The sequence below is a fragment of the Symplocastrum torsivum genome (assembly GCF_059505465.1).
The window spans coordinates 1-115,343 of sequence record NZ_JCACKQ010000115.1 but is presented as its reverse complement, the minus strand read 5'-3'; the positions used below and the strand labels follow the sequence as shown (position 1 = coordinate 115,343).

Annotated in this window: 100 protein-coding genes, 3 tRNA genes, 2 pseudogenes and 1 riboswitch (1 of these 106 running past the window's edge); of the genes and pseudogenes, 56 read left to right on the top strand and 49 right to left on the bottom strand. The window is 46.5% G+C overall.

Annotated elements, in window-relative coordinates; translation table 11 throughout:
• Window positions 1-743, top strand: the 3' portion of a protein-coding gene (locus tag AC5JL3_RS28080) for a DUF3474 domain-containing protein (RefSeq protein ID WP_496077588.1). It extends 358 nt beyond the left edge of the window; 743 of the gene's 1,101 nt are visible here — the last part of the coding sequence; its start codon lies off the left edge, out of view; the stop codon is at window positions 741-743.
• Between the two features lie 157 nt (window positions 744-900).
• On the opposite strand, the gene AC5JL3_RS28075 is transcribed toward AC5JL3_RS28080, so the two are convergent.
• The 3 genes from AC5JL3_RS28075 to AC5JL3_RS28065 all read right to left on the bottom strand — a co-directional run bounded on the left by AC5JL3_RS28075 (window position 901) and on the right by AC5JL3_RS28065 (window position 3,811).
• Complete coding sequence (locus AC5JL3_RS28075; RefSeq protein ID WP_496077587.1) at window positions 901-1,326, bottom strand: hypothetical protein; 426 nt, start codon at window positions 1,324-1,326, stop codon at window positions 901-903.
• A 123-nt stretch (window positions 1,327-1,449) separates the two neighbouring features.
• A complete protein-coding gene (locus AC5JL3_RS28070) occupies window positions 1,450-2,268 on the bottom strand; it encodes an endonuclease/exonuclease/phosphatase family protein (RefSeq protein ID WP_496077586.1) in 819 nt (272 codons plus the stop codon).
• Window positions 2,269-2,356: 88 nt separating this feature from the next.
• Entirely contained in the window at window positions 2,357-3,811 is a 1,455-nt protein-coding gene (locus AC5JL3_RS28065; RefSeq protein WP_496077585.1) for an NCS2 family permease, read from the bottom strand.
• A gap of 108 nt (window positions 3,812-3,919) precedes the next feature.
• On the opposite strand from AC5JL3_RS28065, the gene AC5JL3_RS28060 reads away from it, so the two are divergent.
• Complete coding sequence (locus AC5JL3_RS28060) at window positions 3,920-5,377, top strand: dolichyl-phosphate-mannose--protein mannosyltransferase (protein ID WP_496077584.1); 1,458 nt, start codon at window positions 3,920-3,922, stop codon at window positions 5,375-5,377.
• A 33-nt stretch (window positions 5,378-5,410) separates the two neighbouring features.
• Here the strand turns inward: AC5JL3_RS28060 and AC5JL3_RS28055 are convergent, their stop codons facing one another.
• Window positions 5,411-7,816, bottom strand: coding sequence for a protein phosphatase 2C domain-containing protein (locus AC5JL3_RS28055; protein ID WP_496077583.1), 2,406 nt, complete (start codon window positions 7,814-7,816; stop codon window positions 5,411-5,413).
• A gap of 166 nt (window positions 7,817-7,982) precedes the next feature.
• The gene (locus tag AC5JL3_RS28050; RefSeq protein ID WP_192221414.1) at window positions 7,983-8,234 is read right to left on the bottom strand and encodes a DUF6737 family protein; all 252 of its coding nucleotides are present in this window, start codon (window positions 8,232-8,234) and stop codon (window positions 7,983-7,985) included.
• 201 nt (window positions 8,235-8,435) lie between these two features.
• Between AC5JL3_RS28050 and AC5JL3_RS28045 the strand changes: the two genes are divergently transcribed.
• Together AC5JL3_RS28045 and AC5JL3_RS28040 are read left to right on the top strand one after the other, a co-directional pair.
• Window positions 8,436-8,705: a hypothetical protein gene (locus AC5JL3_RS28045; protein WP_192221415.1), complete on the top strand. Its 270-nt coding sequence runs from the start codon at window positions 8,436-8,438 to the stop codon at window positions 8,703-8,705.
• Window positions 8,706-8,971: 266 nt separating this feature from the next.
• The gene (locus AC5JL3_RS28040; protein WP_192221416.1) at window positions 8,972-9,334 is read left to right on the top strand and encodes a hypothetical protein; all 363 of its coding nucleotides are present in this window, start codon (window positions 8,972-8,974) and stop codon (window positions 9,332-9,334) included.
• Between the two features lie 9 nt (window positions 9,335-9,343).
• Here AC5JL3_RS28040 and AC5JL3_RS28035 read toward each other — a convergent pair whose 3' ends face one another.
• Window positions 9,344-9,685 carry an NAD(P)H-quinone oxidoreductase subunit M gene (locus AC5JL3_RS28035; RefSeq protein WP_496077582.1) on the bottom strand — a complete coding sequence of 114 codons (342 nt, stop codon included), beginning with the start codon at window positions 9,683-9,685 and terminating at the stop codon, window positions 9,344-9,346.
• Between the two features lie 154 nt (window positions 9,686-9,839).
• Between AC5JL3_RS28035 and AC5JL3_RS28030 the strand changes: the two genes are divergently transcribed.
• The 3 genes from AC5JL3_RS28030 to AC5JL3_RS28020 all read left to right on the top strand — a co-directional run bounded on the left by AC5JL3_RS28030 (window position 9,840) and on the right by AC5JL3_RS28020 (window position 14,944).
• Complete coding sequence (locus AC5JL3_RS28030; protein ID WP_496077581.1) at window positions 9,840-10,706, top strand: hypothetical protein; 867 nt, start codon at window positions 9,840-9,842, stop codon at window positions 10,704-10,706.
• Window positions 10,707-11,047: 341 nt separating this feature from the next.
• The gene (locus tag AC5JL3_RS28025; protein ID WP_496077580.1) at window positions 11,048-13,123 is read left to right on the top strand and encodes a GAF domain-containing sensor histidine kinase; all 2,076 of its coding nucleotides are present in this window, start codon (window positions 11,048-11,050) and stop codon (window positions 13,121-13,123) included.
• Window positions 13,124-13,237: 114 nt separating this feature from the next.
• The gene (locus tag AC5JL3_RS28020; protein WP_496077579.1) at window positions 13,238-14,944 is read left to right on the top strand and encodes an ABC1 kinase family protein; all 1,707 of its coding nucleotides are present in this window, start codon (window positions 13,238-13,240) and stop codon (window positions 14,942-14,944) included.
• Between the two features lie 54 nt (window positions 14,945-14,998).
• On the opposite strand, the gene AC5JL3_RS28015 is transcribed toward AC5JL3_RS28020, so the two are convergent.
• Window positions 14,999-16,054 carry a potassium channel family protein gene (locus tag AC5JL3_RS28015; RefSeq protein ID WP_496077578.1) on the bottom strand — a complete coding sequence of 352 codons (1,056 nt, stop codon included), beginning with the start codon at window positions 16,052-16,054 and terminating at the stop codon, window positions 14,999-15,001.
• Window positions 16,055-16,427: 373 nt separating this feature from the next.
• Between AC5JL3_RS28015 and AC5JL3_RS28010 the strand changes: the two genes are divergently transcribed.
• The gene (locus AC5JL3_RS28010; protein ID WP_496077577.1) at window positions 16,428-16,685 is read left to right on the top strand and encodes a DUF1830 domain-containing protein; all 258 of its coding nucleotides are present in this window, start codon (window positions 16,428-16,430) and stop codon (window positions 16,683-16,685) included.
• Between the two features lie 8 nt (window positions 16,686-16,693).
• On the opposite strand, the gene AC5JL3_RS28005 is transcribed toward AC5JL3_RS28010, so the two are convergent.
• Entirely contained in the window at window positions 16,694-16,936 is a 243-nt protein-coding gene (locus tag AC5JL3_RS28005) for a hypothetical protein (RefSeq protein WP_496077576.1), read from the bottom strand.
• A 220-nt stretch (window positions 16,937-17,156) separates the two neighbouring features.
• Window positions 17,157-18,725: a DVUA0089 family protein gene (locus AC5JL3_RS28000; RefSeq protein ID WP_496077575.1), complete on the bottom strand. Its 1,569-nt coding sequence runs from the start codon at window positions 18,723-18,725 to the stop codon at window positions 17,157-17,159.
• 527 nt (window positions 18,726-19,252) lie between these two features.
• On the opposite strand from AC5JL3_RS28000, the gene AC5JL3_RS27995 reads away from it, so the two are divergent.
• Window positions 19,253-20,701 (top strand): DUF697 domain-containing protein, encoded by a 1,449-nt coding sequence (locus AC5JL3_RS27995; RefSeq protein WP_496077574.1) that lies wholly within the window; start codon window positions 19,253-19,255, stop codon window positions 20,699-20,701.
• 78 nt (window positions 20,702-20,779) lie between these two features.
• On the opposite strand, the gene AC5JL3_RS27990 is transcribed toward AC5JL3_RS27995, so the two are convergent.
• Window positions 20,780-22,099, bottom strand: a complete 1,320-nt coding sequence (locus AC5JL3_RS27990) for a calcium-binding protein (protein WP_496077573.1) — start codon at window positions 22,097-22,099, stop codon at window positions 20,780-20,782.
• A gap of 515 nt (window positions 22,100-22,614) precedes the next feature.
• On the opposite strand from AC5JL3_RS27990, the pseudogene AC5JL3_RS27985 reads away from it, so the two are divergent.
• A pseudogene (locus AC5JL3_RS27985) lies at window positions 22,615-22,851 on the top strand (IS701 family transposase); the annotation flags it as partial.
• A gap of 69 nt (window positions 22,852-22,920) precedes the next feature.
• Here AC5JL3_RS27985 and cobW read toward each other — a convergent pair.
• From cobW to AC5JL3_RS27955, 6 genes are all read right to left on the bottom strand, one after another.
• On the bottom strand, window positions 22,921-23,958 hold the full coding sequence (gene cobW / locus AC5JL3_RS27980; RefSeq protein WP_496077572.1) for a cobalamin biosynthesis protein CobW: 1,038 nt from the start codon (window positions 23,956-23,958) through the stop codon (window positions 22,921-22,923).
• 167 nt (window positions 23,959-24,125) lie between these two features.
• Window positions 24,126-24,317, bottom strand: coding sequence for a hypothetical protein (locus tag AC5JL3_RS27975; RefSeq protein ID WP_496077571.1), 192 nt, complete (start codon window positions 24,315-24,317; stop codon window positions 24,126-24,128).
• 186 nt (window positions 24,318-24,503) lie between these two features.
• Window positions 24,504-24,881, bottom strand: a complete 378-nt coding sequence (locus AC5JL3_RS27970; protein ID WP_496077570.1) for a DUF1636 domain-containing protein — start codon at window positions 24,879-24,881, stop codon at window positions 24,504-24,506.
• A 12-nt stretch (window positions 24,882-24,893) separates the two neighbouring features.
• Complete coding sequence (locus tag AC5JL3_RS27965; RefSeq protein WP_496077569.1) at window positions 24,894-26,039, bottom strand: peptidase associated/transthyretin-like domain-containing protein; 1,146 nt, start codon at window positions 26,037-26,039, stop codon at window positions 24,894-24,896.
• 142 nt (window positions 26,040-26,181) lie between these two features.
• Entirely contained in the window at window positions 26,182-26,382 is a 201-nt protein-coding gene (locus AC5JL3_RS27960) for a CbtB domain-containing protein (RefSeq protein ID WP_192221431.1), read from the bottom strand.
• A gap of 31 nt (window positions 26,383-26,413) precedes the next feature.
• Window positions 26,414-26,564, bottom strand: a riboswitch (cobalamin riboswitch).
• Window positions 26,565-26,654: 90 nt separating this feature from the next.
• Complete coding sequence (locus AC5JL3_RS27955) at window positions 26,655-27,422, bottom strand: HAD-IA family hydrolase (RefSeq protein WP_496077568.1); 768 nt, start codon at window positions 27,420-27,422, stop codon at window positions 26,655-26,657.
• A gap of 192 nt (window positions 27,423-27,614) precedes the next feature.
• Between AC5JL3_RS27955 and AC5JL3_RS27950 the strand changes: the two genes are divergently transcribed.
• Window positions 27,615-28,361 (top strand): superoxide dismutase, encoded by a 747-nt coding sequence (locus tag AC5JL3_RS27950; protein ID WP_496077567.1) that lies wholly within the window; start codon window positions 27,615-27,617, stop codon window positions 28,359-28,361.
• A 9-nt stretch (window positions 28,362-28,370) separates the two neighbouring features.
• Here AC5JL3_RS27950 and AC5JL3_RS27945 read toward each other — a convergent pair whose 3' ends face one another.
• From AC5JL3_RS27945 to glyS, 4 genes are all read right to left on the bottom strand, one after another.
• A complete protein-coding gene (locus AC5JL3_RS27945) occupies window positions 28,371-30,971 on the bottom strand; it encodes an ATP-binding response regulator (RefSeq protein ID WP_496077566.1) in 2,601 nt (866 codons plus the stop codon).
• A gap of 311 nt (window positions 30,972-31,282) precedes the next feature.
• A complete protein-coding gene (gene murD, locus AC5JL3_RS27940; protein ID WP_496077565.1) occupies window positions 31,283-32,698 on the bottom strand; it encodes a UDP-N-acetylmuramoyl-L-alanine--D-glutamate ligase in 1,416 nt (471 codons plus the stop codon).
• Window positions 32,680-32,862, bottom strand: a complete 183-nt coding sequence (locus AC5JL3_RS27935; protein WP_496077564.1) for a hypothetical protein — start codon at window positions 32,860-32,862, stop codon at window positions 32,680-32,682. The genes murD and AC5JL3_RS27935 overlap by 19 nt, the downstream gene beginning before the upstream one ends.
• An 18-nt stretch (window positions 32,863-32,880) precedes the next feature.
• Window positions 32,881-35,025: a glycine--tRNA ligase subunit beta gene (gene glyS / locus AC5JL3_RS27930; protein WP_496077563.1), complete on the bottom strand. Its 2,145-nt coding sequence runs from the start codon at window positions 35,023-35,025 to the stop codon at window positions 32,881-32,883.
• Between the two features lie 183 nt (window positions 35,026-35,208).
• Here glyS and AC5JL3_RS27925 point away from each other — a divergent pair, with 183 nt between their 5' ends.
• The 8 genes from AC5JL3_RS27925 (at window position 35,209) to AC5JL3_RS27890 (ending at window position 41,702) form a co-directional block, all read left to right on the top strand.
• Window positions 35,209-35,427: a hypothetical protein gene (locus AC5JL3_RS27925; RefSeq protein WP_496077562.1), complete on the top strand. Its 219-nt coding sequence runs from the start codon at window positions 35,209-35,211 to the stop codon at window positions 35,425-35,427.
• Between the two features lie 422 nt (window positions 35,428-35,849).
• Window positions 35,850-36,959, top strand: a complete 1,110-nt coding sequence (gene nikA / locus AC5JL3_RS27920) for a nickel ABC transporter substrate-binding protein (protein WP_496077561.1) — start codon at window positions 35,850-35,852, stop codon at window positions 36,957-36,959.
• Window positions 36,908-37,441: an ABC transporter substrate-binding protein gene (locus AC5JL3_RS27915; RefSeq protein WP_496077560.1), complete on the top strand. Its 534-nt coding sequence runs from the start codon at window positions 36,908-36,910 to the stop codon at window positions 37,439-37,441. The genes nikA and AC5JL3_RS27915 overlap by 52 nt, the downstream gene beginning before the upstream one ends.
• 3 nt (window positions 37,442-37,444) lie before the next feature.
• Window positions 37,445-38,413, top strand: coding sequence for a nickel ABC transporter permease (nikB, locus tag AC5JL3_RS27910; RefSeq protein ID WP_496077559.1), 969 nt, complete (start codon window positions 37,445-37,447; stop codon window positions 38,411-38,413).
• Window positions 38,414-38,428: 15 nt separating this feature from the next.
• Window positions 38,429-39,298 (top strand): nickel ABC transporter permease subunit NikC, encoded by an 870-nt coding sequence (nikC, locus tag AC5JL3_RS27905; protein ID WP_496077558.1) that lies wholly within the window; start codon window positions 38,429-38,431, stop codon window positions 39,296-39,298.
• Window positions 39,291-40,115, top strand: a complete 825-nt coding sequence (locus AC5JL3_RS27900; RefSeq protein ID WP_496077557.1) for an ABC transporter ATP-binding protein — start codon at window positions 39,291-39,293, stop codon at window positions 40,113-40,115. The genes nikC and AC5JL3_RS27900 overlap by 8 nt, the downstream gene beginning before the upstream one ends.
• Window positions 40,112-40,957, top strand: coding sequence for an ATP-binding cassette domain-containing protein (locus AC5JL3_RS27895; RefSeq protein ID WP_496077556.1), 846 nt, complete (start codon window positions 40,112-40,114; stop codon window positions 40,955-40,957). The genes AC5JL3_RS27900 and AC5JL3_RS27895 overlap by 4 nt, the downstream gene beginning before the upstream one ends.
• The gene (locus AC5JL3_RS27890) at window positions 40,932-41,702 is read left to right on the top strand and encodes a class I SAM-dependent methyltransferase (protein WP_496077555.1); all 771 of its coding nucleotides are present in this window, start codon (window positions 40,932-40,934) and stop codon (window positions 41,700-41,702) included. Before AC5JL3_RS27895 ends, AC5JL3_RS27890 begins: the two co-directional genes overlap by 26 nt.
• 64 nt (window positions 41,703-41,766) lie before the next feature.
• Here AC5JL3_RS27890 and AC5JL3_RS27885 read toward each other — a convergent pair whose 3' ends face one another.
• From AC5JL3_RS27885 to AC5JL3_RS27865, 5 genes are all read right to left on the bottom strand, one after another.
• Window positions 41,767-41,976 (bottom strand): hypothetical protein, encoded by a 210-nt coding sequence (locus AC5JL3_RS27885; protein WP_496077554.1) that lies wholly within the window; start codon window positions 41,974-41,976, stop codon window positions 41,767-41,769.
• A 22-nt stretch (window positions 41,977-41,998) separates the two neighbouring features.
• Window positions 41,999-42,082, bottom strand: a tRNA-Leu gene (locus tag AC5JL3_RS27880).
• Window positions 42,061-42,939 (bottom strand): M48 family metallopeptidase, encoded by an 879-nt coding sequence (locus tag AC5JL3_RS27875; RefSeq protein WP_496077553.1) that lies wholly within the window; start codon window positions 42,937-42,939, stop codon window positions 42,061-42,063. Before AC5JL3_RS27875 ends, AC5JL3_RS27880 begins: the two co-directional genes overlap by 22 nt.
• Window positions 42,940-43,237: 298 nt before the next feature.
• Window positions 43,238-43,660 carry a tetratricopeptide repeat protein gene (locus AC5JL3_RS27870; protein WP_496077552.1) on the bottom strand — a complete coding sequence of 141 codons (423 nt, stop codon included), beginning with the start codon at window positions 43,658-43,660 and terminating at the stop codon, window positions 43,238-43,240.
• Window positions 43,661-43,800: 140 nt separating this feature from the next.
• Window positions 43,801-44,157, bottom strand: coding sequence for a HesB/IscA family protein (locus tag AC5JL3_RS27865; protein WP_192218599.1), 357 nt, complete (start codon window positions 44,155-44,157; stop codon window positions 43,801-43,803).
• A gap of 295 nt (window positions 44,158-44,452) precedes the next feature.
• Between AC5JL3_RS27865 and AC5JL3_RS27860 the strand changes: the two genes are divergently transcribed.
• Window positions 44,453-46,108, top strand: a complete 1,656-nt coding sequence (locus AC5JL3_RS27860; RefSeq protein ID WP_496077551.1) for a DUF6930 domain-containing protein — start codon at window positions 44,453-44,455, stop codon at window positions 46,106-46,108.
• A gap of 167 nt (window positions 46,109-46,275) precedes the next feature.
• Window positions 46,276-46,464 carry a hypothetical protein gene (locus AC5JL3_RS27855; protein ID WP_496077550.1) on the top strand — a complete coding sequence of 63 codons (189 nt, stop codon included), beginning with the start codon at window positions 46,276-46,278 and terminating at the stop codon, window positions 46,462-46,464.
• 234 nt (window positions 46,465-46,698) lie between these two features.
• Here AC5JL3_RS27855 and AC5JL3_RS27850 read toward each other — a convergent pair whose 3' ends face one another.
• From AC5JL3_RS27850 to AC5JL3_RS27840, 3 genes are all read right to left on the bottom strand, one after another.
• Window positions 46,699-48,954, bottom strand: a complete 2,256-nt coding sequence (locus AC5JL3_RS27850; protein ID WP_496077681.1) for a Tex family protein — start codon at window positions 48,952-48,954, stop codon at window positions 46,699-46,701.
• 135 nt (window positions 48,955-49,089) lie between these two features.
• On the bottom strand, window positions 49,090-49,698 hold the full coding sequence (locus AC5JL3_RS27845; RefSeq protein WP_496077549.1) for a Uma2 family endonuclease: 609 nt from the start codon (window positions 49,696-49,698) through the stop codon (window positions 49,090-49,092).
• A gap of 185 nt (window positions 49,699-49,883) precedes the next feature.
• Window positions 49,884-50,381 carry a DUF4385 domain-containing protein gene (locus AC5JL3_RS27840; protein WP_496077548.1) on the bottom strand — a complete coding sequence of 166 codons (498 nt, stop codon included), beginning with the start codon at window positions 50,379-50,381 and terminating at the stop codon, window positions 49,884-49,886.
• Between the two features lie 79 nt (window positions 50,382-50,460).
• Here AC5JL3_RS27840 and AC5JL3_RS27835 point away from each other — a divergent pair, with 79 nt between their 5' ends.
• Together AC5JL3_RS27835 and rsgA are read left to right on the top strand one after the other, a co-directional pair.
• On the top strand, window positions 50,461-50,925 hold the full coding sequence (locus AC5JL3_RS27835; protein WP_192218595.1) for a VOC family protein: 465 nt from the start codon (window positions 50,461-50,463) through the stop codon (window positions 50,923-50,925).
• A 567-nt stretch (window positions 50,926-51,492) separates the two neighbouring features.
• Entirely contained in the window at window positions 51,493-52,554 is a 1,062-nt protein-coding gene (rsgA, locus tag AC5JL3_RS27830) for a ribosome small subunit-dependent GTPase A (RefSeq protein WP_496077547.1), read from the top strand.
• A gap of 106 nt (window positions 52,555-52,660) precedes the next feature.
• On the opposite strand, the gene AC5JL3_RS27825 is transcribed toward rsgA, so the two are convergent.
• The 3 genes from AC5JL3_RS27825 to ptsP form a co-directional block, all read right to left on the bottom strand.
• Window positions 52,661-54,466: a PTS fructose-like transporter subunit IIB gene (locus tag AC5JL3_RS27825; RefSeq protein WP_496077546.1), complete on the bottom strand. Its 1,806-nt coding sequence runs from the start codon at window positions 54,464-54,466 to the stop codon at window positions 52,661-52,663.
• A 151-nt stretch (window positions 54,467-54,617) separates the two neighbouring features.
• The gene (pfkB, locus tag AC5JL3_RS27820; protein ID WP_496077545.1) at window positions 54,618-55,556 is read right to left on the bottom strand and encodes a 1-phosphofructokinase; all 939 of its coding nucleotides are present in this window, start codon (window positions 55,554-55,556) and stop codon (window positions 54,618-54,620) included.
• A 204-nt stretch (window positions 55,557-55,760) separates the two neighbouring features.
• Window positions 55,761-58,214 (bottom strand): phosphoenolpyruvate--protein phosphotransferase, encoded by a 2,454-nt coding sequence (gene ptsP / locus AC5JL3_RS27815; RefSeq protein WP_496077544.1) that lies wholly within the window; start codon window positions 58,212-58,214, stop codon window positions 55,761-55,763.
• Between the two features lie 432 nt (window positions 58,215-58,646).
• On the opposite strand from ptsP, the gene ppsA reads away from it, so the two are divergent.
• From ppsA to AC5JL3_RS27760, 11 genes are all read left to right on the top strand, one after another.
• A complete protein-coding gene (gene ppsA, locus AC5JL3_RS27810) occupies window positions 58,647-61,166 on the top strand; it encodes a phosphoenolpyruvate synthase (RefSeq protein ID WP_496077543.1) in 2,520 nt (839 codons plus the stop codon).
• Between the two features lie 238 nt (window positions 61,167-61,404).
• Window positions 61,405-62,703: a hypothetical protein gene (locus AC5JL3_RS27805; protein ID WP_496077542.1), complete on the top strand. Its 1,299-nt coding sequence runs from the start codon at window positions 61,405-61,407 to the stop codon at window positions 62,701-62,703.
• A gap of 83 nt (window positions 62,704-62,786) precedes the next feature.
• On the top strand, window positions 62,787-63,665 hold the full coding sequence (locus AC5JL3_RS27800; RefSeq protein ID WP_496077541.1) for a competence protein CoiA: 879 nt from the start codon (window positions 62,787-62,789) through the stop codon (window positions 63,663-63,665).
• 724 nt (window positions 63,666-64,389) lie between these two features.
• On the top strand, window positions 64,390-65,508 hold the full coding sequence (locus AC5JL3_RS27795) for an NAD-dependent epimerase/dehydratase family protein (RefSeq protein WP_496077540.1): 1,119 nt from the start codon (window positions 64,390-64,392) through the stop codon (window positions 65,506-65,508).
• A 55-nt stretch (window positions 65,509-65,563) separates the two neighbouring features.
• The gene (locus AC5JL3_RS27790) at window positions 65,564-67,675 is read left to right on the top strand and encodes a GDP-mannose 4,6-dehydratase (protein ID WP_496077539.1); all 2,112 of its coding nucleotides are present in this window, start codon (window positions 65,564-65,566) and stop codon (window positions 67,673-67,675) included.
• Window positions 67,676-67,713: 38 nt separating this feature from the next.
• Window positions 67,714-68,997: a TIGR04295 family B12-binding domain-containing radical SAM protein gene (locus AC5JL3_RS27785; RefSeq protein ID WP_496077538.1), complete on the top strand. Its 1,284-nt coding sequence runs from the start codon at window positions 67,714-67,716 to the stop codon at window positions 68,995-68,997.
• On the top strand, window positions 68,994-70,088 hold the full coding sequence (locus AC5JL3_RS27780; protein WP_496077537.1) for a DNA topoisomerase IB: 1,095 nt from the start codon (window positions 68,994-68,996) through the stop codon (window positions 70,086-70,088). Before AC5JL3_RS27785 ends, AC5JL3_RS27780 begins: the two co-directional genes overlap by 4 nt.
• 27 nt (window positions 70,089-70,115) lie before the next feature.
• Entirely contained in the window at window positions 70,116-71,303 is a 1,188-nt protein-coding gene (locus AC5JL3_RS27775; protein ID WP_496077536.1) for a glycosyltransferase family 4 protein, read from the top strand.
• Window positions 71,304-71,307: 4 nt separating this feature from the next.
• Entirely contained in the window at window positions 71,308-72,426 is a 1,119-nt protein-coding gene (locus AC5JL3_RS27770; protein WP_496077535.1) for a CgeB family protein, read from the top strand.
• A complete protein-coding gene (locus AC5JL3_RS27765; protein WP_496077534.1) occupies window positions 72,423-73,517 on the top strand; it encodes a CgeB family protein in 1,095 nt (364 codons plus the stop codon). Before AC5JL3_RS27770 ends, AC5JL3_RS27765 begins: the two co-directional genes overlap by 4 nt.
• A 112-nt stretch (window positions 73,518-73,629) precedes the next feature.
• A complete protein-coding gene (locus AC5JL3_RS27760; protein ID WP_496077533.1) occupies window positions 73,630-74,784 on the top strand; it encodes an NACHT C-terminal helical domain 2-containing protein in 1,155 nt (384 codons plus the stop codon).
• Window positions 74,785-74,812: 28 nt separating this feature from the next.
• Here AC5JL3_RS27760 and AC5JL3_RS27755 read toward each other — a convergent pair whose 3' ends face one another.
• Together AC5JL3_RS27755 and nadA are read right to left on the bottom strand one after the other, a co-directional pair.
• Complete coding sequence (locus AC5JL3_RS27755; RefSeq protein WP_496077532.1) at window positions 74,813-76,174, bottom strand: FAD-binding oxidoreductase; 1,362 nt, start codon at window positions 76,172-76,174, stop codon at window positions 74,813-74,815.
• 182 nt (window positions 76,175-76,356) lie between these two features.
• A complete protein-coding gene (gene nadA, locus AC5JL3_RS27750; RefSeq protein WP_496077531.1) occupies window positions 76,357-77,328 on the bottom strand; it encodes a quinolinate synthase NadA in 972 nt (323 codons plus the stop codon).
• A 173-nt stretch (window positions 77,329-77,501) separates the two neighbouring features.
• On the opposite strand from nadA, the gene AC5JL3_RS27745 reads away from it, so the two are divergent.
• The 3 genes from AC5JL3_RS27745 (at window position 77,502) to AC5JL3_RS27735 (ending at window position 79,052) form a co-directional block, all read left to right on the top strand.
• Window positions 77,502-78,449 (top strand): TIGR04168 family protein, encoded by a 948-nt coding sequence (locus tag AC5JL3_RS27745; RefSeq protein ID WP_496077530.1) that lies wholly within the window; start codon window positions 77,502-77,504, stop codon window positions 78,447-78,449.
• Between the two features lie 30 nt (window positions 78,450-78,479).
• Window positions 78,480-78,564: transfer RNA gene (locus tag AC5JL3_RS27740), tRNA-Ser, on the top strand.
• A gap of 233 nt (window positions 78,565-78,797) precedes the next feature.
• On the top strand, window positions 78,798-79,052 hold the full coding sequence (locus AC5JL3_RS27735; protein ID WP_496077529.1) for a hypothetical protein: 255 nt from the start codon (window positions 78,798-78,800) through the stop codon (window positions 79,050-79,052).
• 12 nt (window positions 79,053-79,064) lie between these two features.
• On the opposite strand, the gene AC5JL3_RS27730 is transcribed toward AC5JL3_RS27735, so the two are convergent.
• Window positions 79,065-79,868 carry an alpha/beta fold hydrolase gene (locus tag AC5JL3_RS27730; RefSeq protein WP_496077528.1) on the bottom strand — a complete coding sequence of 268 codons (804 nt, stop codon included), beginning with the start codon at window positions 79,866-79,868 and terminating at the stop codon, window positions 79,065-79,067.
• Between the two features lie 402 nt (window positions 79,869-80,270).
• Between AC5JL3_RS27730 and AC5JL3_RS27725 the strand changes: the two genes are divergently transcribed.
• Window positions 80,271-81,533, top strand: a complete 1,263-nt coding sequence (locus tag AC5JL3_RS27725; protein WP_496077527.1) for a mannosyltransferase family protein — start codon at window positions 80,271-80,273, stop codon at window positions 81,531-81,533.
• Between the two features lie 215 nt (window positions 81,534-81,748).
• Entirely contained in the window at window positions 81,749-81,940 is a 192-nt protein-coding gene (locus AC5JL3_RS27720; RefSeq protein ID WP_192218578.1) for a hypothetical protein, read from the top strand.
• Window positions 81,941-82,183: 243 nt separating this feature from the next.
• Here AC5JL3_RS27720 and AC5JL3_RS27715 read toward each other — a convergent pair whose 3' ends face one another.
• The 5 genes and pseudogenes from AC5JL3_RS27715 to AC5JL3_RS27695 all read right to left on the bottom strand — a co-directional run bounded on the left by AC5JL3_RS27715 (window position 82,184) and on the right by AC5JL3_RS27695 (window position 86,336).
• Window positions 82,184-82,684 carry a class I tRNA ligase family protein gene (locus tag AC5JL3_RS27715; RefSeq protein WP_496077680.1) on the bottom strand — a complete coding sequence of 167 codons (501 nt, stop codon included), beginning with the start codon at window positions 82,682-82,684 and terminating at the stop codon, window positions 82,184-82,186.
• Between the two features lie 57 nt (window positions 82,685-82,741).
• Window positions 82,742-84,073 (bottom strand): annotated as a pseudogene (locus tag AC5JL3_RS27710) (class I tRNA ligase family protein); the annotation flags it as partial.
• Window positions 84,074-84,412: 339 nt separating this feature from the next.
• Complete coding sequence (locus AC5JL3_RS27705; RefSeq protein WP_496077526.1) at window positions 84,413-85,006, bottom strand: sulfite oxidase-like oxidoreductase; 594 nt, start codon at window positions 85,004-85,006, stop codon at window positions 84,413-84,415.
• Between the two features lie 145 nt (window positions 85,007-85,151).
• Window positions 85,152-85,325, bottom strand: coding sequence for a 50S ribosomal protein L32 (gene rpmF, locus AC5JL3_RS27700; RefSeq protein WP_496077525.1), 174 nt, complete (start codon window positions 85,323-85,325; stop codon window positions 85,152-85,154).
• 180 nt (window positions 85,326-85,505) lie between these two features.
• On the bottom strand, window positions 85,506-86,336 hold the full coding sequence (locus tag AC5JL3_RS27695; RefSeq protein ID WP_496077524.1) for a hypothetical protein: 831 nt from the start codon (window positions 86,334-86,336) through the stop codon (window positions 85,506-85,508).
• A gap of 306 nt (window positions 86,337-86,642) precedes the next feature.
• Here AC5JL3_RS27695 and AC5JL3_RS27690 point away from each other — a divergent pair, with 306 nt between their 5' ends.
• Window positions 86,643-88,568 carry a caspase family protein gene (locus AC5JL3_RS27690; protein WP_496077523.1) on the top strand — a complete coding sequence of 642 codons (1,926 nt, stop codon included), beginning with the start codon at window positions 86,643-86,645 and terminating at the stop codon, window positions 88,566-88,568.
• Between the two features lie 183 nt (window positions 88,569-88,751).
• Here the strand turns inward: AC5JL3_RS27690 and AC5JL3_RS27685 are convergent, their stop codons facing one another.
• The 6 genes from AC5JL3_RS27685 to AC5JL3_RS27660 all read right to left on the bottom strand — a co-directional run bounded on the left by AC5JL3_RS27685 (window position 88,752) and on the right by AC5JL3_RS27660 (window position 97,764).
• Window positions 88,752-89,873: a hybrid sensor histidine kinase/response regulator gene (locus AC5JL3_RS27685; RefSeq protein ID WP_496077522.1), complete on the bottom strand. Its 1,122-nt coding sequence runs from the start codon at window positions 89,871-89,873 to the stop codon at window positions 88,752-88,754.
• A 413-nt stretch (window positions 89,874-90,286) separates the two neighbouring features.
• Entirely contained in the window at window positions 90,287-91,045 is a 759-nt protein-coding gene (locus tag AC5JL3_RS27680; protein ID WP_496077521.1) for a Stp1/IreP family PP2C-type Ser/Thr phosphatase, read from the bottom strand.
• Window positions 91,046-91,079: 34 nt separating this feature from the next.
• Window positions 91,080-92,783, bottom strand: coding sequence for an ABC1 kinase family protein (locus AC5JL3_RS27675; RefSeq protein ID WP_496077679.1), 1,704 nt, complete (start codon window positions 92,781-92,783; stop codon window positions 91,080-91,082).
• A 198-nt stretch (window positions 92,784-92,981) separates the two neighbouring features.
• A complete protein-coding gene (locus AC5JL3_RS27670; protein ID WP_496077520.1) occupies window positions 92,982-93,308 on the bottom strand; it encodes a DUF6825 family protein in 327 nt (108 codons plus the stop codon).
• A gap of 128 nt (window positions 93,309-93,436) precedes the next feature.
• Window positions 93,437-94,870, bottom strand: a complete 1,434-nt coding sequence (locus tag AC5JL3_RS27665; protein ID WP_496077519.1) for a serine/threonine protein kinase — start codon at window positions 94,868-94,870, stop codon at window positions 93,437-93,439.
• A gap of 110 nt (window positions 94,871-94,980) precedes the next feature.
• Window positions 94,981-97,764, bottom strand: coding sequence for a CBS domain-containing protein (locus AC5JL3_RS27660; protein WP_496077518.1), 2,784 nt, complete (start codon window positions 97,762-97,764; stop codon window positions 94,981-94,983).
• Window positions 97,765-98,077: 313 nt separating this feature from the next.
• On the opposite strand from AC5JL3_RS27660, the gene psbZ reads away from it, so the two are divergent.
• From psbZ to AC5JL3_RS27645, 3 genes are all read left to right on the top strand, one after another.
• A complete protein-coding gene (psbZ, locus tag AC5JL3_RS27655) occupies window positions 98,078-98,266 on the top strand; it encodes a photosystem II reaction center protein PsbZ (RefSeq protein ID WP_192218567.1) in 189 nt (62 codons plus the stop codon).
• 47 nt (window positions 98,267-98,313) lie between these two features.
• Window positions 98,314-98,919 (top strand): 6,7-dimethyl-8-ribityllumazine synthase, encoded by a 606-nt coding sequence (gene ribH / locus AC5JL3_RS27650; RefSeq protein WP_496077517.1) that lies wholly within the window; start codon window positions 98,314-98,316, stop codon window positions 98,917-98,919.
• A 128-nt stretch (window positions 98,920-99,047) separates the two neighbouring features.
• Window positions 99,048-99,119 (top strand) — tRNA-Gly (locus tag AC5JL3_RS27645).
• 163 nt (window positions 99,120-99,282) lie between these two features.
• Here AC5JL3_RS27645 and AC5JL3_RS27640 read toward each other — a convergent pair.
• A complete protein-coding gene (locus AC5JL3_RS27640) occupies window positions 99,283-99,411 on the bottom strand; it encodes a hypothetical protein (protein ID WP_496077516.1) in 129 nt (42 codons plus the stop codon).
• On the opposite strand from AC5JL3_RS27640, the gene AC5JL3_RS27635 reads away from it, so the two are divergent.
• Complete coding sequence (locus AC5JL3_RS27635) at window positions 99,405-99,812, top strand: hypothetical protein (protein ID WP_192218565.1); 408 nt, start codon at window positions 99,405-99,407, stop codon at window positions 99,810-99,812. The two genes, AC5JL3_RS27640 and AC5JL3_RS27635, sit on opposite strands and share 7 nt — an antisense overlap.
• Before the next feature lie 12 nt (window positions 99,813-99,824).
• Window positions 99,825-101,093: a glutamate-5-semialdehyde dehydrogenase gene (locus tag AC5JL3_RS27630; RefSeq protein WP_496077515.1), complete on the top strand. Its 1,269-nt coding sequence runs from the start codon at window positions 99,825-99,827 to the stop codon at window positions 101,091-101,093.
• 116 nt (window positions 101,094-101,209) lie between these two features.
• On the opposite strand, the gene AC5JL3_RS27625 is transcribed toward AC5JL3_RS27630, so the two are convergent.
• Window positions 101,210-102,025, bottom strand: a complete 816-nt coding sequence (locus AC5JL3_RS27625; RefSeq protein WP_496077514.1) for an acyl-CoA desaturase — start codon at window positions 102,023-102,025, stop codon at window positions 101,210-101,212.
• Between the two features lie 120 nt (window positions 102,026-102,145).
• Here AC5JL3_RS27625 and AC5JL3_RS27620 point away from each other — a divergent pair, with 120 nt between their 5' ends.
• The 8 genes from AC5JL3_RS27620 (at window position 102,146) to AC5JL3_RS27585 (ending at window position 113,702) form a co-directional block, all read left to right on the top strand.
• Entirely contained in the window at window positions 102,146-103,375 is a 1,230-nt protein-coding gene (locus AC5JL3_RS27620; protein ID WP_496077513.1) for a methionine gamma-lyase family protein, read from the top strand.
• Window positions 103,376-103,525: 150 nt separating this feature from the next.
• Window positions 103,526-106,513 (top strand): excinuclease ABC subunit UvrA, encoded by a 2,988-nt coding sequence (gene uvrA / locus AC5JL3_RS27615; protein WP_496077512.1) that lies wholly within the window; start codon window positions 103,526-103,528, stop codon window positions 106,511-106,513.
• 1,035 nt (window positions 106,514-107,548) lie between these two features.
• Window positions 107,549-108,664: a glycosyltransferase family 4 protein gene (locus tag AC5JL3_RS27610; RefSeq protein WP_496077511.1), complete on the top strand. Its 1,116-nt coding sequence runs from the start codon at window positions 107,549-107,551 to the stop codon at window positions 108,662-108,664.
• A 587-nt stretch (window positions 108,665-109,251) separates the two neighbouring features.
• On the top strand, window positions 109,252-109,659 hold the full coding sequence (locus AC5JL3_RS27605; RefSeq protein ID WP_496077510.1) for a fasciclin domain-containing protein: 408 nt from the start codon (window positions 109,252-109,254) through the stop codon (window positions 109,657-109,659).
• Between the two features lie 251 nt (window positions 109,660-109,910).
• A complete protein-coding gene (locus tag AC5JL3_RS27600; RefSeq protein ID WP_496077509.1) occupies window positions 109,911-110,426 on the top strand; it encodes a response regulator in 516 nt (171 codons plus the stop codon).
• Between the two features lie 61 nt (window positions 110,427-110,487).
• Entirely contained in the window at window positions 110,488-111,447 is a 960-nt protein-coding gene (locus AC5JL3_RS27595; RefSeq protein ID WP_496077508.1) for an orange carotenoid protein N-terminal domain-containing protein, read from the top strand.
• Window positions 111,448-112,463: 1,016 nt separating this feature from the next.
• Window positions 112,464-112,919, top strand: a complete 456-nt coding sequence (locus tag AC5JL3_RS27590) for a pyridoxamine 5'-phosphate oxidase family protein (protein WP_496077507.1) — start codon at window positions 112,464-112,466, stop codon at window positions 112,917-112,919.
• A gap of 381 nt (window positions 112,920-113,300) precedes the next feature.
• Window positions 113,301-113,702 carry a PspC domain-containing protein gene (locus AC5JL3_RS27585; protein WP_496077506.1) on the top strand — a complete coding sequence of 134 codons (402 nt, stop codon included), beginning with the start codon at window positions 113,301-113,303 and terminating at the stop codon, window positions 113,700-113,702.
• A 2-nt stretch (window positions 113,703-113,704) separates the two neighbouring features.
• Here AC5JL3_RS27585 and AC5JL3_RS27580 read toward each other — a convergent pair whose 3' ends face one another.
• Window positions 113,705-113,875, bottom strand: a complete 171-nt coding sequence (locus tag AC5JL3_RS27580; protein ID WP_496077505.1) for a hypothetical protein — start codon at window positions 113,873-113,875, stop codon at window positions 113,705-113,707.
• 66 nt (window positions 113,876-113,941) lie between these two features.
• Here AC5JL3_RS27580 and AC5JL3_RS27575 point away from each other — a divergent pair, with 66 nt between their 5' ends.
• Both AC5JL3_RS27575 and AC5JL3_RS27570 read left to right on the top strand, forming a co-directional pair.
• Window positions 113,942-114,118, top strand: coding sequence for a hypothetical protein (locus tag AC5JL3_RS27575; RefSeq protein WP_496077504.1), 177 nt, complete (start codon window positions 113,942-113,944; stop codon window positions 114,116-114,118).
• A complete protein-coding gene (locus AC5JL3_RS27570; RefSeq protein WP_496077503.1) occupies window positions 114,115-114,771 on the top strand; it encodes a GIN domain-containing protein in 657 nt (218 codons plus the stop codon). The genes AC5JL3_RS27575 and AC5JL3_RS27570 overlap by 4 nt, the downstream gene beginning before the upstream one ends.
• 40 nt (window positions 114,772-114,811) lie before the next feature.
• Here AC5JL3_RS27570 and AC5JL3_RS27565 read toward each other — a convergent pair whose 3' ends face one another.
• Window positions 114,812-115,072 (bottom strand): hypothetical protein, encoded by a 261-nt coding sequence (locus AC5JL3_RS27565; protein ID WP_496077502.1) that lies wholly within the window; start codon window positions 115,070-115,072, stop codon window positions 114,812-114,814.
• A 14-nt stretch (window positions 115,073-115,086) separates the two neighbouring features.
• Here AC5JL3_RS27565 and AC5JL3_RS27560 point away from each other — a divergent pair, with 14 nt between their 5' ends.
• Window positions 115,087-115,308 (top strand): hypothetical protein, encoded by a 222-nt coding sequence (locus AC5JL3_RS27560; protein ID WP_496077501.1) that lies wholly within the window; start codon window positions 115,087-115,089, stop codon window positions 115,306-115,308.
• Window positions 115,309-115,343 lie beyond the last annotated feature (35 nt).

Here is a 115,343-nt window from a genome sequence, read left to right as displayed (position 1 = left end):
TTCCCTACCACGGTTGGCGCATCAGTCACAGAACCCATCATCAAAACACAGGGAACATCGACACCGATGAAAGCTGGTACCCCGTCACCGAAACCAAGTATCGCAGTATGCGTTGGTGGGAAAAGCTCTTACGCTTCGAGGTATTACTATTCGTCTATCCCTTGTATCTGTTTAAGCGTTCTCCGGCAAGGGAAACAGGCTCTCACTTTAACCCCAGTAGTCCGCTGTTTCGCCCTTCTGAAAAGTGGGATGTAATAACAAGCACTATCCTATGGTCTTTGATGATCGGCTTTTTGGGCTTGCTGACTTATCAATACGGCTGGCTATTTCTGTTGAAGTACTACCTCGGTCCTTATGTTGTTTTTGTGGTCTGGCTTGACTTGGTAACCTTTTTGCACCACACAGAATCAGACATCCCCTGGTATCGTGGCAAAGATTGGTACTTCCTCAAAGGAGCGCTATCTACCGTTGACCGCAGCTATGGCTTCATCAATGAGATTCACCATAACATCGGTACTCATGTCGCTCACCACATATTCCTCAATATGCCTCATTACCATCTAAAAACAGCGACAGAGGCAATCAAACCAATTTTGGGAGACTACTACCGGAAGTCTGACGATTCTATCTTCAAGGCTTTCCTTCGTTCTTGGCGCAGTTGCCATTTTGTCCGAGACAAAGGCGCTGTAGTTTACTACGAATCGAAGAGTGAACTGAAAAAAGCTGATGCAGCTTGTGAGTAAGCTTTGAAGTAATCAGGAAACCGTGGGAGGGTGGACGTAAGGTCTTGATTCTATCAGTACCCTTACGTCCACCCCTTCACAAAATACTCGCTGTGGCAGCCGTCAAGACTAAGTGAATTTCTTAGTTGTTATAGAGCTTTTCGCAAGCGTTGAGTGACTAACCGACTAAAGTCAAATCTTTCTCAGCCGTAGAGTCAACTGTATCTTGCTCTGAAATGGAGGCAATAAGTGCATCTGACGGAACTGAAATTGGGAAAGAGATCGCGTTTAAGAATTCTTCTTGAGGAATTTCAGCAAGCGCCGTATCCGCTTCTTGACCAGCACGGCGTACTTTGTAAACTATGCCAGCACCAAATAAGCCCGCTACTGCCGCCATGCCAATACCGAGAATTCCCAGATTATTGTCACTGGCATTCACTTGATTTGTGTCCAACTGTGTAGCGGGGGAAGTTAGAGAGTCTTCATTCCTCGGAGTTATACCCTTATCTTTGCCAAACAGGCAGGGGCCAGCGCTAGCCGGATTGACTGAAGCAAACAGGCAGGCTGTGGAGAGGATGGCAGCGATAGCAAAAGATTTTTTCATAAAGGTTGCACGATCAGAGTGTAAAGTTCTTGAGATTATGGAACGTACAAAAGCGACTTACTGCATAAACTGTTACAAAAAATAAACCAGATTTTGCCGATAGAAGCAAGTGCTGTGCTTTTTTCACTCAACAGGAGAGACAAAGTCGGCGATTACAGGAAAGTGATCGGAAGGCAAAACTCCTTCCCATTGCCCTGTGTCTAACTCCACGTTCCGAAGCCTGATACGTCCGTCATAGTAAATCGTATCAAGGGCAACAAAGCCTTTTCCTGTAAAGTCGTGGAAACTCTGCTGATGTTCTAATTCAACACCAGCAAAGGCATCGTGGAGGGTTATATGATTGAGCAAAGGACGCTCTAGTGCTTTTCGGGCTGTTGTTCCAGGCTCGGCGTTAAAGTCACCCGTGATGAATAGATAAGACTCAGGTAGATTGAGGTGACTTAAGCGATTGGCTTGCAGCAGGGAACAAGCGCGATCGCTTATCAACTTTGCACTCAATTCTTGCGCTTTCGCGCTTTCATAGTCGAGATGAGTGTTAAAAACTGTAATAGTTTGCTGCTCATCCACAACGGCAAATACAGCCCAAGTCGCCATACGCGGCAAAGAATTACCCCAGTGGAGACTCATACTACCAGGGATTTCTGGAGTTTCGCTTAAGAAAAAGTCACCACTCGCAAGACACCGCAGTCGCTGAGTATTGTAGAAGATAGCACAATGCTCACCTGCTCCTGTGCCAAGGCGATCGCTTCCTACACTCTGGTAATCCGGTAGCAATCGATGCAAGTCTAGTAGTTGATGCGCCTGACCTTCCTGAGTACCAACAACATCCGGTGCATGGTGAGTAATGAGCCTCGCCACTGCCTTTTTCCGGACTGTCCAAGCGTTGTCACCAGGGTCAGGCTTGTCATAGCGCAAATTAAAGCTCATGACTTTGATGTCCATTTGTATTCCTTATCCCTATTTGTGGACATGGTTGTATCTTGAACTGACCTCACCCTTGGCAACAGCTTCGTTCTCATCCCAAATAGTATCAGCCGCCAATTTTTAGCGCCATCATCACAAAGCGTAGAACAAAAATGCCAGCCATAATCCACACTGCTGGCGATGTCTCATGCACTTTGCCTTGAAAGGTCTTGATTAGAGGGTAGGTAATGAAACCAGCCGCTAAACCCTCGGCAATCGAGAAGGTCAACGGCATCATCAGGATAGTCAAAAATGAAGGAATCGACTCCGCCGGGTCATCCCAGTGAATCCCTCTGACATTACCCGCCATTAATACACCAACAATCACCAATGTCGGTGCCGTTGCGAAGGCGGGAATAGCGGACAGTAAGGGAATGAAAAATATCGACAGGGTAAATAAGCCAGCAACAACTACTGCCGTAAAGCCAGTACGTCCTCCTTCAGAAACACCAGAAGCCGACTCAATAAACGTTGTAACCGTTGAAGTCCCCAAAACGGCTCCCGCCGTCGTCCCAACAGCATCTGCCATCAACGCTTGACTCGCACGAGGCAGTTCGCCATTTTCATCGATATATCCCGCCTGGGTACCGACACCTGCCAGGGTGCCAATCGTGTCAAACAAATCAACAAATAGAAAGACGAACATCACGGCGATGAAATCTAACAAGTTGGTCTGACCCAGTTGTCCTAACCCAACAATGGCTTGACCTAGCAAATCTCCTGGCCATTGTGGTAAGCCAAAAATGCCCTTGGGCCAGTCAGCGATGCCAAGAATCCATCCCAGTAATGCCGTAGCGAGAATGCCCCAAAGCAATGCGCCTTTAATGCGTCTCGCCACAAAGGCTGATGTAATCAAAATACCTGCGATCGCCATTAAGGTTGTTGGCTGACCTAAATCACCCAAGCTTGTCTTTGTTGCCTCGTCAGCGACAATAATGCCAGCACCACCCGTGGCTGGGTCGCCAGCTAAGGCGATGTAGGCAATGAAAAAGCCAATTCCTGCGGCTGTCGCTTGTTTGAGGCACTCTGGAATGGCTGTAACAAGAAGGCTGCGAATGTTAAACAAGGTAAGGGCAATAAAAATTAGCCCTTCAAGTAAGATAGCCGTGAGGGCAGTACGCCACTCGATACCCAGTCCTAAAACGACTGAATAGGTAAAAAAGGCATTCAACCCCAAACCAGGGGCTAGGGCAAACGGGTAATTTGCCAATAAGCCCATTGTTAAAGTAGCAATCGCACTTGCGATCGCTGTTGCAATAACTAATTCATTGAACAAATCGCCTGACTGTTGGAGAAAAATCGCATCGGACAAAATCCCTGGATTGACCACCAAAATATATGCCATTGTCATAAAGGTGGTAATACCTGCCAGCACCTCTGTGCGGATATTCGTCCGGTACTCCTGAAATTTAAAATACCGTGCGATCGCTCCCTGCCACCCCGTCGGTTCCGGTTGAGGCGACGGTTCAGGACTTGACTCTATGCCATGATGCCCCAATTCATTAGCTTCACTATTACTCATGCCTCTAGTCCTACATATACTGCCCCTAGACTAAAGTCTAAGTAGGTAACGTTTTGGAATGATGCGACACAGTTCCCAAAAAGCTTTTGAGCTATGGAGCGTGGTTTTATGACTTTGTCTAAAAAGCTATCTAACTTGTCTGTCCCCTGGTTTAGCATCGGCATGACAGGAATCTTTATTACTTCGGTTGCCCTACGCTTTTGGGGACTGGGTAGATTTAATGCCCTGGTATTTGACGAAGTTTATTACGCGAAGTTTTCTAACAACTATCTAACCGGGACAAAGTTTTTCAACGCTCATCCCCCCTTGAGCCAATACTTCATTGCGATCGGGATTTGGATTGGCTCTCACCTTCCTATTGGACAGGATACAGTTAACGGCTTGACAGGTTCAATTCGTTCCACCTGGAGTTACCGTTGGTTCAATGCCCTAACTGGCTCCTCTATTCCCCTAGTTGTTGCTGCTATTGCCTATCAGCTTAATCACCGTCGTAGTTATGCCTTTATAGCTGCTCTCTTTGCTGCCGCTGATGGTTTATTCTTAGTCGAGTCCCGCTATGCCCTAAATAATGTCTATCTAGTCATCCTGGGGTTACTCGGTCAGTTGTATTTTCTCATCGCACTGAACCAGCCAAAGCAGAAACGTTGGAGAACACTTGCCTTATCAGGTATATTTTTTGGGGCATCTGCTTGTATCAAATGGAACGGTTTGTGGTTCCTGCTGGGGGTTTATCTCGTTTGGATAGCAGCGTGGCTAATGAGGCGGGTTTGCTCGATCTTCGGCACTAAAGATTCAGAGGTGAGAACAACAAAATCCCAAACGCCGCTACAAAATCTGACTCAGTTGAACGTTTTTCATATTGCTTGGAATTTCGCAATCATCCCAGTTCTAACCTACAGTTTCCTCTGGATTCCTCACTTGCAGATGAATCCAACACCGGGCTTCTGGCAAGCACAGTATGACATCCTTACATTCCACGAAAAAATTGGCAGTGGACCTGAGGTACATCCTTATTGTTCTAAATGGTATAGCTGGCTCTTGATGTGGCGCCCAGTGGCATATTTCTATCAAACGGCTCGTAGCACGGCTGAGCAAGTGCCAGCTTACCCACCCTTACCAAAAGGTGCAGGTCAAGTAATCTATGATGTCCATGCAATGGGTAATCCTTTCCTGTGGTGGCTATCGACGGCGGCAATTTTCTTGCTGCTGTTGATGTTAGCCTTGCGCTTTCTAGAAGGAGTTGGCTGGAAATCTTCGCCAACTCCTTATACTTGGATGGCGCTCTATCTAGTGCTTACCTGGTTGGCAAACTTGCTCCCTTGGGTGAGGGTAACTCGCTGTACATTTCTTTACCACTACATGGGAGCATCAGTATTTTCGGGGTTAGCGCTGGCTTGGCTAGTAGATCTTTGGTTACACAGTGACAAGACTGATTATAAAAGTGCTGGTGCTACTGTAATTTTTTTAGTCTTGCTAGCGTTTATGTTTTGGTTACCTATCTACTTAGGTCTTCCTTTATCTGTTCAAGATTATCAATTCCGAATGTGGTTCCGTTCCTGGATCTAGGCTTCTTGAGCTAGTACTCAACCCCAGTAACAATTAGGGCGCTTGAGTCGGTACTGGTGTAGAGGGAGGGGAGACAGAAGGACTTGGATCAACACAGGTACTAGTTTGAGCAGAGGTTGGTGTGAAACTTTGATTGATATTCTGTAAAATATCTGACTCTCGAATCCAGCCGCCATCTCCTCGTTCTACTGGACGATAAACCACGGAAGTTGGCTTAGGGTTAGAGGCAGTTGGGGATTGTCTGACTAAAGTTTGAGGACTTGTAGGAGGGGTTTTGGTTGGAGTAGGTTGTTGAGCGCTAGAACGGCTACCAGGAGAGCAAACCTTCAACTGTAGCCAACGTTGCTGTTGATCTAGCGATGGGGTGACAACCTGCAAAACGCTACCAGCAGGGACGACACCAACGATCAATTGGTCTTGAGGTGGCAGTCCCTGTCGTAGTAAAAGCGGAGTATTCCCACCCTCAGCCCTTTTGATCGTTGAACTGGTGACTTGAATTACGGCTGAAGGCTCCAAGGTAGAAACCGCTGAAGCGCTTGGTGTTGGGCTTACTGTTGGGGAGGGACTAGCTGACGGGGGTGTGGTACTGGGTTGGGAGCCTTCACCAAGTAACGAAGCCACCCAGCCGTGTGGGATTAATACATAAGCTAACGCACCGCCTAGTCCGAGTAAGACAATGATTCCAAGTAATAACCCCCAAGGATGCCGTGTTCTAGCTTTTGACGGCAACTGTTGCGTTTTCATTTGGGAAGGAGTTGCACTAGCTACGGTGGTTGGCACTCTTGCTGAAGATGTTGGTGCTTCTAGTTGTGGCAATGAGACGGCGGTTTGGCTGCTTCCCCCCAAAGGTGATACTTTGCAGTGAACTAACGCGATCGTGGCATTGTCATGCCCATTTTGAGTATTAGCAATTTCAATGAGTCGCGCTCCTGCTGTTGGCAAATCGACGTGACCGGAAAGAATCGGCAAGATTTCTGTATGCCAATATTGCTCAACCCGGTCATTATCACTCAGTCCATCGGAACACAGCAGAAACACACAGTCTTCATCCACAACAAAACGCTGTACAGTTGGATGAAGTGTTGTGGAGGGTGCCATACCCAATGCTTGTACCAGAGAACCGGAGGATGGCTGTTGTACAGCTCCTCGGTAAACGTTGTAGCCTAGTCGCACCTCGCGAGAGGCTAAATCGTCATCGACAGTAACTTGGTGACAGTTATAGCGAGTCACCCAATAGACTCGGCTATCTCCAACATGAGTAATGTAGATTTCATGGGCATAGCTTTGAGACATGACCAGCGTTGTACCCATCCGTTGACGGTCAGAGCGGTGTTCGCTGTCGTTTTTTGAGCTGATTGCGTCATTGGCGGCGCAGGCAGCCCGTTCTAACTCCAACGTCAACGTTGTTGGGTTCCAGTTGTTTGGGTTTAACGTTAGTTTTTCTATCTGCTGGCGAAGTGTATCAATTGCTAAATGAGAGGCTACTTCACCGCCTTCATGTCCGCCAATGCCATCACAGACAATCGCTAAAGCACTTGAGTTATTGGAGGCGCTGATTAACTGGGCAGCAGGTGGGTAACAAGCATCTTCATTTTGGGAACGGCTAGGGCCAGTATCGGTACGTGTGAAAATCTGATACGTGCGTGATTGCGATCGCCCACAGTCTTGGAGTGCCTGATCCAATAGTCTTACTAACTCCTCTGAGTCACGAATTTGCTTATCTTGCAACTGGTTACAGAGTGTTTGAAAGAAACGACTAATGAGTGGATCTGCTCCAGGCAGGAGTTGTAGCCACAGTTGACCGAGTTGCTGGAGTGTTGGTGCTTGCTTCGTGTCAGGGTACAACTCTAAAAAGCGGATAATTGAGCCTTCGACCCGTAGAAGTGAGGGTTTCAACAAGCTAGAAGCAACGCCCTCACTACTCAAGGGTTGCCACAACGTGGCTAACTGCCATAGCCAGTTGAGTTGGCGTATCGCTGGCGTACCTTTCCAGACGCTTCCCAGTTCTGGTAACAACTGTCCTTCAGTGTCAGACGTTTGCGTACCTCGAAAGATGCCACTCTCATAAATCGGCCCGTCTTCTAGTAACCAGATTACAGGAGTACGACCTTGCTGCATCGACGTGACGCACCCATAAACTTTAGGAACGTGTAGCCCATATGGAGAAAGCCTGAGATAGGACATAATCCCTTGAGGAAAATCCTGTGGTGTCTCCGGAGGCATTCCAGGCTTAGTATCCAAAAGAATCCGTTGAGCTACCAGTAGATAGCGCTCTGCAATCACCTCTCCAGGTTTATAGGAGTCTATTGCCTGACCAATTGCCCACAAGTAACGTCTGAGCAGTGGCGTGCGACAATTTTGGCAGAACTTGTTGCTCTGAGGGTTAGAAGCCTGACAGCGGGTGTTAGAGCAGTGGAGCGTTGCCGCAGGATTTTCCATGAAAATTTTTCGCTACATTCAGCCGATGACAATTTGGCTACTAATCGCACTTGCCTTTGATTAGGGAATTGCTCCCCTTCCTCAAGTATCTTGTGCAAGCGTATTGATTACAGATTTTAGCGCCTGACTTAAGGACAAGTTGAGACACTGTTCAAGAATCTCCTACTTAAGGTAGAGAGTCTTGGCTGGATTGTTGATAATTCTCTAATAAGCCACTGTCCTTCATTAGCTTAGGCCAAAGGAACAAAAAGTAAGTCCACCAAACCAGAATCGGAGTAGAAATGAGAATTGTTACCCAAACACTTGTTAGCACTAGCCAACTGCTGATAATGATTAGTGCGCCAGTCAGCAAGATTGACCAAGGCTGACACCACCAAGGCTTGTAGTTCCACGGACTTAAAGGTTTTTGTGTAGACAAGATAAAAGCAACTCGTTGTTGTTTAGTGTACTAGGGAAGGAATTACCTAATTTTTTAGAAAGTAGTGTTGAGGTTTTAGATTAAAAACAACTCACCTCTCCACAATCAACTTATCAATAATTTACATTACGGAAAATCTAGATTAGGTAGACTCGGACAAAATTGAATTTGTCGATAAGTTGCCCTTATAGCAAAATCATCATGTCTAAGCTTGAGCTTGACGCTTCAACGGGTCAAACCTTCCAAGACCTCAATTCACCTGCCAGCCTAGAGATTAGGAAGCTGCTTGCTGAGATAAAGCACTCCCAAGACCAGCGTTATAAACTAATCAATTTAGAGGCGTGGGCACTCGCGCAAACAATGGATGATTTTCTCCCAGGTTTTTGGAGTCGTTTTTTAGAGAATCGTCGCACAGCACTGAAGCAATTTTTGAATCAAAAGCGGGCTGATAAATATCGAGTCACCCGTTAATAAATCGTCCTCCGATGCCGAGCTAGAACTAACAACTATAGAACGCGATTATTATACCCTAAAAGCTTTAAGCCGTAATCCGAGTAAATGTATAAAACAGCCACCCTTTCTATTTCTGAATCCCGCAGTCAGTAATCGCTGCATAGGCAAGAGGGCTTGACCTTTTTGGATAAACACCACTTACCACCACAGAAAGATGTACGGATTAGCTTTTTTTTCTACTATCAGGCTAAGAATAGCAAGTGTTAAAAACGCTAGGAGTTTTTATGAGTCAGCCAGAAGCAATCAAAGAAACTAATATTACTAATCCTGACAATAAGGTCGATCAAGAAGGTCATAACGCAGGCGCTTCTCAAGAAAAGCCTGACAAGCCTGATCAGCTTGATGTTGTTAATCCCGGCGATAAAATCGACCCAGAGGCTCAAACTGTTGAAGAAAAAGCAAAGCAGATTGCTGTTGATGCCCCTGACATTACAGGTGACCACGTTAAAGTTCCCACCTATTTTGTGGTTCAAGAACCCCCAGATGGGCATGAGGAGGCTCTACACCACGTTAAGGATGCTGAAGAAATTTCTGATGTGATTCGCCAAGCCCGCACGGATGAAGAAGGAAATCGTACTTGGCGCTAGGGGATTTAATCACTGCTCTTGAGGAGCTACTTGTGGTAGTCCCATGCTGTAGTTGAGAACCCGACTCTCAAGGTTATAGCTAATTTGACCGCTCTGCAAAAGCGATCGCAAAAAGTGTTCGAGGTCAGAACCGATACGCCGAAGATTATACTCTGTCAGATCTGACCCACTATAGGACTCAACGAGTTCATCGAACTTGCGATACATCTTTTGCAGAGCGTCTTCGTTCCAGTTGAATTCGTTGTCTGGGTCAATATCTAACGTGAGAACCTTGTCGCTTTCAACCATCTCGTTGTTTTCAACGGTAGCTGTATAGATGCGAATGTGTCGGGTAGTGGACTTGAGCAGCATGAAAACCCTCTTATTTACTCTCTTCTAAGATATCTAAGCTAATTGTAAACTTCTATAAGGCTCTACACTAGAAGATTAAAAAACGTCACTCAGGAGGAGATTGTACAAAACGCTGATACTCTAAGTTAGGAAAGTCAGCCATAACTACAAATCCATGGCTCAAAGAAAAATACATCATCCGATGGATGACATCGCTAGACAAGCTCGCCAGGGTAGTGTGGCGGCAATTATTCAAACGCTGAATGAACAGCTAGCGGACGTTGGTGTCAGAACTAGAGCTGTTTTTGCTGATGGTGTCTTACAACTGTTATGTGAAGCAGCCAGTAAAGAGCAGTTAGAGCCGTCTGCACTAATCGCGCAAATCCGGCAGATTCTTGAAGGCATTGCACCGCGTAATATTCGCCGTGTCAGAATCAACAGCCGAATTGTGCGAGAACAACAGTTGCTTTGGCTAGAAGAAATAATGCGCGACCCAGAAGATCAGTTACTTTGGTCTGAAGAAATAATTCTTGCCAAGCCGAACCTCTTCAAGCGAATCGCCCAAGGCATTAAAGATCAACAAACAGTACCGAGGAAAACGCCGAGTTTCACGAATGCCTCTTCCCATAACCATAGACACAACAGGCGATACCAACGTGGCATTCTGAACGGTGTTGGCTTGACTTTGCTTTTGATCGTAGGGGGTTGGTTCCTCTATGATTGGCTAGGCTCAAAAGTGGCTGTCAAGATAACAACCCAATCACAAAATTCAACAGGCGAGTCCTCACTGACACCAGCCTCCTCCATAACCGATCCATTTGTTGAGGCGGTACGACTGGCAGAGCAGGCATCTGTTGCGGGTCAAACGGTCAAGACTTCTGCTCAGTGGTTAGATTTGGCAGCAAAGTGGGAGCGAGCTTCAGATTTAATGGGAGCAGTGAAACCGAATGACCAGCGCTACAAGACGGCTCAAGATCGGATGAAACTCTACCGCAAGAATAGTGAGGCGGCACAAAAACAAGCCATACAGAGGCGTTCTTAGCTAAGTAATAGCTGTCAACGAAAGCACTATCCAGAACGCAGACGAGAACAGGCTATACAAACAGTAGTGAGTTGTCCGTTGCTACAGAAAAAAGTTTAGTGTTTTGGTAAAAGGGGGATAAAACTGGGAACAATAATGTTGGCAAGATTACTGCTTTGACAGTCGGTCTGACCAATCGGGGGATGAAGAGAGTAGAGTGAGCTTTTACAAAACGTTAACTAGAACGTTGACGGCTAGTCATAGTACTAGCGCTTTGTAGGAAGTGAATCCTGTAGTTTGATACTGGCTTTCTATTAATCCCTAAACAAGCTCCGCTAATATTAAGTTGTGCAACAAGCGTCATGGATATAGAAAGCGCAATGCTCTCTAAGAGCCGCTTCAATAACGCAGCCCCAATGGTAAATCCTTTGACTTCAGGTCTGTCCGACATCGTTGAACCAGTTTTCATGCAGGAGCAGAAAGGTTCACTTATGCAGCACCCGGAAGAATCTAATCGAATCGGGCAAGAAGTTACTCAAATCATCCTTACAAGTCGAGATTCGCAAACCTTGTTAGCGAGAACAGCTAAGGCTGTAGGAGAGATTTTTCAGGTAGATGTTTGCTTAATTGTGGCGGGGGTTAACCGAGCAATGACAACCCAAACGGGTGCATGGTTTTCTGATAATCACTTAATTCATGAACCTAAGTACCAAGCGAAGTTGTTGCAACATCAAGGGCGAGTAGAAGATTTAGGTGATGTAAATCTTCGGGCGATCGCAGATCTTCAGTCATCAGAAGTTGATCAAGCCTTTAGCTGGTACTCACAAGCGCTAGCGTGTAGGGCAGTGATGAGGAACTACACCGAATTTCAGGCAGTTGCCAATGGAGTAATTGTTTTAGGGCGATCGCAACCGCACCAATGGACTACACAAGAGAAAGAACTACTAGGAGTCGTTTCAGAATCGGTAGCTGTCGCGATTTCTCAAGCCCAACTAACTCAGCAGGTGCAGACAGCAACTCAACACCAAACCCTGCTCAATCAGTTGAGTGTGGCAGTTCGTAGCGATTTTAATCTTGAAGATATCTTCAAAATCGCGATCAGAGGTACAGCACAAGCGCTTAATGTTAGTCACGGCTTGCTCCTATTGTTGAAGTACACCGATCCACTCTTTAAACACCGACCTTCCAAGAAGCTGCCAAAAACTGAGGTAACGGTAACTTGTGAGTGGTCAGAGGAACAGGACACAACCAGCCAAGCTACACCAATAACCGAAAGCCGTACTACACTCTTAAACCAATCCTTCTGGCTTTCCGAATCTTCCCTATGCCAACAAGCTTTTAGAAATGCTCCTGAACCGCTAGTCATTGGCACTCAACACCATGTTCCTGATGGCGAGGGGAATAGCGATCGCTTAATCTTTGACCAAACAATGCAGGGATCTGTCCTCATCGTGCCCCTAGTCGGGATACACAGTGACACATTTACGGTGTTAGGGTTTCTAGTATTGCAGCATCACCAGCCTCGCTCCTGGCACACCAATGAAATAGAGTTAGTCAAGTGGGTCAGTACTCAAGTGAGTACTACTCTGATTCAAAATCAAACTCTACGGCAAGTACAATCTTTAGTTGACGATCGCACTGCCCAACTGCAACGGAGTTTGGAAGTACAAGCGAAATTGTATGAAAAAACACGTAGGCAGATTGACCAGCTACAGCAGTTAAATCAACTCAAAGAAGAATTCATGAGTAGCATGAGTCATGAATTGCGAACTCCTCTAACAACGATGAGTCTGGCAATTCGGATGCTGCGTCAACCGGAACTCCCTTTAGAGCGTCGTCAAAAGTACCTATCTATCCTAGAGCAGGAGTGTAATAAAGAAATTGACCTGATCAACGACTTACTCAGTTTACAGCGACTGGAATCTGACCAATCCCACCTCCAGCCGCAAAAGATTGACCTGATGTTGATGATCAAAGAAATGGCTGAGTCATTTGAGCAGAAATGGGTAGGTAAGAGGTTAACCTTGAGTGTAGAGTCTCCAGCACCCTCGCTGATGCTCAACACCGACCCCGACAGCCTGAACCGCATTCTGCTGGAACTCTTGACGAATGCTGGCAAGTATTCCGATCCAGACACAAAGGTTTGTTTGCAGGTCACTCAGCAAGCCCAGCAATCAGGGAATCAAGTTGTTCTCACCTTATCCAATACTGGTACGGGTATCCAAGAAACAGATCTGAAACATATATTTGATAAGTTTCGTCGCGGTCAAGGGGTTACGCAAAAAGCTGTTCAAGGCACTGGTCTGGGCTTGGCTTTGGTAAAGTGCTTGGTACAGCATCTTAATGGCACGATTGATGTCTCTAGCTGTCCATCTGAAGATTCACAAACTTCGATTATCTCGTTTACCGTTACCTTACCCCAGTTTCAACAACATTAAAGTCCAAATCAGTAGTTAATCAGTATAAGAAAATCTAGTTACCGATAGCTACAGCAACCATAGCCGACTACTTGTTGGAAGAACTCTGGGATAAAGACTTAAAATTCCAACAGTATGCTCACAACAACTGCCGCACCTAAGCCACTCCGTTGGCAACGACCTAAATACTCTCCACTGGCACGCCAGATCGACATTTTTGGTTCGGCAGCAAGATTGATGTTTTATTTATGGTGGGACAAGGTTGTTGCTAACAACTCCCCCAAGCACAGAAATCGTCGTGCTCAGTGGCTAGTTGGCACTCTCCTCGATTTAGGGCCAACATTTATTAAGATTGGTCAAGCCCTATCGACTCGCGCTGATTTGTTGCCCTTAGAGTACGTGCAAGCTTTGGGGCAATTGCAGGATAGGGTACCTGAATTTAGTGCAACAGAAGCGATCGCAATTATTGAATCCGAACTCGGTAACTCGATTCATGCCTTGTATCGAGATTTTGATCGCTTTCCTCTGGCGGCTGCCAGCTTAGGGCAAGTCCATAAAGCACGACTGCACACTGGGGAAGATGTCGTCGTTAAAGTGCAGCGTCCAGGATTAGAAAGGCTATTCAATTTAGATTTTGAAGTTCTCCATCGGCTGGTGCGCTTTTCTAATCGATATGTACCAGGGATAACAAAGTACGATTTAGAAGCGATTTACCACGAGTTTTTTAACCTTCTCTACCAAGAAATTGACTACCTTCATGAAGGTAAAAATGCTGATCGTTTTGCCGAACATTTTCGTGACTATCCTCGGATTGCTGTCCCAACAGTCTACTGGCGGTACACCACGAAAAGAGTATTGACACTCGAATACCTACCAGGCATCAAAATTGATGACCGCCAAACCTTAGAAGCTTGTGGTATCAACGCCAAAGAAATTATTCAGCTTGGAATTTGTGCTTACCTCAAGCAGTTATTACAAGATGGCTTTTTTCAATCTGACCCTCATCCCGGCAATATGGCAGTTAGCCAAGATAGCAAGTTGATTTTCTATGATTTTGGGACGATGGCAGAGGTAAAGCCGATTGCCAAAGACCAGATGATCAAGACATTTTTTGCTGTTCTCAGAAAGGACACTGATGAGGTTGTGAATACCCTGACTTACATGGGATTACTTGAACCCGTGGCGGACATGACCCCAGTCAGACGATTAGTAGACTTTATTTTAGAGAGATTTACTGAAAAGCCAATAGATTTGCAGTCTTTTGACCAAATGCGTAGCGACATCTACTTGATGTTTGAGCAGCAACCGTTTCGCTTACCCGCACAGATGACCTTTATTTTAAAGGCTTTAACAACCCTGGATGGGATTGCTCGTACCCTAGACCCAGAATATAACTTAGTCGCTGCTAGTAAGCCTTTTATTAAAAGCCTTACAGTTTCCAGAGGGCAGGGCAATGTTGTAGGAGAACTGGCAAGGCAAGCGCGGAATTTCATCAAATATAAATTGCGACAGCCTAACGCTAATGAAGTCTTAATTCGACGATTGGAAGCACGGATTGAACAGAGTGAGTTAGAAGTACGTACCCGTTCGAGAGAAAGCGATCGCGCCCTCAAACGGATTAACCTTGCTGTTAAAAGCCTAATCTATGCTTGCTTAACTGGATTTACATTGCTATCGGGTACAGTGTTGCTGTTAGGGTCTTATAGTGGTTGGGCGATCGCTGCTTTTACCTTATCCTCACTTGCGTTCGTTACTTTAGTGCGATCGCTGATTGATTTATCGATTCGGGAAAGACTCGATAAGTTAGCCGATCAGAATCCCTCTCCTAAGAAACAATTTTAGTGGAGGGTGTAGTAACAAGCTCACCAACAACCAATAACTAATCACAAAACTCAATCACACTCGCGAACCTCTATATCTGAGACCGCGTTTGAGTACATAATTCCTAGCAAATTGAGGAATATCACCACGGTGTCCCATAACAATCACAGTATCCTCTGCCTCTAGCAGCACTTCATGCTTGGGGTGAATCACCATTGTGCCGTCTCCCTTTCGCAAAGCAACGACGATAAAGCTACCTTTACCGCGCACTTCAATATCACTAATAGTTTGACCAACTAAGGGAGAGTCACCCAAGATAACTAACTCATCCATCTGGACATCAATCTCAGCTAGCAATTCATTTATCGTCTGGCGTCCATCATCTTGGTTGAGAAAATCCATCGCGGCTGGATGAGTGATCATTTGCGCCATGCGTTCGGCACCAATTGAAGCAGGTAACACGACTTGGTTAGCACCAGCTAGTTTCAGCTTCTTCTCTGTTGAAGGGAACTCACCACGAGCCAAGATTAGCAAAGCTGGGTTCAGCTCACGAGCGGTTAGTGTGATAAATACATTGACAGCATCATCAGGCAACACGGTTGCTAGAGCCTTTGCCTGTTCGACACCTGCTGATTTCAAGACTCGCTCATCTGTCGCATTACCACAAAGAACTAAGTATCCAGAAGCTTGCGCTTCAGCAATGCGATCGCCATTATTATCAATGACAATAAACGGCTGTTTTGATGAAGCCAAACGTCGTGCCAGAATCTGACCAATGCGACCAAAGCCACAAATGAGTACGTGTTGTTTTAGAGTGTTGATATCGCGGGTCATGCGTCTAGAGTTAAGAGCTTTGTTGATTTCGCCTTCTGTCACCATTTGAACAAAGCCTCCCACGATGTAAACAACAGAAGTGTAGCCAGCAACAATGACTAAAATTGTAAAGACTCGCAGTTGTGGAGAAGTTATCGGCTTTACTTCACCGTAGCCAACGCCAAAAATTGTAATGACTGACATATAAATCGCGTCGAGTAAACTCCAGCCAGCCAGAATGTAGCCAGCTACCGCGACAAGGATAGTCATGATAAAGGCGATCGCGCCAAGGATAATGTGTTTAAACGAGCTGTTCATCGGTGAACGCTCGTACCCTTGCAAATCATAGTCAGTATGTAGTGTTGTTGAGTAGCAAGTGCTGAGTCTCTCTTTTATGCATTCTTGATGCTTAAGAGAGCCTTTCTATTCAAACTTAGCTAATAGAACAGTTTTGTATCGTTCGTTGCTCCTCAACAAAACCAATCTACTCTTGTTTGCAGCAAAGTGTGAATGAATCTTAAATTCAGAATAAACATTACCTAACCTGTGCCAGTTAGGATGCTAGTGAAGCCGCCTTTCTCCAGCTGTTTTGGAGAATTGAGTGCGTGTCCTGATGAACCCAGTGATAATAACATTTGGGTTCTTTGTTAGGAAGATTATTCCCTAGAGCTTTTACGAGGAGTGGAACCTGATGACACTATCGGCAAATTCACGCCCAATCACTACCTCTTCCCAATTGCTCTATAGCTATATCAACACCATAAGTTCACTACAAGTGATTCAGATTGTCAATATTCCCGACTGGCATTTCGAGCGAGTAATTTTTCCAGGACAACGGCTTTTGTTTTATGCCCCACCTAATGCCGACTTAGAAGTTCAAACCAGTTACTTTGGTCAAGCAATCCTGGTAAAAAAAATTCCAGGCGTTCAGCTAGAAGTTAAGCAATAGCACACTTTCTAAAACTCAACCGCTTCCAGGTTTTCGCCGCTTAACCGACGATGCTCTAAAAAAACTGTCGCCTCTTGTGGGTGAAGATTAATCTGAGGAACATCACCAACAAGCAGTAACCATCTGTCTCCAGCCAACTGCAAGGTCCATCGTTCAGTTTTCTGTTGGGGTAGAACCTGGCAGTTGCCCTGGACAGAACATGCACAAGGAAAGCCCCAAGCATTGGCTTGACTTAAGATCATCTCATTCATGATCGATATGAGTGCGAGAACGCTGACTATCGTTTTTTAACTACTTTCCGTCTTTGAGGGCGATCGTTAATCAAGACTTAACTGAATGTTACTCAAACGCTGAACTATTTAACTGGATTTGAGATGCAGCCTAGGCTCTTGCAAAACTAACCCCATCCCAGCCGATGGCTAGAATGGGATATACATTGGAGTTTTGATTTAGGACTGAAGTCTGGAGTTTCTAAACGAAATCGAAGTTAGAACTATTTAGACTCAGTTCTTCAGGCGAAACTCCTTGAACAACCGCAATGAGGTCGTTCCCAAAAGATATACTTGTTCCTGAGGGTACTCCTTCAGGGGATGAACCCAAGGTATAAGTAGCTTCTTGAACTCCAGTTAGCTCAATCGAATAGCTACCAGTTGAGAACCCATAACCTGTGAAACCATTAAATATTGATTGAGAAACTGGATCGTTATCAAAACTGGAGATTGCAAGGAAGTAGGTTCCAGCATCTATCGGTGACAGTTCAATGGTGGATTGAAGGGTTCCGCCAGAGTCGTCGTTGCCAGCAACCAGCAAACCATTCTCGTTGAACAGGAACAACTGCGTGTCGAAAGCAGCCTGACCGAGTGTCGTAGCAGAAAACGTTCCGCCGTCCAGAGTGATTTGGAACAGGTCAACATCGTTCCCAACAGAAATCTCCCCAGTGATAGACTCGATGCCTGGTGCAATGACCTGAGCCTCAAAGGGTAGCTGTCCTGCGTCATCCGATTCAGCCACACTGACAGGTAGAAAATCAAGGTCAGCTAGTTGTAATACATCCCGACCGAGAGTGAAGTCAGTAATGAGGGCGTAGTCACTATTGCCGCCACCAAGATAGTAAATCGCAGGTTCCGCGTCTTCTCTAGAGATGCCTAGTACGCTGCCATTGTCACCGAGGACAAAGCGATCGCGTCCTCGACCACCAGTCAACGTATCAATCTCGAAGGGAGCAATCGGGCTTCCGTTTCCGCCAAATCCAAATGCTGGTACAAAGGGGTCAACGCCAACCAGTATATCATTCCCACGACCACCAGAGAGAGAGTCGCTACCGACTCCGCCCACGAGTGCGTCCGTTCCGGTTCTACCACTGAGGCTGTCATTGCCCAGGCTACCGAAAAGTGTATCATCCCCCCTCCCACCATCTAGGAGGTCATCCCCATCTTCACCATCAGCTAAGTCATTACCGTCCTGACCAAAAAATCGATCATTCCCAGAACCACCAAAAAACCGCTCATTCCCGCTACCACCAAAGGCTGTGTCGTTGCCATCTCCGCCATTGATGATATCCTCCCCTTCCTTGCCAAAGAGTTCGTCATCGCCAGCATCACCAAAGAGTCGGTCATCGCCGAAGCCACCAGATAGTTGGTCAAACCCATCGCCACCACTAATGGTGTCTAACCCATCACCACCATTAAGAACATCATCCCCTGCATCACCATTGAGGAGATCATTTCCATTGTCACCGTTAATAATATCGTCGCCAGTATATCCAAATATAAGGTCTTCCCCATTACCACCACTGATGAAGTCATCCCCACTTACACCAATGATTTCGGCATCACCAAAGATTACATCGTTGCCGTCCTCTCCATATAGGAAGTCACTGCCACCGCCACCAACAATCAGATCAACATCAGCGCCACCAAAGACTGTATCGTCACCATCAAGACCAAATATTCCATCATCGCCAGCCTCCCCAAAAATTTCATCACCCTCATTGGTTCCAACAATCAGTTCATCATCAGGTGTGCCTAAGAAAACAGCCATCTATACCTACCTCGAATTTAAAAAACAGGTAGTTATAAAAAGTAAGGAGCAAATGCTGATTGCCCTAGTTTCTGTAGCGGCAACCTGGGTAAATCCTCCATTTTTATTACTCTACCTATGTGAAAATAATAAGATTTAGTAAAGATAAAGTTCTTAAATAAAGCCTTATCTTCATCTAATCTATATATATTTAATTTTTATAAAATCTTATATATGTAAAGGCTTATTAAGTTAAAAAAGTTAAATAATGCTGGATTCGCCTGTATCCTGCCTATAGTTTGTAATACTTTTTATACTTGTTCAAAAAGCCATGACCGCATGATTACGCAAATGGGTTTGAACTATAAGCTGAATATATGACGTGTTCTGAAATCAGTTGCGGGTGTGTCTTTATAAAACCTTTATATTGTTCTACTGTCTTTATATAATCTTTATGTGAAGCCCTCTCCGCACCAATGTGAAGAGGCACACCAACAGATTGGCTATTAGAGGAAAATAGATCTGTAGCCTGTCTTCTGTGTCTAACCTTGAGTTATTCCGAAACCTCTCAACCCAACCCATCTACTGAAAGTCAAACCCCGACTGGGCGTAACAATCAGCAGGAAACTCACTTCAACCGCACTCGTGCTAGTTTGCGGCAGGCGTTGTCCTGGTATGCTAACTTGCGTCGCCACCAGAACCATCTACCGGATTTTGAACTGCAAGCCGCCTTGCGAAGCGAGTTGGAGGTTTTGAAGTCTTCCCTCGACAAGCTAGACCAAGGAGTGATTCGTATTGCCGCTTTTGGTCTGGTCAGTCGTGGGAAATCGGCAGTGGTCAACGCCTTGATAGGAAAGAAAATTCTGCAAACGGGCCCCATCAATGGCGTGACCCAATGGCCGAAATCTGTTCGCTGGACACCCAGTAACAAGGGAAAAGTGCAGGTGGAGTTGATTGATACGCCTGGATTAGATGAAATTGAGGGCGAGGCACGCGCTGAGATGGCGCGGGAGGTGGCGCTAAGCGCGGATTTAATTTTGTTTGTGGTGGCTGGTGATATCACACGCACGGAGTATCAGGCGCTTTGTGAATTACGACAAACCCAAAAGCCTCTGATTCTTGTATTTAACAAAATCGACCTCTATCCAGAACAAGATCGTGAGGCAATTTACCGACAATTACAACAACTTGGCACGGGTAGCCCTAAAGATCGGCGACTGCAAAAGATGCTATCAACGGATGAGATTGTGATGGTAGCAGCAGAACCTGCGCCCCTGGAAGTCCGAGTTGAATGGCCCGATGGTGAGGTAACGTATGAATGGGAAACGCCGCCGCCTCAGGTCGATGAACTCAAGCAGAAAATTTTAAGGATACTCAACCGGGAAGGGCGATCGCTTTTAGCCCTCAATGCTCTATTTCAAGCCCGGAATGCAGAAGTGAGTATTGCGAAAAAAACACTTGATCTACGAAGAAGCGAAGCGGAAGAACTAATCTGGCGCTTCACTAAGTACAAAGCTTTAGCAGTTGCACTCAATCCGATTGGGGTTTTGGATGTTGTAGGAGGTGCGATCGCAGATTTGGCACTGATCCGTTCTCTCTCTCGACTGTATGGTCTACCGATGACCAGTTACGAAGCTGGAAAGCTTTGGAAAAAGATTTTAGTCAGTTCCGGCGGCTTACTGCTGGGTGAACTGGGTAGTAGTCTTCTACTGGGAGTGGGAAAGAGTGCATCTGCGATCGCTACCACAATTGACAGCCCAACAGGAATCACTGCCTATGCCGGGGCTGCGATCGCACAAGCTGGAGTTGCGGGTTACGGGGCTTATGCTGTCGGTCAAGCGGCGCAGGTTTATCTAGCACAAGGCTGCACTTGGGGACCTCTTGGTCCTAGTACAGTCATTCAAAACATTCTCAATGAAGTACAGCAAGATACTATTCTCTATCGCCTGCGGCAGGAATTAGGGCAACAGCTAGAAGGGACATCACAAAATAAATAGAAGCCTATTCAGGGAAGGGAACACACGAATTTGAGTCAGATATAGCTAGCTGTTGCTGTTAATATCAGCCTGATGTTTCTAAACAAAAAGGAAGTTGTTCTCCTCTGAAAATAGTTCAAAAAACGAAACCCCTTGAACAATAGCAATTAAATCGTTGTTAAACGAGATTCCTATGCCTGAGGGGAGATCGGCAGAGGAGATTGTACCAAAGCTATAACCGCTAAATTGGTCATTTGAACGTAGTTGTATACGATCCTCACCGCCAGTGAAGTCAGTAATAAGGGCGTAGTCACTATTAAAACCGCCCTCATAGTAAACCTCAGGATTTTCCCTTTCGATATCGATTCGAGTTCCGTTATTTACTTCGATGTTTCCGTTGTCACCGAGGAGGAATAAATCACGTCCTACACCACCCGTTAGCGTATCAATCTCGCCTGCCCCAAATCCGAAGGCTGGAACAGCAGGGTCAATCCCAACTAGTACATCATCTCCATCGCCACCAAAGAGAGAGTCATTACCCTCACTACCAACGAGTATGTCTACTCCCGCTTCACCGAGAAGGGTATCATTCCCAAGGTTACCAAAGAGCGTATCGTTATCATTCCCGCCATTGAGGGTGTCATCCCCCTCTTCACCATCAGCTAAGTCGATACCGTCCCCACCAAAGAATTGGTCATTCCCATCATCAGCAAAGATTCGATCGTTCCCACTTCCACCAGAGATTGTATCGTTACCATCCCCGCCATTGAGGATGTCATTCCCATTTTCACCCTCGATGCTGTCATCGCCAGCGTCACCAAAGAGTTCATCATCCCCATTACCACCACGTAGTTCATCATTTCCCCCACCACCAAATAAGACATCAAACCCATTGCCACCGTTAAGGATGTCATTGCCCTCGTCACCGAAAAGTCGGTCATCCCCATTGCCACCAACGAGTCCATCAAACCCGTTGTTACCATTGAGGACATCATTCCCATTACCACCATTGAGGAAGTCATCGTCATTGCCCCCACTGATGACATCAAACCCATCACCACCATCAATGAGGTCAAACCCATCTTCGCCGTTGATGACATCATTCCCATTTTCACCGTAGATGATATCGCTGCCAGTTTCCCCAAAGATGACATCATCCCCATTGCCACCATTGATGGTGTCATTCCCGCCTTGACCAAAGATTTGAGCGTCACCAAAGATTACGTCGTTGTCATCCTCACCATTGAGGTTGTCATTTCCACCGCCACCAATGATGATGTCAACCCCAGAGCCGCCAAAGACTGTATCGTTGCCATCAAGGCTAAATATGCCATCATTGCCAGCCAGCCCAAAAATTTGATCGCTACCAAGGGTACCAATAATAAGATCGTTGTCGTTTGTCCCATTGAAAGTAGCCATTTGTTGTTCCTACCTAATTATTAAAAACTAGTAGTCCTAAAAGCTAAGAAAAGCAGACGACACTAAGCGCTTAGCTTTTTGTCTCGTTAACGACAGCCCAACCTGTTTTTTATAGGACTACTGATGTCGAAATAATAGGGTTAATAAGCTACAACCTGTTCATCAAAGCTTCATCTTTATCTATTCTTTATAAAATCAAGTTTTGTAAACCTTATAAATCTAAATACTTATTAAGTGTAAAAAGTTGAATGAATACGGCTTGACCAAACTCGCCCTTAAAGGTTTTAACAATTATTCAAAAAGTTATATCTGTGTGGTTACGAAAATAGGCTAAAAGCATAGGCTGAAAATATAGTGCGTTCTAGCGGCTTCCCTTCACACAAACTTCATATTAACTTCACGTAACGTTATATATAGCTTTTTTCGTACTTGTAAGGTACAAAGTTCTGGGGTTTCGGGAATTGGGAATTGGTAAGAAAGTTAGACGTACCTTATGACTATGAGAATCGCTATAGATCGGGGGATTATTAGGGGAAAGTCAACGAGAAAACCTGTCTCAAATGGCGGATAACGCCGTAGGAGAGGTGCATCCGCTTTTTGACAGAAGCACCCTGGTCAATTCAATAGGTGAATGAGCGTCACCTGGTTGTGCTGAATCAGTGTAGCCTTTCCTCGGATAAGTAGAGGATTCACATTAATCGTCTGATGACTCAGGGCATAGAAAAAGTCGTGATTTCACAGCCGGAGTGGGATCGTGACGTGTTTGCTGCTTATAAAGCCAGACTTGGGTTCATTTGGGCTTAATTTTTGTCTAAGTCTCGTTAAATAGAACACAAAACTTCTTGAATTTGTTCTTGGTCAAGCGCCCGACCAATCAATACCAAGCGAGTCTGGCGGGGTTCAGATACTTGCCAGGGACGGTCGAAAAAATGCTCAAAGCGATCGCCTACTCCTTGCACCACCATCCGCATCGGCTTATTTGGAACATCCACAAAACCTTTTATCCGGTAAATTTCCTGGTCTTGCACTAACTGTTTCAGTGTTGCCGTGAGCGCTTTCGGTTCAAAGGCTTGATCTAAAACCAAGTGAACCGAATTAATTTCGTCATCATGCTCGTGTTCTTCCTCAGTATCGTGGTGACTAGGACGAGCCTCTAAATTATCTTCCACTGCGGCATTAAATCCCAGCAAGAGGTTAGGATTAATTTCTCCATCCCGGCAGGGAACCACCTTCACCCCTATGGGCAACTTCTGTCGTAACCACTCCTCTACCTTGGTTTGAGTCTCAGCATCCACCCGGTCAACCTTAGTTAGTAGCACCAAATCCGCACAAGCTAACTGGTCTTCAAACAGTTCCTCAATTGGCGTTTCATGTTCCAGATTCGGGTCAGCTTCCCGTTGCGCGGTCAACGCATCAAGGTCACCAACAAGTGTACCTGCCGCAACAGCTTCACAGTCCACAACAGTAATAACACCATCCACCGTAGCACCCGTGCGAATTTCCGGCCAACGAAACGCTTGAACCAGCGGTTTAGGTAAGGCTAACCCCGATGTTTCAATGAGCAAACAATCAATCTGTTCACTACGTTTTAGCAGTTCTTGCATTGTTGGGAGAAATTCTTCCTGAACGGTACAACACAGGCAACCATTCGTCAATTCCACAATGTTAGTCGTTGCGTCTTCTTCTTCACAAACTTGGCAGGAACGCAGCAGTTCCCCATCAATCCCGACTTCACCAAACTCATTCACGATAACAGCAATTCGTCGTCCTTGATTGTTTTGTAGTAAGTGGCGAAGTAATGTTGTTTTACCGCTACCAAGAAAACCAGTAACAACTGTAACGGGAATTTTAGCACCCATAAAAAACTCCAATAAACCTTAGATTTTAATTAGTTGAGGCAGTGAAACAGTTGATTAAAAAGTGATGTATCAAGAAGAGGCGATCGCACTTTTGAAATAAGAGGGTAAAATCGCGAGGCGCTCTGCGCTGTCTACAGCTAATGAGTTTCTCCCAGGCAATTAATTACCTAAAATGGAATCCAATCTACCTTATCGAGCAATTCTTCCGTCTCAGAAGCCTCCCAAATCAGAAAAAGGGCTTCTGCCCAACTGCTTAGCGTAGCACTTGGACGCAACCAAAGAAGTCCCCACATATGCCGACCTGCTGCCCAGTGTGCTTCTAGATGTCCAGGAATACTTTTACGGTTGTCTGTTACCAATATCCGTTGCGTCAATCACATTATCAATGCCAATGCGATGCCCTTTCAGCCGAATATCATCTGGGTCTAAAAACTCAAAATAGTCTTCTAGTTGCATCCCTCTACCTCTGTAAGTCGTTAGAAGAGTCTTTTTGCGTGTACCTCCCTAGTGTAAAAATAACGTTTTTACCTTTTGCCTTCTTGGGATTAAGCAACAGGCGGAATCCGTGCAATAATTCCATTTTTCAGAGCTTTCGGACGGTCTGCCCAGGCAAGATACCCGCCGGGATTCGCAAAATAGAGTTTGGCGCAATCTAACACTGCTTTTGCACAGCTTTGTGCTGGCAAGTCACCAAATAGGTAAGTGTATTTGTTAGGAGCCACAAAAGAAATAGCACAGGAATGACTGCAAGCACTCATACAATCAACTTCCTGAATTTGGAAGTCATCTCGAAGTTCCCAATCAGAGTGAAGGTCCTGTAACTGTTCTAGTAATTGCTGACCACCGCTTTTCCCTTGTGGTTCTCCTTCTATGCGAACGGTTGCACAGGCTTTGCAAACCAATAAAACGTGTTGTGTATTCATCAATCTTTAGTACTACCAAACTAAACGGTTTCTGAGTCTCAATCCAATCACCAAACCCAGAACAATGAGGCTTGTAAAGTAAGCCAAGACAATTAATCGGCTGTGTAGGGGAGGCGCTACTCCCTCGACATCAATGTTTTGTGCAATTCGCAATGGTGAAAATTGCCGTCTTGCTTGAGGTTGAGGCAAAATTTCTACTTCAACCTTGTGGGGTGCGCCATCAAAAAACTGTTGCTCCCACGTCAATTGACCTTTGGCATCAGGTACTCCCCCGTAGGCAAATGCAACCCATTCATCTTCAGCAGGAGTCGTTTTGATCTTCAACAGCACATCTGTTGCAGGTTGACCTGTTGTAGGGTCGGAGACTTGGACAGCCAGCTTTGCAGGTTGACCAACAGTTGCACTGACATCCCCCATTATCTCTGCTTTAACTGCCTGAGACTGAACAACGGATGGTTCTATCTTTTGGGAAGAATGCCCCTGAGTATGAGAATCTGCGCGTTCAGCCGTGATGTTAATAATGAGTAAGGATGCGATCGCAACAACAATTGCTCCACTCAACAACAGTCGCACTCGTTCAGGCGCAATTTCCCCAGGCTGGATGTCTTGCTTTCCTCCTAGCACCAACCCCCCACCAAGTCCTACCGCTAGCAAAATCACCGCTAAAATACCAAAGTTTCGGTATTTAACCCAATTTTCCGGCACCGATAGCGTTAGTGTTTGCTGAATTGGTGCAAAAGCATTTGCTGTAATTGGGTTAACGCTTACCAACAGTTGGTAATTCCCCCGAATCGGTAACATTTGCTGGATTTCCAACTCACCCTTGGCAGCCACTCCCTCAATATCGAGTAACTCTGTTCCCTCAACAATTGGAAAATCTGTAGGAAACCAAGGATTGTGGGGTGGGGTGAGAATTTGCAAGCGAATTTTGGCATTCTCCAATCGTTTACCAGCAGCATCTACAGCTTGCAACGTTAATCTCACCGGAGACGACAGCACCGTTGCCTCTGCTTCAAAGGGTAAGATTTCGCTGAGTGGTGGCTCTGTACTCAGACGAACAGTCGGTTGTGGAGTCTGGGAAGAGACCACTGAGGAATAGAAAACTACACCCATCAGGCAAATAGTACTGACGAGAGCAGCTATCTTGAATTTTGACATTCTAAATTTTGGACTCGGAACAAACTCCGGGCTGGGACGAGTAGTGATGGTGTTGCACCTTAAAGAGAGTGGAGATTGGGAAAGACGCGAGAAGATTCTGTAGAGAAATTCTCACGCCCTTTTTCCAGGATTGTGCAACGTTCTAGTGGCAACCAACCATCAGGGTATGGTGGCGCACCGAATGCATTTGATTGTGGACAGCCGGATAAGTAGAGAAGTAGACAGTCCAGAGTGTCAGGGCGCACAAGGACGTGTAAAGCGTGGCTTGCACAGGCAAGGACAACGTAACACGAATTGTCTGCTGCCGTAAGGAACCAAGAGTGCTGATTGAAGCGTTTTTCATGTTTTACCTCGATAGTGTATCTCGCACATCAGAAGTTATAACCATATCGGTGGGCATTCTGGCTTTCTTGTTCACAATCTGTGAACTAATTACAGCTGCGGTACAGCGCCGGATTTACACCGAGCTTTCCCCGTTACCTCTGGTGGCTGACCCCCACAAGAACCGATTAGATTTTGGTACTTTAGCACACTTGCTAAGCACGTAAGTAGGTCGGCATTAATATTTGTCGTTGGAGGAAGGCAGAAGGCAGAAGGGAACAGGCTTTTATTCTCTTAGCCTTGGCTAGTGAGCAAGCGATGCGCGAGTGCCATGTCTAGATAACTTTTATCTCCAGCATCACCAGCAAGAACTTTAAAAGGTTGATTCGGTTCTCCGAAATCACTTAACACCAGTATTGCCCCAGTAAAATCTTGGTCTTGCGTGTAATCGTTGACGGTAACAACTGTTTTTAATCCTATTTGAGAAGCCGATGTCAAACCGTGGTGCGAATCCTCAAAAGCAAGGCAGTCCTGTGCTTGTAGGTTCATCTCCTGCAACGCATATTGATAAATATCTGGGGCGGGCTTTTTTGCAGGCACGATGTCACCAGCCGCAATGACTTCAAACCAAGATGGGCTATCTGAACCAAGCGTCTGTTCTAATAACGTAGTGACATTCGACGGGGTAGTTGTTGTTGCGATCGCTAAACGCACATCTTGCTCACGCGCTTCTTTGAGCAATCGTTCCACGCCAGGACGTAAGGGAATTGCTCCTTCCGCTAATACTGAGTGATAATACTTACTCTTAGCCGCGTGTAGGTTAGCGATAAAGCTATCTAAATCTGTAGCTGGCTCAAAATCGGGTAGATACTGCTCCAAGTAAAAGCGAATGCGTTCCTTACCACCTGTGATTGCTAGTAATTCACCATACAACGAGGTTGTCCAGTCCCAATCTAACCCCGCTTCAGCAAAAGCACGATTAAAAGCAACTCGGTGACCATCCCGTTCAGTATCTGCTAACGTTCCATCAACGTCAAAAATCAATGCTTGTAGTTCGCTCATGTAGACTCATTCCCAAGTGTTCTTGAGCTAAGACTACCAGTCCAGGGGTGATAAAGCTTCAAAGACTCAGCTATTCAGATGGCCGACTTCTTTGTTGAAACCTTGATTGCTGCATCTAATCAGAGAAGTCGGGGAGCTGCGGGAAAGGAATATGTAAAACTTGAAACTAACCCTGTCAAGTTTTAACTTCTTATGGCTCTTAATCGTCGCAATTTTCTACTTTTACTAGGTGCCACTACAGGGGCAGCAGCTTTAGGAACATTACCCTCTGTCGCTCAACCGCTTTTGAAATCCCTTGGAGGCACAAAGCAAAATCAAACGGGTGATACCTTCCAACTGCCACCTCTACCCTATGATTACAGTGCTCTGGAACCGCACATTGATGCAGCGACAATGCAGTTCCACCATGATCGGCACCATGCAGCTTATGTCAAAAACTTGAATGATGCGGTAAATAAGTACCCGGACTTAAAAAGCAAGAGTGTAGAACAATTAATTAGTGACCTCAATTCCATACCCGAAGATATTCGGACAACGATACGCAACAATGGTGGCGGTCATATCAACCACACAATGTTTTGGGAAATCATGAGTTCCAATGGTGGTGGAGAACCAACAGGTGCGATCGCAACAGCAATTCAATCGAACTTTGGTAGTTTTGATGAGTTCAAAAAGCAATTTAATGATGCTGGAGCCAAACGTTTTGGTAGTGGTTGGGCTTGGCTCGTTCGTACTCAAGATGGCAAGCTAGCCGTAACCAGTACACAAAACCAAGATAGCCCATTGATGGAGGGTAGTTTTCCAATTATGGGCAACGATGTTTGGGAACACGCCTATTACTTGAAATACCAAAACAAACGGGCTGATTATTTAAACGCTTGGTGGAATGTTGTTAACTGGAATGAAGTGAACAAGCGTTTTGAGCAAGCAATGGCTTGACCTGCTGATTCAGCCAAGATAGCGGATTGGCTTGGGCGTAACTGTTAGGGGGAGAGTAACTGTAAATGTTGCGCCTTGTCCAACTCCGGGACTTTCTACTTGGATTTTCCCATCATGGAGTTGTACCAATTGCCGTACAATTGCTAAGCCCAGCCCTAATCCACCATGCGTTCTTGTCCTTGAACTATCTCCTTGACGGAAGTAATCAAAAACATGAGGTAGAAACTCAGCACTGATACCAATACCTGTATCGTTGACCTGAATCCGAGCCTGATCATTTTGGCACTCAAGTCGAATATCAACTCGCCCACCTTTTGCAGTAAATTTAATTGCATTAGTTAATAAACTTTCAACAATCTGTTGCAAACGGTCTGGCTGTCCGGAAACCAAACCGACTGAGGTATCAAGGAAAGACTCAAGTTGAATCGCTTTCGCCTCACTCGCTGTCTGCACAGTACTAACAGCGGCTTCAATAATGGGTTTAAGCGCAACTGGATGCTTATCCAGGAGGAGCTTTCCTCGAAGCAGACGTGAGATATCTAAGAGATTTTCAACGAGTTGTATTTGTAACTTAGCATTGCGCTCGATTGTCTCAAGGGCACGAGCTTTTGTTGATTCATTCGGCTTGCGGTTACGCAAGATTTGAGCGCCTAAAAGGACAGCGTTGAGGGGAGTACGCAGTTCGTGAGAGACAATAGCTAAAAACTCATCCTTCAAGCGGTTCGCTTCCTCTAATTCCTGTGTCTGCTCCTGTAAGGTTTCTAGGGCGATTTGTAACTCCCTCCTGCCGAGGGTGACTTCCTGTGCCAATACTTCCAAATCTTGATTTTGGCTGTCTAACTCCTGTTGCAATAAATCTCGAACCCGCTTGATCGCAATCAGGTTACCAACTCGCGCTCGTAGCTCCTCAATCGAGAAAGGTTTCATCAGGTAGTCCTGAGCGCCAGAGCGCAAAAGCTGCACTCTTAGTTGGTCATCTGCCTTAGCGGTAAGAAGAATAATTGGGGTAGTATCCAGTTCGGGGTGAGTTCGTAGCTGCTGCACTAACTTGTCGCCACTCATTTGGGGCATCATCACGTCGCTGAGGATGAGATCGGGATGCAGTGCGATCGCATTCTCCAAACCCTCCTGACCATTAAAGCTAGTAGCAGTGCGATATTCAGTTGCTAAGGTTTGTTCAACGAACTGATTCATTTCTGGATTGTCTTCGATCACCAGTACCAACGGTTTCCCCGCCTCCGGCTCCGAAGTTGTGCCAATCTTCTGACTAGAAGTGCGTAGTTGCTCCAGCACGGGAAGAGCGATTTCTTCCGCATTACTCGGTTCGCCTCCCGTCTTAGACACTCTCGACTCTGGCGGAGCAACGAGCGGTAGCTCGACTGTAAAGATAGCTCCCCCGCCTAGAGCATCACTAACTCTGATTGTGCCGCCATGTAGCTCCACAAATTCTTTGACAATCGCTAACCCTAACCCAGTACCACCAAAGCGACGAGTAGACCCTCCATCCCCTTGGCTGAAGCGCTCGAAAATCTTTTCCCGTAGCTCGTTCGGCACTCCTGGACCACTATCAGAGATTGCAATTACGGCACGCTCAACTACAGCACCCTCTTTTAATTGATCAGTCGGGTTGGGATGGCTAGACAAGACGCAGTGGATACGCCCACCTTGGGGAGTGAACTTAAAGGCATTGGAGAGGAGGTTTAAGAGGACGCGCTGCACCTTGTGGGCATCGACCTGTGCAAAGACAGACTCTGGTGTCTCAATGGCAAAGGATATTTGACGCTCTGGTGCCAATCCGTCGAAGTTAGCAGCCGTCAGGCGTACTAGTTGCGCCAAGTCAACTTCAACGTAGTCGATGTCCATCTTCCCTGCCTCCAGTTTGGAGACATCAAGCAGGTCATTAACCTGTTTGAGGAGGAGGCGGGCGTTACGGTCTACCACTTCCAGGTCGTGACGTTGCTCCTCGTGTAGTCCTCCTGCTGTCAGCAGCTTCTCAGTCGATCCTAAGATTAGAGCTAGGGGAGTCCGTAGCTCATGGCTGACATTGGCGAAGAATTGAGTTTTGAGTTGGTCAAGTTCCTTTAGCTTGCCGTAGAGTGTCTCCAACTCTTGGTTTGCTGTCTCCAAGTGCAAGCGGCGTTCTTCAGAGAGCTTGGCTTCTTGAATCAGTGCCAGCGCCTTTGGTACTAATGGCGGTAAAGCGATCGCTGTGGTTATGGATGCTACAGCAGTCAGCGCTTTCAGTCCTCCTGATAGCCAATAGACGGGTCGCCACAATGTCCAGACATCCATAAAATGGGTACTAGCACAGGCAACGATGAAAGAACCAAAGGCAAGGAACATCCAATGAAATGGGATTTCTTTACGAGTTTTATGAACCAAGTAGGCAAGCGTGGCTGAAATGGCGACGTAAGCCAGGGCGATTAGAGAATCTGAGGCAGCATGGAGCCAGACTAACCCTGGTTTCCACAGGTAGCAATGCCCGTGGGGAATAAAACCGTTCCCAGCTAAGAGATCTTGCGACACCCCTGACCATAACAGTATCAGTGCTACCATAATGCCTATGACAGCGGCGCTATAGCCAAGGTTTTCTCGGTCAGTTCGTATCATTCTTTTGTTAAGGTTCCAGATTCTCCGATCCTGTTTCAATGCCCTAAGCGTGCAAAGCTTCAGTCTCTCTGTTATTTCTATTTTCTAGATATAGCTTCAATCTATCAACTTCAAAGCAAGGAAACATCTGTCTGCAGGATTTCCGGCGGTGATTAGAGCGATGAATGTTGTTTGTTGTTTGTTAAAGAATTATATAAATAACCAATAACCAACAACAAATAACATTTTTATGCCACGTCTAAATGACCGAAACCATAGCACCCATTGACTTCCTCTGAGATGAGAGTGTTAACTAAAGACGAGCGATCGCACTAATGCAGCAACTGCTGGCACAATTGACGGAAATCATCGCCCCGATGCTCAAAGCTTTGATACTGGTCGAAACTCGCGCAAGCGGGTGAAAGTAGAACCACACGGGCATCATACTGTTGGGCAAGTTCAGCCGCCCTCGGCACAGCCAGCACCATTGTTTCGACAATCTCGTATCGATCATAACCAGCTTGCTTCAAACGTTCGGCAAAGGCAGTCGCAGCATCACCGATGAGTAAGACAGCCGCCGCTTTTGCTTGAATTGCTTCAATCCAACGGGTATCATCACCCGCTTTCGCTTCACCACCCGCAATTAGGATAGTAGGCGTTGCAACCGAGGCTAATCCAACCTCTGCGGCATCGTAGTTAGTGGCTTTACTGTCATTGATGAAGTCAATTCCCGCAAGAGTGATGATATGTTCGAGGCGATGGGGAACACCGGGGAAATTTGCGATCGCTTTTTGGATTGCCTCTTTCTCAATACCTGCTAACCGTGCGGTGGCGACTGCCATCAACAAATTCTGCTGATTGTGTTCGCCCACCATCCGCAGAGATGCTGTCTGCACAATTGGCTCATTCTGGGCGATTACCCAGCCATCTTCGATGTAGATTCCCCGTTGTGGATCGCCTAATAAATACTCTTTGCCTTTTACACTAGTCCAATAAGCATCAGGCCAGTGATTAATACCCATATTGCGTAGATAAGGGTCATCACCGTTGAAGACTTGGTTATGCGATCGCTTTAAGAGTTTGGCTTTGATGTCGTAGTAATTTTCTAGTGTCTGATGACGGCTAAGGTGGTCGGGTGTAAATGTTGTCCAAACACCAATCTGAGGTGCAAGGTCACGCGAAGATTCAATTTGATAACTACTAACCTCCGCAATTACCCAATCCACATTTGTTTGTTGTCCCTTGTCCAACTCTGCCTTTGCCCCTCCTTGGTAAGGGGTTGGGGGAGTAGAAACTGACAAAGCAACTTCACACGCAGCATAGCCAATGTTGCCGCAAGCAGGAGCCTGAAATCCAGCCGTTTGGAAAATTGCCGCAATCAAGGCAGTCGTTGTGGTTTTGCCATTCGTGCCAGTGATACCTACCCAAGGAATCGATTGGAGATGTCGCCAAGCCAGTTCCATCTCACCAATCGTATCGATACCTCGGTTTCTCGCTTCAACCAATACAGGAATATCCCAAGGAACACCGGGGCTGACGACAATGAGTTGCGGTAAGTCTGAGTCGTTTAGCGCCAAGGAATAACCTAGCTTGACGGTAATACCTTGACTTAAAAGTTCCTGTTGTTGTTGGTGTAGGGTTTCGGAGGTATTGCGGTCACTCAGTATCACCTCCCAACCTTCCTGCTGAAGGAGACGTGCGGCGGCGATTCCGGAGCGTCCTAAACCAATTACCTGAGCATTGGGCATAAATTAAAAGGCAGAAGTCCCTGGTTGAGCATCCCCCATACTATCCAGGGAACCATGCCATTGCCAATTCCCAATTCCCAATTCCCAATTCCCAATTCCCCATTCCCAATTCCCCATTCCCAATTCCCCATTCCCAAAAACCCAGAAATTTGTACCTCATCCATATGAGAACCGCTATAACTCTAACTTTTCACGATCGCGCCAAAATCAGCCAGTACACGCGCATGATTCCGCAGTAACCCTAATAGATTTAAACGATTACGTCGGATTTCTGGATCGGGGTCTATTACCAAAACACTGTCAGCGCCATCAAAGAAGGTGCTAACTGTAGGAGCAATATTTGCTAAAGCGTCTACCAGTTGTTGGTAATTCCGCTGTTGTTGAGCCGCCTGAGTCTGCGGAACTAATTTTACAAGGGCATCGTAGAAGGCTTGTTCTGAAGACTTTTGGAATAATTCTGGATTCACCAGAGAACTGGGTTCTAACCGGGTAGTATCCAAATCCCCTTGAGCGGCTAAACGGGTAGAACGGTTAACGGTTTCGTAAATTTCTTCTAGCTTACTGTTATTACGGATGGACTGGAGGAACAAGGCGCGATCGCGTACATCCAACAAATCTTTGAGTGCCCGTTCCGTATATTCAGCATCATTCTCTCCCAGAACTGCATTTACCAAGTCATAGTCAATACGGCGTTCTTCTTGTAGCAGTGTGCGAATGCGTTGCAAGAAAAATTCTTCTAAAGCAGCAACGGGTGACTCTTGTTTAGAAAAGGTGGCGATAAAATCTGCCGCAACTTGGGTTAATAACTGCTGTAAGTTGATAGGTAAGTCAGCATCCCAAGTAATATTAATCACCGCATTCGCGGCACGACGCAAAGCGAAAGGGTCAGAGGAGCCTGTTGGTAGCATCCCCAGTCCGAAGATACTCACCAAAGTATCCAGACGGTCAGCTAATCCTACAACTCGACCTGTCAGTGTTTGAGGTAGCTTATCCCCCGCTCCTTTGGGTAAATAATGCTCAAAAATTGCTGTTGCTACTGCCTCTGATTCTCCACTAACTGCTGCATATTTGGAACCCATTACCCCTTGCAATTCAGGAAACTCGTAGACCATCTGGGTAACGAGGTCAGCTTTACAAAGCAAAGCCGCCCGTAAAATATCAGTACGCTCTGAAGCGGATACTTGTAATTGGTCAGCAATTTGACCTGCAATTTTCTCAATGCGCTCTACCTTCTGGCGCACTGAACCCAACTCGTCCTGAAATGTCACTTTCTCTAACTTGGGTAAGTAGCTAGCTAGAGGTGAGGCTAAGTCGGTTTTGTAGAAATATTGACCATCTGCTAATCGAGCTTTAATAACCCGCTCGTTTCCTGCTGCAATAATCTCTGATTTAGCAGGGTCACCGTTAGAAATGGTAATGAAGTAAGGGAGTAATTCGCCGTTTTCTTCGTTCTTGAACACAGGGAAGTAGCGCTGGTGAGTCACCATTACTTCTGTAATGACCTCTGATGGTAGACTCAAGAACTCTGGGTCAAATTTCCCGACAACGGCTGTTGGCCATTCCACTAAGTGAGTCACTTCTGCGAACAATTCCTCATACAGTGGTGCCTGACCAGACAACTCTTGAGCGGCTGCCTTCACTTGTGATTGAATGTTACTTCTACGCTCTGAGGGGTCTACAGCAATAAAGCCAGAGTGGAGAGACTGTACATAATCCAATGCCTGAGGAATGTGAATCGGTTCTGGATGTAAGATGCGATGCCCACGGGAAATGCGATCGCTTTTAATTATCTCTGCACCACTGATCAACTCAACTGGCAACACAGCATCATCGATCAGTGCCACCAACCAGCGAATCGGTCGGGAAAACCTGAAGTCTCCATTTGCCCAGCGCATAAACCGCTTTCCTTCCAACCCGGAAATCCATTGAGGAATCAGTTCGGTTAAAATTTCGGTTGCTGGACGACCCGCAGTTTTTTTGAGAACAAAGACAAATTCTCCTTTGTCTGTATCTCTTACTTCCAGGGCATCCAATTCTACCCCTTGCTTACGAGCAAACCCAACGGCTGCTTGTGTGGGTTGACCATCTTTGAATGCTGCCTTTGCAGGTGGCCCTTTTACTTCTTCTTCCCGATCAGGTTGCTGCGCGGGTAGCCCTTTAATCAGGAGGGCAAGGCGGCGGGGTGTTCCGTAAACCTCAATTGCCGACTGTGTAAGGAATTGCTCATTGAGGGATTTGGGAAGGCGCGATTGCCATTGTGCGATCGCATCATCGACAAAGCTTGCAGGTAATTCTTCTGTACCAACTTCTAATAAAAATGTAGGCATAGCGCACTGTCTTTAACAATTGAGGGCTAGAGGTTACAAGCCGCTTTCAACAGTTTACCTTGCAGTAATGTTTTCCATTCCGCGCTTGCTCTGCCTTTAACAGTGACTACAGATAGATGTTCATTTGACTAAATTGGAGCGATTCTAAGACGAGAAGCCAAAAACACTGTCAGGAGTTGAGCAATGACACAGGACAAAGCAAGACAACAAGACCAGGAAGCTGCCTCTGTCGCTAGCGACCCGACATTGAATAAAGAAGCTGTCGATGAAGTAGTTGAACAGTACGAGAGAAGTGCCAACTCGGACGATGACAAAGAACTTGACGTATCTACTCAAAAAGAATTAGGTGATGTCGAACGGGCACTAGAAGATTCAGTCCTTGGCATGGACGATGCTTCTTAATACTCAGTTGCGTTTAAACCCACCTTCGGCACCTTAAAGTGTCACACCCCTATTTATTCAAATTGAAGCAAATTTTTTCAAAAATTAGCTGAGTGCTGAAGAGTTGCTTCACTTGAGGCACTTGCTATGATTTCGACCCGGACAAAATTTAGCTAATAAATAAGTTTTTGATTTGGCAACGACCTGATCAACTAGTGTCTGTCTGAAAACTATTGGAGTTTTTGGGCTGAAACTCTCACAGCAGACCTAGATAGGTTTTGAATAAGTCATTTCCAACTGGACAGATAATCGAAATTGGAAAACAAGTTTAAGAGTAGCTGAATATCCCCCCTGCCTGCATTGTGACTTAGCCGTAGAAATGATAATCATTAATGCGGGGCAGGGTTATAGAGGCTCCCACTCTTTGTTTTCAGGCTTCACCGATGAAAAAGTTCTTTACTTATGTGCTGATTGCGATCGCTGCCGTAGTGGTTATTGTTCTACCAAGCTGTGTGCAGCAGCAAGCAGCAGCCCCCAAACGTTCGGAACTGACTTTTTCCTGGTCGCAAGATGTGGGACCGCTGAATCCACATATGTATGATCCCAGCCAAATGTTCGCTCAAGATATGATTTTTGAGCCATTGGTCAACTACAGTCGCGGGGGTAAGATTCGGCCCGGATTGGCAGAAAGCTGGGACGTTGCTCCAGATGGTAAGTTGATCACGTTTCAACTGCGGCAGGGGGTCAATTTCTCTGACGGTACACCCTTTAATGCGACCGCCGCAAAAGCGAATTTTGATCAGGTGTTGCAGAATCGCCAAGAGCATGAGTGGTTGGGATTAATTGATGCGATTGATCGGGTTGAAGCCCAAGGCGATTCGGTTCTGAAGTTGTATCTGAAGACTCCCTATTATCCAGCATTACAGGAATTGACGTTGATTCGTCCAGTCCGCTTTTTATCCCCGGCGGCGTTTCCCGACAGCGGCACGACCGCAAAGGGCATCAAAGCCCCGATTGGGACTGGACCCTGGACACTCGCTAACTACCAAAAGGACAATCAGGCGGTTTTCAAACGCAACGAAACCTATTGGGGTGAAAAACCAACAATCGAACAAATTACCGTCAAGGTGATTCCAGATGGGGAGACGCGAGTGCTGGCGTTTGAGAAAGGGGAGCTTGATTTGGTTTATGGCAACGGCGAAATTAACCTCGATTCGTTTAAACAGATGCGCGATTCAGGGCAATATACGGCACAAGTCTCGCAGCCGCTAAATACCCGTGCGATCGCTATTAATTCTGCTCGCGGAGCGACACAAGACCTGAAAGTACGACAGGCAATTCAACATAGCGTCAATAAAGATGCGATTATCTCCGCGATTTTCTACGGTACAGAAAAGAAAGCCGATACCTACTTTTCAACAGAAGTCCCCTACGCCAATATCGGACTGCAACCCTATGCCTATGATGTGGAGCGAGCAAAAGCCCTGTTGAATGAAGCGGGATGCAGCAACCCACTGGACAGAGTATTCGCCAAAAAGACGGGCAGCCGTTGACGCTTGATTTGTCCTTTAGTGGCAAAAACAATGTGGATAAGGCGATCGCAGAAGCCATTCAAGCCGATCTAAAAGCTGTCGGCATAGATCTAAAGTTACTGGGAGAAGAAGAACAGTCCTGGTCTGATCGCCAAACTAGCGGTGAGTTTAACTTAATCTTCAACGACACTTGGGGACCGCCCTACGAACCTCAAGCGATGGTGTCTTCGATGCGAAAACCCTCGCACGCTGACTACGAAGCTCAATCAGGACTGCCGATGAAAGCAGAAATCGATCAAAACATTGGCAAGGTGCTACTCTCCACTGATGAAACGGCGCGTCAACAGCTCTATCGCGATATTCTCACTAGCCTGCACGAACAGGCGGTTTACCTGCCCATTTCCTACTCAACCAACATTGCGGTTCTGCATAAAAACCTGAGTGGATTTGAATTTATGCCGCAGGCAAATCAAGTGCCACTGAGTAAGCTGAGTAAATCTTAAGGAATGGGTGAAACTCTCTTGAAGCGACTGACACAGCACTATGTTTTCCAGCGAGTCTTACAACTTGTTCCTGTACTATTCGGCATTTCGTTAGTCACATTCTTGTTAATTCAACTGATGCCAAGCGATCCGGCAACGGTTGTGCTGCGCTCGATGAATGTACCAACTACCCCAGAAGCGATCGCTGCTATGCGTGAAAAGCTGGGACTCGATCGCCCTCTAGTAGTGCAATATCTAAGCTGGCTCTGGCGAGTACTGCATCTTGACTTTGGGCGATCGTTTGTCACGGATGAACCCGTGCTGCAATCAGTGTTGTACTACGCTCCGACCACATTGATGCTCACAACCTGTGCCGCCGCCCTGATTTTAGTCATCGGTTTACCGATGGGTATTTTAGCAGCCCTGTATCGAGACAGTTGGTTCGATCAAGCCAGTCGCCTATTTACCTATACCGGGACAGCCATGCCAAATTTCTGGCTCGGATTTTTGCTGCTCTATTTGTTCAGCTACAAGCTGGGCTGGTTTTCGGTGACGAGTCGTGGCTCACTTGCAGACTGGATTTTGCCTGCCATTACCTTAGCCTGGACTCCCGCTGCCATCTATGCCCGTCTGTTGCGAAGCAGTATGCTCGACAGTTTAAGTCAAAACTATGTGCTGTATGCCAGAGCCAGAGGGTTACTGGAACGGTTGATCGTCAGTCGTTATGTGCTGAAGAATGCCATCCTGCCCGTTGTCACGGTTTTCGGGTTGAGTATTGCTCAACTCCTATCAGGCACCGTCATTGTTGAAAATGTGTTTGCACTACCAGGATTGGGACGCTTCGCCGTTGAGTCAATTCTGAATCGCGATTATCCCGTTGTGCAGTGCTATGTTTGCTTAACTGCCATGCTATTTGTGTGCATTAATTTGATGATCGATTTAACTTACACCTATCTCGATCCACGCATTCGTTTGGGTAAACAGGAAGACTAACCGGAGAAAACATTGATGTCTCTACTGCGTCAATTACTACAGCACAAAATTGCTTGGATTGGGTTAAGTCTGATCGTCGTGATTCTACTCATGGCTTTATTTGCGCCAGTGATTGCCCCCCATGACCCCTTACAGGTCGATCTGATGCAGAAGCTGCAACCTGCGAGTTTCACCTATCCCCTGGGAACTGATCATCTGGGACGATGCATCTTATCCCGGTTGATCTATGGATCGCGAGTATCGTTATCTGTTGCCCTGATGGTGGTGGCATTAACAACAGCAATTAGCCTTGTCGTTGGCATGGTTTCAGGCTATGTGGGCGGCAAAGTCGATACCTTGCTGATGCGAATCTGCGATGTCTTTCTAGCGTTTCCCAGTCTGATTCTGTCGCTGGCAGTTGCTGGCATTTTGGGTGGTGGGCTGTTCAACCTCGTGTTGGCATTGGTGGCATCACATTGGGCTTGGTATGCCCGAATTGTGCGAAGCCGCGTTCTCAGCGTTAAAGAAAGCGATTTTGTTAAAGCTGCCATTGTTTCTGGCACCCAACGGTTACCGCTGATGCTGCGGCATATTGTGCCTTACACACTGGCAGAACTGGCAATTCTGGCTTCCCTCGACTTGAGCCACATAATTCTGCATATTGCTGGCTTGTCATTTCTCGGACTGGGCATTCAGCCGCCTACAGCAGAATGGGGGGCAATGCTAAATGACGGACGCGATTTTTTCCGCCGAGTTCCCTCACTCATGTTCTACCCAGGATTAATGATTTTCATCGTCAGTCTGTCGTTTAATTTTGTGGGTGATGCCTTGCGGGATGCGCTCGATCCGCGCACTGAACGGCGGGTGCAAGTGGAAACCCTCACCTCAAAATTGCAAAATGGTTGAAGCCTTGCTGAGCGTGAATCATCTGCGGACTGTGCTACCCGAACGACGCAGCAATCGCCGAAGGCGGGACGTAAGCGATCGCGAAATCGTGCGCGGTGTTAGCTTTCACCTCCAGCAAGGAAAAGTGTTGGGCATTATTGGTGAAAGCGGTTGCGGCAAGAGTGCAACCTGTCTGTCTATTCTAAGATTATTCAGATCGGCAATTATTCGAGGCAGCATCCAGCTTGCAGGAACAGAAATTACTCGACTGAATGAAGCCGAGATGCGGCAGGTTCGGGGGCGGCAAATTGGCATGATTTTGCAAAATCCGGCTAGCTTTTTCAATCCGATCGCTTCGATTGGACAGCAGTTTGTTGACACGCTGCATTCCCATCAGACCTTGACTCGCTCGACTGCTCGATCAGTCGCTACAGAGCATCTGGCAGCCGTCGGGTTAACACGACCGCAACAGCTCTTGCAGCAATTTCCGTTTCAACTGAGTGGCGGTATGTTGCAACGGGTGATGATTGCGATCGCGCTGGCACTCCAGCCCAAAGTGTTGATTGCGGATGAACCCACTACGGCTCTGGATGTGATTACGCAAATGCAAATCCTACAGTTATTAGATCAGCTTCAGCAGCAAACCCACTGCGCGATTCTGTTAGTGACGCATGACTTGGGTGTGATTGCTCAACTGGCGGATGACGTGGCGGTGATGTACAACGGTGAATTCGTTGAACAGTCTCCTGTTGCTCAACTTTTCGATCAGCCACAACACCCTTACACGCGATCGCTCTTTGCCGCTCGCTTAAGTCATCGTAGGGAGGGAGGGCGATGATTTTGTCGGTGCGTCATTTGACAAAAACCTATCAACTCAGAATGGGCTGGGGTGGCAAGCGGCAAATCATTCAGGCACTTCGAGAGGTTTCGATCAACATTCAGCCTGGCACTTGTCTGGGTATCGTCGGAGCGAGCGGAGCCGGAAAAAGCACCTTGGGGCGACTCGTGTTGGGGTTAGAGCGACCAGACGCAGGCGAAATTTGGTTTCAAGGAGAGGAACTGGGACACCTTTCACTCCGAGAGTGGTATCGGGTGCGGCAAAACATGCAGGTCGTTTTTCAAGATAGTTTTAGTGCAGTTAATCCCCGGCTGAAGGCTCAAGACATCATTAGTGAACCGATGCGAAATTACCTCAACCTCACCAACTCAGAGGTTGCTCAGCAAGTCATGCATCTCCTAGAAACGGTTGGTTTAACAGCGAGTGATGCAAACAAATATCCCCATCAATTCAGTGGCGGACAGTTGCAGCGTGTCAGCATTGCCAGAGCGATCGCACTCAAGCCCAAGCTGATTGTGCTAGATGAACCCGTTGCCAGTCTGGATATGTCCATTCAGGCGCAAATTCTTGATTTACTGCTCCAGCTCAAGCAACAATTTAGCCTGTCCTATCTGTTTATTACCCACGATTTAACTGCCGTTGCTTACCTGGCTGATGCCATTGCCGTGATGCAATCGGGTGAGATTGTCGAATCGCTCGATACTGTCAATCTCAATCAGTTGAGCCATCCCTATTCTCAGCAGCTAATCGCAGCACAACTCCCGTCCCACCCAAGCGATCGCAAATCCTTTCCATCTAATCTGCTTCCTAATTCCTATGAGCAATCTTCAATCTCAAGTTAACTGGCAACACTGGCTTCATCGCTGGGATGCTCAGCAGAGTGGTTATCTGCCCTTACGAGAAGAACGGTTTCAAGTCATGCTCAATGCATTGGCGCTGACGATGCCAGAATCGTTTACCGCGCTAGATCTGGCGTGTGGTCCGGGTGCAATTAGTCAGCGGTTGTTACAGCGATTTCCCCATGCCCGTTGTATCGGCGTTGATTATGATCCCGTTCTGTTAGCCATTGGTCAAGGGGCATTGGGGACAATCGGCGATCGCCTACGCTGGGTCGAAGCAGACTTGACGCAGGAGGATTGGGTAAAGTTGCTGGGTGACACTCAGGTTGATGCTGTTTTAAGCACAACAGCTCTGCATTGGCTACCAAGCGATCGACTAGTAAAGCTGTATCAGCAGCTTGGACAACTGGTACGTCCTGGTGGTGTGTTTCTCAATGGCGATCATCTCTACTTTCCGCCACATCTAGAGACGTTCAACCGTTTGGCAAAAAGGGTACAGGTGCAACAGGAACAGCAGGCGTTTATCGAGAACAATCAAGAAGACTGGAAACGCTGGTGGCAGGCGATCGCAGACGAACCAGATTTCAAAGCATTACTCGAAGAACGACAACGCCGATTTGCACCAAGAGCTACCGAAAATGAACCGACGCTGGCAATTCACGTAGCAGCACTGCAAGAAGCTGGTTTTCGCGAGGTTGAGACCATCTGGCAACGTTGGGATGATCGGATTTTGGTGGCAATCCGTTAAAGGCTGAACTCAGCAGTGGTATACCGCTGATTAAGCTCCATTTTGATCTCGAAGAGAAACTTTATTAGACAATGAAAGCAAAAAAATAAGGGGAGAGAATTGAAGTCTCTTCCCCTTTATTCTTCTGGTTGTCTTCTGGTTGGCTCTCTTTGAGCTTCTTACGCAGCATCTGAGTTTGCTTCTTCAGCTGTCGCTGTCTTGCGGAGCCACCTTTTCCTTTATCGTTTCTCCCCTGACGGCGAGGAGATTCCCAGCGCTTGAGTCGCTGTGTCATGGTCGTTGCCTCTCAACTACAGTGGGCGGGGGGAGACTCGAACTCCCACGACCGTAAGGTCGCCACATTTTGAGTGTGGTGCGTCTACCAATTCCGCCATCCGCCCTTGTCTGGGGCAACCTTATTATTATAACCAAATTGCTGCTGCTGTAACAAGGATTGATAAGTTTGAGAACTCGCCCAACGATCAATTTCTCGTGCGCGTAGAACTGGGACGGGATGCGTTAGCTGAGAAGTCTGTGTAGATTTAAGCATTTCACCGAGTTCTGTCTCACTCACAGCATCATAGGCTCTAGCTTGAGCGATAAAGGCATCGAGATTTAGTTGCGGTGCAAGGGTTGGGGAACCGCCAGCGAGTTTCATCAGTACCGACATCACAACTTTGGGGTTTTGAGTGGCAAGTAGCGCAGCGCGATCGCAGGTAAATTCTGCACAGCGTAACCACTCCAGCATCTGCGCCTGTACACTTTGAGCAATTACTGTTCCCCAGCCAGGAAATAAACCAGCCGCTAAGACGATGATATTAAGTGGTGTCAGGTAAACCCCATGTTCACACTTGAGATGACCCAATTCATGAGCAATCACCGCCTGAATTTCTTCCTGTGTCAGCATATCGATTAGGGACGTATGCAAAACAATGAAAGGCTGCTTACCTCGCATGGCAAAGGTATAGGCATTAGGAACTGGATGCTGCTGTACATACAGTTGGGGTGGGTCTAAATCCAGAGTTTTGCAAGCGTCCAAGAGTAGCTGATGAAGGTGCGGTAGTTGATTTTCCCCGACCAAAACGCTAGCAGCAATATTATTCAGGTAAAAAAACTGTTCTGCTAATGGGCCTAAGAGGCTCCGCACCATTAAGTCTAGTCCTGGTACTTGCTTGAGGCTATTAGTCGCACGCAAATCCAGAGGATGACGAAAATGGTCTGCTTTAAGACCAATTAGCTGTGTTTTTGAAAATACCATGCGGACAACCGTAATTTAAAAAGGGTATTGAGCAGTGTTGTAGTGGCGGAGTCTAGCTGTCTGATTCGATAGTGTGTAGATAGAAAGTCTTTGCCGGAGGGCATCGCTTGAGAAATAGACAGCCTTCAATCAGTATATCGAAGAGATTGGGTGTCAGTTGTTGGTTGTTGGTTGTTTGAGTGGAATGCAGTGCTTGTGATGGTGCTATTTTGGGTTTCCGTCGCGGTGATGCGGAGCGGTTAGTGCCCTATTCTCCTTGTCACCGCGTTAGCTTATTAGGACTGAATGCAACTGCGTATCAATCTTCAGCTAGCCAGTTTTTGACGCGCTGTAAATTCTTCCAGTCTGGTTTTCTCGCCAGTCCATCTTCGATACTTTCAGACAAATCCTGTCGCACTTGTGAGTCAAGTGCCATCAGTTGTTTCGCCACATCAATGTGCTTCCGGACTCCCGTTTGACCCGTTTCTAACATGGCAAGGACTAGGTTAATCCGGGCTTGGGGAGCATTACTATCTATTTTGACCCCTTTAAGAGCGACTTTATAAGCTTGCTCAGGTTTGTCATCTAGTAAATACAGCCATGCGAGGCAACTCCAAGCTGCGGCAATTTTTGGGGCGCGATCGCACACTTCTTTAAAAACAGGAATCAGGGTGTCTGGACCTTCACCTGCGTTGTAGCGTTCCAGACCTTGATCAAAAATAGCTGCAAAATCGGTCGTCATAAATAGTTGTTCATTATTAGTTCTTCACAATCCAAAACAATACCAGACCCCGCTCAATAGTTGGGTCTGGCTAAGTATTTTAGTTAGCACAACGTTGCTTGAAACTCTTTCGTAGTAACAAGTGTCAGGATACCTGAAGCTTAGACACCAAACGATTTGCCACAGCCACAGCTTTGACTGGCATTAGGATTGGTGAATTGGAAGCCACCACCGATCATGGCATCGCTGTAGTCCAACACAAGACCATAGAGATAAAGCATACTTTTCGGGTCGCAAATGATTTTAAAGCCCTCATAGTCGAAGACTTGATCATTGTCTCGCACCGAACTTGGGTCTTCAAAATCCATCATGTAAGACATTCCAGAACAACCCCCTTGACGGACACCCACCCGCAAGTAGAGGTCTTGTCCTTGTCTCTCCCGCAGTGCTAGAACATGCTTGAGGGCAGCTTCCGTTAGCTGGATACCTTTTTGTTGCGGCTGAGTTGCTTGTGTCATGAGTATCTTGCGACTCCTATATTGCTTTTTCGTAGGGACAACATGTCTTGAGCAAGTTCACAGGCTGAAATTTAGTAATGTTATCCGATTGCCGTGAACTTGTTTAAATTAGCAGTTTATCTTCATTGTAACGATTACTCTAAGCCAATCCCAACGTTTATATGCCTTGACAGGACAAGCACTACAATTTTTCTAGAAGAACAGCCTGGAGTTCTTGCGGTTTAATAAGAGTATTAGCTCTTATACTGGCTCATTGAAGAGCCAGTATTTTCGCACTTAAGGCTATCCCTACCCTATGTCTGCTCTGAATCCCACTACTTGTCGTCGGCTCAAGAAGTTACCACAAATTCCTAGTGTGTGGGAAGGTGATCGCCGTCCTTTGATGGCTTTTGCCGATGACTCACAGCCGGATGGCCAAGGCAATGGTGAATGTATTCTCTGGGTGGATGGTTCAGAAGGCATTGTTCGGGCGATGGATGTGGTATCTCCAGATATGGGTCCAGAAGCTGTGGTTCGCGCTTTGCTGCGAGCGATGGAGAATCCCCAAACCCCAGCTCGACCTGCTCGACCTTCAAAAATTGTAGTTCGAGATCGAGAACTCCAGTTTTTTTTACGAGGTGTCCTTCAAGAGCTAGATATTACGATTGATTACTTCTCAGATTTACCCCTAATTGATGAGTTGTTTCGGGGGTTTGAGGAAGTCGCGCTTCAACGAAAACCGACACTTCCGCCTGAGTATGCAGACCTCCTGTTGGAAAAAGCCTATGAAATTTGGGAGGACGCTCCTTGGGAACTGCTAGCTGACCATAATATCCTCTCGATTGAAATAAATCGTTGGGATGTCGAAACGCTGTATACCTCTGTGATGGGAATGTTGGGGATGGAGTACGGGATACTGCTCTATCGCTCATTGGATTCTCTTAAGCGATTTCGCGCCTCGGTTTTGGAAGAAGAGTCATTCGAGATGATGGAACAAGCGTTTTTAGGGCAAGATTGCTTCTTTGTTACGTTTGGGCGTGTGGAGGATGACTCAGATGACGAGGATGAAGACGAAGAAATTGATTTAGCAGATTTGTCGGTATCGGAGATTGTTCCAGGCTTCGGGACAGTACATCCATTTGAAGGGATGCGACCATTTCTGTATGAGGAAGAAGCGATCGCAGTTTATGTGGCACTCGAAGCGATCCACCGCTTTTTTGGGGCATCTTTTCGCCAGTTTGCAGACGAGAATTTTCCAGCAATCACCAAGCGTTACCGCATCCCGATTCCCTTGGAAAGCAAGAAATCAACGGTGGCTGTTAAGGTTGCGACTCTCCCCGATTTGGCATCCGAGTTGCTGGATATGGCTGATTTTGACGAAGACGACGACGAAGACGACGACTTTGAAGACGACGACGCTGACTTGTCCGTGCCGCTACGGGATGACTTGGTACCGAAAGATGCTTTCCTTAGCCTAGGCATGATGCCATGGGAAAATCTGGAAATGTTGCGTACTAGTATTGATTGCTATCAATCTAGAGATATTAAAGCGAATGGTGAGGGAATGCCTGTTGTTTTGATTCAAACGACTCGACCAAAGGCAAAAGCCCTGATTGAGCAAATTCAGACCGATGGAGGGTTGAAAGGAATCTGCTTTAATCCAGGAGAAGACCCCTTTGAAGGCGAAAACTATGATTTAGGTATTCTCCAAACGGAAAACAGTAGTCTATATCTATTTGGGGAATTTCCGGAAGCTGACCCGACTCATGTTGCGGCTCGTAAAAAGTGGGATCAGCGCTGTAAGAAAATCAACGGGCATTGTGGCTTAATCATTGCTAAGGGGCTGACTGGCGCTTCTCGTGGTAATCCCCAACCGCGTGACATGATGGCATTATTTGAGGCGCGATCGCTTTCAGCCAAAGAATTGGGGCTAGGAATGTTGCAACTGATTCCCCAGTTTGAGTTTGAATGAACAAGAATATAGAAGTTCAGGAGAATTTCTGAACTCCTTTCCATAGCTGTCCTTGAAGCCTAAACCTAACTCTTAGTGAATATCCCTAATAGCAGAAGTGCTAGCTGCTGTTCAATTCCTACTATTAAGACCGCACAATTGAGGCACAGTTTACCTGTGTTGAACTCATGGACATCAAATATAAGTGGAAAAATGGCGCTCGGCCAAGTCGAGACGAAGCTGCCCGTCGGGAATCTTTGCTAGATGAAGGTCAGTTTACAAGCAAAGAAGATCAGCGCTTAGCAGAAGATAATGCTCGTAAACATCTGGGAGTACCTACACGAACCCCAGATGAGGACATTCCCGTACTACCTTAAGCCGCTCCTCCTGATTAAGGAATTACAAATAGAAAATGGACTTACGCTGAACTTCTACCTGTAGGAGTGTCATGACGCACCCTACTACTAATAGTATTGAAACGAGCAATTTGCGTAAGTCCTAACCTCATCCAACTGAAAACAGCTATGGATGCATAACTTGAATGCTGTTACCGCTTAGTAACTAAGATGTGTGACAGCTTAATTGTTGAAGTTAAAACCTAAATTTATCCTCTAACTCTTCCTGTTAAACTTCGTTTTTAGGTCGTTTAGTGTCGGTGATTTTTGCGGGGTGCTAACTGGATTTCTTGCCGTGCTATGTCCAGCCTTTGTCTGTTCTGTTGACTTCATTGATAAGCTAATTCGCTTCAATTTTTCATTGACTTCCATTACCCGCACTTTCACAACCTGTCCCACTTTCACAACTTTCTTGGGGTCATCAATAAAGCGATCGGCAAGTTGTGAGATATGCACTAAACCATCTTGATGTACGCCGATATCAACGAATGCGCCAAAGTTCGCCACATTTGTCACGATGCCTTCGAGTTCCATGCCAACGGTTAGGTCTTTGATTTCCTTAACCCCTTCTTTAAAGGTGGCATACTTAAACTCAGCTCTGGGGTCGCGTCCTGGCTTTTCGAGTTCACTGATGATGTCACGCAGCGTTGGTTCGCCGATGGTATCGGTGATGTATTTCTTCAAATTCATTGATTTGAATTTATCGGCTGCCTGAGTAATCTGCGTTAAAGAGACATTTAAGTCAGATGCGATCGCTTTTACAACCCCATAACTTTCCGGATGCACTGCCGTATTGTCCAACGGGTTATCGCCACCACGAATCCGCAAGAAACCTGCCGCTTGTTCAAAGGCTTTTGGTCCCAACTTCGGCACCTTCAGCAGTTCCCGACGATTTTTGAACGCCCCATGCTCATTGCGATAAGCGAGGATATTTTTAGCAACGGTTGGTGTCATACCAGAAACAAAAGTTAGAAGTTCCTTCGAGGCAGTATTTAGATCCACCCCGACATAGTTCACACAGCTTTCTACTGTTTCATCCAACTTTGTTTTGAGTAGCTTCTGATCGACATCGTGCTGGTACTGTCCCACACCAATTGACTTTGGATCAATTTTCACCAATTCTGCTAGTGGGTCTTGCAAACGGCGACCAATACTAATTGCTCCTCGCACCGTAACATCTAAATCAGGAAACTCTTGTCGCGCAACATCACTGGCTGAATAAATCGATGCCCCCGACTCATTCACTGTTACTTTAATCGGCTTCCGATCCATCGTCGCTAAAACTTCCGAGACAAACTCATCCGTTTCACGAGAAGCTGTACCATTTCCGATCGCAATTAGCTCGATATTATAGTTCTCAATCAGCTTCTTGATGGTGTTAGCGGCTTGAACTCGTTGTGCTGCGGCTTGATAAGGGAAAATTGCCTGATATTCTAAAAATTTAGCTGTTTCAGAGAGGACAGCAACCTTGCAACCTGTCCGAAATCCTGGGTCAATTGCTAATGTTGGCTTCATTCCCGCAGGCGCAGATAGCAGCAACTCACGCAGATTCGTTTCAAACGTCTTGATTGACTCAATATCCGCTTCCGTTTTCTTGGCAGAACGGACTTCATTAATCAGTGAAGTTTTCATCAGACGGTTGAATGCATCTTTAAGCATTCCCCGATAAAAGTCTCGAACTGCCGAAACTTTTGTATGGATTTCCTCGGATTCCAGGTAGGACAACGCAACGTCTTCCTCAAAGGTAAGTTCAAGGTTCAACACTCCCTCTGTCTCACCCCGAAAGAGGGCAAGCAAGTTATGCGATGCAACATCTTTTACCTTTACCTGGTAGTTCCGATACATTTCGTATTTTGTAGAACCTTCGGCATGTTCCTTTTTAATCTCCGAGGCAAATCGCCCTTCTTTCATCAAGTAGTCTCGCAGGTAGGCGCGTGATTCCGCTTTCTCAGAGACTTCTTCTGCAAGAATATCGGAAGCCCCTTTGAGCGCATCCTCAACTGTCTTGACTCCCTTCTCTTCAGAGATGTATTTTGCTGCTTCCTTCTCCAGCGATATGGGTGCAGCAGTCTTGACGTTTAGTGACTTGATGAACTCAACGAGTGGTTCTAACCCTTTTTCTCTAGCAATCGTTGCCCGTGTGCGTCGTTTGGGGCGATAGGGAAGGTAAAGGTCTTCTAATTCGTTTTTTTGTAAGCAGGATTGGATTTTGGCTTTCAGTTCATCAGTGAGTTTACCCTGAGATGCGATCGCTTCCAGAATTGCCGCTTTTCGCTCTTCTAGTTCAGTCAGATAAGTAAATCGCTCAGACAAGTCACGCAACTGGATTTCATCCATCTCCCCAGTGCGTTCTTTGCGATAACGAGCAACGAAGGGAATGGTTGCCCCCTCAGCGAATAGTTCGAGAGCGTTTTGTACCTGAAAGGGTTTGAGGGAAAGCTCTTGTGCTAGGAGTTGAGGAATATTGAGCATTGCGTGTGTGGTCATCTTACTTTTTCTAGAATAAGCACAAGACTTACCCTTTGCTGACTTGTACAAAACCTGTACAGCAGTTCTCCAGGTAAGATTGGGGCAAAATTTGAGTATATCCTCTCCCAGATAGGGGCATTACTCAGAGTCGGTTAAAAAATTTAAACTATCAATCCCAGGAAAAACCTTGGATAAATCAAGTAATAAATCAGGGAAAGAGCTAAGAGCGATCGCTTGACTAGGTAAAATAATACGCTTCGTACTATAACCAAACTTTCCTTGTAAATCTTGATAAGGTTCGCTGTAAACTTCTAGGTAATTTTCTACCAAATTAAATATCCAATAGTCAGAGATTCCTGCTTCAGCATAAAGGGGTAATTTAATCTCTTGATCATACTTGAGGGTAGAGTCTGCAATCTCGATCACAAGTAGAACATCTAACGGATTGGGGTAAGCGTAACGATAATTATCAGCTCGTTTCCGTAGAATAGCAAAGTCGGGTTCAGGTTCGCTATTAGATGGTAAAGTGATTGGGTCTTGGCATTGCAACTTAGCTCGACCTGCTACTAAGCCCGCTAGTTGCTCCAACAAATCTCTACAACAGTTTGTATGCCGTGTTCCCTTAGCTACCATCTGCATGATTTCTCCACGAATTAATTCAACCGGGTCATTTTCCGTGAGAAATCCCAATTCAATTAGACGGTGATATTCATTGATTGTGAAGCGTTTCGGGGTGACGAGAGTCATATCATCAGTTATGTCGCTAGCCTGATTGAATCATAGCGCTTCAAACTCTTCTGGAATGTTCATTTTAAGGTAATATTAGATTCTAGTCGTTGTTAGAGTGATCGCATTATTTCCCTTGAAACACTAATACATTGAAGAGTGTTTTACCACTAGACTAGAGAATATTCAGATAAGTGTACTAGCTTTTAATCTTGCTCGTACATTGCCTTGTGCTTTTTTAAAAGCTGTAGATATTTCTCGTTCGTCTTCGCTTGTGTCCATTTTTCTTTAAAGATTGCCGCAGATTCTGCTTTAACTGGGTCTACTTCATTCGGTAAAATATCTTTCCTAGCTTGAAGTTGGGCTTCTTTGGAGCTTTCTTTTTGTGGATTTTTCTTGTATTTTCTGCCGCTTTTGTGGTTTGCGTAGCGACGCGATCGCGTATATCCCATCTGTAGAAATTTTCGCGCCATATCTGCGCCAATAAAATCATCTTGATTTAGATAATCAAGAAACATCTCATAGATTTTCTCGCTCGATACTCTTGCAATATCCGGGGTTTTGAAGCGCCAATGGGGAAGAATCTCTGATTTGTAAGGTTCTACTAGAAGCACTCCCTGCTCACCCTTACCAACTCGATAAAGTTCAGGGGAATCACGAAAATCTATAGCTTTAAAATCTAATGTATAGTCGAATGCCATCATTAATTTTTATCTTGAACTATAGACTTAAAGAAAAAAGTCTGCCTTCTATGGTAAGTAATGGAATGGAGCTGTTTTCACCATGCTATCTAGTCCCGATCTCAACACTGTCCTTGTCCCAGGTCATCTGCGCCGAGTGCATCACATTGCTTTGAATGTGCATGATTTGCAAGCCTCTCGCCACTTCTACGGAGCAATTTTGGGATTGCATGAACTAACAGGAGAAGAAGTCCCGACAACATTGCGATCGCTTGTTGCCGAAGGAAAAGTCACCAACTTCGTCACCCCAGATGGAACCGTACTCGATTTATTTTGGGAGCCAGAGTTACCACCACCCGACCAAGATCCCCAGCGTGCCTTTACCCGCGCCAATCACCTTGCCTTTGATATTAATCCACAGTTGTTTGACCATGCTGTTGAAGTACTCAAGCGAAATCAAGTAACGATTGATCATGGTCCAGTCACCCGTCCCACTGGACGAGGCATCTATTTCTATGACCCAGATGGATTCTTGATCGAAATCCGCTGCGATCCAGAAGGAACTTAACCGTTTCACCCAAAAATTCCTCAGCCTCACCCAGTCAGGCGAACCAACTGGGTGAAGTGCTCCATTGATTTTTAAACGTTAAATTAATGAGTGGATTAAATAGAAATTCTTAACTACTAACCAAGGAGTTAGACCATGGCTGAGCTTGTAGCAATCAATAGCACCATGCACTTCAAGGGACAACACATAGCAGTCACAGAGTTTTTGTTCAACCATTCGTCTTGAGTAGGTAGGCAATACGCTATGGTATGTAGGCTTTGCACCTACTGCATAGCGCAAAACAGTCTTATTTAACTCGACCCGTAGGCACTCACATCTTCCACCAGTCGTAATAAACCACTAAGGGTTTAACCCTTAGCTCACAGCTTGCATTCGTCTAAAGACGACTTGATAAGAGTTTTAGTCCACAAAGCGTGGACTTGAGCTATTAGCCCGGAGTTTAAACTCCGGGTGGGTTATGAGGCTAATCGAGAAAGGTGCAAGACGTAAAGCCACCTACTTACCGAAATGAAAACAGAATTCCTCTGTGAACTTGCTTGAAACAAGCAATACACATTGAGGAAACCAATGAACTTGGAAGTATTAGGCTGGAACAGTTTTTTTTCAAAAAGCTACAAAAGCCATTCACAAGAGGGATATACCGTTGGGAGAGTTGCTCTTGAGCATAAGAATACCTACATTCTCTACACCGAACAGGGAGAACTCTCAGCAGAAGTTTCGGGAAAACTACGCTACCAAGCAACTGAACGCCAAGATTTTCCTGCTGTAGGGGATTGGGTTGTCATCAGTGTCAGAGAAGCCCAAAAGTCAGCAACAATTCATGCCGTTTTACCCAGAAAAAGCAAATTTTCTCGGAAAACAGTCGGGACTAAAACCGAAGAGCAAATCATTGCAACGAACGTTGATACTGTATTTTTGATTTCCGGGTTGGATGGGGATTTCAACCTCCGGAGAATTGAACGCTATCTAATTCTGGTTTGGGAAAGTGGTGCTAACCCCGTCATTATTCTGAACAAGGCGGACTTATGTGAGGATGTTGAGCAACGCCGAGAAGCAGTGAAAGAAATTGCTCTTGGAGTGCCGATTATTATCCTAAGTGCTGTCAACAACCAAGGGTTAGATGCATTAATTCCTTACCTGACTCAAGGACAAACTGTTGCGTTACTGGGTTCATCCGGTGTTGGTAAGTCAACCATTACAAATCAACTAGCGGGTAAAACGATTCAATCAGTTCAGGCAGTTCGACAAGGAGATGATCGAGGGAAACACACCACAAAACATCGAGAATTGATTATTTTGCCCTCAGGTGGCTTACTCATGGATACTCCTGGAATGCGAGAAATCCAGATTTGGACGGGAGATGAAGGCTTACAGGAAACGTTTGCCGATATCAAATCCCTAGCAATGCAATGTCGCTTTCATGATTGCCGACATGAACAGGAACCGGGTTGTGCTGTGCAAGAGGCGCTTGCAGATGGTAGTCTCGATTACCAACGTTTCCTAAATCACCAAAAACTCCAAAAGGAACTCAATTACCTCGCCAGGAAACAAGATCAACGAGCTGCTCTAGTGGAGAAGGAAAAGTGGAAAAAAATCCATAAATCTCTCCGCAAGCACCCCAAACGCTAAGCTCTTGGAGCATTGAAATGGCTCTTGTCATCTAATCGTTTTAGGGAATAAGGTCAAAGGTTAAAGGTTAAAGAATTTTCTTCTCCTTTCTCCTTTAACCTTCATATTAGGCGTTTACTATTTCCTTTTCCTTAGCTTTCGGTTGCCAACGCTTGAGTTGGGTAATGGCTAAGGCTGTGACTAAGGTTCCTGCTGCGATCGCAACTATATACAGTCCAGCTTGAGTGACAGCATTTGGAATAGCTAGCACAAAAATACCGCCATGAGGAGCGCGGAGGGTGCAGCCAAACAGCATAGACAGCCCTCCAGTAAGTGCCGACCCTGCAACGCAGGCAGGAATCACTCGGATCGGGTCTTTTGCTGCAAAGGGAATCACTCCTTCGGTGATGAAGGACAACCCTAACACCGTTGCCACCTTGCCAGCCTGAAGTTCATCGGCAGTAAACTGACGCTTCGCAAGCAACGTTGCCAACGCCAATCCCAGTGGAGGTGTCATCCCTGCTGCCATCACGGCTGCCATTGGTTGATAAATATTGCTAGTGAGGAGTCCTACGGCAAAGGTATAAGCTGCTTTGTTGACGGGGCCACCCATATCGACCGCCATCATGGCACCCAGCACCAAGCCAAGCAAAACGGCATTAGTCTGTCCCATTCCTTGAAGGAATGCAGTCAGTCCATCCATAATTGCTTTGACAGGAACGCCGAAGACGTAAACCAGTAGCAGCCCAACTGCCAGAGTTGAGAGTAATGGAATCACCAGGACAGGCTTAAGCCCTTCAAAGTTCTGAGGCAAATTCACCTTATCGCGCACGAATAAGGCGATATATCCGGCGAGAAATCCAGAGAGGATACCGCCGAGAAAGCCCATGCCCAGATTTGCTGCCAGCATACCCCCAATTAAACCAGGAGCTAAACCAGGGCGATCGGCAATGGAAAAGGCAATGAAACCAGACAGTACCGGAACAATCAAGGCAAAGGCAGATTTCCCACCAATCTGCATCAACGCATCACCAATGGTTCCAGGTTCAGGTTTCAGACCAAAGATGAAGGACAGGGCGATAATCAGTCCCCCGGCAACAATCACGGGCAGCATATAGGAAACGCCCGTCAAGAGGTGCTTGTAGGGCCCAGAGCGGTTTGCTGACTGTTGGGTTTTCGCCTGCTTCACGGCTTGCAAATAATCCCCCTGCCCTGCGACTCCCTGCGCCGCTGGTTCCGGCATAGTCAGGGCATCCTCAATAACAGTTTTCCCTGCTTTCAAGGCTTGCTTTGTAGAGGTTTCATAAACCCGCTTCCCGCCGAATCGAGACAAGTCTACATAGGTATCTGCCGCAATCACTACTGCATCTGCTTGGGCAATCTCTTCAGGAGTTAGCTGATTCTTTGCTCCCACAGAACCTTGCGTTTCCACTTTGATATCGTGACCGAGTTCAACTGCGGCTTTCCGTAAGGCTTCCGCTGCCATGAAGGTGTGAGCAATTCCGGTGGGACAGGCAGTGATACCAACTAGGTGTTTAGCAGCAGTGGAGACAGCGGCTGGGGGAACAGGGATGGCGGAACCGTTGGGAGTTGGAACGATGGATTCGGCATCTTCCAAATGGGATTCTGCGATCGCTTCTTCAATGACTGCCTTTGTACTGCGTATTGTCCGGCTCGTGGAGGTAGCATAAACAGGCTTTCCTGCAAACCGGGACGCATCCACATGGATATCTGCCCCGATAATCACCAAATCCGCATCCGCAATATCCTCATGTGAGAGGGGACTTCTCACGCCCTCGGAACCTTGCGTCTCTACTTTGATGTCATAGCCCATCACCTCAGCCGTTTTCTTCAGGGCTTCCGCCGCCATGATGGTGTGGGCAATTCCAGTTGGACAGGCGGTGACTGCCACAATTTTTTCGCTCGTTTTCATCTGTTTGTTATTAGTTATTTGTTGTTAGTTGTTTGTTGTTAGGTTTATGTCTTAAGGTTTTGCTGTCGAGGCATTGCCTCTGGCGCTATTACCGTATTGAGATACTAAGGAAAAGCGATCTGCGCTTTGCAGCAGCGCTTCGCTATCGCCTTTACAGGGATTGCACGTTGACCTGGTTCATAAAGGATTCAACTGTTTCCTTTGGTGGTAGCCGTGGTCCAACCTGGCTCAATGCGCCCATTGAAAATGCCGTCGCCAGTCGCGCACAGTCTGCCAGAGACAACCCCCGCAACTTACCTGTAACTAAGCCCGACACCATTGCATCGCCCGCGCCAACAGTACTTACCACCTCAATTTTTGGAGGACGGGCAATTACCACCTCATCTGCTTCTGCAAAGATGGCTCCTTTCGCTCCCATTGATACAGCTACACATTGAATGCCTTTTGTCAAGAGTTCTTGAGCAGCTTGTGCGATCGCTTTTTCACTCTCCAATGGCTGACCGAATAACTCCCGTAACTCATCAATGTTGGGTTTGATGGCGTAAGGAGCAAACGGAATGGCTTGGCGAAAACTCTCACCACTAGCATCTAGAACAACAGTTTTGTCCTGTGCTTTCAGTCGAGCAATCAACTCCCCATAAATGCTGGAGGACAGCCCAGCAGGAAGGCTACCCGAAAGTACAAACCAGTCATGGTCTGTTGCGAGGTCGTCAATCACCTGATGCAGGGTTGTTAGGTCGCTTTCCGTCGCTGCTTGTCCTGGAAAGTTGATATCTGTGACTTGATTCTGCAACCCGTCGATAATTTTGATGTTGACGCGGGTTTTGCCAGGAATGGGAACGAACCGATTTTGGATGTCCTTTTGGGTAAAGAAATTCTGGAAAAGTTCCATGTTGTCCTTCCCCAGAAACCCGGAGACTGTCACCGAAAACCCAAACTCTGTTAGGAATGAAGCGACGTTCACGCCTTTACCACCGGGGTCTGCCTGTTCCCATTCCACTCGGTTAACTTCACCCACTTTGAAATTAGGAATTGAAGCCGTTTGGTCAATAGCTGGATTTAGCGTAATCGTGGCAATTTTGGGATTCATGGTTGCACCTCTACAGTAACCAGGGGTGTGATCCATCCCCCAGCCCCTCTCCTCTTAGGGGAGGGGAGTCTAGCTCCCCCTTCCCTTGCGAGGGTTGCGGGGCTGGGGGGTTAGGTTTTCCGAATTCGCTGACAGTATCATTCGATTCACTAGGGCTTAAATTGACACGAATAGTCATTGCCATATCCCCACAAAGGTTGATACTCAAACCAAAGCGCGAACTTCTTGAGCATTCCGACACTTCAAAGCGCGTTTCGCCAAATTCTGAGTTTGCGACAAGGAAAGCTTTCGCAGTTTCGCCTTCACCGCCGCCACACTGGGAATACTGATGCTCAGTTCCGTCACACCCAACCCCGCTAAGATTGCTGCCCCTTTAGGGTCTCCGGCAATACCACCACACACGCCGACCCACTTACCAGCCGCGCTTGCTGCCTGCACAGTTTGATAAATCATGCGAAGAATGGCAGGGTGCAAACCATCTGCTTGTTTTGCCAATGCTGGATGTCCCCGATCCATTGCTAGGGTGTACTGCGTCAGGTCATTAGTACCGATGGAGAAGAAATCGACTTCCTTGGCGAACTCGTCCGCCATCAGTACGGCAGAGGGCACCTCAATCATCATGCCAATATCTACTGGTTCTGCCCTAACCTCTAAGCGCACCTCTTCGGCAATTTTCTTGGCTGCCTTGATATCTTCGAGAGTGGAAATCATGGGGAACATGATTTTGATAGCTCCCGTTTGTGATGCCCGGAAAATGGCTCTGAGTTGAGGTTTGAATAAGTCCGGACGTTGGAAGCACAGCCGGATGCCCCGCACTCCCAGAAAGGGATTCTCTTCTGCTGGGAGGTTGAGGTAGGGAACTTCCTTATCGCCACCAATATCGAGAGTGCGAACGATTAGGGGTAGACCATTCAGCGCCTTAGTCATCTGGCTGTAGGCTGCGAACTGTTCCTCCTCGGAAGGTGGTTCGGAACGGTTCAAAAATAGAAACTCAGTGCGTAGGAGTCCAACTCCTTCCGCCCCAGCATTTACCGCTTGTTCCGCTTCTGTAGCTGCGCCAATGTTGGCGACAATCTCCACTCGATGCCCGTCAGTCATGAGGGCAGGCTGATAGCAAGCCAGTTTTTCCGCTTCTCGAATTGCCTGCAAATCCTTCTGGGCTGTTGTTGCTGTTTCCAGATCTGCCTGGGATGGGTTGGGATAGAGGTTGCCGCTTTCACCATCGAGGATGCAGGGGGTACTGTCTGCCAAATTCAGGATAGCCGGGCCTGCTCCAACGATCGCAGGAATGTCGAGCGATCGCGCAATAATTGCACTATGCGACGTAGGCCCACCATAAGCTGTGCAGAAGCCCAACGTCAGTGCTGAGTTCAGTCCTGCTGTATCTGATGGTGTCAGGTCTTCCGCAATCAAAATCACGGGGTAATCGGGGAGAGTCATCTCGTCCTCTACCTTATCTGCCAGCAGCCGCAGCACGCGACGACCCACATCCCGCAAATCCGTTGCCCGACCTGCTAACAAGGGGTCTTTGAGCTGTTCTAGGGTATGGGCGCGTTGTTCGTAAGCCTGCTGCCATGACCAGGCAGCACTGCGATTATCTTTTAGGTAAGCGATCGCTTCTTCGACCATTTCCGGGTCGTCCAGAAATTCCTGATGCGCTAGAAATATCGAGGCTTTACCCGTGCCCGATCGCTCTTTTACATCCTCATACAGTTCCCGTAACTGCGCCTTACCCGTTTCCACTGCTTGCCGCAGACGAGTTTCTTCTGCTACTGGATCTTTCGCTGTAGCTTCAAACACGATCTTGCCGCGCTTAAGCTGAAACACCGAACCAATTGCCAATCCAGGCGAAGCGGCAATCCCCGCTATCGGCGCAGACTCAAAATTCAGGGTGCGTCCTAGCGTAACGGATGAGGCTTCCTCCGCTTCATCCCCCAATCCCGCTTCGACTTCAAGCTTCAGCCTCTCTAGTGCCTCATCTTCATCCCTTCCCTGAGCCATCAGGCGAATCGTGCCGCCACCCGCCACGCCCAGCTTCAATAACGACACCAAGCTCTTGGCACTCGCCGTCTGGTCACCGTATCGCACGCGAATTTCTGACTCAAACTCCTTCGCCAAATTGACCAATACCGTCGCCGGACGAGCATGGAGTCCAGTTTTTCCCTGAATCGCCACATCGACAAACTTGGCAAAGTCCGATTCCGCACTTTCTGGAGCCTTTCCATTAGTCGTTCGGTTAGTCAGGCAGGCAATGATATCGTCCGGATTGGTCGTCTTGGATAGACGCTGTACAGCCTCTTCATCATCCAGAACATGGGTGAGGTTGGAGAGAATCTCGATATGCTCATCCGACTTAGCCGCAATCCCAACAACCAGATGCACCTGTTCGCCAGGATTCCACTCCACTCCCTCAGGAATCTGCACAACCGAGATACCCGTTTGCACAATCAAATCCCGATCTTTCGACAGCCCGTGAGGAATCGCAATTCCATTTCCCAGATAGGTATGGGCGACCTTCTCCCGCTCCATCATGCTAGTGATGTATCCCGGCTGCATGTTGCCGCTTTCCACCAATAAAGTCCCTGCCTGACGAATCGCGTCGGCTTTATCGGTAGCGTCTGCTTTTAGCTTAATGCTTCCCTTATTCAGCGTAATCATGTCATCGTAAAATCAATCTTTAAAGTTTTGTAAAGAAGACAATTCTTTTGATGTTGAAACACATTTATAGTTCTCACTCTATCGCTCAAAAAACGATTAAAGGAATCTTCCATAATGGGGATTTAAAATAGCTGCAAGACTGATATTAAGACTCTATTAATCGTTGATACCAATGCCGACTAATTTATTTTCTGCTTCTCAAGAGGCAATGCTTAATATAATAGAACAAAGCTTTAAAAACCTCAATGAATATTCTAGAAGGGGTGCGTTAGACTCGCAGATATAAGGCTTTGAGCAAGCTACGAGGATTATTTTTCTTAAGAGTCTCTTCAATAACTTAGATTAAGAAATTTGATAATTGATGAACTTGCTGATCTTAATAGCTTCGTGAACGATGTGAATTATTGAACTTAATTTTTGGAAATTAATACGATGTTTACTGCCAAGAAATTAGATAGTTCTCTTTTAAATCAAGACCTTAAAGAACAAGCGTTTGTCCTCTGGTTTGAAGAGGTAGGGATTGCTGATGTGCCGCTGGTTGGTGGCAAAAATGCTTCGTTGGGGGAAATGATTCGACAACTCACGCCTAAAGGAGTGAACGTCCCAACAGGTTTTGCAACGACGGCTTATGCATTCCGTTACTTTATGGAAAAAGCCGGATTGGAAGCTCGCTTACGGCGATTGCTAGCCGACTTGGATGTAGAGAATATCAATAACCTACGGGAACGCGGTAGACAGGCACGGACATTGATTTTGGATACGCCTTTCCCAGCAGAGTTGGAAGAGGCAATTATCAAGAGCTACGTGCAGTTGTCTGAACGGTATGGGGTCAACGTGGAAATGTGCGATCGCCTCACTGGGGACGACTTGCAAGCCTGCCTCAGCCGTTACAGTGGGGTAGACGTGGCAGTGCGTTCCAGCGCAACGGCTGAAGATTTGCCGGATGCCAGCTTTGCCGGACAACAAGAAACCTATCTCAATATCAATGGTATTGATGGCGTTCTAGAAGCCTGCCACCAATGCTTCGCCTCGATATTTACCGATCGCGCCATCTCTTACCGTACTATCAAAAACTTCGATCACTTGGACATTGCCCTTTCGGTAGGGGTACAGAAGATGGTACGCTCCGACCTTGCCTCTTCCGGTGTGATGTTCTCAATTGACACTGAAACTGGCTTCAAAAATGCAGCATTAGTTACGGCAGCATACGGCTTAGGTGAAAGCGTTGTGCAAGGTGTGGTCAACCCTGATGAGTACATCGTCTTCAAACCAACACTCAAAGAGGGATTCCGTCCCATCCTAGAGAAGCGGCTAGGCAGCAAGGAAATCAAGATGATCTACGACATCGGTGGTACTAGACCAACCACCAACGTGCTTGTCCCGAAGTCAGAACAGGCAAAATATGCCCTCAACGATGACGAAATCATCAAGCTTGCAGAGTGGGCGTGCATCATTGAAGACCATTATTCTAGTGTTCGGGAAACCTACAGCCCGATGGACATTGAGTGGGCGAAGGATGGGACAACAGGTGAATTATTTATAGTGCAGGCTCGTCCTGAAACCGTCCATTCCCAAAAGACAAGCAATGTTCTCAAGATCTATAAATTAACGGGAAAAACGCCTTCTGAACCTCTGCTGACAGGTCGTGCAGTTGGTGAAATGATCGGGCAGGGTAAAGTGCGAACGATTGTCGATCTTCGCAAGCTGGATGAGTTTCAGGAAGGAGAAGTGCTAGTAACACCCCGCACCGACCCCGACTGGGAACCTGTCATGAAGAAAGCCAGTGCGGTGATTACCAACCAAGGTGGGCGCACCTGCCACGCCGCTATCATTGCGCGGGAGTTAGGACTTCCTGCGATCGTTGGTTGCGATAATGCTACAGATGTTCTGAAAGATGGGCAAGAAGTCACCGTTTCCTGTGCCGAGGGGGAAGAAGGGCATATTTACGATGGTTTGTTGCCCTTTGAGGTGGAGGAACTCGAACTGGGTACTTTGCCACAAACCCGCACAAAGGTATTGATGAACGTTGGCAATCCTCAAGAAGCGTTCAGACTATCGCTTATCCCCAACGATGGGGTCGGGTTGGCACGCACCGAATTTATTATCGCCAATCACATCAAAGTTCATCCTCTAGCACTACTCCACTTCGACACCTTGAAGGACAAAGCGGCGAAGTGGGAAATCAGTCAGTTGGCAAGCCAGTATCAGGAGATGTCTGATTACTTTGTAGATAAGCTTGCCTCAGGGATTGGGATGCTAGCCGCCGCGTTCTATCCCAACCCGGTGATTGTGCGGATGTCAGACCTCAAGAGCAATGAATATGCCCACCTGATTGGTGGTCGAGAGTTTGAGCCAGAGGAAGAAAACCCAATGATGGGCTGGCGAGGTGCTTCGCGCTATTATGATCCGAAATATCGTGATGCTTTTGGGTTGGAGTGCAAAGCCTTCAAACGAGTGCGGGATGAAATGGGTTTGACGAATGTAATTCCGATGATTCCCTTCTGCCGCACACCTGCTGAAGGACGTAAAGTGCTGGAGGAGATGGCGAAACACGGATTGCGTCAGGGCGAGAATGGCTTACAGGTTTATGTAATGTGCGAATTGCCCAGTAATATCGAGTTAGCCGATCGCTTTAGTGAAATCTTTGATGGCTTCTCAATTGGCTCAAATGACCTAACCCAGCTAACCTTAGGTCTGGATCGGGATTCTGCATTGGTTTCTCATCTATTTGATGAGCGCGATGAAGCCGTGAAACGCAAGCTAGAGCGAGTGATTGCCTGCGCGAAACAGTTCAATCGCAAGATTGGCATCTGCGGTCAAGCGCCGAGTGACTATCCTGAATTCGCGCAATTTCTGGTGGAACAGGGCATTGATTCGATTAGTTTGAACCCGGATTCTGTACTGAAAACACGGCTTGCGATCGCCAAGACTGAAGCTACCATTCTCAAGTAGGTCAGGACTTAGACCCTTCAACACGCTCTAGAGGGTTGGCAATGCCAGCCAAGTTGAATTGAATCATTGGGAAAAGGCGAAGAGGAAAAGGAAGAAAGAGTCCTCTTTTGTTAACTCATAGACACTAAGGTTTAGCCTACGGCAGGCTACGCCAACCGTTACACTGCGTGATAGGCGGCTGATGTTCTCTAGCCACAGTTAACAGTCAACCGTCAACAAAGAAGAACTGAGTGTGAATATGTCTGAAAACCGTCGGCTAGATGCTTTTTCCCTAGCCGCATTACTGGTGTCTGCACATTATGGCTTGGGGTTTCTCCTCGGAACCGCTGAAAAATCATTGACTTTGGATACGGCTGGCAGCCTCTACGCTGTCTCGCTTGGCTTAGGGACAATCGCTCTTTTGGCACTAGCAAAGTTTTACTGGACTCAAGTCGAGCAAATCTGGACATTGCTGGGAAACCGCTACGGCAGTCAAGTCAAAATTATTGTGGGGTTGATGTCGTGGTTATCGCTTATTGGTATTGAAGCAGTTCAGCTGATTTCTGGAGCCTTTATCCTGAAAGTCTTGGGAATCCCAGTGCTTGCCAGCATGATTGTTTTGGCTATCTTGTTTACGCTTATTTCGGTGCTGCCAGTCGAGAAAGCCAGCTTTCTCTTTCGGGGGTTGCTTATCCTGAATTTCTTAGCTTTACTCTACGGGTTGTGGGTGTTGCATGGTTTTCCGCAGTATTTGCGATCGCCTCTTGAGTTTATCCCCTCGCTTGAACAAGTGAGCCTCCCAACCCTTATTGGTGTCTCACTATCTACTATTTTGCTAGTTCTCATTGATATGAAGTACCAGCAATTTGTTGTGCAGGCAAAGGATGTGCAGAGTCTTTATCAAGGGTGTGTATTGGCAGCAATTTTGCTACTTTTGCTTGCCTTATTACCCAGTTCAGTTGTGATAGCTGCCAAAGAAGCAGGAATTTTGCCAACTGATATTGATGGGAAAGAAACACTCCCCTTTATCCTGTCGTGGATTGGTGGTGGTGCTGATAAACCTTTGGGTGTTGTTCTGATTATTTCGTTATTAGTTCCAGCGCTGGGTGTTGGCAGTAGTATATTACGGGTGCAAACTAAAACTATTTTGGACTTCAATATTCTGCCTACATCCAACTTTAATCGCTTACTCATCACTAGTTTCAATGCTCTTTTGGCTCTCGCCGTTGCCTTGAAGGGGGGCGAGATTGTCAATTTAATTGTGTCTTTTTACGCGGCTTATGTATCCGCCGTCTTAGTTCCTTTTGTTGCCTATTTACTTGCTCAACTTGGACGTTATACGTTCTCCACTTCAAGTGTAAGGCTGTCTTTAGTAATGAGTAGCCTCTCGGCTTCTTCTGTACTGATTTTAACTCTCATCAACCCTTCCCTAGTTGTGTTTGGCAATGTTGAATTGAACATTATGACAATAGGGATTTTCTTGGGTGTTTTAGGTTTATTAGTGGGTCAGGTGATCGAGAAATATTTCCCTGCCACTAAAGTAAAGGAAGAAATTTAAGCAGGTAAAAGTAAAGTTAGGACAAAACCGATACTCAGCACTGCTTCTCCACCTCAACCCTTATGCGATCGCTCAATCGAGTCATGTTTGTCACGTTACCTACTGATTCACAAGCAAGCATTATGCAATTGGCTCTCGTTAACAACGACCGTGTTGAAGCTTTTTCCGGTGGTCGAGGGTTATGTCCAATTTGCGGTTCCGAAATGATCGCGAAGTGCGGTCCAAGAATCATGCATCATTGGGCACATCATCGACCAAAGGACTGCGACCCCTGGTGGGAGAATGAAACTCCATGGCACCGCGACTGGAAAAACCTTTTCCCAATGGAATGCCGCGAGATATCTCACATTGCCCATGATGGCGAGATACACAGGGCTGATATCAAAACAGCGACTGGAATCGTGATTGAGCTACAGCATTCATCAATGACGGACGCTGAAAGAACCTCGCGCGAAGAATTCTATGGCAACCTCGTATGGGTAGTTGACGGCTCTGGCTTCCGCCAGAACTTCGACATTTACCACGGATTGCCAGCCCCCAACTCCGAAGTAGCCAAAGATTTGATTTGGGCGAAGGCAAAGCGTCACATGAACGGCGCTAATGCTGGATTGTTCTTTCGGCTATCGGAGGCGCGACAAGAGAACCCAAACATCACCAAGGCTGAAGTTCGATCGGGTTGGATACATGATATTTATGACATCCAGGATCAAGTCGATCAATCGTATAATGGCTATCACCAATACGATTGGGTTCGTCCTCGTAAAACATGGCTGGATGCTCGATGCCCGGTGTACATAGATTTTGGTGATGACCGTTTGGTGAAACTTGAAATCTACGACGAATCTGGTCTCGCGTGTATTCGCTACGTCTCAAAACGCAAATTTGTCCATGATGCGATGGTAGAAACTCATGCAAGCGCAATCGCCACGCGATTCTACCCACTGCCAAAAAACGTGCCCTAACAACTGTGGTGCAGCGGACTGTTGCAATTCACTGGTGAAGTTGCTAGGGATACTAGCAACGTCTGACCACGAACGTTAGACCGCTATGTATGCGACATAAGCTACAGGTTGTAATCAAATAAAGACTAATCATTGGAGGTTCTAATTGTAACTTCTAGGGATTGCAGGTACGACCAATGCTTGGAGAGTCAAGTGTGACTGCTAGATTCCCAGGTTGAAATCTAATATCGCGATCGCAAGTCTACGCTTCAACTTACTCCTGTAGAGAGAGGAAAGTTTTAGAACTACCTACTAAAACACGATCAAATCCTCCACCAATTTGAAGCATTTGAATTTTTTTCAGTTTGCAGATGCGGAATGCTGGGAATTTAGGCTGCAAACAATCAGAGGAGGCGATCGCCAAGAGTATGAACACTCGGATTAACGTTGGAATTGCCTATTGAGTATAGAAAAGCACTAAAAAAGATTACATCTATTCCTCTGCCCAGCCTTTTGCTGTACCTGTCACCTTCAGAAGCAGCAACACTTCAGGCTCAGCCTATGCGATCGCAACAGTGTGTTCAAGTTAACACTTAGGGTTCACCGCTTTTTAGAATCTGTCTGTCATTCGGGTGATGACAAAGAAGTATAAGTTCATGAATACTGCTGTTTTTATGCATAAATACGCAAATAACTGCTTTTTCTAGGCATTTATTCAGGCAATCTACTTAGGGAGAAACCACACTTGAGCAAACACATCCTAATCACTGGTGGAGCAGGATTCATTGGCTCTCACTTGGTAGACGAACTGCTTGGCAAAGGGTATCAGGTTCGTGTACTAGATAACCTCTCACCACAAGTCCATGGCGCAGACTGCTCTCGACCTAGCTACTTAAATCCAGAGGTCGAATTGATAGTTGGGGATATTCGTGACCCTAACGCTGTAGCCCAAGCTCTCAAAGGAATTGATGCTGTCTATCACTTTGCCGCAATCGTGGGTGTGGGACAGAGTATGTATGAAATTGGGAAGTACACAGATACCAATAACCTGGGAACCGCTGTGCTACTGGAAGCGCTGATTGAGCAACCTGTTGAGCGGTTGATTGTTGCCTCAAGCATGAGCATCTATGGTGAAGGTCTTTACCAGGCACCAGATGGCAGCTTTTGTAACGGGTTTGAACGAACTCAAGAGCAACTTAAGGCGGGAGATTGGGAAGTTTACAATACAAAGCGAGAGCTACTTAAACCCGTTCCGACACCGGAAACGAAAGTGCCATCCTTGGCATCTGTCTACGCCCTCTCGAAGTATGACCAAGAGCGTATGTGCTTAATCCTGGGTCAAGCGTATGGAATGCAAACGGTAGCATTGAGATTTTTTAACACCTACGGCACTCGGCAATCCCTATCCAATCCCTACACAGGTGTTCTCGCTATTTTTGCATCCCGCTTACTCAACAACAATCCTCCTTTAATTTTTGAAGACGGCTATCAACAACGTGACTTTGTGAGTATTCATGATGTTGTGCAAGCCTGCCGACTGGCATTAGAAGTACCACAAGCAGCAGGTTGCGCCTTCAACGTTGCGAGTGGTCAGCAGTATACTGTCCGCGAGGCTGCTGAACACATGGCAAAGGCGTTAGGGAAAGAGCATATCCAACCCAAAATCATTGGGAAATACCGTGTAGGAGATGTCAGGCACTGCTTTGCTGACATCACACTTGCTCGTCAAGTTTTGGGATATCAACCTAGCATAACGCTAGAGAAAGGGTTGATTGAGTTGGCTAGCTGGCTAGAAGGACAAGTAGCAGATGACCGGGTGGCAGAGGCTAGTGCCGAACTCGCTGCACGGGGGTTAACGGTATAAGCTCACCCTGTACTTAAGGTCGGGGGATGAAAGCCCTAACTTTTAAAAGTTCATTATGAAAATGCAATCTACATCTAGCCTAACTAAGCCAATTCTAGGTGTACTGGAGTGGTTTCGTCCTGGTGAGTACGAACAGGTAGAACGGGTACTCGCCGACCTAAAAACAATCGGAATCCAACATTTGCGTACAGGGGTTTCTTGGGCGGATTGGCACACAGCACAGGGTCAAGAGTGGTACACCTGGCTGCTGAAAAAGTTAGGGAACGAGATTAATGTCCTGCCTTGTTTCCACTACACACCCCCCTCGTTAGGTATTGCCTCAAAAACCTCCGCCCCGCCTCGCCACCCGAAAGATTACGCAGACTTTATTGATTTAATGATTACGCGCTTCGGTGACTACTTCGAGTGGGTAGAACTTTGGAATGAGCCGAACAATTTGAATGATTGGGACTGGCGACTCGATCCAGAATGGCAAATCTTCAGTGAAATGATTGGCGCGGCTGCTTATTGGGCGAAGCGTCGGGGCAAAAAAACTGTCTTGGCTGGGATGAGTCCTGTAGAACCGCACTGGCTAGCGCGAATGTGCGATCGCGGAATTTTAGCCTATATTGATGCCATCGGGATTCACGGTTTTCCTGGCACCTGGGAATTCGATTGGCAAGAATGGTCAATCAATGTTGAGAAGGTGCGCGTAGTTCTGGAACGATATGGATTAGAACCGGAATTGTGGCTTACTGAAACGGGTTTTTCCACCTGGAGACATGACGAACACGGACAACTGAAGGCTTTTCTACACGCGATCGCGGCTCCTGTCGATCGCGTATATTGGTATTCTCTCTACGACCTCCATCCCGATCTATCAACGCAAGATGGGTTTCATGCAGACGAGCGACATTACCACATGGGAATCAAACACCCAGACGGCACACCAAAGCTGTTGTACCGCTTGTGGGCATCGGGTGGATTGGAAGCTGTACAAGAAATAGGGGAAATAGGGGTCAGCAGTCAGCTATCAGTGGTCAGCCAAAAAGAACATCTCCCCATCTTCCCATCCCCCCATCTTCCGATATCCCCAATCCCCAATCCCCAATCCCCAGCCCTCATCACTGGAGGCGCTGGATTTATTGGCACGAACCTCGCGCATCGGTTGCTAAGTGCGGGGCAACCAGTACTGCTGTTTGATAACCTCTCACGACCTGGAGTTGAACAGAATCTGCGCTGGTTGCAACAGAGACACGGAGATTTAGTACAAATTGAAGTGGCAGATGTACGCGATCGCTATGCCCTACGTCGTGCCCTCCAAAACGCCTTTATGGTGTTTCACTTTGCCGCCCAAGTGGCAGTGACAAGTAGCCTAAAAAATCCGCTGCATGACTTTGAAGTGAATGCGACTGGCACATTGAACTTGTTGGAGGAAATGCGATCGCTTTCCACACCTCCACCTCTAGTCTTCACCTCCACCAACAAAGTTTATGGTGGCTTACAAAACGTCCCCTTACGCCTGAACCATACTCGTTATGAGCCAATTGACGATTTAGTATGTCGCTTCGGCATTAGTGAAGACCGTGCTTTGAACTTTTATAGTCCTTATGGCTGTTCAAAAGGAGCCGCAGACCAGTATGTTATTGACTATGCTCGTACCTTTGGACTACCAGCCGTTGTATTTCGCATGAGTTGCATCTATGGTTCTCACCAATTCGGTACCGAAGACCAAGGTTGGGTGGCTCACTTCCTGATTCGTGCTATTGAAGAACAGCCAATCACCTTGTACGGCGACGGGATGCAGGTAAGAGACATCCTATTTGTTGAAGACCTGGTTGATGCCTTCTTGCTTGCACAGGAAAACATTCATACTCTCTCTGGTCAAGCGTTTAACATCGGCGGCGGCAACGAAAATACGACCAGCTTAGTTGAATTTGTTGATCTAATTGGTGAGGTACATGGCAAAAAGCCTCACGTCTATTTCGATAGTTGGCGTCCTGGAGACCAACGATACTATGTCTCCGATTCCAGAAAATTTCAAACCGCAACGGGTTGGACTCCTTCCGTCAATCTTCGCCAAGGTGTTCGCAAACTTTATCAATGGCTTTTAGAGAGAAGCGGTCAGTGTTTAGCTGTCAGTGGTCAGCTTTTTGAATCAGAACTTACGCAGAACCTCTACCTGTAGGGTGCCCCGTGACGCACCCTACTACTACGAAGCGAATTATGAAATACGCACTTGTTAATCCCAACTGGACATTTGATGGCAGTACTTACTTTGGCTGTCGGGAACCGCACTTACCGTTGGAATATGGGTATGCCAAAGCCCTACTGGAACAGCAAGGACACGACGTTCTAATTGTTGATGGGCAGTTAGATAATCTTTCACGAGCAGAAATCAAAAACCAAGTCGCTGCCTTTGAACCCGACTTTACCGTTGTCACAACTGCACCCAGTTATCTTTTCTGGCGCTGTGCCCCACCAGAGTTGCGCGTTCCCCAAGAAACCGTATTAGACCTGAAAGATATTAGTAGGACAATGGTTGCTGTTGGCCCTCATGGCTCCACAACACCCAAAGCGACTCTGAAGAAGCTGGGTGTAGATGTAGTGGTTTTGGGAGAATGTGAGGAAATTCTGCCGAAGCTAAGTGGAAACTGGCAAGATGTGACATCTATTTGTTACTGGCAAGCTGGTGAACCCCGTGTGCAGGGGAGTCCCCATACGACCGACCTAACTGCATTGCCAGCACTGCATTGGCAACGAGAAACAATTGGGCGACATCATCATCACCATCACCGCTTTGAGGCAGCACCAATAGGTTCTGGTGCGGAGATGGAAACGTCTCGTGGCTGTCCTTATCATTGCTCGTTTTGTGCTAAAGAGAATTTTCGCGATCGCTATCGCAAGCGTCCCCTATCCGTAATCTTGGAAGAACTGGATGGTTTAATTGCTCAAGGGGTCGAATACGTTTACTTTATTGACGAAATTTTCTTGCCGAATCGACCACTACTTGAAGCATTGGTAGAGCGAGAGGTGAAGTTCGGTATTCAAACTCGAATTGATTTGTGGACACCACTGCTGCTTGAGTTACTAGGACAGGCGGGTTGCGTCTCAATCGAAGCAGGCGTTGAAAGTATTTCTGAAGAAGGGCGGCAACTACTCGATAAAAACTGCAAACTGTCTACAGAAGCGCTGAGTGAGCGGCTGATTTGTGCGAAGAAACACGTCCCTTTTGTTCAAGCCAACTTGCTTGATGGGAAAGTAGATGACCCGGAAGCCATTGAAGCTTGGCGTCAGTACCTCCAAGGTTTTGGGGTTTGGGCAAACAAACCTGTGCCGTTGTTCCCTTACCCTGGTTCACCGGACTACACAAAAAAGTGGGGCTTTCCAGATGACCAAGCTTGGGAACGGGCAAATGAGTATTACCTGCAAGTCTATGCCGAGTTCAGCGATATTCAGGATGAGCAACCTTTGCCTCTATCCGAGTTAGAACTCAGAGCAATCTCGTGAAAACGTCAACAGTTAAAAAACCTGACCTCACAATAATCACCGATCCAGTCGAATCCGCCAAAACGGCTGGATTGCGCTATGTCTCAGATGCCAGTCCCGGCATTCTCCGTAAGCAACGAGGTAAAGGTTTTAGTTACATTGGTGTCGATGGTAAACCGCTTAGCGATGCCTCAGAACGCGATCGCATTGAAGCACTAGGTATTCCCCCAGCTTGGAAGGATGTCTGGATTTGCCCTCTTGCCAACGGACACCTGCAAGCAACGGGACACGATGCGAAGGGACGCAAGCAGTACCGCTATCATCACCACTGGCGAACAATACGCTCTCAAACTAAGTTCAACCGGATGATTCCCTTCAGTGCGGCACTGCCGTTGATTCGGGAACAAATTGAACGCCATTTGACCCTTAAAGGTTTACCACGAGAGAAGATACTCGCTACCATTGTCCGGCTTTTGGAAACAACCTACATTCGCATCGGTAATGTTGAGTATGCTCAAGAAAACCAATCTTACGGCTTGACAACTCTACACAATCGTCATGTCGATGTCTCAGGTTCAACTGTAAGATTTCATTTCAAAGGCAAGAGTGGTGTTAATCATGACATTGAACTTAATGACCGACGTGTTGCCAAGATAATCAAGCGTTGTCAGGAACTCCCCGGACACGAACTGTTCCAATATTTTGACGATGATGGTCAACCTCAAACGATTGACTCTGGAGATGTCAACAATTACCTTCGAGAACTTACCAACGAAGACTTCACAGCAAAAGACTTCCGCACTTGGGCGGGAACCGTGATGGCAGCACGAGAACTTAGAGCAATGGAAGGCTTTGAGTCACAGACTCAGGCAAAGAAAAACGTTGTACAAGCGATTAAAAATGTGGCGAGTGAGTTGGGGAACCGCCCTGCGACCTCCCGTAAATACTACGTTCATCCTGCTGTGATTGATGCTTATCTAGAGGGGACACTTGGTGCTATTGAGGAACAATCTAGTGGTTCAACGTGTGATGATTCACCCTATAGTTTAAGTTCAGAAGAACGTGCAGTTGTTACCCTCTTAGAGCGATCGCTTACTGACCTAGATAACTGAAATCCTACTATTTCTAAATCTGCCCAAATGCTGACCAACTCTCAACCCCAGCCACACACTGACAGGTTTTGGGGCGAAGCGTCCGCCGTTACCGCTAAACGCATCCTGATGACGGCTGATACTGTTGGCGGTGTTTGGACTTACGCATTAGAACTTGCAGGTGTCCTCTCAAAGCAAGGGGTTGAAGTTGCCTTAGCAACAATGGGCGCACCGCTTACACCTCAACACTGGGAAGCCGCCAGACAAATCTCTGGCTTAGAGGTGTTCGAGAGTTGCTTCAAACTTGAATGGATGGAAGACCCTTGGGATGATGTTCAACAAGCAGGGCAATGGTTACTCGATCTAGAAGAATGCTTTCAGCCTGATGTGGTACACCTAAATGGCTATACTCACGGGGCATTGCCTTGGAAATCTCCAATTTTAGTAGTAGGGCATTCCTGTGTTCTGTCGTGGTGGGAAGCAGTTAAAGGCGAAGCTGCACCCAGCAACTGGCAACGGTATCAGCACGAAGTTACTCAGGGTTTAGCGGCAGCAGACCTCGTCGTTGCACCATCAGCAGCAATGCTTACAGCACTTAAAACCCATTATGGTTCAAGCTTTCAGGGCAGAGTAATTCCTAACGGTCGTGACTCAGCGCTGTTTTCCCCATCACAAAAAAAAGAGTTTGTCTTCACGGCTGGACGCTTATGGGATGAGGCAAAGAATGTTGCTGTACTAGAACAGATTGCACCTCAATTAATCTGGTCTGTCTATGTTGCTGGTGACCAGAAGCATCCAGATGGTGGGGCAGACTCAATAAATCGCTTATCGAAAAGTAATATCCACTGGCTAGGACACCTCAACGTTCAAGAACTGGCTGTACAGTATGGCGAAGCCTCAATTTATGTCCTGCCAGCACGATATGAACCCTTTGGGTTGTCTGTACTGGAAGCGGCATTGTTAGGATGCGCCCTTGTCCTCGGAGATATCCCTAGTTTGCGCGAAATTTGGGGTGATGCGGCTATCTTTGTGCCGCCAGATGATCAGGATGCGATCGCATCTGCCATCAATACTCTAATTGCCGATTCACCACGACGTTATCAACTAGCAACCCGCGCCCGTACTCGTGCTTTAGAATATACCTCCGAAGTCATGGCATCTAGATATTTAACGGCATATCAAGAACTCATTCACAAGCGAGAATTAATGAGTTTGGAATCTTTAGCTAATTCCTAAAATTATGCGAATCGTAATGTTCTATCATTCCCTCCTCTCAGACTGGAACCACGGGAATGCTCATTTTCTAAGGGGTATTGTGAGTGAGTTGCTCTCTCGTGAGCATGATGTGCGCGTGTACGAACCGCAAGAGGCTTGGAGTCTTCAGAACCTTCTGGCAGAACATGGAAATGCACCAATCCTACGTTTCCAAGCTGCTTATCCCGGTTTAGAAAGCTATCGCTATCAACTCAAGACACTCGACCTTGACGAAGCGTTGGATGGTGCAGACTTGGTAATTGTCCATGAATGGAACGACCATCAGTTGGTGCAACGCATTGGCGAACACCGTAATAATGTTGGTGGCTATCGGTTGTTATTTCATGACACACATCATCGCTCAGTAAGCGATCGCACTGGGGTGGCAGCTTATGATCTGACTAACTACGATGGCGTATTAGCCTATGGCAGTGTTATCCGCGATATCTACTTAACCGAGGGTTGGACTCAACGTGCTTGGACATGGCACGAAGCGGCAGATACACGCCTCTTTCATCCAATTGACGCGGTGCAACGTGAAGGCGATTTAGTTTGGATTGGCAACTGGGGTGATGAAGAACGTACTGCTGAGTTGTATGAGTTTCTCATCGAACCTGTAAAGGCGTTGGGGATAAAGACACGAGTGCATGGGGTGCGTTATCCAGAAGATGCGATCGCATCCCTAAAAGCCGCAAACATTCAATACGCAGGTTGGTTAGCCAACTACGAAGTCCCGCAAGTGTTTGCCCGCTTTCAAGTGACAATCCATGTGCCGCGCCGCTTTTATACTGAAGTTCTCCCTGGTATTCCCACCATCCGAGTGTTTGAAGCCTTAGCTTGTGGTATTCCTCTGGTATCTGCGCCTTGGGAAGATGTTGAAGGCTTATTTACACCGGGCAAAGATTACCTCGTTGCTAGTACTGGCGAAGAGATGCAACGTCAGTTGAGTGCATTACTTCAGGATGAACAGATGGCAAAAGAGTTAGCAGAAAACGGACTCCGCACCCTCCTCAACCGACATACCTGCGCTCATCGTGTTGATGAACTCCTTGATATCTATGCACAACTCCAAGACACCCAACACCATAAGGTGGTGACGACATGACAGGAAAGCTCAACATTGCCTTTTTCGGTTCTAGTCTTGTCTCTGCCTACTGGAATGGTGCCGCAACCTACTATCGTGGCATCATCCGAGCCTTGCATGAACAGGGACATCAGACTACCTTCTACGAGCCAGATGCGTATGATCGTCAGAAGCATCGCGATATCCCCGACCCTAATTGGGCAAAAGTCGTCGTTTACTCCGCTGATGGTGAAGAGGGAGTAAACCGTGCCCTTGAAGAGGCAAGCAGCGCTGACCTAATTGTAAAAGCGAGTGGCGTTGGTGTTTTCGATGAGTTGCTAGAGGCATCAGTTTTGGAACTCAAGAAACCTAACACCCTCATTGTGTTCTGGGATGTAGATGCACCAGCAACCCTTGATCGAGTGCAAAATAACCCAAGCGATCCCTTCCGTGCTCTCATCCCACGCTACGATTTAATCCTCACCTATGGCGGTGGGGAACCAGTTGTGAAGGCTTACAAAGCTTTAGGGGCGCGTGAGTGTGTTCCCATCTACAATGCTCTTGATCCAACTACTCACTACCCTGTCGCACCAGAACCCAGATTTGAGTGCAAGCTTGGCTTCCTAGGAAACCGCCTCCCAGATCGAGAAGCGCGTGTGGAAGAATTTTTCTTACGTGCTGCTACTGAACTGCCAGATGACCATTTCCTACTAGGTGGGAATGGTTGGGACGACAAACCACTACCCAGCAATGTCAAATACTTGGGACACGTTTATACACGCGACCATAATGCCTTCAACTGTACACCCCAAGCCGTGTTGAATATCAGCCGCGAGAGTATGGCGAGATACGGCTTTTCTCCAGCAACGCGAGTGTTTGAGGCAGCAGGTGCGGGGGCATGTATCATTACTGATGTTTGGGAAGGCATCGAGTTATTCCTAGAACCTAGACGTGAGGTTTTGGTTGCTGAGAATGGGTTAATGGTTGCTGAACACATCCGTAATCTCACGCCTGAGATGGCACACACAATTGGCAAAGCTGCCTATAGAAGAGTTCTCACTGAACATACCTATACTCATCGCGCCGCACAACTCGAAGACCTACTTAAGGGAAGATTCAAAACTTTCTCATAGGTTGAGGTGCGATCGCCAAACTTTTTGCCTAAAATAACTCGGCACTGGTAGATGTACGGGTTTAGCTGATTATTGTGGAAACTGTAGTTGTTTTTGCATCCTAGATTAAATAGTGAACATTGAAGCTGTTAAAAAAGCGATCGGCATTCCCGACTTCAAGCAAACGCAGTTGCTTGAGATTGCTCTGACTCATCCATCTCGTATCTATGAGAATAGCAACCTGACTACTCAGCAAAAAGACGCGCAGGAGCGTGAGTACAGACGGCTAGCCATCCTAGGTGATGCGATTCTCGGTGCTGTTGTTATCGACTATTTACACCAACAGTACGCCGACCTAAATGAAGGTAAGCTTACTGAATTGAAAAATAACCTGGTAAGCCAGCAGAAGCTGTCTGAATTTGCGCGAGAGTTGAAATTGAAACAGCTTTGTCTGCTGGGACGAGGTGTGGAACAAAAAGATTACAGTGAGGAAAGGCTCTTTACTGAGATGTTCGAGGCTTTATTAGGCGCAATCTACCTGGAGTTTAAGCGTGACTTCTCACGGCTTCGGATATGGCTCGTTGAGCGCTTTATCCAAAAGACTGTTAATAATCTGTTGACAGACACTCAATTCACAGAGGAACAATTGTCAGAAGATGGTGCGATGATGCTTGCCAATAAACGACTACGGCAGATGAAGCAACAAGCTGATGCGCTAGTGGCTAAAGATGAGACATTGCAGCAGCTTCTTACTTGGGTGAGCCAGAAAGCCCTTTCAGTTGACTCTTCTTACGAGCCAGCAAAAGTTCGAGCTTTTTACCTTGCCCTCATCCGTGTCCTTGGTTTTGACTTGGCTAAAGCTTTTGATGACCCTACCCGCCGCCGCTCCTTTGCTCGTTCTTTTACTTCTGTTTTTGACCGTAGCCGTGGACTTGCACTTAACCTTGCCTTTGATTTTGACCCTAAGAACGTTCTTATGTGTCTCCTTGCCCTTGACATTGAACCTAGACTGAAGCAAGCCATGGAAGAACTCGAAGCTGAACTACCTGACCCGGATGAAGAGGCAGAAAGATTTGATGAGTGGCGGAAAACTAAGGGTCAAGCCTGGGTTGAAAAAATAACAGGCTTGATTGGTTACAATTTGCAGTTCAATGAAGCGCAGAAGGATTTGCTGAAAGAGTATTACAAAGCTAATAAATCTCTAGTGGAAGAATTGAATAGTGGTTGTCAGGTAAGCAAGGCAGTGCGACAGGAGATTGAGGAGACGTTATTGTTACCTGTAGATTAATTGGGTAGATTACATCCCTTGAGTGAGTTTACTTAACCCTTTCTGACCAAGCTTTCATCTTCCCAGGATTCATCAACCCATATGGGTCAACCATTTCCTTAAACTGCAATTGCTCTGGATTAACGGTTTTCATTCCTCCATCTTCCAGAATGTAGGTATGAGGATTAGCAATAAAAGCACCCTTCTCTTCGTGATAATGAATAATCTCATTCAACCGTTCCTCAGTTGTGTAGCGAACCACTTGCAATGCAGCGGGAGCAACTTGTCCGCCAACACGAATAAATTCTAAATGCATCATCACTTCATCACCAAAATGATGATACATATGCTCAACCAAGCTGAGGTTTTTATTAGCCGGAAACAAGCTCTGCAAATAAGTTAGGTTTGGGTCAACGCTACGGGCGTGGAGTGTCGTGTGGTTCCAGGTAAATTCACACAATGCTGTGCCTTTACTGGCTTCTTGAGCAGATTTTTGGTAAGTAATCGTGCCACTATACTCCCGAACTAAATCTTGTAGCGGTTCCAAACAAGACTCAGCAATCATCAATAATGCACAATGCTTCCCTTCTGGAAGGTAACTCTTTAAAGCGGCAAAGTATGAAGGAATTGGTGAAGCATGAATACTAATGAGTTTTTTAATTAAACCATCAGCATCCCCCAAAGCTTGACCAAATCGAGCCGCTGTCATGAAGTCATCAAAGGTAACAATCACTTCTGCCCAAGCATAAGCAGAACCCAGAGGAATTTCTAATTCAGTGATAATGCCGTTGGTACCGTATCCGTGATTAACCTTATGCACATCATCACCACGTAATTCAATGACACGCGGTTCATCTTCCATTGTGACGACTCGGACAGCGTGAAGATTTCCGCGATCGCGTAATTGTCCATAGGTAATCGAACCAATTCCCCCACTTCCTCCAGCAATAAAGCCACCAATCGTTGCTGTGCGATAAGTTGAGGGAGCCATCCGCAATTCCCATCCCGTCACCCGTGCTTGTTTATCAAACGCCGCCAGCTTTACTCCAGGCTCAACACAGGCTAACTCTGGTTTAATCCAGCGAATTGCATTCATCCGTGTCGTATCCAGAATTACGCCACCATTCAGGGGTACACACTGCCCATAATTTCCTGTCCCTGCGCCTCGCACAGTTAATGGTGCCTTGTACTTAACACACACCGCTGCCACTCGTAAAACTTCCGCTTCGTTGGTAGGACGCACAACCAAATCCCCTCTTTTAGAGGCAAGTTTGGGTTGTAGTACCGGACTGAAGTGATAGTAGTCCAGAGACAACTTCGCTAGCTGGGTTGGCTCAGTAATAATTTCTATGCCAGCTAGTTCAGAAGCTAGGGCATTCCAGTCAACGGGCTTAGCTGTAGTGGAAGTCATAGTTAGGTGTTAGAAGGATTCGGCAGGTTGGTGGAAGTTGGGGATTAGGGAATTGGTGATTAGGGTTTGGGAGTATGTTATCTCAGTTGTTCACTTAGGTAACCCGTCTTTTATGAGTGAAAACAGGATGCTCCTCTTGAGAGTCCCAATTCCCAATTCCCGATTCCCAATTCCCATTCACCCTAAACACTCATCTCTAACATCCGCTCAATTGGTCGCAGTGCAGCCACTCGAATGTGTTCTGGCATTGTAATTTCTGGCTGACGGTTTTTCATCGCTAGATACAGCTTTTCCAATGTGTTGAGCCGCATATAAGGACACTCATTACAAGCACAGTTATTCATCGCAGGTGCTGGGATGAAGCGCTTGTTGGGGGTTTGCTTTTGCATTTGGTGAATAATACCCGGTTCAGTGGCGACAATAAACGTGCTTGCGGGACTTGTTTGAGCATACTTTAGCAGTGCTGTTGTCGAGCCAATGTAGCTAGCGTGACGCAACACGGGTGGTTCACATTCCGGGTGAGCGATTACCTCAGCTTCTGGGTGTTCGATCTTTAGCTGGATTATCTTCTTTTCTGAGAAGGTTTCGTGAACAATGCAGCTACCTTGCCACAGTAAGAGGTCACGACCTGTTTGTTCCATCACATAGCGCCCTAAATTCCGGTCTGGGGCAAAAATGATTGGTTGGTCTTCAGGAATCTGGTTAACAATCCGGACAGCATTGGAACTGGTGCAGATAATGTCACTCATCGCCTTGATTTCGGCGGAGCAATTAATGTAAGAAACTACTAGATGATCGGGGTAAGCTGCTTTGAATTTGGCAAACTCTTCGGGAGGGCAACTGTCAGCCAGAGAGCAACCCGCGTCTAAGTCTGGCAACAGCACTAGCTTGTCAGGATTGAGGATTTTGGCGGTTTCTGCCATGAAGTGAACCCCGGCAAAAACGATAACATCGGCACTGGTACTTGCTGCCTGTTGAGAAAGTCCAAGAGAATCGCCGAGATAGTCGGCAACATCCTGAATATCAGGGTCTTGGTAGTAGTGGGCAAGAACAACAGCATTGAGTTCTTTTTTCAGGGTATTAATTGCCCCAAACAGGTCATAGGGGAGAAATGAAGAAGCTTTCGTCTGTTGAGGAAGTGCAGTCGTAAACACAGGTTTTGAGTTAATTGCGATAAAACAGCCTGAGGTAATTATAGTTATTTTTACCAAAACTGACATGGTGGCTGAGTGGCTTTAGGAAATCTTCCCTAGGGTTGAACATCCACAAAGACTGCAAAAATCAGTAAGGCTTTTTATCCTGGAGAAAGACCGATAAGAGAGATCACATGAGCAATCAGAGGAATTACAAGCAATCGATCAAAATTGCTGTTGTTGGGGACATCCATGATTTATGGGAAGCTGAGGATGCGATCGCGCTCCAGCAGTTGGGTGTTGATTTGGTGCTGTTTGTGGGAGATTTTGGTAATGAAGCGGTGGATATCGTGCGGTTAGTTACTGATATCGACCTTCCCAAGGCAGCGATTATGGGAAACCATGATGCTTGGTATAGCGCCTCGGATTGGGGAAGAAAACGCTGTCCATACGATCGCAAAAAGGAAGACCGAGTGCAGCAACAGTTAGATTTACTGGGTGAAACTCATGTGGGTTACGGAAAACTGGATTTTCCAGAGTTCAATCTCTCTGTGGTTGGCAGTCGTCCTTACAGTTGGGGTGGCGAAGTTTGGAAAAATCAGGAGTTCTTGAAAGAACGGTGTGGCGTTACCAATTTTGAGGAGTCGATTGAGCGCATAGTTGCAGCGGCGCAGACTACGACTTATGAAACAATTATTTTTTTGGGTCACAATGGTCCAGTTGGATTAGGTGATCGCCCAGAAGACCCCTGTGGGAGAGATTGGCAACCGTTGGGTGGGGATTACGGCGACCCAGATTTTGCAGAAGCGATCGCACAAACTCAAGCATTGGGTAAAAAAATTCCTTTCGTTACCTTTGGTCATATGCACCACACGATGCGTCACACCAAGGAGAAACTACGAACAGCAATCTTTACAAGTCCGGAAGGAACCGTTTACTTGAATTCAGCAAGTGTACCTCGGATTATCCAAACTGAAAGCGATCGCCTCCGTAATTTTTCCGTGGTTTCCCTAGAAGCAGGTATCGTTAATCAAATCTCTCTAGTTTGGATGGGTAAAGACTATACGGTGGTATCTGAGCAACTGCTCTATCAGCATCCTGAAGCGACTGTTATACAACCTGTTTACAGCCAGTCGCCATAAATGCAAGACCTTGATAATATAGATAAACCTGGAGAGGTGGCAGAGTGGTCGATCGCGTCCGACTTGAAATCGGATGAACCGAAAGGTTCCGGGAGTTCGAATCTCCCCCTCTCCGTTTAAGGTTCACGAGTACATTCCTAGAGTTGGTTATCTTCGCTCAAGCACTGTTGCAACTGGGTCAACTCTAGCGACAAATTTCTACAAGCCTATAGCAATCAGCAGTCAGCTTTGGGCGGTCAGCTTTGGGTCAAATCGGCTCTAGCTGGGGAAGGCTCTTCTCCCGTTAATGTCCTAACATTTGTGGCTACTGCTATACCCCTCTTCTGTCACTCTCCGGTTCTTCGTATTATGAGTAGTTTCCAGAGACAAGGTATGTTAAGCGATGCGGCGTTTAATGATGATATTTTGACAAATTTGGCACTCTCATCAATTTCTACTCAGAAAAAAGCTGGCGATCGCTTGATATACAAAAGCTCTAGAGTTCAGAAATGGCAAAAGTTTTCGGAGAGTGACAGAAGAGGGATACTATCCAACCTAATTAGGACATGGTTAGGGAAAAGAGGAAATGCGATCGCACAGCAGAAAAATACTCATCAACACTAAAAACCTTTCCCATCACTGAACTAGATAAGCGCTAATTGCTCGCACTACCTCATCGGGCGCACTTAAATGAGGTAAATGACCCTCTGCGTTTATGTTCACTAGCTGACTTTTGGGAATCTTAGAAGCCATATATTCTCCTACCTCTGGTGGGACAGCCTTATCGTTGCTCGACTGTACAATCAGTGTCGGTACAGTTAGACGCAGCAACTCAGCACGATAATCAGACTGGAAAATTGTACGGGCAAGAGCCAGAGCAATATCTGGGCGGACTGCGACAAGAGTATTGGCAAATTCACGAGCAAGGCTTGGACGGTCTGGATTACCCATTAGCAAGGAAGCAAAGAAGCCACACGCCCAAGCCTCATAGTTAGCCGACATTGCTGCGTATATGGCATCCAGATCAGATTGCTCGAAGCCACCGTAGTAGCCTACATCGTTGAGGTAACGAGGTGATGCGCCAATAAAGATGAGGCGGCTGAAGCGCTCTGGCTCGATTAGGGAAGCAAGTAAGCCAATCATTGCACTGACTGAATGACCGACAAAGATGGATTGAGTCAGGTTTAATTCAGCGCACAAGTCCAGTAAGTCTTCCGCATACCCGTAGAGGCGGCTGTAGCGAGAGCGGCTGTAGGCAGTTAAGTCTGACTTCCCTGCCCCTACATAGTCAAACAGCACAATGCGATAGTTGGATTCAAACGCACAGACAACGTGTCGCCAAACGGTTTGGTCGGCACCAAAGCCGTGGGCAAAGATAAGCGTTTGATTGCCTTGCCCTTGCACGTTGACGTTATTGCGCTTCAGGATACTTGTTTTCATATCTCACAATTTAGTCCACCAGACAACGTGAGCGATCGCTATCAAAGCTGTGAAAGCTAGTTTTCCAGATATAGCGTTTCTCGATTTGCTGAGGTACAAAGTAGTTGGCTTTAAGGCAGAAGGCTCCAGGGCAAAGGGCAGAAGTTGAGTGTACTCCACTTATTTGAGAACCGCTATAAAAAACATAAAAGCACGATTATCCCAATAATTCTTACTAAGCCCCAACACTTTGATACAGAGGACTCTCTGAGCCAAGTTTCTTGCGGATTGATGACCAAAACAAAACCAGTCGTCGCTATAATTCCCTTCAAGCTCATTGCTCAAAAGAGCAGCAGCTGACTTCGGTTGCAATCCTCCTCCAGATACTCCCAATCCCCAGTTGAAGCACAAGGCAGGAAGTTGATGAGCAAAAGTAAAGCTTTATGGGCAAATGCCTTCAGGTTTGCCGCAGCGATGTGGCTACTCAGCCGAGTCGTTATTGCTGTGGCAATGGTACTGATTGCCCCATCACTACCAGTTCCACCGGAAGGGATTGTTCCCACTGTTGATTGGAGCCTCTTCTCTTATTCGGATAGTCCGCGCTACGAAACGATTGTTACAGGCGGCTATGAATACGAAAGTACGATCAAGGAAAAATACAATATTGCATTTTTTCCGCTGTTTCCTCTACTCACCCGTGGCGTGATGTACCTGGGGTTACCATTTAATGTCGCCGGAACGCTGGTAAATAATTTGGCTTTCCTGGCGGCATTGGTTGTTCTCTACCGTTGGGTAGAGGAACGTCATGGTGGAAGTGTGGCTCGTTGGACAACGGCTGTTTGGGCGTGGTGTCCGCTTTCTTTATTTGGAAGTGTGATTTATACCGAAGGGCTGTTTATGTTGTTCAGCACAGCGGCTTTAAGAGCTTTCGATAAGCAACAACATGCTTTAGCGGCTCTCTGGGGGGCATTGGCGACAGCGGCTCGTGTGACGGGGGTTGTCCTTGTTCCTACATTCCTGATTGTCGCCTGGAAAGAACGTCGTCCAGTAAGTGCCTACGTCGCTGCTCTACTTACGGCTGGAGGAGTAGTTATTTTTAGCTTATATTGCGCTCTAAATTTTGGTGACCCCTTGGCTTTTGTTCATGCTCAGAAGGCATGGCGAGATACAACTGGATTGAATTGGAAGGATTGGCGTAGAGAACTGATAACAATCGCTATTGGCAAAACAAATTTAGAGCAACGCGCAATTGTAGATCCTTGGCATCCGTTCTTGTTTGTACTGCTTTTGGGGAGTATCTATCTCCTATGGCATTTTCGCCAAAAGCTCGGTTCTGTGGTGGTAATCTCTATCTCGTTTGCTTTGGCGTTAGCGTCGTGGCGCTTGGGAGGCGAGTCGTTAATTGTCGTCGTGATGGTTTTTGGTGGTGGTTACCTGCTCTGGCGCTTACGCCATCAACTGCGGTTGATTGAGGTGGTTTATGGGTTTTGCGCCTTAGGGTTAATCATGTTTTCTGGAAGTTCGGCATCGGCTCAACGTTACGCTTATGCTATTGTGTCACTTGCGATCGCACTAGGTCTGGTACTTGATCGTTATCCTCGCTGGGCTTATGCAACGATGGTTTTCTTTAGCATCATTCTCGTCAACTTTGCCATCCGATTTGCTCAACATCTCTGGGTTGCTTGACAAAGAGCAGGGAAAAGGTTCACCGACATGAGTTTCAAGGTTCCCGATGAACTGTGATCTGTTGAAATAGTCGTCAGTGGTGATTTTTATCACATAAAAAGGGAGATTGCATCACTAAAAAGTGCTTAATAGCATCACTAACTTCACTTCCAACTATCACAGATTGTTTGGATTAGACACCTGATACTGGCTAAGACACTTGAGGAAACGGGGTTATGTCTACAATTTGTGAGATTGTCCAAGAGGTTCTTCAATCCGGGTATCTGACGGTAGAAGCTGAAGAGCAAATGCGACGACTGTTTGTACTTCAGCATGACTTAGAAGATATAGAAGCTTTAACTCGATTGCAACAAGCCACGATGGACGGTCGAGTCAAGCGGCAGTCGCGGGAGTTAGTCCACTCTTGATTGACAACAGACATCCCAGCATTATTAAAGCCAGAGGTTAAGACTACCTAAGTCTTAACTCTCCTGGCTAATTAAAATATATGTATGACTAAAAATAGCTGGTATGCCACCCGAACACCTATTCCAGCTTTTGTAAGAGTAACGTACTTCAGTGGGCGACAAAGGCTCTAGACCACTGGCAGGGAGGCAAAATGCACGCAACACCAGCCAGTGGTAAAGCATTCAACTAATGGGATGCGACAATCAAATCACGAGATTGAGAACCCGACCAGGTACATAAACTACACGACGAACTTCCTGCTTGTTGATGTAACGCTGCAAGGATTCTGACTGTTTTGCCAATGCGATCGCCTCTTCCTGAGCTGCATCCGGAGTAAGCTGGAATGTGGTTCGAGTCCGTCCGTTGATTTGAACGGCAATCGTCACTTGCGCTTGTGTAAGAAACTCAGAATTAGCTTGAGGGAATGGCTGTTGATGAATTGAATAGGATTTACCCATGCGACTCCAAAGTTCCTCGGTGATGTGGGGTGCAAAGGGAGCCAACATCAACACACAAGACTTGATTTCTACTGGAGAAAGCTGTTCTTTGGCTTCCAAGGTATTGAGATAACTCATTAAGGTAGCGAGCGCAGTGTTGTACTTCAACGCTTGAATATCTTCTCTCACCTTGTGAATGGTTTGATGCAACCCGCGCTGGGATTCGACATCCAATTCATTAGATTGGATCGAGTCTTGATGTTTCATCGCCAATTGCCAGACGCGATTCAAAAAACGCTGTATTCCTGCAATACCGCGATCGGAGAAATCGCCTCCTTGGTCATAAGGCCCCAAAAACATCAAGTACGTTCGCAAGGTGTCTGCACCGTATTCCTCAATGTACTGGTCAGGATTCACCACATTCCCTTTAGATTTACTCATCTTGGCTCCATCTTTCGTGAGCAAACCATGAGCGCGGAAGCATCGAAAGGGTTCCTCAAACGGAATGTATCCCAAATCGTGCAACACCATTGTGATGAAGCGACTGTACAACAGATGCAATACTGAATGTTCTGCTCCACCAATGTACATATCCACGGGCAACCAGGTTGCCGTAATTTGTGGGTCAAACGGAACATCCGAGCAATTGCTGGAGGGATAGCGCAAGAAATACCAGGCAGAATCCAAGAAGTTATCCGATACATCGGTTTCTCGCCGCGCCGCACTGCCACAGCACGGACAGGTTGTATTCACAAATTCAGGAATGTCTGCCAACGGAGAATTGCCTGTTCCTTTCGGCAACCAGTCCTGCGTTTGGGGTAACTCAACGGGCAATTGGTCTTCTGGAACCGGAACCGTACCACACGTCTGGCAATAGATAATTGGAATTGGTGGTCCCCAATAGCGTTGCCTGGAAATCAACCAATCCCGCAAGTGATACTGCACTGTACCCTCATGTTCAGAACGACCGATCCAGTTACGCTGTGCTGTTTTTACCCGTTCTGACCTGTCCAAATGCTCCAAATTATCCAACAAGCGTTGGGCATAGCGGGTAATCTTGAAAAACCATTGCTCCAATTCACGTTGGATAGCGATCGCACTACAGCGTTCACATTCCCCTGCAATCACTTGCTCATCTGCCAATACCGTTTTGCAGGACGGACACCAATTGACCGATGCTTTCTTGCGTTCGGCTAATCCGGTTTTGAACAACTGCAAGAAGATCCACTGTGTCCACTTGTAGTATGCCGGACTGGTGGTTTGGACTTCGTGATTCCAGCAGAAGCGGTTACCAATGCGCTTCAACTGCGTTTCTCGAAATCGTTCAACATTCCCTGCTGTTAATTGATTGGGATGAATCCCTTTCTTAATCGCAAAGTTCTCGCTATGAATGCCAAAGGCGTCGAACCCCATCGGCTCAAAGACATCCCTGCCGTTCATCGCCATAAAGCGACCGTAGATGTCCGCTCCTGTGAAGGCATACACATTCCCGACGTGCAACCCTTCTGCCGATGGGTAGGGAAACATCATCAAATTGTAGAAAGGGCGAGGCTCTGGAGAAGCTCTGTCAATCGCTCTGGCTAGATCGGTTTCGTAAATCTGTGTCTGCTGCCAAACTGCTTGCCATCGAGCTTCAACAGAGCGGTGATCGTAAATCTCAGACGGTTGATGATTTGCCGGATCAACAGGATCCGGACTTACAGGTCCCAGTGATACATTATTAGAATCCTCTTTTTGTATTGCGATTGTAGCATCAAGAATGTCTTTGTCAATCTCGTGTTTGATGGAGCGGGAAAATGACAGAGGTGGCTAAGCCAAGCAATGTCAGTGCGTTACTTGTCCTGTTGTTCACAAACAGTAAAGCACTTTTGCAGAGAGTCAAACTTGCCATTCCAACTTAAACCTTAAACAGCCCAATGAGCAAGGCAATAGGTGCTGCAAGTAACATCTACATTGTAGGTGGCAAACCATGTATGGCTACAATTTCAAATTTCCTTAGTCGCTGTAGCGTTCTTCTGCCCAAGGCTCACCTCGACGATGATAGCCATTACGCTCCCAGAAACCTGGTTCATCATGATCGAGAAATTCTAAGCCATTAATCCACTTAGCGCTTTTCCAAGCATAGAGATGGGGAACGACTAAGCGCATGGGGCCACCGTGTTCTGCTGCTAGTGGTTCTCCGAACAAGGTATGAGCAAAAAAGTTTTCTTCCCTCACAAAATCCTCTATGGGAAGGTTAGTGGTGTAACCTCCGTAGCAGTGTTCGACAATGTGAGTAGCTTTTGGATCGACTTCCACATACTTCATAAAGTCGGTCACCTTGATGCCTGTCCATTGCACATCCAGTTTTGACCAACGTGTTACACAGTGAAAGTCATCAGTGAATTCGCTTTGAGGCATTGCCATGAAGTCTGACCAGCTCAAGGTCTTGGCTTCGGCTAAGCCCGACACACGAAATTCCCAGTCTTCAGTGCTGATTCGGGGGGTCTGACCGTAGGTCAGCACTGGAAATCCTTTGGTTAGGTATTGACCGGGAGGAACGCGATCGCTCTGTTCTGATTCTGGTTTGCGGAAAAATTTTCCGAGCATGATGCCAGTAGAGATAGTGTTTTGGGTACTAATCAAACCGTAGCGTTAGATTTTGCTCTTAGGACAAAATCTTGTTAACTTTCATGGTCATAGCACAAACCGTAAGACCCCTGGTGTTGCCTTTCCCATAGCCCAAAGTTCCGTTCTAGCTCTCTTCTTCTTCTTCCTCTGGTGCGGGATATACAAAGGTAGAACGACCACTCAAAACAGCTTTGCCCAGAGAAAGGGCTTTTTGAGCCTGTAGCGCTGCCTTGCGCTTCCAGGTTGCTTTGCGTTTGTCTCGCCTCGATTTTGATGTTTTCTTCTTAGGAACAGCCATGGGAGTATGTTCTGAATTTTGACAGCCTTTTCATTCTATGTCATGGATTCCATAAGGGGCTAGCCATGTACTTGATAAAGGCTAACTTTCACTGCCTCTTTTGACGAATAAGGGCAAAAGATGCGAAATATTCCTTTCCTTTTCCCTTTAACCCTTCCCCTTTCGCCCAATTTCCCCTCCCTACTGTCCAGTCTGCTGTGTTGCCGGGGCATTGGGTGCAGGAGCCTGAGGTTGGTTAGGAAAACGCCGAATTGGCGCACCGGGAATGTCGGGAATGTCAATGTTTGTGGGAGCAGTGGGCTGAGTCGTGTTAGCTGGAGCCTGAGTAGGAGCCTGAGGTTGGTTAGGAAAACGCCGAATTGGCGCACCGGGAATGTCGGGAATGTCAATGTTTGTGGGAGCAGTGGGCTGAGGGAGAGCCGTTGGAGCGCCCGGTACTCCACCAGGTACTCCAGGCGCTCCGGGGACTCCAGGTGATCCAGGTGGAGGTGGTGGCTGTCCTCCTGGAACCTGAGGTTCAGCGTCTACAAGTGGTTCTTGTTCAAATCCAAGTAGGGTTTGGGTATCGGGGAAGTAAGTTGTCCAACTCTGGGGATCGGGACGACCTCTCCAAGATTGACGGCTTACTTCCAGCAATAAGATAGGGGTGATTGCCCCTTGATTTTGCCCAATCACTGTTACGGATACGTCAGTCACCAAGATATCTGAATCAAAGCTGCGTTGCGTTGCTGCCCTAGCAATGGCTTCTGCACGGCGCAGAAAGCTGTTGAAAGATTCTCCGACTTGACGATTTATGGAAAGGTTTACCCGTGCTGTGTAGGCTTGGGCTATCTGAGGAGCAACGGTGGCTGTGGCAAGCCAACTGATGCCCGTGAAGCCTAATAAAAGCATTAATCTTAGCGGTGTAATTTGTTGTTGGGCAATCAACTGAAAAAATGCGGCAGAAGATTTCTTGAACTGGACTGACAGTAATAAGAGCGGGTTGAAATCGCTTCGGTTAGACTTCAACATATGACGCACTCACCCCCCTAGTGATTGTTGGCAATTAGCGTTTTAGGTGCATTATTTTAGAGGATAAGTGTCTCTAATAGAAGATTTCATCTACCTCTTGACCAAAAACAGTCATAAACTAAGCCTTAGAGGTACAAAAAAACCAGGTATGTCAGGATTCGTTGAGTGGTTGAGCAGTGCGATCGCTTTCTGCTTAACTAGCACTCAACAAATCAAGTAAGCCGATAGTACCAATACTTCCTCTCATTCCAAGACAATTTATTTAACCCACGAACAACTACACCAGACAACTGGGGCACGGAGCACATGGCAAATCACGCTTGCGTTGCAATTGGCATTAATCGCTATCAGTTTTTACAACCTTTGAGTTATGGGCAAGCGGATGCACAGGCGTTGCGGCATTTTTTAGTACGCCAAGCCAGCTTACCGTCTAACCAATGTTTACTCTTAACTGACACGTCTCCACTAGTCAATGACCAGTCAACCTATCCCAGTCGCGAAAATATTTTGAACTGGCTAAGGGCAAATCGCCAGAATTCAAGACAATCAGAGACTTGGCGTTGGTTCTTTTTCAGTGGCTATGGTGTCAATTGGCAAAATGCTGACTACCTAATGCCGATTGATGGAAATCCAGACGATATTCCAGGGACAGGAATATCTATGCGATCGCTATTTGAAACCCTCAAGGCTCAAGGTAGTGAAAACATCTTAGTTCTGTTAGATATCAACCGGGCATCCGGCTTGCAATCTGGTATTCCTGTTGGGGCACAGGCGATTGAATTAGCCCGCGAAATGGGTATTGTGTTAGTGCTGTCCAGTCAACTTGACCAATTTTCCCACGAAGCTGCTGTACTGGGGCATGGACTCTTTACAGAAGCACTTCTAGAAGCACTGGGCTATTATCACACTGACACCACCTTAGAACATCTGGAACAGTATCTGCACACTCGTCTACCAGAGTTGAGCCAACACCACTGGCGACCTGTTCAGACCCCTTTGACAGTGGTTCCCTCAGAGGCGCAGCGTCAACAACTGATTCTGCCTTCTGTCAAAAACCAACCCATTAAGGAAAGGACTCCTGTTGGCATCTCAAGCGCCTTTATCCCCAAGGCAAAACTAGAAACTGAAAACGGTTACACAGAGGATTCTCGCAATGGGGCGACACCTGGACAAAAAACTCCGCTCTCAGCGACACAGACACGACCAACTACATCTCTAATCTCTCCTCCTACTGCTACCTCAACGCCAGCTACCTATAAACCAGGCGCAATGGTTGCTTCTCCAGAACGGCAGTCTAAACGCCATGTCAATACTCCTTGGTGGCAACAACTACTACTTTGGGGAGGTGGCGCTATCCTAATTTTGGCGCTGATGATTGCGGCGGTGATATTCCGTAACCGGGATGCTTTTACCACGAAGTCAATAAACGAGACACCAGTTACTAAAGAATTACCAACATCTCCAACGGCTCAAGAACCCCCGACAACGTCACCTCCCAGTCCAATAGCAAAAGCCTCCCCTACCAGTTCCCCCAATCCCCGTCCAACAGCAAAAGCCTCCCCTACCAGTTCCCCCAATCCCAGTAATAAGTTGTCAGTGGCGGCACCCCAAAAACCAGCGCCAACCCGTCTTCAAGCCAATCAAGCGGCTTTGGATCAGGCAAAGCGCTTAATCCGACCCAATCAAGCCTCTCTGTTTAGCAAGGCGATTGTCCAAGCTCGTACTGTGAAACCAGGTGAGCCTCTGTACCAGCAGGCGAAGCAAGACATTACACGTTGGAGTGAGGTGATTCTAGATTTAGCAGAGGGACGAGCGAATCAGGGAAATTTTGGGGGTGCGATCGCGGCAGCTCAATTGGTACCAAAAGATAATCCTTCTGTTTATGCCAAAGCTCAGAAGACGATTAATCAGTGGAAGGCTCTAACTACCCAGCAACAGCAAAATCAAGCGATTATTCAAGCCGCAAAAAAACAAATCCAACCAAACCAAGCCTCGTCTTATAACCGTTCTCTTACAACTCTCCGTAAAATTCAGGCTGGACAACCAGGGTATGCCGAAGCGCAACAGTTAATTGCCCAAGGAAGCCAAAAGATTTATCTGATCGCGCAATCGCGAGCGTCTCAGGGTAAGTTCAAGGAAGCGATTCAAGCGGCAACTTTAGTCCCAGCTAACACGCCTTCCTACGAGGCGGCTCAAAAGGCGATCGCAAAGTGGAAGCAAGGGAAACGTTAGTTGGTTGTTGGTTGTTGGTTGTTAGTAGGGGTGCAAGCCACCTAGCGCTGTTAAGGTCGCAGGTTGTAGGGATTAGGAGGTAGGTTAAAGGCAATGCACAAGGAATCCAAAACCCTAATTTTTCTTAGTCTTAGTCTAAGTTGTGCGCTACAACCTACGACCCAAAACCTAACACCTTGACAGTTAATGATGAGTGGCTAGGCGAATAATGAACAAGCTACCTTTATCTATCTCAGATTTAACCTCAAGGGTTCCTTGGTGAGTTTCAACAATCCGTTTAGACAAGTGAAGCCCTAAACCACTTCCAGAACGTTTATGGCTACCCTGCCGGAATCGGTCGAATAGTATCGTTTGGTCTTCTAGGGTAATCCCAGGCCCAGTGTCTTGGACTTGAATGACTACCTGGGATACTTCAGGGTTTTTCTCGTCATGGTTATTACTCAGACGCACTTCAACTGAGCCAGTATCTGTAAACTTGATGGCGTTGCCAATCAAGTTTGTGAATACGCGATGGAGTTCTAAGCGATCGCCTACTACTTTACCGTTGACATTCTCCTGGCTTTTGTAGTTCAAGGACAGCCCTTTTTCATTGGCGAGAGGAGCAAGTTCTTGGGTGACTTCTTTAACCACCTCTTGGAGATTAACGGGAGAGAAGCAGAGATTCTTACGACCCGCTTCATAGCGATAGACTTCGAGTAATGTATTTACCATCGCTAGCAAGTTGCGGTTACTACGTGCCATTGTTGAGATGGCTTCCTGCATGGATGGTGATAGTTCTCCCAAGGCTCCTTGCTGAAACAGCATCAGCATCCGCTCTGCTGCGACAATGGGAGTTCTCAAGTCATGCGTCATCCAGGAAACAAAATCTTCTCGTTGACGGGCAATTTGCTCACGTTCATCAATCGCGTGCTTCAGGCGTAAAAGCGATCGCACCCGTGCTAGCAATTCATCGACTTCTACTGGCTTACGAATAAAATCATCTGCACCCGTGTCTAGTCCTTTGACCACACTTGGCTGATCAAACGCTGTGATCAGCAGAATTGGCATAAAGGGCAAACTCGTATTTTCCCGGATGCGCTTTGTGACTTCAAAGCCATCCATCTCCGGCATCATTACATCCAGAAGTACCAAGTCCGGTGGGGACTGTTCGATCTGCTCTAAAGCAATGCGGCCATCCTCCGCCAAACTAATTTCGTATCCCTCTTCTTCTAAAATTGTTTGAACAAGGAATAAGTTATCCGGCGAATCATCTACAACGAGAATATGGTCAGGTTTCGAGGCACGAGTCAGAACCGAAGGATTCATGAGCAGAGCAGACTAAGAATAAATCTGACTAAATTATTTTTTCTTGTATTCTTTTGAATCTCTTAACATTTTTCCGTCTTAGGGTGTAGTTTGCCTCATCCTCTCGAAAGATTCTTACTACAAATTACTACCATTAGTAGTTGCTTAATTGGTCTTCTTAACCCTAAAGTCTTGCAGGGTTTTGGCTTCCTGTTTGTACAGCACGCTGTCATGAGGATGCTCGGTCAGCCATCCTCATAGATTAAGTACATTTACTTAGATTGCCATGAATTCTCGTCGTTGACTAGAGTACCCGTGTCCTATGGCTCAGTAACCGCCGCCAACGACAGGACTCATCCTTCAATTCAGGCTACTAGTTTTCTCAAGACGAGGAACGACTGTGTGGATTAAGAAGGACAATCAGGTAGTCAATGCTAGAGACTCGGCGCAGTGGCTTCCTCAGGACTGATGTCGTCTATTTCAACAATCACCACCGTGATGTTGTCTCTACCTCCCTTTTCCTTAGCTGCATCAACAAGGTTAACTGCCGCTTGTTCATAATCCAAGTCAGGTTCGAGGTTAGAGGCAATTAAGGCATCTGAGAGTTCTTCTGTAAGACCATCACTACACAGCAGGAGGCGGTCTCCAGGCTGCACATCCATGGGTTTAACATCAACGTGCTGTAAGTCTTTACGACCCAGACATTGAGACAAGACATGACGCCAAGGATGCATTCGAGCTTGCTCTGGGGTAATATCACCGGCTTTCATGGCTCGTGCAACCCAAGTGTGGTCTTCCGTGATTTGCTCTAGATTGGAGCCTCGTAGCCGATAGAGGCGTGAGTCTCCCACATGAGCAAACCAAGGTTGTTCGTTACGGAAGATAGCCACAACTGCCGTTGTGCCCATATCTGAGCGCTCTGGGTGCTTTTGTTGGTCTAGAATAATTGCCTGATTCGCCTCGGAAAAGGCTTGTTCCAGTAACTCTTCAGACGAGGTGGCAGATTGCCAGTGCTGTTCTAAATGAGTCTGAATTGCCTCCGTAGCGAGTTGGCTGGCTTCTTGCCCCCCAGCATGACCTCCCATACCGTCGGCGACAACAAAAAATCGCCCCTCAGGGTCCATGTAGAAATCATCCTGGTTGACATTACGAAGTAGTCCCGGATCGGTGAGACCCGTGAAGCGACATTTCATAAATTGTTTGCTGGCGTCAAAGTCTTTACGGGAGTTATAACATACGATCAAAGCGATCGAGTCGTCGGAGCAACCGAATCAGGGCAAATGCCGCGATCGCTGCGACCAAAACGACGACCAACGCCAGCCCTACATTCCCATTGACAAATAGAATGGTGGCTGACAGAGTGAACGCACTGATTAGTAAAGTATAGTTGGTTCCCAACTGAATGCTGCTAATGCGTCGGAGGATTCGGTCAGATTCAATTGACCTGACTCGAACGCGCAGGTCTCCTCGTTCTAATTTCTCGATCGTATCTTCAATGCGCCGGGGTAAACCCAAAGCCGTGCTACCAACTTGAGCCGCTTGGCGTCCTAGTTCATTGAGGAAGCTATTACCATCGGGAGTGTTGCCGTTTGTCATAATCTGCATTGCAAAGGGTTTTGCAACCTCCATAAAGTTGAAGTCCGGGTCTAAACCCTTCCCGACACCTTCCAGAGTCGAGAATGCTCGCATTACGAAGGTAAATGTTGCCGGAAAGCGAAAAGGCTGGTCGTAGGCAATTTCGTAGAGATCCTCACTAATGTCAGCTACCGATTGGTTCTCAAATGGCTTATCCATAAAATGATCCAGCATGTACTGAATGGATCGTCGGACGGGCCCCATATCGTCAACTGGAGAAAGCGCACCCAATTCAACCAGAGAAGTGACAACGCGATCGGCATCTTTTTGGGCAATGCCAAACAGCGTCTGCATCAGTTGTTCACGCACATTTGACCGAATCCGCCCCATCATGCCGAAGTCATAAAAAATCAGTGCCCCTTCAGCATTGACGGCAATATTGCCGGGATGGGGATCGGCATGGAAGAAGCCATCATTGAGCAGTTGCTGAAGATAAGCTTTTGCGCCAAGATGAGCAATCAGCTTGCGATCTAGACCAGCAGCTTCAAGGGCTTCGTAATGACTAATTTTAATCCCTGGAAGGTATTCCAGCGTTACCACCCGTGGTGTAGTGTAGCGCCAGTAGACACGAGGCACCTTTACCCAGTCATCACTACGGAAATTGCGGCGAAAGGTATCAGCGTTCTTGCCTTCGTTAAGATAGTCAATTTCTTCCCAAAGAATACGACAGCACTCTTCATAGATCCCCAGCCAATCTCGACCACGTCCCCACTCAGGATGGTTTTGAAAGTAACGGGTAATCCCTTTAAGAATTTGTAGATCAATGGTAAAAAGCTTCCGCAAACCGGGTCGTTGTACCTTAACCACGACCTCTTCGCCGCTGTGCAACTGGGCTTTGTGAACTTGCCCTAAGCTAGCCGCCGCTAGGGGAATCGGATCGAAACTGTTGAAGAGTTCTGCAACCGGCTTCCCTAAATCTTGTTTAATAATTGCTTCAACCTGCTCATAGCTAAAGGCAGGTACCCGATCTTGTAGCTTGCTGAGTTCTTCAACATACTCGCTGGGGAATAAATCAGCACGAGTTGAAAAGAGCTGTCCAATTTTAATGAAGGTTGGTCCCAAATCTAAAAACGTGTCACGAATCCAGATCGCTTGGGCTTTACGTCGAGTTGCCCGTTTCTCATCCGTCATCCCGCCGGGATAGCTCCAAGGCTTGCCATCGAGCCATAACCCCGTCATTAGGGATAAAACAAATGACCAAATGTCTACAAAGCGTCGGTGGCGGGAGTAATTTTCTTTATTCCACCGATAAGCTTTGTCTTTGTAGAGCTTACCTAAGTCACGCTGCGTTGCCACCGTGCGTTCTTTATTTTGCTTAAGGTTGACAGGTTCTTGGAAAAGAGCAGACACTTAGGTTCCTAAATTAGTTTCTCAAAAATCAGGATTATTAAGAACGATTAAGATGAATGAGAGTCTTTTAAGTTTGGCAGGTGTGCCAAGGTTCTCTCATAACAACAAGGTATTCCCTAATTGAACGGTCAGATCGTTTTGGAATTAGACCGATTGATTACGGTAGACTTGCAATTCGGCACGTAAGCGGGCAATTTCAGCTCGGAGTTCATCGATTGTTGCTTGCATGTCAAGTGGCTGAGAGCCAATTGGCACAATTGCAGTAGTTGTTCGCCCACGTACTGTTGTTTCAGCCTCGCTGGAAGCCCTTTCCATGACTTGCTCGGTAAATTGCCGTAGCCGTTCACGTTGTTCGGCATCAAATCTACCGAGTTCGCTTAGAGCATTAGTCAGCGCGTCTTCTACCTGTTCATTCAGGGCTTGAGCTACAGCTCTACCTAGAAAAAAGGCGTGAATTACAGAATTACTCATGAGAAAAATTCTTTAGTATCCGCAACAAATTATAACGTGATTCCCATAAATCCTGCCTGAACAGCCTTTCTAGCTTGGCTGGTTAAGGGAAAATCCCCAGCCTGAGAATCTTAGTTGCAATGATGGCATTAAAGTTGATGCTTTGACATCGGCCAATTGCTAGAGGGGGGAAACGATTGCTCCGTGTGCAGAATCGAAGAACCGGGTATATTCGGGCTGTTAATCCGGAGCGCAAAGCCAAATCCTACCCCAGCTGATGTTGCGATCGCACTTGTCATTATCAGCGCCTTGAGTGGCAAGCCAGCCTTAGTGGGTTTGCGTTTTTTAGGAACAAGGTAATTATGACCCCCCGACGTTTTGATTTTTGTGATTGGGAGTTGAGGGAGTGTAGGCTGAGGGATCGAATTTTTTGTTGGTGTTAAGGGTGGCGTTTTACCGTTCTTTGGAGTCGGTTGTACTTTCGCCGTTGCTGAGTTATTTAGGGGAGCAACTCCTGTCTCTAATTTGGGTTTAACTACGCTGTTATTCGGTGTCGGTTGTACTTTCGCCGTTGCTGAGTTATTTAGGGGAGCAACTCCTGTCTCTAATTTGGGTTTAACTACGCTGTTGTTCGGTGTCGGTTTTGCTTTCGCCTTGACAAAGTTGTTTACGGGAGCTACCCCTGCTGTATCTACCTTAGGTTTAGCTACCGGGACTTGAGCGGGTTTAGGCTGAGGCAACGGTGGTTTTTCTGGTTTGGGAAACAGTGCCAGCCATGCTTCTACGGTTTGAGGGCGTTTCTGAGGAGCGATTGCTAAAGCTTGCCACAAGGCTTGTTTAACTGTGGGACTCAGTTTGTGGGTATGTTGCTGTAACTCTGTAAGGAAAAGGCGATCGGCGTTTTTCGTCTGTAGGGCTTGCCGAACTGGTGCAGGTAACGGTGGACGTCCAAGTAGCAAGTCGTAGAGCGTTGCGGCTAGGGCGTAAATGTCAGTTGCTCTGGTACGCTGAGCCTCCAGTGAATATTGCTCCTGCGGCGCATACCCCGCTGAAAGTAAGTTGGCATGAGTTTGCATCACACCTGCGGTGAACTCACAAGTAATCCCAAACTCACACAGCACCACACAATCAGTGTCTTGACGTCGAATAATATTTTGAGGTTTGACATCCCGGTGTAGTAAGCCAGCCTTGTGAAGAACACTCAAGGCGTTAGCCGTTTGACGAATATACTCAAGAGCTTTCGCTTCTGGTAGCACTTTTGACTCGACAAGTGCCGCCAGAGTCTGCCCTGGAATGTACTCCATCACCAAGTAAGGACATCCCGCTTCTTCAAAATAATCAAGAACCTGAACGAGATTTTGATGCTTGCAGCGGCTCAAGCGCTCAGCCATCTCTAGAAATTTTTGCTTAAACTGGTCAATTTCTGAATGTTGGCGCAGATTTTCACCAAGAGTTTTGATGACAACTGTTTGCCCGGACTGCGTGTTAGTTGCTCGGTAAGTTAGCTCAAAGACACCATTACCAAGTTGGGTGTCGAGGACATAATTGCCTTTGAGTAGAACGGTTCCAGCCGTCAAGTTCATAAAAGTTCACTCCCCACTGTCCCAATTATGCTACCGCTTAGAGGTCAGAAATAGGAGAATCAACTTTCCCCTAGAGAGCTGACGGCTGACAGCTAAACCAAGCAACTTAATCACGCATTACCTGTTAGCGGATAATGTTCTGCCAAAAAAGCTTTCGCGTCTGCCTCATTCTGAATCACCTGATCGAGTGTCGCCGCTAGGAGTTCGTCTAGAATTTGTCGGTATTGGGGTCCCGGTTTGTAACCCAGTTGTTTAAGGGTATTGCCATCTAGCGGGGCTTGCATATTAGCCCAAGTGGTGAGGTATTGCCAGATTTTGCGTCGGATTGTTCTTGGACTTTGGACAGCAATTAAAACCAAGCTTGGTAGCTTGTAAGAGCGCAGTAGTTGCACAACTTCACTCCTGCGTTGGCAGGTGGGTAAAGTCTCGACAACCTTCGCTTTTACTTGATCGAGTTGCTCAAGGCGTTCGATACTGTCTGCTGGAAGCTGAAGATTTATGGCAACTGCCGTGCGCGCTTCTGGTGCAAGATGAGCCAGCAAGACTTCCAGCCGCATCTGCCAGTGTTCTAGGTTTTTGTCAGGGTCAAATCGTCGCAGCCACCGATTAACCAAACGAACCTGCCACCACAACTGCTCATCTAACTTCAGTGTGGGATGGAGGCACCGCAGTGCTTCTAAAGAATCGAGCAACTCCAAGGCTCTTTCCCAATACGGGGCTTGCAAAATATACTTCAGTTCTGCCTTAAGACGGGTTTGGAGGGCTGGGGCTTTGCTGTTGGCTAAAAGCGATCGCTCATACACACCACTCTCAATTGCATAGCGAATATAGGCTTCGGTTTGCGCCTCTATTTGAAAGTCCAAGCGTACAGCAAACCGCACTGCTCGAAAAATCCGGGTAGGGTCTTCAATAAAGCTATTGGCGTGCAGTACCCGAATTTGATGCGATTTTAAATCGAGTAACCCCCCAAAGAAATCTAATAGGGGCAACCCTCCACCACGGGAAGTCGTCAAACGAGCCGCCATTGCATTGATTGTAAAATCGCGTCGGTAAAGGTCTTGGCGAATTGAACTGGCTTCAACTTCTGGATTAGCTGCCGGATAAGGATAAAATTCTGTCCGAGCCGTAGCAATATCGATCCAGAGCGAACCGAGAACGGGATCGTTATGCCACAACAATGCCGCCGTTTGAAACGCCCCATGGACTTCTAATCGAGCGTTTGGGTAGATGTTCTGGAGGGCTTGAGCGAGTGTGACTCCTGCCCCTGTATCCGCTGAGCGATGATAGCCATCCACCACTAGGTCAATATCTTCTAGCAGCAGCTTATCCGCCGCGTCAGCGAGTAATAAGTCTCGCACGCCTCCCCCTACCAGATAAAGATGCCAGCCACGTTGGTCAGCCTCTTGAGCCGTCCTCATGAGGAGTTCCCAAAGCGGGGGAGCAAGACGCGATCGCAAATTAGGAATTAGTGATTGAGGATTGGTGATTGGGATAAAACAAGAATTCTCCCCACTCCCCTCTTGATGCCGTTGCCGTAAAACGTCGGTGCGGGTAACAATTCCAACTAACTGCCCATTATCCAGAACTGGCAGACGCCCAATATCGTAAGTCACCATTAGGGACTCTATCTCTGACAGCAACGTCTGGGGAGTAATTGTCTTCACGTTCTTAGTCATGTAACCCTTGACTGGCGCATGACCAAAACCGTGGTGTAATGCCAAATCAATATCCCGTCGCGAGATAATCCCAACTAGCTCGTCGTTTTCATCTACTACCGAAAGGCCTGAATGCCCATACCGCAACAAGATTCTCTGAGCTTCGCTAATCGTCGTATCTGGGCGAATCGTGCGGACTGGCGAAGACATCAATTCTTGTGCAGTTAGAGGCTGGGGAATTTGCTCTTTGAGTTGGTTAACTAGCTGTTCTAGGAGTTCCGAGGGATTCACATCTCGGATTCTCATAGCGGCAGCTTGGGAATGTCCTCCACCCCCGAAGGGTTGAAATAACTCGTTTAAGTTGGTTCCCTCAATACGCGATCGCCCAATTATGCTTAATTGGGATTGAGGTAATAAAATTTCTTGTTGATGAGGTGGTGGGGTGGTAGAGCGGTAGGGTGATAATTGGTCCCCATCTTCTTGTCCTCTCCCCCCATACTCTGCCGCTAGCAGTAGGGCATCACTCTCAGTTAATTCTAGTAATCGTGATGCTAGGCTGGATAACCCTGGTACATAGTCAGAGGTTTTTAGAAGTACCCAGGAGATGGTGTGTCCTAGCTGAGTTTGGGACTGTAGACTATCTAGGGCTTCGGTTAAGAGTTCCTGCAACTGGGAAGATAAACCAGGATCGACATATTCAGCAATTTGTCGCACATTTGCTCCTGCCGCCATCAACCAGGCTAAAGCTGCTGCATCCCTTGGTGTTGTTTGGTCATAGGTTAAGGAACCTGTATCAGTGTGGATACCCAGTGCCATAACTGTCGCCTCAATGGGTGTCAACTGAATTGAGGCTTGTTGTAATTGCTCGACAACTAGGGTTGTAGCGGCGCCTACTGGTTCAATTTGAGTGTGAGTAGCGGGAATATCTGTCTCGCTACCCTGGTGATGGTCGTAGACTTCAATACTTGTTAACTGAGGTAAGTCCAACCACTCTGCGGCTTTCCCTAAGCGATCGCGTTTTTGGGAATCGACGACAATCAGCGATCGAATCTGTTCGATGTTAACGGCGCGACGTTCAATTACAGCATACTCATCCCGATGTAATGCTAAAAAATCCCGCACGGCTGGATGGGCACCACCTGTAAGAACTAGTTTTGCTCCAGGCTTGAGGCGCGTTAGCCCAACTGCCGCGCCAAGGGAATCAAAGTCAGTTGTTGTGTGACATAAAATCAGATCCATTATTCTTGCCTGAGTGCTTTCCTGTGCTACTTGTTGTTCATTGCGAGAGAGTGGGTAGTCTATGAACCCTAACAGGACTTCTACCTACAAGGACTTCTAAACTGAGGCTTTCGCTCTATAGGCTCTGGAGCGTTACCTGATTTGGATAATTTCTAAAAAAGCGGGTCAAATTTTGGTAGGTTACTAGTCAGGAAGGTTTTAATATCAGTCACAAGTGACCGCGCTTCCTATTTCCGGAGAAGACCTCCGGAGTCTAGCCTTGGTCGATTTCCGACTGAAGAGTTTTTATCCAGTCTCTTGGGAGTAACAGAAAATGTCTGTCATATTTCAATTATCACTTGCTGCTCTGGTTGCCTTGTCATTCGTTATGGTCGTTGGTGTCCCGGTTGCCTATGCTTCGCCTCAGAACTGGAATCAATCGAAAAGGCTGATTTTCTTGGGTTCTGGCGTTTGGGTTGCTCTTGTCTTTCTAGTTGGGGCGTTGAGTTCTTTTGTGGTTTAGATTGGGAGGATAATAACCCACACCACTCTCAAAATTTAAAGACAGCCATGGCAGTTTTCGAGGGAAATTTTACTTCGTCCACACCCCTACAGTTTGCGATCGTCATTGGTCGGTTTAACGATCTAGTGACTGAAAAACTTTTGGCGGGGTGTCAAGATTGCTTGAAACGCCACGGTGTTGATACCAACCCCCACGGCACACAAGTGGATTACATTTGGGTGCCTGGTAGTTTTGAGGTACCCCTGATGGCTCGCCAAGCGGCGCTTACCCGTCGCTATGATGCCGTCATCTGCCTTGGTGCTGTCATCCGGGGTCAAACACCTCATTTTGATTATGTTTGTGCCGAAGTCTCAAAGGGAATTGCTAACGCTGGTTTCCAAACCGGGGTACCCGTAATCTTTGGGATTGTGACAGCCGATACAATGCAGCAAGCCCTGGAACGGGCTGGAATCAAAAGTAACAAGGGTTGGGACTATGCGATGAATGCGTTGGAAATGGCAAGTTTGATGCAAGAGTTTAAGGGTAATGGCTCAGCCTCAAACAACGGTTCCTATGAGGACGGTACCGTGACAACTCAAGCGCTGCCAGTTTCTTCTAATTATGCGATCGCCTCGGAGTCAACGGTTGAACATATAGAATCTGCGGATACCTGAGGGATGGAACTAACCTTAACCTCTAGCGTGATTTTTCGGTAAGTAGAGCAGCGGGGAGAAATTCTCAACCAATCCTCCCCATTGACAAATGGGAATAATTCTGAGAAGCTAAAGATTAGTGAATGTTTGCGGGTATAGCTCAGTGGTAGAGCGTCACCTTGCCAAGGTGAATGTCGCGCGTTCGAATCGCGTTACCCGCTTAGAAATTAAAAAATCAATAAAAACAGTTTGCTACTTGTTGGTTACTAAGCTAATTTAACTATAAGTGACATGAAAAGTTGTATAGGCTTGGGAAATTTGTGAACCTTGAAGAACGGGTTATAGTAAGGGATGGGCGTTCCCTAGGTAGCGTCTCAATCAAGCTCAGGGATGCTGCTTTTGTTGTAAGGGTTTGCGATCGCACAAGTTAGTGTAATTGGCAAACAATAGGGTTAGCATATTTTGGACAATCGGCATTGAAGTTTTTTGGTAATGAAATAGCGCTTGTGCCATCTCAAAAAGCTCAGAAAATTGACCTAACTACTGAGTACCCCTGCCCCTGTCGGCGCCGGGGTTCACTAGTACCGATTACGCTGACGGAAGCCTTCGGCTGCAACCGCTGTCAGCAAATTTTTGTGGTTGAAGAAAGTGGCTATGTGATTGAGCAGCTATCCACAAGCTACCCCTACAAAAAAGCTTGGCGCTGGACAGGGCATCGCTGGAATACAGCTCATGCCAGTCTTGGAGAAAGCTATCTCCCTGTTGCTTTGGGAATTGTCTTGGTATTGCTGATTGTCTGGCTACCACTAGCCTTACGCTCACCAAGTGGACCAAGCATTATTTTCTGGGCGTTACTGGCGGTGCTGCTAGCTGTACTCCCAGCGCTAATGGTTTGGTTAACTTACCGACGTTAGCAGAAGATGGATATGGATGCGGATGCGGGACGCTTTGCGCCTAACCCTACTGATGCTGTGACCCGTGCTTACCGGGCTTCTTTAACATTGGCGACGACCAGAGGAGGCGATCGCAGTCGTGGTGTCCATGCAATGGCACAGGCGCTGCAAAACGCCTTTGATGACATTTTGGATGCTAATACGCTGGATTTAGAAGCCAGTCGGGAAATGGCAGTGCCAGAGCTAATTTTAGAGTGGCTGAAACTAACACCAGAACGGCTACAGACAACGATTCAGATCTTGCACAGGATTGGGGAACTCGCTGATCCAATCCGGCGAGTGATGAATGCCACCTACCAGCTTGATGATTCTCAGACTTACTGCCAGCTAATGCCACTGGGTGTGATTGCTTTCATTTATGAAGCGTTTCCCGAATTGGCAGCAATCGCAGCAGGCTTTTGTCTCAAAACAGGTAATAGCCTGATTCTCCGAGGCGGTAGCGAAGCCAGTCAATCAAACTTGGTGATTGCCCAGGCGTTACAGGATGCTCTCGATGAGGCTGGTTTACCCCCAGGATGCTTGGAAATCTTGGCATCAGAGCAAGGCGCTTCGATTCGAGATTTAGTCACTCAAGATCGGTTTTTGAATTTAGTCATTCCCTACGGACGACCAACACTGGTGCAGCAAGTCGTGCAGCAATCCACCGCGCCTGTGTTGAAGTCAGCAATGGGCAACTGCTACCTTTACTGGTCTGCGACAGGTAGTTTGGAAATGGTGCGTAGAGTAATCTTGGATAGCCATGCCAGTGAGCCAGATCCTGTAAATGCGATCGAAAAGATTCTCATCAATCGCTATCAAAAGCCCTCTGCTTTAATGATCTTGTGGAACAGCCTTAAGGAAAAAGGCTTCAAACTCAGGGGTGATTCCGAACTGGTGGCTGAGTTTCCCGACCAATTAACCTTGGCAGCCGAATCCGAATGGAACCAACCTTATTTAGACAAAGTGATTGCGTTCAAAGTAGTCGATAGCATTGAATCAGCGATCGCATGGATGAATCACTATAGTAGTGGTCATGCTGACTGCCTAATTACAGAGTCTTACCAAGAAAGCCGTCAGTTTGCCCTCGGTGTTGATAGCTCCTCAGCTTACATCAATTCCTCACCGCGATTTTCACGTAACCCAAAACGGGGAGACGCGGTCTTCTTAGGCATATCAAACCAGAAAGGCTATCGTCGCGGGATGATTAACCTAGAATCGCTGACAACCCTTAAACAGGTTGTTCAGGGAAATGGGCAGTTTTAGGGATTGGGGATTGGGGATTGGGGATTAGGAAGATGTGTTCGGTAATCAATCAGCTAAGCCAATGACTTCTCTACCTAGTCACCAATCACCCATTCCCAATCCCCAGTCACCAAGTCTTAAGCCTTCTCAACCAGTTTTACCTTCTGTGCCAAACCCAAAAGTTGTAGGAACTGAATCGTCATCCAGGTGAAGTCTATTTCCCACCACTTCATGCCGTGTCGTGCTGAATATTGGTAAGCATGATGGTTGTTGTGCCAGCCTTCACCATAGGTGACTAAGGCAACCCACCAACAGTTTTTCGAGCGATCATTGGAGTCGTAAGTGCGATACCCAAACTTGTGGGTAGCACTGTTGACAAACCAAGTGCAGTGGAACACAACTACAAGCCGAACAAATATTCCCCAAACAACAAACGGCCAACCGCCGATTGCAAACAGCAACAGCCCTAAGACAACTTGAACGGGAACAAAGTAATTTTGTAAGAACTTATAAACTGGGTCATCCCAGATATCCTTAGTGAATCGAGGAATGTCATCATGAGCCGGAACTTGATAGAACATCCAACCCATGTGACTCCACCAAAAGCCTTTGTTGGAATCATGTGGATCGGGTTCGGTATCGGAGTGTAAATGGTGGATGCGGTGGAGTCCAACCCAATGGATGACTCCCCCTTGGCAAGCTAGTGCGCCACAGAAAACCAGGAAATATTCCAGCCACTTGGGAGTCTGAAAACTGCGATGGCTTACCAATCGATGCCATCCCAACGTGATACCCAAGCCACCTGTTACCCAGTGGAGAAAAACGACTAAGCCGACTGCTTTCCAGCTAAAGTTACTGGGAAGTAAGGCAAAAAGCGCCCCAACGTGAATCAGAGCCATGTAAATAATGTTGACCCAGTTGAAGCGGAGTTGAGGTGAGGTGGCAATTGTCATGCAGTAACCCTATATAAGATAAAGATCAATGTTTCAAGTCGATCTGCACAAAGTAGTTTGATGTGCAAATTTCAGATTTATGATTGGTTCTAAAAACCCAAATCGACAATCAACGTTTTAATGAACAGATCAGAACAGCTGCAAGCAGCCGTAAAGGCACTATTCCCGATTTTTTACGGAATTGACACGAGAGTCAAGCAAAATCTCAAAAAAGTGCTGGATTCCTTTCGAGAGCATCGTGTGGGTGTTCATCACTTTGCCGGAGTTAGTGGCTATGGTCATGATGATTTGGGTCGCCAAACGTTAGATAAAGTGTTTGCACAGGCGATGGGTGCAGAAGCTGCCGCCGTGCGGGTGCAGTTTGTGTCAGGAACCCACGCGATCGCTTGTTGCTTATTTGGTGTGTTACGTCCTGGCGATGAAATGCTAGCCGTTGTTGGTGCTCCTTACGATACGTTAGAAGAAGTCATTGGTTTACGTGGTGAAAACCAAGGCTCCCTGATTGAGTTTGGCATTAATTACCGTCAGTTACCTCTAACTCCTGAAGGAAAAGTTGATTGGCAAGCTCTGGCGCAAGCGGTAAGCGATCGCACTCGTTTAGTACTCATTCAGCGTTCCTGTGGCTATTCGTGGCGAGATAGCCTTTCGATTACTGATATTGAAAAAATTGTTCAACTAGTTAAACAACAAAATCCCGATACCGTTTGTTTTGTTGATAACTGTTATGGCGAGTTTGTTGAAGATCGAGAACCCCCAGCCGTTGGGGCTGACTTGATTGCGGGTTCCTTGATTAAAAATCCCGGTGGCACAATTGTTACCGCTGGAGGTTACGTTGCGGGTCGTGCTGATTTAGTAGAAGCAGCAGCTTGCCGTCTGACTGCACCAGGAATTGGCAGTGCGGGTGGCGCGACATTTGAGCAGAATCGGTTGCTGTTTCAAGGATTGTTTCTTGCCCCTCAGATGGTGGGAGAAGCGCTTAAAGGTAATCATCTCACTGCCTATGTCTTCCAACAGTTAGGCTATCCAGTCAATCCTCTGCCAATGGCACCCCGTCGTGATGTGATTCAGGCAGTGAAGCTGGGTTCACCAGAGAAGCTGATTGCCCTTTGTCGAGCGATTCAGCACCACTCACCTATCGGTTCCTATCTCGAACCCGTACCTGCTGAGATGTACGGTTATGAGAGCCAGCTAGTGATGGCAGGCGGCACCTTTATTGATGGCAGTACCTCAGAATTTTCAGCGGATGGTCCACTACGAGAGCCATACATTGCATTTTGTCAAGGGGGAACGCATTGGACGCATGTTGCGATCGCACTTGAAGCGGCGATAGAAGCAGTTGGGGAAGCGTGAGGGAGATGAGGGAGTAATTTCTGCCCCACCTTCCCTACTAGCAGGTTGTAATTCCATTAGGCAGCAATCTTAATCTCTATCGCTTGATGCCCCATGGTCTAGAAGCGGCAGCGTTAAGATTGTTAGGGACTATTTCGCTCTCTGCTTCCCATGTCTGACCGTGCTGATATTTCAGGTTTCTTGTCCACTGAATCCCAAGCTGGGCAACTTCCGACTACTAATACCTATCAAAATAGCCAGAACATCATTCGCATTCGGGGAGCAAGGCAGCACAACCTGAAGAATATTGACCTGGAACTGCCGCGCGATCGCTTAATTGTCTTCACGGGTGTCTCTGGTTCTGGTAAATCTTCCCTTGCCTTTGACACAATCTTCGCTGAAGGGCAGCGCCGCTATGTTGAATCTCTTAGTGCTTATGCGCGGCAATTCTTAGGACAACTGGATAAGCCGGATGTCGATGCGATTGAGGGCTTAAGTCCTGCGATCTCGATTGACCAGAAATCGACATCTAATAATCCTCGCTCTACCGTTGGTACGGTGACGGAGATTTACGACTATCTGCGGCTATTATTTGGACGAGCTGGGGAGCCGCATTGTCCGATTTGCGATCGCAATATTGCCCCTCAGACAATTGACCAAATGTGCGATCGCATTATGGAGCTGCCCGACCGCACCCGCTTTCAAATCCTCGCTCCTGTGGTACGGGGCAAGAAAGGCACCCACAAGAAACTGCTATCGAGTCTCGCCTCAGAAGGATTTGTTCGCGTCAGAGTTGATGGCGAGGTTCGAGAACTCAGTGATTCGATTGAATTGGATAAAAATTATACTCACAACATTGAAGTTGTCGTTGACCGACTGATTAAGAAGCCAGGTCTACAGGAGCGTTTGACTGATTCTCTTTCTACCTGCCTACGGCGTACTAGTGGAATTGCGGTTGTTGAAGTGTTAAATGATACTTCTGATGAGTCAGACGGGCAAGTCAAACATGATAGTAACATACCAGAAAATGCTACAGATGGTGATGATTCCTACCAACAACCCCCAAAAGAATTAGTCTTTTCAGAAAACTTTGCTTGCCCGGAACATGGGGCAGTGATGGAGGAATTATCACCCCGACTATTTTCCTTTAACTCTCCATACGGTGCTTGTCCTCAGTGTCACGGATTGGGAAGCTTGCGGACTTTCTCACCAGACTTGGTTGTGCCTGACCCAGAAGCACCTGTGTATGCTGCGATCGCACCTTGGTCAGATAAGGATAATTCCTATTACCTCTCTCTGCTCTACAGCGTGGGACAAGCCTATGGTTTTGAAATCCAAACTCGTTGGAAGCAGCTTACAACTGAACAGCAACAGACTCTTTTATACGGTTCTGAAAAACCAATTTGGATTGAAGAACGCAATGATTATCGGCATTACGCAGGTGTCATCCGGATTTTGCAACGGCAATATGACGACACAAGCTCAGATTTACAAAAACAGAAGCTTGAACAATATCTGATTGACCAGCCTTGTGAGGTTTGTCAGGGTAAACGCTTAAAACCAGAAGCGCTTTCGGTACGGCTAGGGCAATATCAAATTTTGGATTTAACAGGTGCTTCGATTCAAAAATGTCGGGAACGAATTAACAAATTGCAGTTAAGCGATCGCCAAGCCCAAATTGGCGACCTGGCACTGAAAGAAATTAGAGCAAGGCTACAATTTCTCCTTGATGTTGGCTTAGATTATCTCACCCTCGACCGTGCGGCAATGACGCTTTCTGGAGGGGAAGCACAGCGAATTCGCCTTGCCACACAGATTGGTTCAGGTCTGACTGGGGTGCTTTATGTATTAGATGAACCGAGTATTGGCTTGCATCAACGAGACAATGGACGCTTACTACAAACGCTGACCAAACTCCGGGATTTGGGTAATACCTTGATTGTGGTAGAACACGATGAAGAAACGATTCGTGCCGCTAACCACATTGTTGATATTGGGCCGGCGGCGGGTATTCACGGGGGAAAGATTGTCGCAGAGGGTGATTTGGAGACGCTCCTATCAGCAGAGGATTCACTGACGGGTGCCTATCTATCAGGGCGGAAGGTAATTGAAACACCTGCTGAACGCAGAAAAGGAAATGGGCGATCGCTTCTGATCAAAGATGCCTACCGCAATAACCTCAAACACGTTGATGTTGAAATTCCCTTGGGTAAGCTTGTCTCCATTACAGGTGTCTCCGGTTCCGGGAAATCCACGTTAGTTAACGAACTCCTATACCCGGCTTTGCAACATCACCTCATTCGTAAGGTGCCGTTTCCTGCTCAGTTGGAGGAAATGAAGGGGTTAAATGCGATTGATAAAGCGATCGTGATTGACCAATCTCCCATTGGTCGCACTCCTCGTTCTAATCCTGCTACTTACACAGGGGTATTTGATGCGATTCGGGAGATATTTACTCAATCGATAGAAGCGAAAGCTAGAGGTTACAAAGCAGGGCAATTTTCTTTCAATGTCAAAGGTGGACGTTGCGAAGCGTGCAGTGGGCAAGGGGTAAATGTGATTGAAATGAACTTCCTGCCGGATGTTTATGTGCAGTGCGAAGTTTGCAAAGGCGCACGTTACAACCGAGAAACCTTGCAGGTGAAGTATAAGGGACATTCAATTGCTGATGTCCTGAATATGACAGTAGAAGAATCGTTGGAGGTGTTTAAAAATATTCCCAGAGCATCCACACGATTGCAAACATTAGTTGATGTTGGGTTGGGTTACATCCGCTTAGGACAAACTGCACCAACTTTATCGGGTGGTGAAGCGCAACGGGTGAAGTTAGCATCAGAACTTGCTCGCCGCGCTACAGGTAAGACTCTTTATTTAATTGATGAACCGACTACAGGTTTATCGTTTTACGATGTCCATCATTTGTTGAATGTTTTACAACGTTTGGTAGATAAAGGTAATTCAATTTTGGTAATTGAACACAATTTAGATGTGATTCGCTGTTGCGATTGGGTAATTGATTTGGGACCAGAAGGTGGCGATAAAGGGGGCGAGGTAATTGTGGTGGGAACGCCGGAGGAAGTAGCGGAGAATGAGAGGTCTTATACAGGGCAGTATCTTAAGCAGGTGTTAAAGCAACATCCACCAAACGTTGTTGCGTAGCACTATCTACCCCTGTCAAGGGGTTAGGTCGTAGGTGGTAGGTTTTAGGGAAATCTAACTCCAATAGGACTTACGCAATTCGGTCTTTAAGACGGCATCTATAGGGGCGCACAACTATCATTGGTGTCAACTTAACGTTGATTTGGCGGTTGAAACCGCAGCTACACAAACGAAAACCACCTACGCGGGTTTCAAAACCATTGATTTTTCGTTAGTCCGCGCAGGCGGACTTGGTTTTTATAGCTGCGAATTCATTCGCTCTTGTCTTAAGTTGACACCAATGACAGCTATGCGCCCCTACTACATATGGTATTAGTGCTTGATGTCTTGTCTAGTTTTTTGTCTAATTTTTGCGATCGCCCCTTGAGATTGCCTGAAGAGGTACTACATCGTCTAGACCTCAAATTGGGTAACACTTTGCAACTACGTCGCTCTCCTGTATCTTCGATGAAGGCGATGCCTAGTTGTACAAACTTTACATTTCTTTCCCTTTTCTTAACAATTCTCCTGTATTCTCTTTCAATGAAGTAATTACATAGTTGTGCAAACCTTTCCTTAAAGGTAGCCTCTCAACTAAATATGTACACAATAAACTTTCCAATTCCTCTTTTCTCAGCTAACGAGAAAGATGTCTCGATTTCGAGGGGGCTAGGTTCACGGCGTTCTTACAAAGCTCAAATATGAGCCAGAGCTTCGACTAATCTGCCTGAGAGCTAGTGACATCAATGCTGTGCCGATCCTTACAAGATTGTCTTGGAAGAGTATTCAGGACTTTCGTTTCGGATTCTCCCCTAGGGTAGCGGATCGCGCAGTTGGCTGCTCCGATATTCAGCAATGAGGGCGGCACTGATTGTGGAAGCACTTAATGTATCAGTCTGGCATACCACCTGCTCAATAATCTAAGGGATTTGAATCCTTAAGTGAGGAATAGGTGAAGCGTAAGTTCCAACAAGCTGGTTCCGAAAGTACGAGAGTCATAACTCTTCTGGGTAATTATCAAACTCAACCAATTTGCGTAAATAAGAGGAAAAAAGAATGAAAGTAGTTTACATTAACAACTATGAGATGGATGTTGAACAGTGGAAAAACAAAGCACAGCCTGGGCAACACTTTTGGGGAGCGACACATTTACATCAACACAATATTGATGTTGAAATCTTACCCCATACAAAGTACGTCAATTTGCAGAAGTTAAGTACTAAAATTAAAATTTTAGGAGATTTAGATCAGCAACTCAGATTGCTTTTCAGACAGTCTCAATATGACGTTATTTATTCAGCCTGTCAGTATAATACATTTTTCCTTGCAATTCTGCGCTCTATCGGTCTATTTCCGAAGCCAGTTATTCCTATTATTCATCATCCAATGAAAAGTATTCTGAACAATAAACTTATTTTCAAAATACTTTATGGAGGGCATGATCAGTTTATATGCCTTCACAAGGAAGTCAAAAAGCAACTTGAAGATAAATTCGAGGTACCTGTAGAGAAGCTGCACTTGCTAGAATGGGGACCTGATTTGCATTTTTATGACCAGACAGTAAAAAACCAACAATTAGGAAATGAGGCTGCCTTTATTCTTAGCGCGGGAAAAACCCGCCGAGATTTTGATACCCTTGTTCAAGCCTTCATTGACCAGAATTATCCTTTACGAGTGTATTGTACAGGGGAATCTGCTCCTACTATTTCGGGACTTCCTCCAAACATTAGCATTCAATATAATCATCCGACAAAAGACATAATTTCATATGTGGAAATGCTAGCAGAGTATAGGAAAGCTTATGCAGTTGCTATTCCTTTAAAGAATGTGCCAAATAGTTTGATAGGCTTAACAAGCCTTATCGAAGCTATGGCTATGTCAAAAGCAGTCATAATGACGAGAAACAACTATATTGATATCGACATTGAAAAGGAAGGAATCGGAATTTGGGTTGAACCTGGAGATGTTCAAGGATGGCAACAGGCGGTTTCCTATCTTTTCGCTCATCCATCTGAAACAAAGGAAATGGGAAACCGTGCTCGCCGTTTATGTGAACAGAAGTACAACCTAGAAATATTTTCATCAAAGCTAGCTAGTATTTTGAAAAGTAACCCAAGTGGCAGATTAGTGAGGGAAAAAATGCTACTCCAGCCTAGTCAAGTAAAAAACTAGACCAGCTCGGCAGAAGTAACCCACGGGTAAACTGCCAATAGCAAAATGATCGAAGTTGATTAGGGTGGCGGCATTCTGGGCGCGACTTCGTAATCAGTTGGAAATTGGCAGTTGTGATAGCTAAGGACAACATCCTCGATATCCAGGAAAAAGACTCATTAAGTCTATTAGACACTCCAAAAATTAAGATGAAATCCTTGTAGCACTTGGACTGAAACTTAATTTCTGGAGATGTATATTTATCTAAATTGACCTCAAACCTATCACCATCTATCGTTGGTGATAAATTAAGCACTTATTATAAGCTACTTGATAAACTATTTTTTTGATAAAAAACTAGCCTATAACTGTAGATTTTTAATGAACTTTGATTACCTTATTAAAGGGTAGATCAAATTCTAGAAACAGATACACTTAGTTTATGCAATGTTTATGTAATTTTAGCTTTATTTATTGTAACGATTTGAATCTTTTTAGTACAACCTATACAATTTATACACTAATCAAACACTTCGTTAAACATGATTTATAACAACAGGATGTCATACTAAAAGTTGTTAACAGATTGCACAAAAGTAGGTAGATAAATGGCTGATATTGTTGATACTGCAGTTAAAGCTGGTTCCTTCAACACCCTGGTGGCTGCAGTCAAGGCGGCTGGTCTGGTAGATACTTTAAAAGGCGCGGGTCCATTTACCGTCTTTGCACCTACTGATGAGGCATTTGCTAAGCTTCCAAACGGCACAGTAGATGCATTGCTTAAGGACATTCCAAAGCTCAAGAAAATCCTGACGTATCACGTCGTCTCAGGCAAAGTGAAGGCGGCTGACTTTAGCTTAACGCTGAAATCAGCAACTACGGTTGAAGGTTCAGATGTGAAAATTGACGCTTCCAATGACAGTGTTAAGGTGAATGATGCCACAGTCTCAACACCGGATGTTGATGCTGATAACGGTGTCATCCACATCATTGACACAGTATTGATTCCTGAGTAATTAAACCCATAGATAGTATTAGCTATCTATGGGCTAGTAACTCCCTATCCTTACTGCCCCACGTTGGAAGAACTCAGATTTGATACTTTCCTTACTTTTCCTGTCGTAGTTAACCAAATAACCCCAGAAATGAAGCAGCACTCTGCCATTGGGTAGGAGAACTTGAAGAAATTAGTCACCTTCTGGTTAACACCTCTATAGGGTTCGCGTTTTTAGCAGTCGTTACACATGAAATTTTCATAGGAACTGCTATGTATATAGATCATGGATTTCTGAGTAATATTCCATCCCTCCAAGGGCTACGAATGCTCGTTGTAGATAACAATATCGATGCCTGCGATTTGATGACGCTGCTGCTAGAAGCCTATGGTGTAGAGGTGCGAGTAGCTTTTTTAGCCCAGCAAGCTCTGGACATATTTGTGCAATGGCAGCCGGATGTCCTCGTGAGCGAAATTGCCTTGCCAAAGGAGGATGGCTTTGCCCTGATTCGTCAAGTGAGAACACTCACGGCAGCGCGAGGGAAAGAGACACTAGCCCTGGCTGTGACAGCCTATGCCGATAAACAGACGGAACAACGTGCTCTCTCGGCTGGGTTTGACATGTGGTTCACTAAACCCCTGAATTTTGATGAGTTCCTTGGTGTGCTTGACTGTTTAGCGATTTGCCAACAATCCAGTTATGCGATCGCTCAACGCATTTTGGGGAATGTCCTTAGACATAACGAGAGCAATCTCGAAAATCAGTTATGTCCGGCAGTTTCAAGCTAGCATCACCCCTTTTGAAAAACTGTCAACAAATTAATTTAATTTCGTTTTGGAGATTTTGCTCATGTCTTTTACTATCGAGTCTGCACGTTCCATTTTTCCGAACACTCAAGTTGCTAATGCGGTTCCAGCTACAGTTGAATCATTCAATCAACTCAGTGCTGAGGATCAGTTAGCTTTACTGTGGTTTGCCTACACCGAGATGGGAACTACAATTACTCCCGCTGCTATGTCGGCAGCCAACATGATCTTCGCAGAAAACACCCTGAATCAAATTAAGCAGATGCCTGCTTTGGAGCAAGCCCAAGTGATGTGCGATCTGGTTAACCAGACTGACACTCCCATCTGCCGCACCTATTCGTCTTTCGGCATGAATGTCAAGTTGGGCTTCTGGTATCAGTTAAGCGAGTGGATGAAACAGGGAATTGTTGCTCCCATTCCAGAAGCCTATAAACTGTCTGCGAAGGCATCCGATGTACTCAAAGTCATCCGTCAGCTTGAAGGAGGACAGCAATTGAGCGTGTTACGGGATATTGTCGTCAACATGGGATATGTGCCAACTGGGGGTACTCAAAAAGTTAAAGAACCTGTAGTTCCACCTCAAGATTTTGCATCCCGAACTAAGGTCAAAATTGAGGGCATCGATAACTTGACAGTGTTGAGCTACATGGAGAACATGAACGCCTTTGACTTTCCGGCGGCTGTAGCTTTGTTTGCTGAAGATGGTGCCCTGCAACCCCCTTTTGAAAAGCCGATTGTGGGTCATGAGAACATCCTCCTGTATATGCGTGAAGAATGCTACGGACTCAAGCTAATGCCACAGCGGGGGGTATCTGAGCCAGCAGAAGGAGAGTTTACTCAGATTAAAGTGACGGGGAAAGTACACACTCCCTGGTTTGGTGAGAGTGTTGGCATAAATCTAGCATGGCGGTTCTTGCTCAATCCTCAAGGGAAGGTTTTCTTGGTGGCAATTGATGTGCTGGCATCTCCCAAAGAATTGCAGAACTTGGGCTTGGTTCGGTAGATATAGCAAAAGGCAGAAGGCAGAGGACAGAAGGTTTATTACGAGTAGCGAAGCGTCAAGCCTGATTTGAGGCTTCGCGCTAGTTCACCGAAACCGAGCGAGATTCAGATTGCGATCGCCCAGGTTTCTGTAAAAATCAGGCAAACTTATCTGGCTCTATAACAGGGAAGACAGTTTTCGGTAACTAGCTAATTGCCCATTTTTTAATAAAGGTAATATTTTTAAAAAATGAGTATTATATACCTGAATTTATTGTAGGTTTTTCCTCAATATTTTGTATCTATCCTTGAATGGATATACGATTAATTTGTCTGATAATAAGTAGGTATGCACAAATAAACGAAGGCATATCAACAAATATTAAGAAACTCAAATCCTCTTCCCTTCTGCTTTCTGTCTTGCCTCAACGACAAATATTAATACCTACCTACTTAGCTATTTTATTATTTGAATAATAAGATTGAGTGATGCGTTTACAGATTATTTAAAAAAATTATAAGATTCAGTACAATATATACAATTTATACGCTGATCAAACGCCAGATTATACATAATTTATAACACCAGAATGTTATGCTAATATCGTTAAAATAAATGACCAAGGTTTGATGAAATATATGAGGAATAAAGCTTTATTAAAGAGTCGCAGTCACCTGGGTATATCGACAATAAGGAGTCAATCGATGATGAATAAGCATCTTTGTCCTTACTGTTCATACCTTTTACTTCGTCATGTGCGTTTTGGAGAACTTTACTGGCGCTGTAGTCACTGCCATCAGGAAATGCATGTTTAGAAAACGAGACTGAAAAAAGCGGAGGTTGCATCCGCCTCAGAAGGTATTCCGCTGGTAGGAGAGCCGTGCATTCTTTCACGATCTCAGACGTGACTATTTTGACGAATGGCACAAACTGCAAAGTTATCTTGGGCGACCCAATTTACAGTGAGCAGGCTCTTAACGATTTTGATACTAGAGTCAATGTATTTCTGTACAAATTAACTGAATCTAAGACGGAGAATGATGATGTTAGATATTGATGAAATGAGCTTACAAGAAATAAAAATGCTCCTACAGCAAGTAGGACATGGGCACCTTGGTTGTGCCCTTGAAGGACATCCGTATGTTGTGCCAATGCATTATTATTTCGATGACCCAGACATCTACATCTTCACCACGGTTGGGATGAAGACCAAGTATATGGACGCGAATCCAGAAGTCTGTTTGCAAGTTGAAGAAGTTAACGATCTAAAGCATTGGCGCAGCGTTACTGTAACGGGTCGAGCCGAACATATCACAGAACAGCAAGATATCGATCGCGTGATGCAATTTGTCAAAGAGCGTAATCCAACGCTTTCGCCCGCTATTAACCGAACCTGGATTGATGCCTGGGGTCGTGCAGAGGAAATGGCGCTCTACCGTATCCATCCGAGTGAGATGAGTGGACGAACTACTGATGGAGTCAGCAGTCAGTAATTATCGAGTTGGGTGCTATTAGACATCTCCAGAAATTATGTTTTCACCTAGACAGGATAAGGGTTTTAGATTCTTTTTCGGAGATGTCTAAGGTAGTGCTATTGTCTCTCTGCGCGTCGTGGGCTTTCCTGGTGCGGTGGATGGAATTAGATCACACTCAAAAGATTAGAGATAAACAGTTAATCAATCCCAATTAGAAGAATCGATCTAAGAAAAATGATGGTTTACTTGCCTTTGGCTTTGACACTGTTTTTGGGTGCTCCAGCACTCGCTTCAATTGCAATTCTGAGATCACCTTCGATGCGTGGGCACTTGGTTTTATTTTGCCTTTGTATCTTTTATGGAATCTTTCCACTTCTAATAGCCTGGGGAGGACTGAGTTTGTCTGACCGCTTTGGTTGTGAGGCAGAAGCGATTATCTTTAATTGTCCTGCCCCATCCTGGCACGGAGACCTTGTTACAGGGATGGTTTTTGCTCACTGGTTGGCGATTGTGACCATACCATCGGCTATTTTAGGTGCGATTGGACTTCTGATTTCTTGGGTTCTCAAAGTCAAGCGTTGGCCTACCCTCTCTTCTATTTACCGCAGTCGTCGCCACAAAGTAATTGCAGGCGTATGTGCAGCCATTGCCCAGCGTTGGCGACTGCCAATTCAAGGAGTACGAATTGTCACCGTTACTTTAGCTGTCTTGATCCCTGGACTGATTTTATTTCTCTATCTTTGGTTATGGTTAGCGTTTCCGCTAGAGCCGTCGATCGCATCCCCTTTAGTGAGTGGTTGAAATCAAGAATTATCAACACTGAGCGATAGGAGAACCCCATGAGTATACCCACCAACCATCAAGCCTCTCACTCCAAAGGCAAAGGCTTCAGAAAGCCGTTGGTATGCCCCTACTGCCAACATTCTTTTCCCTTGACTTGGCGGCGATACTGGGCAGCACCATTGGGAGGGCACCGCTGTCCGCAATGCCGTAAAACATCTCGTCTTAAAGATAATTCCCTTTGGGTATGGCCAATCCGAATGGCAGGAATAATTGTCGGTGGAATAACATCATTTGCTTTAGCTGCATACATTTTAAAACATTTTTTGATAGGAATACTTTTCTTTATTATTGGCAGCTTTGGAATTGTATTTATAACTGATAAATGGCTAGACGGACATTTAAGAAGACTTGAACCAAGCAAGGCAAAACAATGAGAAAGCTATCCAGTTTGGTTGCGTGTTTGACCGCTTTGATCCTATCCGGGGGCTGCTATTTCAATAATGGGGTTAGAGGGTCTGGAATCGTCAAAACCGAATCTAGAGAAGCGAGTGAATTCTCATCTATTTCTAGTAAATCTGTGGGCAGAGTTACGGTGCAGCAGACGGGAAAAGAGTCCTTGAAGATCACTGCTGATGACAACATTTTGCCCCTCTTAGAAAGTTATGTGGCTGACAACGTTCTGTATCTCACCATCGAGAAAGATGCCAACTTCAACCCGACTAGACCGATTGAGTTTGTTGTAGAGGTCAAGAGCTTGGAGAGCTTGAATATCAAGGGTGTCGGCACTGTTGAGGTAAAAGATATCCAAGGTAAACGGTTGTCGATTTCCCTTGATGGGGTGGGTAGCATGACGATCGCCGGAAGTGTCGATGTGCTGGAACTCACTCTTTCCGGGGTCGGCAGTTTTAATGGTGAAGAGTTCAAGACTAAGCAAGCTACAGTTCGCAACAGTGGCGTGGGAAGCGCTGTGGTTAATGTGAGTGAGAACCTAGATGCAACTGTATCCGGCGTGGGTTCAGTAGAGTATATTGGCTCTCCTCAAGTGCGGGAATCTGGGGAAGGCGTGGGGACGGTTAAGAAACGGTAGCTCTAGCTTGGATTCAGGGGACATAATTGCAAATTCCCATTTAAGCAACCGTCACACGCGATCGCCAAGGCAAAGTTCTGACGCAGACAACCGCCAAAAATGCTGGAAGTAATACCAATTTAAACAGAGGATGCGACAGATCATAGATTGAAACCATTGCCTCCAGAAGGCTTTTGCAATCCAAAATATAAAATCCACAATCCAAAATCCAGAATGGTATAACGTTCAAGCATGAGAAATCCCCAGAAACCTTTCTCGCTAAGAACATATCTATTAATTGTTGTGGCGGTATCTTAGCCATTTCAAATCGCCTATGTGCTTTGGGCAGAAACACCATTTCTGCGCTATGCCTTAAGCTCATTACCAATGATTATGGTCACAGTGGCTACCTATATCACTGGTCGCTATATATTCCGTGATGGTTTCTCCAAAGCTGGCTGGAATTGGGGTAAATCAAAACACTATTTAGCAGTCTTCTCATTAGCAATTTTTGTGTGGGTTGTTCCCACAATCCTCGAATTAGGGCTTGCTGAATAAGTCAGAGGAAAACAACCGATGGATTAATTAGTTAT

Bases quoted from the DNA above. Each gene is read 5' to 3' on its own strand.
- AC5JL3_RS28075 (WP_496077587.1), bottom strand. From the start codon at position 1,326: ATGAAAAAATCTTTTGCTATCGCTGCCATCCTCTCCACAGCCTGCCTG.
- AC5JL3_RS28070 (WP_496077586.1), bottom strand. From the start codon at position 2,268: ATGGACATCAAAGTCATGAGCTTTAATTTGCGCTATGACAAGCCTGAC.
- AC5JL3_RS28065 (WP_496077585.1), bottom strand. From the start codon at position 3,811: ATGAGTAATAGTGAAGCTAATGAATTGGGGCATCATGGCATAGAGTCA.
- AC5JL3_RS28060 (WP_496077584.1), top strand. From the start codon at position 3,920: ATGACTTTGTCTAAAAAGCTATCTAACTTGTCTGTCCCCTGGTTTAGC.
- AC5JL3_RS28055 (WP_496077583.1), bottom strand. From the start codon at position 7,816: ATGGAAAATCCTGCGGCAACGCTCCACTGCTCTAACACCCGCTGTCAG.
- AC5JL3_RS28045 (WP_192221415.1), top strand. From the start codon at position 8,436: ATGTCTAAGCTTGAGCTTGACGCTTCAACGGGTCAAACCTTCCAAGAC.
- AC5JL3_RS28040 (WP_192221416.1), top strand. From the start codon at position 8,972: ATGAGTCAGCCAGAAGCAATCAAAGAAACTAATATTACTAATCCTGAC.
- AC5JL3_RS28035 (WP_496077582.1), bottom strand. From the start codon at position 9,685: ATGCTGCTCAAGTCCACTACCCGACACATTCGCATCTATACAGCTACC.
- AC5JL3_RS28030 (WP_496077581.1), top strand. From the start codon at position 9,840: ATGGCTCAAAGAAAAATACATCATCCGATGGATGACATCGCTAGACAA.
- AC5JL3_RS28025 (WP_496077580.1), top strand. From the start codon at position 11,048: ATGGATATAGAAAGCGCAATGCTCTCTAAGAGCCGCTTCAATAACGCA.
- AC5JL3_RS28020 (WP_496077579.1), top strand. From the start codon at position 13,238: ATGCTCACAACAACTGCCGCACCTAAGCCACTCCGTTGGCAACGACCT.
- AC5JL3_RS28015 (WP_496077578.1), bottom strand. From the start codon at position 16,054: ATGAACAGCTCGTTTAAACACATTATCCTTGGCGCGATCGCCTTTATC.
- AC5JL3_RS28010 (WP_496077577.1), top strand. From the start codon at position 16,428: ATGACACTATCGGCAAATTCACGCCCAATCACTACCTCTTCCCAATTG.
- AC5JL3_RS28005 (WP_496077576.1), bottom strand. From the start codon at position 16,936: ATGAATGAGATGATCTTAAGTCAAGCCAATGCTTGGGGCTTTCCTTGT.
- AC5JL3_RS28000 (WP_496077575.1), bottom strand. From the start codon at position 18,725: ATGGCTGTTTTCTTAGGCACACCTGATGATGAACTGATTGTTGGAACC.
- AC5JL3_RS27990 (WP_496077573.1), bottom strand. From the start codon at position 22,099: ATGGCTACTTTCAATGGGACAAACGACAACGATCTTATTATTGGTACC.
- cobW (WP_496077572.1), bottom strand. From the start codon at position 23,958: ATGGGTGCTAAAATTCCCGTTACAGTTGTTACTGGTTTTCTTGGTAGC.
- AC5JL3_RS27970 (WP_496077570.1), bottom strand. From the start codon at position 24,881: ATGAATACACAACACGTTTTATTGGTTTGCAAAGCCTGTGCAACCGTT.
- AC5JL3_RS27965 (WP_496077569.1), bottom strand. From the start codon at position 26,039: ATGTCAAAATTCAAGATAGCTGCTCTCGTCAGTACTATTTGCCTGATG.
- AC5JL3_RS27960 (WP_192221431.1), bottom strand. From the start codon at position 26,382: ATGAAAAACGCTTCAATCAGCACTCTTGGTTCCTTACGGCAGCAGACA.
- AC5JL3_RS27955 (WP_496077568.1), bottom strand. From the start codon at position 27,422: ATGAGCGAACTACAAGCATTGATTTTTGACGTTGATGGAACGTTAGCA.
- AC5JL3_RS27950 (WP_496077567.1), top strand. From the start codon at position 27,615: ATGGCTCTTAATCGTCGCAATTTTCTACTTTTACTAGGTGCCACTACA.
- AC5JL3_RS27945 (WP_496077566.1), bottom strand. From the start codon at position 30,971: ATGATACGAACTGACCGAGAAAACCTTGGCTATAGCGCCGCTGTCATA.
- murD (WP_496077565.1), bottom strand. From the start codon at position 32,698: ATGCCCAATGCTCAGGTAATTGGTTTAGGACGCTCCGGAATCGCCGCC.
- AC5JL3_RS27935 (WP_496077564.1), bottom strand. From the start codon at position 32,862: ATGGATGAGGTACAAATTTCTGGGTTTTTGGGAATGGGGAATTGGGAA.
- glyS (WP_496077563.1), bottom strand. From the start codon at position 35,025: ATGCCTACATTTTTATTAGAAGTTGGTACAGAAGAATTACCTGCAAGC.
- AC5JL3_RS27925 (WP_496077562.1), top strand. From the start codon at position 35,209: ATGACACAGGACAAAGCAAGACAACAAGACCAGGAAGCTGCCTCTGTC.
- nikA (WP_496077561.1), top strand. From the start codon at position 35,850: ATGAAAAAGTTCTTTACTTATGTGCTGATTGCGATCGCTGCCGTAGTG.
- AC5JL3_RS27915 (WP_496077560.1), top strand. From the start codon at position 36,908: ATGCAGCAACCCACTGGACAGAGTATTCGCCAAAAAGACGGGCAGCCG.
- nikB (WP_496077559.1), top strand. From the start codon at position 37,445: ATGGGTGAAACTCTCTTGAAGCGACTGACACAGCACTATGTTTTCCAG.
- nikC (WP_496077558.1), top strand. From the start codon at position 38,429: ATGTCTCTACTGCGTCAATTACTACAGCACAAAATTGCTTGGATTGGG.
- AC5JL3_RS27900 (WP_496077557.1), top strand. From the start codon at position 39,291: ATGGTTGAAGCCTTGCTGAGCGTGAATCATCTGCGGACTGTGCTACCC.
- AC5JL3_RS27895 (WP_496077556.1), top strand. From the start codon at position 40,112: ATGATTTTGTCGGTGCGTCATTTGACAAAAACCTATCAACTCAGAATG.
- AC5JL3_RS27890 (WP_496077555.1), top strand. From the start codon at position 40,932: ATGAGCAATCTTCAATCTCAAGTTAACTGGCAACACTGGCTTCATCGC.
- AC5JL3_RS27885 (WP_496077554.1), bottom strand. From the start codon at position 41,976: ATGACACAGCGACTCAAGCGCTGGGAATCTCCTCGCCGTCAGGGGAGA.
- AC5JL3_RS27875 (WP_496077553.1), bottom strand. From the start codon at position 42,939: ATGGTATTTTCAAAAACACAGCTAATTGGTCTTAAAGCAGACCATTTT.
- AC5JL3_RS27870 (WP_496077552.1), bottom strand. From the start codon at position 43,660: ATGACGACCGATTTTGCAGCTATTTTTGATCAAGGTCTGGAACGCTAC.
- AC5JL3_RS27865 (WP_192218599.1), bottom strand. From the start codon at position 44,157: ATGACACAAGCAACTCAGCCGCAACAAAAAGGTATCCAGCTAACGGAA.
- AC5JL3_RS27860 (WP_496077551.1), top strand. From the start codon at position 44,453: ATGTCTGCTCTGAATCCCACTACTTGTCGTCGGCTCAAGAAGTTACCA.
- AC5JL3_RS27855 (WP_496077550.1), top strand. From the start codon at position 46,276: ATGGACATCAAATATAAGTGGAAAAATGGCGCTCGGCCAAGTCGAGAC.
- AC5JL3_RS27850 (WP_496077681.1), bottom strand. From the start codon at position 48,954: ATGCTCAATATTCCTCAACTCCTAGCACAAGAGCTTTCCCTCAAACCC.
- AC5JL3_RS27845 (WP_496077549.1), bottom strand. From the start codon at position 49,698: ATGACTCTCGTCACCCCGAAACGCTTCACAATCAATGAATATCACCGT.
- AC5JL3_RS27840 (WP_496077548.1), bottom strand. From the start codon at position 50,381: ATGATGGCATTCGACTATACATTAGATTTTAAAGCTATAGATTTTCGT.
- AC5JL3_RS27835 (WP_192218595.1), top strand. From the start codon at position 50,461: ATGCTATCTAGTCCCGATCTCAACACTGTCCTTGTCCCAGGTCATCTG.
- rsgA (WP_496077547.1), top strand. From the start codon at position 51,493: ATGAACTTGGAAGTATTAGGCTGGAACAGTTTTTTTTCAAAAAGCTAC.
- AC5JL3_RS27825 (WP_496077546.1), bottom strand. From the start codon at position 54,466: ATGAAAACGAGCGAAAAAATTGTGGCAGTCACCGCCTGTCCAACTGGA.
- pfkB (WP_496077545.1), bottom strand. From the start codon at position 55,556: ATGAATCCCAAAATTGCCACGATTACGCTAAATCCAGCTATTGACCAA.
- ptsP (WP_496077544.1), bottom strand. From the start codon at position 58,214: ATGATTACGCTGAATAAGGGAAGCATTAAGCTAAAAGCAGACGCTACC.
- ppsA (WP_496077543.1), top strand. From the start codon at position 58,647: ATGTTTACTGCCAAGAAATTAGATAGTTCTCTTTTAAATCAAGACCTT.
- AC5JL3_RS27805 (WP_496077542.1), top strand. From the start codon at position 61,405: ATGTCTGAAAACCGTCGGCTAGATGCTTTTTCCCTAGCCGCATTACTG.
- AC5JL3_RS27800 (WP_496077541.1), top strand. From the start codon at position 62,787: ATGTTTGTCACGTTACCTACTGATTCACAAGCAAGCATTATGCAATTG.
- AC5JL3_RS27790 (WP_496077539.1), top strand. From the start codon at position 65,564: ATGAAAATGCAATCTACATCTAGCCTAACTAAGCCAATTCTAGGTGTA.
- AC5JL3_RS27785 (WP_496077538.1), top strand. From the start codon at position 67,714: ATGAAATACGCACTTGTTAATCCCAACTGGACATTTGATGGCAGTACT.
- AC5JL3_RS27775 (WP_496077536.1), top strand. From the start codon at position 70,116: ATGCTGACCAACTCTCAACCCCAGCCACACACTGACAGGTTTTGGGGC.
- AC5JL3_RS27770 (WP_496077535.1), top strand. From the start codon at position 71,308: ATGCGAATCGTAATGTTCTATCATTCCCTCCTCTCAGACTGGAACCAC.
- AC5JL3_RS27765 (WP_496077534.1), top strand. From the start codon at position 72,423: ATGACAGGAAAGCTCAACATTGCCTTTTTCGGTTCTAGTCTTGTCTCT.
- AC5JL3_RS27755 (WP_496077532.1), bottom strand. From the start codon at position 76,174: ATGACTTCCACTACAGCTAAGCCCGTTGACTGGAATGCCCTAGCTTCT.
- AC5JL3_RS27745 (WP_496077530.1), top strand. From the start codon at position 77,502: ATGAGCAATCAGAGGAATTACAAGCAATCGATCAAAATTGCTGTTGTT.
- AC5JL3_RS27735 (WP_496077529.1), top strand. From the start codon at position 78,798: ATGAGTAGTTTCCAGAGACAAGGTATGTTAAGCGATGCGGCGTTTAAT.
- AC5JL3_RS27730 (WP_496077528.1), bottom strand. From the start codon at position 79,868: ATGAAAACAAGTATCCTGAAGCGCAATAACGTCAACGTGCAAGGGCAA.
- AC5JL3_RS27725 (WP_496077527.1), top strand. From the start codon at position 80,271: ATGAGCAAAAGTAAAGCTTTATGGGCAAATGCCTTCAGGTTTGCCGCA.
- AC5JL3_RS27720 (WP_192218578.1), top strand. From the start codon at position 81,749: ATGTCTACAATTTGTGAGATTGTCCAAGAGGTTCTTCAATCCGGGTAT.
- AC5JL3_RS27715 (WP_496077680.1), bottom strand. From the start codon at position 82,684: ATGAAACATCAAGACTCGATCCAATCTAATGAATTGGATGTCGAATCC.
- AC5JL3_RS27705 (WP_496077526.1), bottom strand. From the start codon at position 85,006: ATGCTCGGAAAATTTTTCCGCAAACCAGAATCAGAACAGAGCGATCGC.
- rpmF (WP_496077525.1), bottom strand. From the start codon at position 85,325: ATGGCTGTTCCTAAGAAGAAAACATCAAAATCGAGGCGAGACAAACGC.
- AC5JL3_RS27695 (WP_496077524.1), bottom strand. From the start codon at position 86,336: ATGTTGAAGTCTAACCGAAGCGATTTCAACCCGCTCTTATTACTGTCA.
- AC5JL3_RS27690 (WP_496077523.1), top strand. From the start codon at position 86,643: ATGGCAAATCACGCTTGCGTTGCAATTGGCATTAATCGCTATCAGTTT.
- AC5JL3_RS27685 (WP_496077522.1), bottom strand. From the start codon at position 89,873: ATGAATCCTTCGGTTCTGACTCGTGCCTCGAAACCTGACCATATTCTC.
- AC5JL3_RS27680 (WP_496077521.1), bottom strand. From the start codon at position 91,045: ATGAAATGTCGCTTCACGGGTCTCACCGATCCGGGACTACTTCGTAAT.
- AC5JL3_RS27670 (WP_496077520.1), bottom strand. From the start codon at position 93,308: ATGAGTAATTCTGTAATTCACGCCTTTTTTCTAGGTAGAGCTGTAGCT.
- AC5JL3_RS27665 (WP_496077519.1), bottom strand. From the start codon at position 94,870: ATGAACTTGACGGCTGGAACCGTTCTACTCAAAGGCAATTATGTCCTC.
- AC5JL3_RS27660 (WP_496077518.1), bottom strand. From the start codon at position 97,764: ATGGATCTGATTTTATGTCACACAACAACTGACTTTGATTCCCTTGGC.
- psbZ (WP_192218567.1), top strand. From the start codon at position 98,078: ATGTCTGTCATATTTCAATTATCACTTGCTGCTCTGGTTGCCTTGTCA.
- ribH (WP_496077517.1), top strand. From the start codon at position 98,314: ATGGCAGTTTTCGAGGGAAATTTTACTTCGTCCACACCCCTACAGTTT.
- AC5JL3_RS27640 (WP_496077516.1), bottom strand. From the start codon at position 99,411: ATGGCACAAGCGCTATTTCATTACCAAAAAACTTCAATGCCGATTGTC.
- AC5JL3_RS27630 (WP_496077515.1), top strand. From the start codon at position 99,825: ATGGATGCGGATGCGGGACGCTTTGCGCCTAACCCTACTGATGCTGTG.
- AC5JL3_RS27625 (WP_496077514.1), bottom strand. From the start codon at position 102,025: ATGACAATTGCCACCTCACCTCAACTCCGCTTCAACTGGGTCAACATT.
- AC5JL3_RS27620 (WP_496077513.1), top strand. From the start codon at position 102,146: ATGAACAGATCAGAACAGCTGCAAGCAGCCGTAAAGGCACTATTCCCG.
- uvrA (WP_496077512.1), top strand. From the start codon at position 103,526: ATGTCTGACCGTGCTGATATTTCAGGTTTCTTGTCCACTGAATCCCAA.
- AC5JL3_RS27610 (WP_496077511.1), top strand. From the start codon at position 107,549: ATGAAAGTAGTTTACATTAACAACTATGAGATGGATGTTGAACAGTGG.
- AC5JL3_RS27605 (WP_496077510.1), top strand. From the start codon at position 109,252: ATGGCTGATATTGTTGATACTGCAGTTAAAGCTGGTTCCTTCAACACC.
- AC5JL3_RS27600 (WP_496077509.1), top strand. From the start codon at position 109,911: ATGTATATAGATCATGGATTTCTGAGTAATATTCCATCCCTCCAAGGG.
- AC5JL3_RS27595 (WP_496077508.1), top strand. From the start codon at position 110,488: ATGTCTTTTACTATCGAGTCTGCACGTTCCATTTTTCCGAACACTCAA.
- AC5JL3_RS27590 (WP_496077507.1), top strand. From the start codon at position 112,464: ATGATGATGTTAGATATTGATGAAATGAGCTTACAAGAAATAAAAATG.
- AC5JL3_RS27575 (WP_496077504.1), top strand. From the start codon at position 113,942: ATGGCAGGAATAATTGTCGGTGGAATAACATCATTTGCTTTAGCTGCA.
- AC5JL3_RS27570 (WP_496077503.1), top strand. From the start codon at position 114,115: ATGAGAAAGCTATCCAGTTTGGTTGCGTGTTTGACCGCTTTGATCCTA.
- AC5JL3_RS27565 (WP_496077502.1), bottom strand. From the start codon at position 115,072: ATGGCTAAGATACCGCCACAACAATTAATAGATATGTTCTTAGCGAGA.